The organism is Streptomyces sp. NPDC006463 (genome assembly GCF_042870715.1).
Classification (GTDB): Bacteria; Actinomycetota; Actinomycetes; order Streptomycetales; family Streptomycetaceae; genus Streptomyces.
The window spans coordinates 55,969-142,967 of the sequence record NZ_JBIAHP010000025.1; the positions used below are offsets into that span (position 1 = coordinate 55,969).

General features: G+C 72.0%; 78 protein-coding genes, 2 tRNA genes, 2 pseudogenes and 1 riboswitch (1 of these 83 running past the window's edge). Of the genes and pseudogenes, 33 read left to right on the forward strand and 49 right to left on the reverse strand.

Features of this window, described 5'->3' with window-relative positions; all coding sequences use genetic code 11:
• Together ACFYOB_RS33690 and ACFYOB_RS33695 are read right to left on the reverse strand one after the other, a co-directional pair.
• Positions 1-87: the 5' portion of a hypothetical protein gene (locus ACFYOB_RS33690; RefSeq protein WP_388566838.1), read on the reverse strand. The gene continues 51 nt to the left of window position 1, outside the view; the window shows 87 of its 138 coding nt (coding positions 1-87); the start codon lies at positions 85-87; its stop codon lies off the left edge, out of view.
• A gap of 21 nt (positions 88-108) precedes the next feature.
• A pseudogene (locus ACFYOB_RS33695) lies at positions 109-378 on the reverse strand (hypothetical protein); the annotation flags it as partial.
• Here ACFYOB_RS33695 and ACFYOB_RS33700 point away from each other — a divergent pair.
• Both ACFYOB_RS33700 and ACFYOB_RS33705 read left to right on the forward strand, forming a co-directional pair.
• Positions 286-723, forward strand: coding sequence for a hypothetical protein (locus tag ACFYOB_RS33700; RefSeq protein WP_388566840.1), 438 nt, complete (start codon positions 286-288; stop codon positions 721-723). The pseudogene ACFYOB_RS33695 and the gene ACFYOB_RS33700 sit on opposite strands and share 93 nt — an antisense overlap.
• Complete coding sequence (locus tag ACFYOB_RS33705) at positions 720-1,628, forward strand: 1-aminocyclopropane-1-carboxylate deaminase/D-cysteine desulfhydrase (RefSeq protein WP_388566668.1); 909 nt, start codon at positions 720-722, stop codon at positions 1,626-1,628. Before ACFYOB_RS33700 ends, ACFYOB_RS33705 begins: the two co-directional genes overlap by 4 nt.
• Here the strand turns inward: ACFYOB_RS33705 and ACFYOB_RS33710 are convergent.
• Positions 1,612-2,532: a hypothetical protein gene (locus ACFYOB_RS33710; protein WP_388566671.1), complete on the reverse strand. Its 921-nt coding sequence runs from the start codon at positions 2,530-2,532 to the stop codon at positions 1,612-1,614. The two genes, ACFYOB_RS33705 and ACFYOB_RS33710, sit on opposite strands and share 17 nt — an antisense overlap.
• 77 nt (positions 2,533-2,609) lie before the next feature.
• The gene (locus ACFYOB_RS33715; RefSeq protein WP_388566673.1) at positions 2,610-4,193 is read right to left on the reverse strand and encodes a Na+/H+ antiporter; all 1,584 of its coding nucleotides are present in this window, start codon (positions 4,191-4,193) and stop codon (positions 2,610-2,612) included.
• 65 nt (positions 4,194-4,258) lie between these two features.
• On the opposite strand from ACFYOB_RS33715, the gene ACFYOB_RS33720 reads away from it, so the two are divergent.
• The 3 genes from ACFYOB_RS33720 to ACFYOB_RS33730 all read left to right on the forward strand — a co-directional run bounded on the left by ACFYOB_RS33720 (position 4,259) and on the right by ACFYOB_RS33730 (position 6,171).
• On the forward strand, positions 4,259-4,519 hold the full coding sequence (locus tag ACFYOB_RS33720; protein ID WP_388566676.1) for a UBP-type zinc finger domain-containing protein: 261 nt from the start codon (positions 4,259-4,261) through the stop codon (positions 4,517-4,519).
• A gap of 204 nt (positions 4,520-4,723) precedes the next feature.
• Positions 4,724-5,137 carry an anti-sigma regulatory factor gene (locus ACFYOB_RS33725; RefSeq protein WP_030153599.1) on the forward strand — a complete coding sequence of 138 codons (414 nt, stop codon included), beginning with the start codon at positions 4,724-4,726 and terminating at the stop codon, positions 5,135-5,137.
• Between the two features lie 11 nt (positions 5,138-5,148).
• Positions 5,149-6,171, forward strand: a complete 1,023-nt coding sequence (locus ACFYOB_RS33730; RefSeq protein WP_388566823.1) for an RNA polymerase sigma factor SigF — start codon at positions 5,149-5,151, stop codon at positions 6,169-6,171.
• 50 nt (positions 6,172-6,221) lie between these two features.
• Here ACFYOB_RS33730 and ACFYOB_RS33735 read toward each other — a convergent pair whose 3' ends face one another.
• A complete protein-coding gene (locus ACFYOB_RS33735) occupies positions 6,222-6,680 on the reverse strand; it encodes a hypothetical protein (RefSeq protein WP_388566680.1) in 459 nt (152 codons plus the stop codon).
• Positions 6,681-6,764: 84 nt separating this feature from the next.
• Here ACFYOB_RS33735 and ACFYOB_RS33740 point away from each other — a divergent pair, with 84 nt between their 5' ends.
• Both ACFYOB_RS33740 and ACFYOB_RS33745 read left to right on the forward strand, forming a co-directional pair.
• Positions 6,765-7,730, forward strand: a complete 966-nt coding sequence (locus tag ACFYOB_RS33740; RefSeq protein ID WP_388566682.1) for a diacylglycerol/lipid kinase family protein — start codon at positions 6,765-6,767, stop codon at positions 7,728-7,730.
• A gap of 318 nt (positions 7,731-8,048) precedes the next feature.
• Entirely contained in the window at positions 8,049-8,306 is a 258-nt protein-coding gene (locus ACFYOB_RS33745; protein ID WP_003953983.1) for a WhiB family transcriptional regulator, read from the forward strand.
• A gap of 157 nt (positions 8,307-8,463) precedes the next feature.
• On the opposite strand, the gene ACFYOB_RS33750 is transcribed toward ACFYOB_RS33745, so the two are convergent.
• Together ACFYOB_RS33750 and ACFYOB_RS33755 are read right to left on the reverse strand one after the other, a co-directional pair.
• Positions 8,464-9,933, reverse strand: coding sequence for a sensor histidine kinase (locus ACFYOB_RS33750; RefSeq protein WP_388566825.1), 1,470 nt, complete (start codon positions 9,931-9,933; stop codon positions 8,464-8,466).
• 438 nt (positions 9,934-10,371) lie between these two features.
• Positions 10,372-10,965: a TetR/AcrR family transcriptional regulator gene (locus ACFYOB_RS33755; protein WP_388566684.1), complete on the reverse strand. Its 594-nt coding sequence runs from the start codon at positions 10,963-10,965 to the stop codon at positions 10,372-10,374.
• 84 nt (positions 10,966-11,049) lie between these two features.
• On the opposite strand from ACFYOB_RS33755, the gene ACFYOB_RS33760 reads away from it, so the two are divergent.
• Positions 11,050-11,811 (forward strand): SDR family oxidoreductase, encoded by a 762-nt coding sequence (locus tag ACFYOB_RS33760; protein WP_388566686.1) that lies wholly within the window; start codon positions 11,050-11,052, stop codon positions 11,809-11,811.
• A 146-nt stretch (positions 11,812-11,957) separates the two neighbouring features.
• The gene (nagB, locus tag ACFYOB_RS33765; RefSeq protein ID WP_388566689.1) at positions 11,958-12,743 is read left to right on the forward strand and encodes a glucosamine-6-phosphate deaminase; all 786 of its coding nucleotides are present in this window, start codon (positions 11,958-11,960) and stop codon (positions 12,741-12,743) included.
• 135 nt (positions 12,744-12,878) lie between these two features.
• Here the strand turns inward: nagB and ACFYOB_RS33770 are convergent, their stop codons facing one another.
• The 4 genes from ACFYOB_RS33770 to ACFYOB_RS33785 all read right to left on the reverse strand — a co-directional run bounded on the left by ACFYOB_RS33770 (position 12,879) and on the right by ACFYOB_RS33785 (position 17,708).
• Entirely contained in the window at positions 12,879-14,378 is a 1,500-nt protein-coding gene (locus ACFYOB_RS33770; RefSeq protein WP_388566692.1) for a glycoside hydrolase family 3 protein, read from the reverse strand.
• A 7-nt stretch (positions 14,379-14,385) separates the two neighbouring features.
• Positions 14,386-15,273 carry a carbohydrate ABC transporter permease gene (locus tag ACFYOB_RS33775; RefSeq protein WP_388566695.1) on the reverse strand — a complete coding sequence of 296 codons (888 nt, stop codon included), beginning with the start codon at positions 15,271-15,273 and terminating at the stop codon, positions 14,386-14,388.
• Positions 15,270-16,289 carry a carbohydrate ABC transporter permease gene (locus ACFYOB_RS33780; protein ID WP_388566698.1) on the reverse strand — a complete coding sequence of 340 codons (1,020 nt, stop codon included), beginning with the start codon at positions 16,287-16,289 and terminating at the stop codon, positions 15,270-15,272. Before ACFYOB_RS33780 ends, ACFYOB_RS33775 begins: the two co-directional genes overlap by 4 nt.
• Positions 16,290-16,424: 135 nt before the next feature.
• The gene (locus ACFYOB_RS33785; RefSeq protein WP_388566700.1) at positions 16,425-17,708 is read right to left on the reverse strand and encodes an extracellular solute-binding protein; all 1,284 of its coding nucleotides are present in this window, start codon (positions 17,706-17,708) and stop codon (positions 16,425-16,427) included.
• A gap of 292 nt (positions 17,709-18,000) precedes the next feature.
• On the opposite strand from ACFYOB_RS33785, the gene ACFYOB_RS33790 reads away from it, so the two are divergent.
• From ACFYOB_RS33790 to ACFYOB_RS33815, 6 genes are all read left to right on the forward strand, one after another.
• The gene (locus ACFYOB_RS33790; RefSeq protein WP_328930413.1) at positions 18,001-18,765 is read left to right on the forward strand and encodes a GntR family transcriptional regulator; all 765 of its coding nucleotides are present in this window, start codon (positions 18,001-18,003) and stop codon (positions 18,763-18,765) included.
• A gap of 104 nt (positions 18,766-18,869) precedes the next feature.
• On the forward strand, positions 18,870-21,092 hold the full coding sequence (locus tag ACFYOB_RS33795; RefSeq protein ID WP_388566703.1) for a carbon starvation CstA family protein: 2,223 nt from the start codon (positions 18,870-18,872) through the stop codon (positions 21,090-21,092).
• A complete protein-coding gene (locus tag ACFYOB_RS33800) occupies positions 21,089-21,307 on the forward strand; it encodes a YbdD/YjiX family protein (RefSeq protein ID WP_388566705.1) in 219 nt (72 codons plus the stop codon). Before ACFYOB_RS33795 ends, ACFYOB_RS33800 begins: the two co-directional genes overlap by 4 nt.
• Positions 21,308-21,446: 139 nt before the next feature.
• Positions 21,447-21,944 carry a GNAT family N-acetyltransferase gene (locus ACFYOB_RS33805; RefSeq protein WP_388566708.1) on the forward strand — a complete coding sequence of 166 codons (498 nt, stop codon included), beginning with the start codon at positions 21,447-21,449 and terminating at the stop codon, positions 21,942-21,944.
• Positions 21,945-21,988: 44 nt separating this feature from the next.
• Positions 21,989-22,120, forward strand: a riboswitch (cobalamin riboswitch).
• Positions 22,121-22,259: 139 nt separating this feature from the next.
• Complete coding sequence (locus ACFYOB_RS33810) at positions 22,260-24,653, forward strand: ribonucleoside-diphosphate reductase subunit alpha (RefSeq protein ID WP_388566710.1); 2,394 nt, start codon at positions 22,260-22,262, stop codon at positions 24,651-24,653.
• A complete protein-coding gene (locus ACFYOB_RS33815) occupies positions 24,653-25,669 on the forward strand; it encodes a ribonucleotide-diphosphate reductase subunit beta (RefSeq protein WP_388566712.1) in 1,017 nt (338 codons plus the stop codon). The genes ACFYOB_RS33810 and ACFYOB_RS33815 overlap by 1 nt, the downstream gene beginning before the upstream one ends.
• 78 nt (positions 25,670-25,747) lie before the next feature.
• On the opposite strand, the gene ACFYOB_RS33820 is transcribed toward ACFYOB_RS33815, so the two are convergent.
• On the reverse strand, positions 25,748-25,972 hold the full coding sequence (locus ACFYOB_RS33820) for a hypothetical protein (protein WP_388566714.1): 225 nt from the start codon (positions 25,970-25,972) through the stop codon (positions 25,748-25,750).
• 82 nt (positions 25,973-26,054) lie between these two features.
• On the opposite strand from ACFYOB_RS33820, the gene ACFYOB_RS33825 reads away from it, so the two are divergent.
• Positions 26,055-27,023, forward strand: a complete 969-nt coding sequence (locus ACFYOB_RS33825) for a helix-turn-helix domain-containing protein (protein ID WP_388566716.1) — start codon at positions 26,055-26,057, stop codon at positions 27,021-27,023.
• A 151-nt stretch (positions 27,024-27,174) separates the two neighbouring features.
• Complete coding sequence (locus ACFYOB_RS33830; protein WP_388566718.1) at positions 27,175-27,366, forward strand: hypothetical protein; 192 nt, start codon at positions 27,175-27,177, stop codon at positions 27,364-27,366.
• A 95-nt stretch (positions 27,367-27,461) separates the two neighbouring features.
• Here the strand turns inward: ACFYOB_RS33830 and def are convergent, their stop codons facing one another.
• The 8 genes from def to ACFYOB_RS33870 all read right to left on the reverse strand — a co-directional run bounded on the left by def (position 27,462) and on the right by ACFYOB_RS33870 (position 35,075).
• Complete coding sequence (gene def, locus ACFYOB_RS33835) at positions 27,462-28,118, reverse strand: peptide deformylase (protein WP_388566720.1); 657 nt, start codon at positions 28,116-28,118, stop codon at positions 27,462-27,464.
• 56 nt (positions 28,119-28,174) lie between these two features.
• Positions 28,175-29,185: a hypothetical protein gene (locus ACFYOB_RS33840; RefSeq protein ID WP_328927555.1), complete on the reverse strand. Its 1,011-nt coding sequence runs from the start codon at positions 29,183-29,185 to the stop codon at positions 28,175-28,177.
• Positions 29,186-29,317: 132 nt separating this feature from the next.
• Positions 29,318-30,577 (reverse strand): HD-GYP domain-containing protein, encoded by a 1,260-nt coding sequence (locus tag ACFYOB_RS33845; protein ID WP_388566723.1) that lies wholly within the window; start codon positions 30,575-30,577, stop codon positions 29,318-29,320.
• The gene (locus tag ACFYOB_RS33850) at positions 30,574-32,043 is read right to left on the reverse strand and encodes an HD-GYP domain-containing protein (protein ID WP_388566725.1); all 1,470 of its coding nucleotides are present in this window, start codon (positions 32,041-32,043) and stop codon (positions 30,574-30,576) included. The genes ACFYOB_RS33845 and ACFYOB_RS33850 overlap by 4 nt, the downstream gene beginning before the upstream one ends.
• A 185-nt stretch (positions 32,044-32,228) precedes the next feature.
• Complete coding sequence (gene rsrA, locus ACFYOB_RS33855; RefSeq protein ID WP_388566727.1) at positions 32,229-32,582, reverse strand: mycothiol system anti-sigma-R factor; 354 nt, start codon at positions 32,580-32,582, stop codon at positions 32,229-32,231.
• Positions 32,579-33,223 carry a sigma-70 family RNA polymerase sigma factor gene (locus ACFYOB_RS33860; protein ID WP_328930412.1) on the reverse strand — a complete coding sequence of 215 codons (645 nt, stop codon included), beginning with the start codon at positions 33,221-33,223 and terminating at the stop codon, positions 32,579-32,581. The genes rsrA and ACFYOB_RS33860 overlap by 4 nt, the downstream gene beginning before the upstream one ends.
• A gap of 333 nt (positions 33,224-33,556) precedes the next feature.
• The gene (locus ACFYOB_RS33865) at positions 33,557-34,219 is read right to left on the reverse strand and encodes an alpha/beta family hydrolase (RefSeq protein ID WP_388566730.1); all 663 of its coding nucleotides are present in this window, start codon (positions 34,217-34,219) and stop codon (positions 33,557-33,559) included.
• A 37-nt stretch (positions 34,220-34,256) separates the two neighbouring features.
• On the reverse strand, positions 34,257-35,075 hold the full coding sequence (locus ACFYOB_RS33870) for an SOS response-associated peptidase (protein WP_388566732.1): 819 nt from the start codon (positions 35,073-35,075) through the stop codon (positions 34,257-34,259).
• Positions 35,076-35,156: 81 nt separating this feature from the next.
• Between ACFYOB_RS33870 and ACFYOB_RS33875 the strand changes: the two genes are divergently transcribed.
• The 4 genes from ACFYOB_RS33875 (at position 35,157) to ACFYOB_RS33890 (ending at position 38,777) form a co-directional block, all read left to right on the forward strand.
• Positions 35,157-35,870 carry a M50 family metallopeptidase gene (locus ACFYOB_RS33875; protein WP_388566734.1) on the forward strand — a complete coding sequence of 238 codons (714 nt, stop codon included), beginning with the start codon at positions 35,157-35,159 and terminating at the stop codon, positions 35,868-35,870.
• A gap of 53 nt (positions 35,871-35,923) precedes the next feature.
• Positions 35,924-37,306: a 3-phosphoshikimate 1-carboxyvinyltransferase gene (gene aroA / locus ACFYOB_RS33880; RefSeq protein WP_388566737.1), complete on the forward strand. Its 1,383-nt coding sequence runs from the start codon at positions 35,924-35,926 to the stop codon at positions 37,304-37,306.
• A gap of 8 nt (positions 37,307-37,314) precedes the next feature.
• Positions 37,315-38,325, forward strand: a complete 1,011-nt coding sequence (gene rsgA, locus ACFYOB_RS33885) for a ribosome small subunit-dependent GTPase A (protein WP_388566739.1) — start codon at positions 37,315-37,317, stop codon at positions 38,323-38,325.
• A gap of 128 nt (positions 38,326-38,453) precedes the next feature.
• On the forward strand, positions 38,454-38,777 hold the full coding sequence (locus ACFYOB_RS33890; RefSeq protein ID WP_388566742.1) for a DMT family transporter: 324 nt from the start codon (positions 38,454-38,456) through the stop codon (positions 38,775-38,777).
• Here the strand turns inward: ACFYOB_RS33890 and ACFYOB_RS33895 are convergent.
• Complete coding sequence (locus tag ACFYOB_RS33895; RefSeq protein ID WP_388566745.1) at positions 38,743-39,282, reverse strand: TetR/AcrR family transcriptional regulator; 540 nt, start codon at positions 39,280-39,282, stop codon at positions 38,743-38,745. The genes ACFYOB_RS33890 and ACFYOB_RS33895 overlap by 35 nt on opposite strands.
• Before the next feature lie 101 nt (positions 39,283-39,383).
• Here ACFYOB_RS33895 and hisN point away from each other — a divergent pair, with 101 nt between their 5' ends.
• Both hisN and ACFYOB_RS33905 read left to right on the forward strand, forming a co-directional pair.
• Complete coding sequence (gene hisN / locus ACFYOB_RS33900) at positions 39,384-40,187, forward strand: histidinol-phosphatase (RefSeq protein ID WP_388566747.1); 804 nt, start codon at positions 39,384-39,386, stop codon at positions 40,185-40,187.
• Positions 40,188-40,324: 137 nt separating this feature from the next.
• A complete protein-coding gene (locus tag ACFYOB_RS33905; RefSeq protein WP_376679433.1) occupies positions 40,325-40,717 on the forward strand; it encodes a cyclic nucleotide-binding/CBS domain-containing protein in 393 nt (130 codons plus the stop codon).
• A 65-nt stretch (positions 40,718-40,782) separates the two neighbouring features.
• Here ACFYOB_RS33905 and ACFYOB_RS33910 read toward each other — a convergent pair whose 3' ends face one another.
• On the reverse strand, positions 40,783-42,252 hold the full coding sequence (locus ACFYOB_RS33910; RefSeq protein ID WP_388566750.1) for a catalase: 1,470 nt from the start codon (positions 42,250-42,252) through the stop codon (positions 40,783-40,785).
• Positions 42,253-42,382: 130 nt separating this feature from the next.
• Between ACFYOB_RS33910 and ACFYOB_RS33915 the strand changes: the two genes are divergently transcribed.
• Positions 42,383-42,799, forward strand: a complete 417-nt coding sequence (locus ACFYOB_RS33915; RefSeq protein WP_328927542.1) for a Fur family transcriptional regulator — start codon at positions 42,383-42,385, stop codon at positions 42,797-42,799.
• 139 nt (positions 42,800-42,938) lie between these two features.
• On the opposite strand, the gene ACFYOB_RS33920 is transcribed toward ACFYOB_RS33915, so the two are convergent.
• From ACFYOB_RS33920 to ACFYOB_RS33935, 4 genes are all read right to left on the reverse strand, one after another.
• A tRNA-Met gene (locus tag ACFYOB_RS33920) sits at positions 42,939-43,012 on the reverse strand.
• Positions 43,013-43,090: 78 nt separating this feature from the next.
• Positions 43,091-44,947, reverse strand: a complete 1,857-nt coding sequence (locus ACFYOB_RS33925; protein ID WP_328927541.1) for a tetratricopeptide repeat protein — start codon at positions 44,945-44,947, stop codon at positions 43,091-43,093.
• Between the two features lie 192 nt (positions 44,948-45,139).
• Positions 45,140-45,213: transfer RNA gene (locus ACFYOB_RS33930), tRNA-Met, on the reverse strand.
• A gap of 52 nt (positions 45,214-45,265) precedes the next feature.
• Positions 45,266-48,154: a UPF0182 family protein gene (locus ACFYOB_RS33935; RefSeq protein WP_388566829.1), complete on the reverse strand. Its 2,889-nt coding sequence runs from the start codon at positions 48,152-48,154 to the stop codon at positions 45,266-45,268.
• Positions 48,155-48,285: 131 nt separating this feature from the next.
• Between ACFYOB_RS33935 and ACFYOB_RS33940 the strand changes: the two genes are divergently transcribed.
• The gene (locus ACFYOB_RS33940) at positions 48,286-48,855 is read left to right on the forward strand and encodes a PPA1309 family protein (protein WP_388566754.1); all 570 of its coding nucleotides are present in this window, start codon (positions 48,286-48,288) and stop codon (positions 48,853-48,855) included.
• Positions 48,856-48,882: 27 nt separating this feature from the next.
• Here the strand turns inward: ACFYOB_RS33940 and ACFYOB_RS33945 are convergent, their stop codons facing one another.
• From ACFYOB_RS33945 to ACFYOB_RS33960, 4 genes are all read right to left on the reverse strand, one after another.
• A complete protein-coding gene (locus ACFYOB_RS33945) occupies positions 48,883-49,974 on the reverse strand; it encodes a PDZ domain-containing protein (protein WP_388566757.1) in 1,092 nt (363 codons plus the stop codon).
• 112 nt (positions 49,975-50,086) lie between these two features.
• Positions 50,087-50,284 carry a hypothetical protein gene (locus ACFYOB_RS33950; protein WP_388566760.1) on the reverse strand — a complete coding sequence of 66 codons (198 nt, stop codon included), beginning with the start codon at positions 50,282-50,284 and terminating at the stop codon, positions 50,087-50,089.
• 299 nt (positions 50,285-50,583) lie between these two features.
• The gene (locus ACFYOB_RS33955; RefSeq protein ID WP_388566762.1) at positions 50,584-51,045 is read right to left on the reverse strand and encodes a molybdenum cofactor biosynthesis protein MoaE; all 462 of its coding nucleotides are present in this window, start codon (positions 51,043-51,045) and stop codon (positions 50,584-50,586) included.
• Between the two features lie 178 nt (positions 51,046-51,223).
• Positions 51,224-52,333 carry an SDR family oxidoreductase gene (locus ACFYOB_RS33960; RefSeq protein ID WP_388566832.1) on the reverse strand — a complete coding sequence of 370 codons (1,110 nt, stop codon included), beginning with the start codon at positions 52,331-52,333 and terminating at the stop codon, positions 51,224-51,226.
• Positions 52,334-52,591: 258 nt separating this feature from the next.
• Between ACFYOB_RS33960 and ACFYOB_RS33965 the strand changes: the two genes are divergently transcribed.
• Positions 52,592-53,989, forward strand: coding sequence for a zinc-dependent metalloprotease (locus tag ACFYOB_RS33965; RefSeq protein ID WP_388566764.1), 1,398 nt, complete (start codon positions 52,592-52,594; stop codon positions 53,987-53,989).
• A complete protein-coding gene (locus tag ACFYOB_RS33970; protein WP_388566766.1) occupies positions 53,986-54,516 on the forward strand; it encodes an NUDIX hydrolase in 531 nt (176 codons plus the stop codon). The genes ACFYOB_RS33965 and ACFYOB_RS33970 overlap by 4 nt, the downstream gene beginning before the upstream one ends.
• Positions 54,517-54,620: 104 nt before the next feature.
• Here ACFYOB_RS33970 and ACFYOB_RS33975 read toward each other — a convergent pair whose 3' ends face one another.
• The 4 genes from ACFYOB_RS33975 to ACFYOB_RS33990 form a co-directional block, all read right to left on the reverse strand.
• Positions 54,621-55,376, reverse strand: coding sequence for an AIM24 family protein (locus tag ACFYOB_RS33975; RefSeq protein WP_388566768.1), 756 nt, complete (start codon positions 55,374-55,376; stop codon positions 54,621-54,623).
• Between the two features lie 17 nt (positions 55,377-55,393).
• A complete protein-coding gene (locus ACFYOB_RS33980; protein ID WP_214935289.1) occupies positions 55,394-56,074 on the reverse strand; it encodes an AIM24 family protein in 681 nt (226 codons plus the stop codon).
• Between the two features lie 20 nt (positions 56,075-56,094).
• The gene (locus tag ACFYOB_RS33985) at positions 56,095-57,762 is read right to left on the reverse strand and encodes a TerD family protein (protein WP_388566770.1); all 1,668 of its coding nucleotides are present in this window, start codon (positions 57,760-57,762) and stop codon (positions 56,095-56,097) included.
• Between the two features lie 129 nt (positions 57,763-57,891).
• A complete protein-coding gene (locus ACFYOB_RS33990; protein ID WP_388566772.1) occupies positions 57,892-58,530 on the reverse strand; it encodes a M48 family metallopeptidase in 639 nt (212 codons plus the stop codon).
• Positions 58,531-58,657: 127 nt separating this feature from the next.
• Here ACFYOB_RS33990 and ACFYOB_RS33995 point away from each other — a divergent pair, with 127 nt between their 5' ends.
• Positions 58,658-59,800 (forward strand): ThiF family adenylyltransferase, encoded by a 1,143-nt coding sequence (locus tag ACFYOB_RS33995; protein ID WP_388566774.1) that lies wholly within the window; start codon positions 58,658-58,660, stop codon positions 59,798-59,800.
• Between the two features lie 72 nt (positions 59,801-59,872).
• Complete coding sequence (locus ACFYOB_RS34000) at positions 59,873-61,201, forward strand: ABC1 kinase family protein (RefSeq protein ID WP_388566776.1); 1,329 nt, start codon at positions 59,873-59,875, stop codon at positions 61,199-61,201.
• Positions 61,202-61,228: 27 nt separating this feature from the next.
• On the opposite strand, the gene ACFYOB_RS34005 is transcribed toward ACFYOB_RS34000, so the two are convergent.
• The 5 genes from ACFYOB_RS34005 to ACFYOB_RS34025 form a co-directional block, all read right to left on the reverse strand.
• Entirely contained in the window at positions 61,229-61,435 is a 207-nt protein-coding gene (locus ACFYOB_RS34005; protein WP_388566779.1) for a hypothetical protein, read from the reverse strand.
• 125 nt (positions 61,436-61,560) lie between these two features.
• A complete protein-coding gene (locus ACFYOB_RS34010; RefSeq protein WP_328927528.1) occupies positions 61,561-61,890 on the reverse strand; it encodes a hypothetical protein in 330 nt (109 codons plus the stop codon).
• Positions 61,887-62,258: a WhiB family transcriptional regulator gene (locus ACFYOB_RS34015; RefSeq protein ID WP_388566781.1), complete on the reverse strand. Its 372-nt coding sequence runs from the start codon at positions 62,256-62,258 to the stop codon at positions 61,887-61,889. Before ACFYOB_RS34015 ends, ACFYOB_RS34010 begins: the two co-directional genes overlap by 4 nt.
• A gap of 174 nt (positions 62,259-62,432) precedes the next feature.
• Positions 62,433-62,777 carry a hypothetical protein gene (locus tag ACFYOB_RS34020; RefSeq protein WP_388566784.1) on the reverse strand — a complete coding sequence of 115 codons (345 nt, stop codon included), beginning with the start codon at positions 62,775-62,777 and terminating at the stop codon, positions 62,433-62,435.
• A gap of 167 nt (positions 62,778-62,944) precedes the next feature.
• Positions 62,945-65,116 carry an ATP-dependent DNA helicase UvrD2 gene (locus ACFYOB_RS34025; protein WP_388566786.1) on the reverse strand — a complete coding sequence of 724 codons (2,172 nt, stop codon included), beginning with the start codon at positions 65,114-65,116 and terminating at the stop codon, positions 62,945-62,947.
• Between the two features lie 206 nt (positions 65,117-65,322).
• Between ACFYOB_RS34025 and ACFYOB_RS34030 the strand changes: the two genes are divergently transcribed.
• Positions 65,323-65,583 carry a mycoredoxin gene (locus tag ACFYOB_RS34030; protein WP_031151539.1) on the forward strand — a complete coding sequence of 87 codons (261 nt, stop codon included), beginning with the start codon at positions 65,323-65,325 and terminating at the stop codon, positions 65,581-65,583.
• A gap of 80 nt (positions 65,584-65,663) precedes the next feature.
• On the opposite strand, the gene nudC is transcribed toward ACFYOB_RS34030, so the two are convergent.
• The 5 genes from nudC to ACFYOB_RS34055 all read right to left on the reverse strand — a co-directional run bounded on the left by nudC (position 65,664) and on the right by ACFYOB_RS34055 (position 75,927).
• Positions 65,664-66,611, reverse strand: coding sequence for an NAD(+) diphosphatase (nudC, locus tag ACFYOB_RS34035; RefSeq protein ID WP_388566789.1), 948 nt, complete (start codon positions 66,609-66,611; stop codon positions 65,664-65,666).
• 57 nt (positions 66,612-66,668) lie between these two features.
• Positions 66,669-68,075, reverse strand: a complete 1,407-nt coding sequence (locus ACFYOB_RS34040) for a dipeptidase (RefSeq protein WP_388566791.1) — start codon at positions 68,073-68,075, stop codon at positions 66,669-66,671.
• A gap of 9 nt (positions 68,076-68,084) precedes the next feature.
• Positions 68,085-71,663 (reverse strand): UvrD-helicase domain-containing protein, encoded by a 3,579-nt coding sequence (locus tag ACFYOB_RS34045; protein WP_388566793.1) that lies wholly within the window; start codon positions 71,661-71,663, stop codon positions 68,085-68,087.
• A gap of 91 nt (positions 71,664-71,754) precedes the next feature.
• A complete protein-coding gene (locus tag ACFYOB_RS34050) occupies positions 71,755-75,312 on the reverse strand; it encodes an ATP-dependent helicase (protein ID WP_388566835.1) in 3,558 nt (1,185 codons plus the stop codon).
• Between the two features lie 255 nt (positions 75,313-75,567).
• The gene (locus ACFYOB_RS34055) at positions 75,568-75,927 is read right to left on the reverse strand and encodes an MGMT family protein (RefSeq protein ID WP_388566795.1); all 360 of its coding nucleotides are present in this window, start codon (positions 75,925-75,927) and stop codon (positions 75,568-75,570) included.
• Between the two features lie 158 nt (positions 75,928-76,085).
• On the opposite strand from ACFYOB_RS34055, the gene ACFYOB_RS34060 reads away from it, so the two are divergent.
• The 3 genes and pseudogenes from ACFYOB_RS34060 to ACFYOB_RS34070 all read left to right on the forward strand — a co-directional run bounded on the left by ACFYOB_RS34060 (position 76,086) and on the right by ACFYOB_RS34070 (position 81,074).
• On the forward strand, positions 76,086-78,839 hold the full coding sequence (locus ACFYOB_RS34060; protein WP_388566797.1) for a lysylphosphatidylglycerol synthase domain-containing protein: 2,754 nt from the start codon (positions 76,086-76,088) through the stop codon (positions 78,837-78,839).
• Between the two features lie 115 nt (positions 78,840-78,954).
• A pseudogene (locus ACFYOB_RS34065) lies at positions 78,955-79,226 on the forward strand (hypothetical protein); the annotation flags it as partial.
• 240 nt (positions 79,227-79,466) lie between these two features.
• Positions 79,467-81,074 carry an alpha/beta hydrolase gene (locus ACFYOB_RS34070; RefSeq protein ID WP_388566800.1) on the forward strand — a complete coding sequence of 536 codons (1,608 nt, stop codon included), beginning with the start codon at positions 79,467-79,469 and terminating at the stop codon, positions 81,072-81,074.
• Positions 81,075-81,226: 152 nt separating this feature from the next.
• On the opposite strand, the gene moeZ is transcribed toward ACFYOB_RS34070, so the two are convergent.
• The 5 genes from moeZ to pelF all read right to left on the reverse strand — a co-directional run bounded on the left by moeZ (position 81,227) and on the right by pelF (position 86,794).
• Positions 81,227-82,405: an adenylyltransferase/sulfurtransferase MoeZ gene (moeZ, locus tag ACFYOB_RS34075; RefSeq protein ID WP_388566803.1), complete on the reverse strand. Its 1,179-nt coding sequence runs from the start codon at positions 82,403-82,405 to the stop codon at positions 81,227-81,229.
• A gap of 63 nt (positions 82,406-82,468) precedes the next feature.
• Positions 82,469-83,224, reverse strand: a complete 756-nt coding sequence (locus ACFYOB_RS34080) for a spherulation-specific family 4 protein (protein WP_388566806.1) — start codon at positions 83,222-83,224, stop codon at positions 82,469-82,471.
• Positions 83,212-84,222 carry an NAD-dependent epimerase/dehydratase gene (locus tag ACFYOB_RS34085; protein WP_388566809.1) on the reverse strand — a complete coding sequence of 337 codons (1,011 nt, stop codon included), beginning with the start codon at positions 84,220-84,222 and terminating at the stop codon, positions 83,212-83,214. Before ACFYOB_RS34085 ends, ACFYOB_RS34080 begins: the two co-directional genes overlap by 13 nt.
• Positions 84,219-85,199: a hypothetical protein gene (locus ACFYOB_RS34090; RefSeq protein ID WP_388566812.1), complete on the reverse strand. Its 981-nt coding sequence runs from the start codon at positions 85,197-85,199 to the stop codon at positions 84,219-84,221. Before ACFYOB_RS34090 ends, ACFYOB_RS34085 begins: the two co-directional genes overlap by 4 nt.
• On the reverse strand, positions 85,196-86,794 hold the full coding sequence (gene pelF / locus ACFYOB_RS34095; RefSeq protein WP_388566814.1) for a GT4 family glycosyltransferase PelF: 1,599 nt from the start codon (positions 86,792-86,794) through the stop codon (positions 85,196-85,198). Before pelF ends, ACFYOB_RS34090 begins: the two co-directional genes overlap by 4 nt.
• Positions 86,795-86,999 lie beyond the last annotated feature (205 nt).

Genomic DNA, 86,999 nt, shown 5'->3' on the forward strand with positions numbered 1-86,999 from the left:
ACCGCCGTCGAGCCGGTCGTTGTCGTCGTGGCCGACGAGGATGCCGTCGTCGTCACCGCCGTAGAGGAGGTCGGCGCTGGTGTCCACGCCTGCGGGAAGGGTGTCCCGCCCGCCTTCGCCGTAGACGCGGTCACTCCCCTCCTCGCCGAAGAGGGTGTCGACACCGTCACCGCCGTGCGGGGTGCCGTTGCCGTCGCCCGGGTGACGGGGTCTGCGCTGTCGCCGATCACGGCGTCGCCGCCGCGGCCGCCGTAGAGCGAGTCGTTGCCGGCGACGCCGGTGAGCGTGGCCCCCGTCGTGACCCTCGGGGGGATCACGACCGCGTCGTCCCGGTCGGCGGTGAACACCTGGATGTACGGGACCCCGGCCACCGGACAGCGCACCGAACCGTCCGTCACGGCCGCGCATCCCGGACCGGCCCTGAGCACACGCCCCACCTCGCGCACCACGAACACATCGGTCTTCCGTGGAGACGGCGAAACCAGACCCGGAGGCGCCATCACGAACAGGGTGCCGCCCGGCACGCTGACACTGGTGGCCGCCACCCGCGCCGACCCGGCGAAACACCACAACTGGGCCGACGCCAAGGCCGCCACCACACCGGCACGGATCCAGGACCTGCTCATGGACATCCCCTGCCTGCCGCTCTTCCCGGGCACACCGGACACCGCCTGTGGTGACGTGCGATGGCACGGCCGGGAGCGGCCCACAATGGACGGGTGAACCGCCCCGCGAACCTTGACGTGCTCTTGCAGCCGCGCCCGCCGTCCCCGCTGCAGGAGATCCGCGACGAGCGGTTCAGCGCGCACGGCGTGCGGCTGCTGCTCAAGCGGGACGACCTGGTGCACCCGGAGCTGCCCGGGAACAAGTGGCGCAAGCTCGCGCCGAACCTGCGGGCCGCCGTGGCCGCCGGGCACGACACGCTGGCCACCTTCGGCGGGGCCTACTCCAACCACCTGCGGGCCACTGCGGCCGCCGGGCGGCTGCTCGGGCTGCGGACGGTCGGCGTCGTGCGCGGCGACGAGCTGGCCGGCCGGCCGCTCAACGATTCCCTCGCCCGGTGCGCGGCGGACGGCATGCGGCTGCACTTCGCGTCCCGGGCCGACTACCGCCTCAAGGCCGAGCCGCGGACGCTGGCCCGCCTGCTGGACGGGGCCGGTGCGCAGGGGGCGTACGTCGTCCCCGAAGGCGGCAGCAACGCCCTCGCCCTGGCGGGCTGCGCCGAGCTGGGCCGGGAGCTGCGCGGGCGGGCCGACGTGGTCGCGGTGGCCTGCGGGACGGGCGGCACCCTGGCGGGCCTGGCCGCCGGGCTGGACCCCGGCCAGGAGGCGCTCGGCGTGCCGGTCCTGGCGGGCGGGTTCCTGGAAGCGGAGATACGTTCCCTCCAGGACCAGGCCTTCGGGGGCCCGGCCGGCGGCTGGACCCTGGCCGAGGGCTTCCACCACGGCGGCTACGCCCGCGTCCCGGCCGCGCTGGACGCCTTCGCCGCCGACTTCGAGGCCCGCCACGGCCTCCCGGTCGAGCGGATCTACGTGGCCAAACTCCTCTGGGCCCTGGCCGGGCTCACCGCCTCCGGCGCCTTCCCGCGCGGTACCACCCTGGCCGCCGTGGTCACGGGCCGGCCGTGACCCCGCGCGTGCGCAGCCAGTACGACCGGGTCGCCGCCAGCAGGGCCAGCCCGTACCCGGCGAAGGCCGAGAAGCCGATCCAGCCGACCAGCACCGCGTCCGCCGAGGAGTGGAAGTCCCCGGCACGGACACTCACCACCCCGGCCGAAGCCAGCGTCAGATAGCCGACGCCGAACAGGCCGTACGGCACCAGCGTGCCCACGCCGATCAGGGCGGGCCCGAGCGGCAGCCAGCGCGGTACGCGGCGGCCGCGCAGCACCAGGGTCCACCGTGGGAAGACCTGCCCCCAGGGCCTGACCAGGCCGAAGAGCAGGAAGACCCCGAGCGCGGCCAGCAACGCCGTGCCGTCCAGCCCCCAGCGCGCCAGGGTGAGCCAGAGTCCCGAGGCCCCATTGCGCTCGTAAGCGGCCAGCATCTCCTCCCCGCCGGTCCCCGCGAAGGTGCCGCCCAGTGCCCACGTCACCTTCATCACCGCGTACGGCACGAAGGCGAACGCCCCGCCGTACGCGGCGAGGTGCACCCGCCGGGAAGCCGCAGTCGGCGCCGGCGCCACCACGGGCCCGGTCCGGCGAGGTCGTGCGGCGCCCGCGAGCAGCACCGCGCCCAGCAGGCCGAGCGCGTGCAGTACCGCCGCCGCCCAGTCGTCGACCCCCTGGGCGAACAGCAGTGCCACCACGTCCATCAGCAGGCCGAATCCCGCAGCCGCGGACAGCCCGCAGGCCACCCACAGCACCGCCCGCCGCCGCATGGCCAGCCCCGCCACGGCCACGGCGGCCGCGCCGGCCAGCCCCCAGGCGAGCAGCGGCGGACCCGCACCCAGCAGGCCGGCGCCGAGCGCGAGGATGCTCGTACCGGCGGCCCAGAATCCGCACGCGGCCGAAGAGTTCGCAGAGTTCGGTGTCATGGGTCGAGCCTCGTGCCCGGCGCGGGCCGGCGCGTCGGCCCCCGGTCCCATCCCGCTCCCCCGTGCGGGGGACGGGATCAGCCCGCCTCTTCCCGGTACGCCGCCGCTTCCTCCAGGTCCAGGCGGCGCAGCAGCGCCCGCAGCATCTCGTCGTCGATCCGCCGCCGGTCCCGCAGCGCGACGAAGACCTCCCGCTCGGCCTCGATCATCTCCCGCGCGAGGCGCCGGTAGATGTCGTCCGCGGACTCCCCCGTCACCGGGTTGACCTCGCCCAGCCGCTCCCACACCGCGTTGCGCCGGCGCTCCAGCACCGTCCGCAGCCGGTCCGCCAGCGGCGGCGGCAGCGTGCTGTTCTCCGGTTCCTCCAGCAGCTCCGCGAGCCGTTCCTCCGCCGCCCGCGAGGCCTCGCTCTGCGCCTGCGCCTCCGCCAGCGTCTCGGCCTGCACATCGCGCGGCGGCAGCCGCAGCAGCCTGATCAGCGGCGGAAGCGTCAGCCCCTGCACCACCAGCGTCCCGATGACCGTCGTGAAGGTGAGGAACAGGATCAGGTTCCGGTGCGGCACCGGCATCGGCACGGAGAAGGCGATGGCCAGCGAGACCACACCCCGCATCCCGGCCCAGCCCACGATCACCGGGGCCTTCCAGTTGGTCTCCGGCTCCCGCTCCCGGATCCGCTCCGACACCCACCGCGGCAAGAAGGTCGCCGGGAACACCCACACGAACCGGGCCACCACCACCGCGACGAACACCAGGACCGCGTACCAGGCCGCGTGCACGCCCTCGTACTCCCCGAGCCCCTTGAGGACCACCGGCAGCTGGAGTCCGATCAGCGCGAAGACCACCGACTCCAGCACGAACGCGATCACCTTCCACACCGCCTCCTCCTGGAGCCGGGTGGCGAAGTCGACCTGCCAGTTGCGGTGCCCGATGTACAGCGCCACCACGACCACGGCGAGCACCCCGGAGGCGTGCACCCGCTCGGCCGCCGCGTACGCCACGAAGGGGATCAGCAGCGAAAGGGTGTTCTGGAGCAGCGGCTCCTTCAGCCGCTTGCGCAGCTGGTGGATCGGGACCATCAGCAGCAGGCCCACGCCGATCCCGCCCACCGACGCCAGCAGGAACTCCGCGATCCCGCCCGCCCAGCCGGCGCTCATGCCGAGCGCCGCCGCCAGGGCCACCTTGTACGCGGTGATGGCCGTGGCGTCGTTCACCAGGGACTCGCCCTGCAGGATCGTCGTGATCCGGTTCGGCAGCCCGAGCTTGCGGGCGATCGCGGTCGCCGCGACCGCGTCCGGCGGCGCGATCACCGCGCCCAGCACCAGCGCGACCGGCAGCGACAGGCCCGGCACCAGGAGGTACGCCGCGTACCCGACGGCGATCGTCGCGAAGAGCACGTAGCCCACCGACAGCAGCGCGATGGGCCGGATGTTCGACCGCAGGTCAAGGTACGAGCTGTCGACGGCGGCCGTGTGCAGGAGCGGCGGGAGCAGCAGGGGCAGGACGATGTGCGGGTCGAGGGTGTACGGGGGCACCCCCGGCAGGTACGCGGCGACGAGCCCGGCGGCCACCAGCAGCAGCGGCGCCGGCACCGGGGTCCGGCGGGCCACGCCCGCGACGGCCGCGCTCCCCGCGACCAGCGCCACCAGCTGCAATACCTCCATCGAAGATCCCATCCCCGTTCGTCGGAGCCATCGCGCACCCGCACCCTGGCCGTACGCTGGCCATCATGAGCGAGTGCACCCACGTTGCCGAACTGCCGCGCCCCGAGCCCGTCCCGTCTGACCGGACGTGCCCCGAATGTCTGGCGATCGGCAGCCACCCCGTGCAGCTGCGGATGTGCCTGGAGTGCGGACATGTGGCCTGTTGCGACTCCTCGCCCTACCGGCACGCCACGGCGCACCACGAGCAGACCGGCCATCCGGTGATGCGGAGCTTCGAACCGGGCGAGATCTGGCGGTGGTGTTTTGTCGACGGTTCGATCGTCTGAAGTGGGGTAGGTCAACCGTCCGCCGGTTCCCCAGATTTGGGCCCGCAGACCCCTAGCCACTGTGCGTACCCATGGGCTTACCATCAGTCACTGGCCGTGGGAAGGGGTGCCCCCAGCGGGCGCCACGAGGGGTGCCGCGACACGATTGCCCGGATCGCGATAGCGTCACCGGCGAACACAGCTCGTACCACCTTGGAGGTGAGGGTGTCCCAGATCGCAGGCGAGCCCGGGACCCAGGACTTCGTGGAAGTCCGGCTGCCCGCTGCGGGTGCCTACCTGTCGGTGCTGCGGACGGCCACGGCCGGCCTCGCGGCACGTTTGGACTTCACTCTCGACGAGATCGAGGACCTCCGCATCGCGGTGGACGAGGCCTGCGCGATCCTGCTCCAGCAGGCCGTGCCGGGCTCCGTCCTCAGCTGCGTCTTCCGGCTGGTGGACGACTCGCTGGAGGTGACCGTCTCGGCGCCGACCACTGACGGACGTGCGCCGGAGCGCGACACGTTCGCCTGGACCGTACTGTCGGCCCTGGCCGGCAAGGTCGAGTCGACGGTCGAGGAGGACCGGACGGTGAGCATCAGTCTCTACAAACAGCGCGGCGCGGGACCAGGCCCGGCGTGAGCGGCGGGGAGATCCCGGTGCGGGGCGGGGATCGGCCCCGGGTACGGCACGAGGTCGACGGCGGCATCCCGGAGCAGCAGCACGCCCGGCCGCACCCGGCTGACGCGGATGCGGAAGACGGCTTTTTGGACTCGGCGGAGCGACGGGCGGGCCCTATGAGCGAGAACCAGCACGACCAACCACAGTCACCGCAGACCCCGGCGGTTCCGGTGGCACCGGTGGCACCGGTGGAGCCCCTGGCGGCTCCGATCTACCCGGTGGCGCAGGCGCTGCCGGATCCGCGCGACCGCAGTGGCGCGCGGGCCCTGTTCATCGAGCTGCGGGCGCTGCCCGACGGCTCGGTGGAGAAGGCGGAGCTGCGCAACCGGCTCGTACGGATGCACCTGCCGCTGGTCGAGCACCTGGCGCGGCGCTTCCGCAACCGCGGCGAACCGCTCGACGACCTGACACAGGTCGCGACGATCGGCCTGATCAAGTCGGTGGACCGGTTCGACCCGGACCGCGGGGTCGAGTTCTCCACGTACGCCACGCCCACGGTGGTCGGCGAGATCAAGCGCCACTTCCGTGACAAGGGCTGGGCGGTACGCGTACCCCGGCGGCTGCAGGAGCTGCGGCTCTCGCTGACGACGGCCACGGCCGAGCTGTCCCAGCAGCACGGCCGCTCCCCCACGGTTCACGAGCTGGCGGAACGGCTCGGGATCTCCGAGGAGGAGGTGCTGGAGGGGCTGGAGTCGGCCAATGCCTACAGCACGCTCTCACTGGACGTCCCGGACACCGACGACGAGTCGCCGGCGGTCGCGGACACCCTGGGCGCGGAGGACGAGGCCCTGGAGGGCGTCGAGTACCGCGAATCCCTCAAGCCGCTGCTGGAGGGACTGCCTCCGCGGGAGAAGCGGATCCTGCTGCTTCGGTTCTTCGGCAACATGACCCAGTCGCAGATCGCCCAGGAGGTCGGCATCTCCCAGATGCACGTCTCGCGCCTGCTGGCCCGCACCCTGGCCCAGCTCCGCGAGAAACTCCTCGTCGAGGAGTAGGCGGGGAGCAGGCGAGGAGCGGGCGAGTCGGGGAGCAGCAGCGGCAGCGGTTATCGGGTCTCTTCGCGAGGCCCGATTCCGAGGGCCACGGTCGCCGTCGGGTTCACCAGCAGGGCCACGACGGCCACCGCGGTCACGGCCAGCACCACGGCGGCGGCGATCATCGCACCGCCCGTGGAGTACAGGGTCCAGGCCACCGGCAGCGCCATCAGCTGGGTGATCAGGGCCGGGCCGCGGCTCCAGCGGCGGCCCAGGCGCAGTCCGCGGGCCGCGATCAGCGGCAGCGCGGCGAGCGCGAGCAGCGTGATGCCGCCCGTCTCGGCCTGCTGTGGGGAGTCGGGGTCGCCGGCGATGCCCACGAACAGCATGTAGACACCCAGGCCGGCCAGCGCCAGACCCTCCAGGGCCGTCAGCACGGCGGCGGCGGTCAGCCGGCCGGGCAGGTCGGCGGGCCCGGCGGCGGGGGTGGCGGCGGGGACGGCGGCTTTCGGGGGCTGCTTCTTGCTCACCCAAGCAGGGTAGCCGCGGGCCCCGCGGGCCGGAGGGGACGGGCAGTAGGGTCCGCATCCGAAGGGGTGGGTAGTCTGGCGCTCATGCGTGCACTTCTCGTGGCCAACCCAGCAGCGACGACCACCAGCGCGCGCACGCGTGACGTCCTGACCCACGCCCTGGCCAGCGAGATGAAGCTGGAGGCGGTGACCACCGAGTACCGCGGCCACGCCCGTGACCTGGGACGCAAGGCCGCGCACGAGGGGCTCGACCTCGTCGTGGCCCTGGGCGGCGACGGTACGGTCAACGAGGTGGTCAACGGACTGCTGCACGACGGGCCCGATCCGGAGCGGCTGCCCCGGCTGGCCGTGGTGCCCGGCGGCTCCACCAATGTGTTCGCCCGCGCCCTCGGTCTGCCCAACGACGCGGTCGAGGCGACCGGCGCCCTGCTCGACGCACTGCGCGAGCGGCGCGAGCGGACGGTGGGCCTGGGCCTGGCGGCCGGCGCCCCGGGCACGGAGGACGAGTCCGTCCCGGCCCGCTGGTTCACCTTCTGCGCGGGCTTCGGTTTCGACGCGGGCGTGGTGGGGCGGGTCGAACAGCAGCGCGAGCGCGGCAAGCGTTCGACGCACGCCCTGTATGTACGACAGCTGATGCGGCAGTTCCTGGAGGAGCCGAACCGCCGGCACGGAACGGTCACGCTGGAGCGCCCCGGCGCGGATCCGGTGACGGACCTGGTGCTGTCGATAGTCTGCAACACCTCGCCGTGGACGTATCTGGGCAATCGTCCGCTTTACGCCTCCCCGGAGGCGTCGTTCGATACCGCACTTGACGTATTGGCCCTCAATCGTTTGTCAACTCCGGCGGTCGCGCGCTACGCGACACAGCTCCTGACCTCGACTCCTGAGCGGGGCCCGCACGGCAAGCATGCGGTGTCTCTGCACGATCTGACGGACTTCACCTTGCATTCGAAGGTGCCGCTTCCGTTCCAGATGGACGGAGACCACCTCGGTCTGCGCACCAGCGTTCGGTTCACAGGCGTACGCCGTGCACTGCGTGTGATTGTGTGAGTGGAAGGGCCCGAAGTCCTTTCACTCGAACGTTTACACGCCGGTCCACCCTCAGGATGTAGGGCTGTGACCTAGTAGACACCGACGAATCAAAAAAAACTTTCCGGAAGGGGTTGTATCCCCGTCCGAGGTTTGCGAATCTCTACATGGCGATCGGGACAGCCCGCAGAACCGGCACCCACACAGACCGCCAGAACCCCACCACGCATCTTCGGACCGCACCAGGCGACTGGGCGTCGGCCCTTCCCTCACGGGGGGATTCGTGAAAGCGTTCACATTCACAAGCAACGTGCATGTCACACAAGAGAGGTAGCAGCCATGGACTGGCGTCACAACGCCGTTTGTCGTGAGGAAGACCCCGAGCTGTTCTTCCCCATCGGCAACACCGGTCCTGCGCTGCTGCAGATCGAGGAAGCCAAGGCCGTCTGCCGCCGCTGCCCCGTCATGGAGCAGTGCCTGCAGTGGGCGCTCGAGTCCGGTCAGGACTCCGGCGTCTGGGGCGGTCTCAGCGAAGACGAGCGCCGCGCGATGAAGCGCCGCGCCGCTCGCAACCGGGCGCGCAACGCCAGCGCCTGACAACGACTTTCGAGCCTCGACGCGCAGCGCGTAGAACCGTATAAGCGCTCAGCAACGTGCTCTTGAGCCCCGGACCGAGAACCCTTCGGTCCGGGGCTCAGTGCTGTCCGGGGTGGGGGCCGGATCGAAGTCGTCACAATGAGTGACGACTTCGCCGCTACTTCTGCGGGCTGGACGGGATGTCGAGCACGACCTTGGTGCCGCGCGGCTCCGCCCGGAGCATGTCGAAGGTACCGCCGAGTTCGCCCTCCACGAGGGTCCGTACGATCTGCAGCCCGAGGTTGCCGGCCCGTTGGGGGTCGAACCCCTCGGGCAGGCCGCGGCCGTCGTCCAGGACGGTGATCAGCAGCCGGCCGTCCTTGCGGCCGGTGCCGGAGCGGATCGCGGAGACCTCCACGGTGCCCCGCTCCCCCTGCGCGAAGGCGTGCTCCAGGGCGTTCTGCAGGATCTCGGTCAGCACCATCGACAGCGGGGTGGCGACCTCGGCGTCCAGGATCCCGAACCGGCCGGCACGCCGGCAGGCGACCTTGCCCGGCGAGATCTCCGAGACCATCGCGATGACCCGGTCGGCGATCTCGTCGAACTCGACCCGCTCGTCAAGGTTCTGAGACAGCGTCTCGTGCACGATCGCGATCGAACCGACGCGGCGCACCGCCTCGTTGAGTGCCTCGCGGCCGGTCTCCGAATCCATCCGGCGGGCCTGGAGCCTGAGCAGCGCGGCCACGGTCTGGAGGTTGTTCTTCACCCGGTGGTGGATCTCCCGGATGGTGGCGTCCTTGGTGATCAGTTCGCGTTCGCGACGGCGCAGCTCGGTGACGTCGCGGCAGAGCACCAGGGAGCCGATCCGGACCCCCTTCGGCTTGAGCGGGATGGCGCGCAGCTGGATGACCCCGCCGTTGCCCTCGACCTCGGTCTCCCTGGGGGCCCAGCCGCTGGCGAGCTTGACCAGCGCCTCGTCCACCGGGCCGCGGGAGGGGGCGAGTTCGGCGGTGGTGTCGCCGAGGTGCTGCCCGACCAGGTCGGAGGCGAGGCCGAGCCGGTGGTAGGCGGAGAGCGCGTTCGGGGACGCGTAGGTGACCACGCCGTCGGCGTCGAGCCGGATCAGGCCGTCGCCGACGCGCGGCGAGGCGTCCATGTCGACCTGCTGGCCGGGGAACGGGAAGGAGCCCGCCGCGATCATCTGGGCGAGGTCGGAGGCGGACTGGAGGTAGGTGAGCTCCAGCCGGCTGGGTGTACGCACAGTGAGCAGGTTGGTGTTCCTGGCGATCACGCCCAGGACCCGGCCCTCGCGGCGCACGGGGATCGACTCGACGCGCACCGGCACCTCCTCGCGCCACTCCGGGTCGCCCTCGCGCACGATCCGCCCCTCGTCGAGCGCGGCGTCGAGCAGCGGGCGGCGGCCGCGCGGAACCAGGTGGCCGACCATGTCGTCCTGGTACGAGGTGGGACCGGTGTTCGGGCGCATCTGGGCGACCGAGACGTACCGGGTGCCGTCGAGGGTGGGCACCCACAGCACGAGGTCCGCGAAGGACAGGTCGGAGAGCAGCTGCCACTCCGAGACCAGCAGGTGGAGCCACTCCAGTTCGGTTTCACTGAGAGCGGTGTGCTGGCGTACGAGGTCGTTCATGGAGGGCACGTGGCGAGCGTACCCCGGGTACGCGGCATGACTTTCCCCACGGGAATACTCAGGAGTATCCAGAAGGCCCGAAGGCCGCGTACTGTTGGATGAAGTGACGGGATTCCAGGGCCCGCCATTGGATGGACAGAACAGAATGGTCTAGTCCACAATTGCCTGAAGCTTCCGCCCTCCCCGCACAGGAGGACGGATCGAGGTAAGCCGCGCACTCTGCCCTGACTGCGCCGGCACCTCCCACCGGCCGCGGGAACCGCACACCCGTCGGCCGTAAGTACTCCGGGCTACGGTGCCGGACGGGTTGAGGGTCCCGTCAGGCACCGTGGCCCAGAGGAATTTCTGGGCCCTTTTTTCATTTCTCGGGCCCATTCGGGGACGGGATCCACGCGGTTCCCGTCCGATGCGGTCCCCGGTCCACGCGGGGTCCCCGGTCTACGCCGGCCAGGCCAGCAGGGCCCGTTCCGCGACCGCCTCCAGCTCCTCCCGGCTCGCCCCGTCGCGCGACTGCTGGGACATCCCCTGAAGCACGGCTCCGGCGTACCGGGCCAGCGCCCGCGCGTCCGTGTCGGCGGGCAGCACGCCGGTCGCCATGTCCGCCCGGATCCGGCTCTCGAACAGCTCCAGGTTCGCGTTGCGCCGCTCGCGCAGGGCCTCGGCCACCTCGTCCGAGGTGGTGTTGACCGCCGCGCTGATCACCAGGCAGCCCGGCGGGTGGGCCGGGTCGGTGTAGACCTCGGCGGCCTCGCGCAGGATGCGGCCGACGGCCGCCCGGGCGGTGGGCTCCTCGGCCAGCGCCACGCTCGCGAAGTCCGCGTAGCGGCCCCCGTACACCACGACGACCTCGTCGAAGAGCTTGCGCTTGTCCCCGAAGGCCGCGTACAGGCTGGGCGCGCCGATCCCCAGCGCCGCGGTCAGGTCGGCGATGGAGGTCGCCTCGTAGCCGCGCTCCCAGAAGGCGAGCATGGCCTTGTCCAGGGCGGCGCCGCGGTCGAAGGAACGGGGTCTGCCACGCTGTCCGGTCACCATGCCCGGATTCTATAGCGGCCGCTACGGAATCTGATACGTTCCTTTCTGTAGCGACCACTAGCAAATGCTGAAGGGGGGCGCGTCATGGGCGTGCTCAAGGGGAAGACGGCGCTGGTCACGGGCGGCAGCAGGGGTATCGGCCGGGCCGTGGCGGAGCGGCTGGCGCGGGACGGGGCGCTGGTGGCCGTGCACTACGGACGGAGCGAGGCCGCGGCGAAGGAGACCGTGGCCGCGATCGAGGCGGTCGGCGGACGGGCCTTCGCCATCGGGGCCGAGCTCGGGGTCCCGGGCGACGCCCGGGCCCTGTGGGAGGCGTACGAGTCCCACCCGATGCGTACCGACGGCGTGGACGTCCTGGTGAACAACGCGGGGGCCGCGACCTTCGCCGGAATCTCGGACACGGACGAGGAGACCTACGACCGGGCCCACGCGCTCAACGCCAAGGCGCCCTTCTTCGTGATCCAGCACGGGCTGGCCCGGCTGCGGGACGGGGGCAGGATCGTGAACGTGACCGGCACCCCGGACATCGCCCTGCCCGCGATCCTGGCCACGGTCATGGCGAAGGGCGCGGCGAACGCGCTGACCCGGTCGCTGGCCGCCGAGCTGGCCCCGCGCGGGATCACGGTGAACTCGGTGGCGCCCGGCATCACCGAGACCGACCTGAACGCGGGGCTGCTCGCGGACCCCGGGACCCGGGCCCACCTGGCCTCGCGCTCGGTGTTCCACCGGGTCGGCACGGCGGAGGAGGTCGCGGACGTGGTGGCCTTCCTGGCCTCGCCGGACTCCCGCTGGGTGACCGGCCAGCACCTCGACGCCACGGGCGGCCTCCAGCTCGCGCTGGCCTAGCCGGCGCCGACGGCGGATCCCGGCGCCCGGGAGGCCGGGCACCGGGATCCGGATCACCATGGATAACGGCGGGACCCCCGCCACAGACGGCCGCCTCTGCTAGATTGGTCTATACCACCTCACCACTCCAGATCGGCAGGCCCCGCGTGGAAGTTGTCATCGTCCCGGACGCCAAAGCAGGCGGCGAGCTCATCGCGGAGGCCATGGCCGCCCTGGTCCGCCGCAAGCCCGACGCCCTGCTCGGCGTGGCGACCGGCTCTACCCCGCTGCCCGTCTACGAAGCCCTCGCCGCCAAGGTCAAGGCGGGGCAAGTCGACGCCTCCAGGGCGCGGATATGCCAGCTCGACGAATACGTGGGCCTGCCGGCCGGGCACCCGGAGTCCTACCGCGCCGTCGTACTGCGCGAGGTGGTCGAACCGCTCGGCCTGTCCGAGGCCTCCTTCATGGGCCCCGACGGCTCGGCGGCGGACATCGTCGCCGCGTGCGCGGCCTACGACCAGGCCCTGGCCGCGGCGGGCGGCGTCGACCTCCAGCTGCTGGGCATCGGCACGGACGGCCACATCGGCTTCAACGAGCCCTGCTCCTCGCTGGCCTCCCGCACCCGGATCAAGACGCTGACGGAGCAGACCCGTGTGGACAACGCGCGGTTCTTCGACGACGACATAGAGCAGGTGCCGCACCACGTCATCACCCAGGGCATCGGCACCATCCTCGACGCCCGCCACCTGGTCCTGCTGGCCACGGGTGAGGGCAAGGCCGAGGCCGTCGCGCAGACCGTGGAGGGCCCGCTGTCGGCGCTGGTCCCGGCCTCCGCGCTGCAGCTGCACCGGCACGCGACCGTCGTCGTGGACGAGGCCGCCGCGTCGAAGCTGAAGCTGGCCGAGTACTTCCGGCACACGTACGCCAACAAGCCCGCCTGGCAGGGCCTGTAGCCGTACCCGCCACCGCCGCAGGGCCGGACTCCCATGAGGGGGCCGGCCCTCCGTGCGTTCGAGTGCCGGGCGCGGTACGCGACGAAGCCGGGCACCACCCCTGTGACGGGTGCCCGGCTCCGGCTCGGCGCGGGTTCACACCCCCGCGATGACCTCGGCGGCGGCGCGGCCGCAGACGCGCGAGGCGCCGTGTGTCGCGATGTGCAGGGCGCCGCGCGGCGCCGCCTGCGGGAGGCCCATCTCGACCACGACCGTGTCCGGACGCGCCGCGACCAGCGCGTCCAGGGCCCGCGTCATCCACGGGTGCCGGTGCGCGTCACGGACCACCGCGACGACGGTGCGGTCCCCCGCCGCCGCCAGGACGTCCCCGGCCGAGGCGCCCTCCGGGTAGACGCCCGCCTGCGTGCCCGGGAGCAGCGAGCCCAGCTCCGCGGCCACTCCCCACGGCGTCTCGTCCCCCACCGCGATGTTCGCGACGGGCGCGAGCGTGGCCACGTACGGGGCGGACACCGGTGCGACCGAGCCTGTGATCACCAGCGCCCGGCGGGCGGCTGTCAGGCCGATGCCGGATGCGCGGCTCCCCTCCGGCCGCGCATCCGGCCTGGCCCGGCGGGTCCACGCGGCCAGCGCGCGGACCCGGTCGGCCGCCTCGGCGAGCCGCTCCTCCGGGAGCCCGCCCTCGCGGACGGCCGCGACCAGCGCGTCGCGCAGCCTGAGCACGGTCGCCTCGTCGGCGAGGCCGCCGCCGACGCAGATCGCGTCGGCGCCGGCCGCGATGGCCAGGACCGAGCCGCGCTCGATCCCGTACGTCCCGGCGATGGCGTTCATCTCCATGCCGTCGGTGACGATCAGGCCCTCGTAGCCGAGTTCCTTGCGCAGCAGCCCGGTCAGGATCTGCGGGCTGAGGGTGGCCGGGCGGGTCGGGTCGAGGGCGGGCACCAGGATGTGCGCGCTCATCACGGCCTTGGTGCCGGCCTCGATGGCCGCCCTGAAGGGGACGAGCTCGCGGGCCTGGAGGGTGTCCAGGTCCACGTCGATGCGCGGCAGCGCGTGGTGCGAGTCGACGTTGGTGTCGCCGTGGCCCGGGAAGTGCTTGGTGCACGCGGCGACGCCGGCGGCCTGGAGGCCTTCCACGTACGCGGCCGTGTGCCGGGCCGTCAGGTCGGTGTCGGCGCCGAAGGACCGTACGCCGATCACCGGATTGTCCGGGTTGGAGTTCACGTCCGCGGACGGGGCCCAGTTGAGGTTGACCCCGCACTCGGCGAGGCGCCGGCCCAGTTCGAGGGCGACGTCGCGGGTCAGGGCAGTGTCGTCGACGGCGCCGAGGGCCAGGTTCCCGGGGAAGGACGAGCCGCCCCGGACCTCCAGGCGGGTGACGTCGCCGCCCTCCTCGTCGATGGCGACCAGGACGTCGTCACGCTCGGTACGCAGCTGCGCGGTCAGCGCGGCGAGCTGCTCGGGCGAGGTGATGTTGCGGCCGAACAGGCCGACGGCGGTGAGGCCTTCGCCGACCTGGCGCAGCAGCCAGGCGGGGGCGGTGGTGCCTTCGAAGCCGGGCTGGAGGACCGCGAGGGCGTCCCTGGTCACGGCATCGTTCGAATCGGACGCGGTGGGGCGGTGCGCAAGGACAGTCATGGGGCCGTTATCCCTTCACGGCCCCGGCGGTCATGCCGCCGACGGCCTTGCGCTGGAGGAAGATGAAGATCAGCAGGACCGGGACCGCGAACAGCGAGGAAGCGGCCATGGTGGCGCCCCAGTCGTTGCCGAACGCGCTCTGGAACTCGGTCAGCCAGAGCGGCAGGGTCTGCGCGGTCTTGTCCTTGTTCAGGATCAGGACCATCGCGAACTCGTTCCAGGCGGTGATGAAGCCGAACAGCGAGGTGGACATCAGGCCGGGGGCCAGCAGCGGGAAGATCACCTTGCGGAAGGCCTGGCCGCGGGTGCAGCCGTCGATCTGGGCGGCCTCCTCCAGCGTCACCGGGACGGCGGCGATGAAGCCGCGCAGCGTCCAGATGGTGAAGGGGAGGACCATCACGAAGTAGATCGCGGTGAGCAGCGGGAGGCTGTTCAGGACCTCGGCGTCGCGGGCGATCATGTACATCGCGACGACCATGACCTCCCAGGGGGCCATCTGGGCCATCATCACGGCGAGGACGAGGCCCTTGCGGCCCTTGAACTTCATGCGGGCGATGGCGAAGCTCGCGGCGAGGGCGACGAGCAGGGCCAGCAGGACGGCTCCGACGGTGACCAGGACGCTGTTGGTGACGTACGTCCAGAAGTTGGCGACCCCGGTGGCCTTGGTGAAGTTGTCCAGCGTCGGGGTGAAGACGAAGACCGGGTCCTTGGTGAGGATCTGGCTGGACGGCTTGAGCGCCGAGGAGAACATCCAGTACACGGGGAAGACGAAGACGAGGGCCAGCAGGAGCGCGCCGAGGTTCTTGGCGACGGCTGCGGGGCGGACCGGCCGGCGCGTGCGGAGCTTCTGCCCGGGCTCGGGGGCGGCGGCCTTCGGGGCGGTGGTCGTGCTCACTGCTCCTCCTCCTGCTTCAGGATCAGGCGGAAGTAGAAGGACATGACGATCACGAGGATCACGATCGTCAGGACGGAGATGGCGGCGGCGAGGCCGTAGTGGGCCTGGCTCTGGCCCTCGACGTAGGCGAAGACCGGCAGGATCTCGGAGGCGCGGTCGGGGCCGCCCTTGTTCATCGCGTAGACCTGGGTGAAGGCCTTGAAGACCCAGATCACCTCAAGGAACGTGGTGATGAGGAAGAAGGGCTTGAGGTTCGGGAAGACGATCTTCCAGAACGTCTGCCAGCCGTTGGCCCCGTCCATCCGGGCGGCCTCGTACAGCTCGGCGCCGACCGTGGTGAGGCCGGCGTACATGTTGAGGGCGACGAAGGGGATGGATCCCCAGACGACCAGGATCGTGACGATCACGAGGGTGGAGAGGCCGGTCTCCATCCAGTTGTGCTGTTCGTAGCCGGCGAATCCGGCGGTGCGCATCACCCAGTTCATGACGCCGAACTGCTCGTCGAACAGCCACTTGAAGACCTGCACGGAGGCGACGATCGGCATGGCCCAGGCCATCACCAGCGCCATCGACAGGACCAGGCGCATCTTCTTGCCGAGCTTGTTCAGCAGGATGCCGATGAGGCTGCCGAGCGTCATGATCAGCGCGACGTTGGCCAGGGTGAAGGCGAAGCTGCGTACGACGACGGTCCAGAAGTCCGCGTCACCGAGGAGCTCGGTGTAGTTGTCCAGTCCCGCGAACGGGTACTTCCGCTGGATGAACTCGATCTTGTTGATGTCCTGGAAGGACAGGATCACGTTCTTGATCAGCGGGTACAGCAGGAGCGTCGCGAGGGCGAGCACGGCGGGCCCGACCAGCAGGTAGGGCAGCCACCCCGAGGGGAGCGGCCTTCTGCCCCCGCGAGGAGACGTATGACCGGGGCCGGTCGTGGTGGTGGGCCCTTCGGGCCGCCCGGCGGACTTCGGTGGTGCGTCCTGTGGAGCGCTGGTCACCGCTCCCTGGGAGTGCACGGTCATGTCTGGCTTCCTCGCGGTTGACTGTGGAGTCAAATGCGCGACCGGGGGCACGGCAGGCGGCTGGACGCCTGCCGCACCCCCCGGTGCGTTCACACTGCTGGGCAGTGCGGGTCGTGCCGGTACTGCGGGGCGGGACTACTTGTTGATGCGGCTCGCGATTTCCTTGTCCGCGTCCGCGCCCGCCTTGGCGGCGTCCTCACCCTTCAGGACCTTGGTCATGAACTCCTTGACGGGGTTCGGCTCGGTCTCGACGTTCGCCCAGCCCGGGGTGACCGGGGTGATCTTGCCGTTGACGCCGGCCTTGCCCATGGCCTCGGCGAACGAGCCCGCGGCGGGGGTGAAGTTCGCGCCGGCCTGGTTCGGGAGCAGCGCGCCCTTGGTCTCGGCGGCGTACTTGGCCATCTGGTCCTTGCCTGCGGCGAGGGCCAGCCACTCCTTGGCGAGCTCCTTGTTCTTGGAGCGCTCGGCGACCGCGAGGTTCGAGCCGCCGAGGAAGACGGTGCCGCTCTTGTCAGCGGTCTTGCCCGGGATCGGGAAGTAGCCGAAGTCGGCCTCCTTGCCCGCCTCCTTCAGGGCCTTCTCCGCGCCGCCGGCCTCCCAGCCGAGACCGATCCAGGACGAGACGCCGCCCTTGGGAACGATGTCGGTGGACTGCTGCGGGGTGGCCTCGTCCTTGTCCTTGGGGGCGGTGGAGTAGGCCTGGAGCTTCTTGTAGAACTCCATCGCGGAGGCGGCCTGGGGGGTGCCGAGACCGCCCTTCCACTTGCCGCCGTCCTTGACGGCGAGGTCGCCGCCCTCGTCCCAGATGAAGCCCGCGAGGACGTACCAGCTCTGGCCGGGGAGGTAGATCGGCTGCGACGACGGGTCCGCGGCCTTCAGCTTCTCCAGGCCGGCGATCCACTCGTCACGGGTGGTCGGCGGGGTGACGCCCGCCTTCGCGAAGGCCTTCTTGTCGTACACGACGACGCGGTTGGCCGCGTACCACGGAGCGGAGTAGAGCTTGCCCTCGTACTCGGCCGAGGCGAGCATGCTCTTCTGCCAGGCGTCGGCGCCGAGCTTGGCCTTGTCCTTGGTCAGGTCGGCGAGGCCGCCGGTGACCGCGTAGCCGGCGGTCTGGGTGTTGCCGAGTTCGAGGACGTCCGGCGGGGTGTTCTCGGAGAGGGCCGTGGTGACCTTCTCCTGGATGCCCTTCCACTGCTGCTCTTCGACCTTTACCGTGACACCGGGGTGCTTGGCCGAGAACTCCTTGTTGACCTCGTCGATCCAGGCCTTCGGCGCGGAGCCGTCCATCACCCAGACGGTGATCTCTTTGGCGCCACCCGCGTCGGTCTTGCCCTTGTCGTCGCCGCCGTTGCCGCACGCCGCGACTGCGGCCATCATGCCCGCGACTCCGACCGCCGCGATGAGCTTGCGCTTCACGCCACCCTCCTCAGGGATGCTGCCTGCAACTTCCCTCGCCCGCCGCGGTGACGTACGTACCAAGTACTGCCCGTGGGGCCGGGATCTGATCCATATTGGTGTAGACCAGTAGCTGGAGCTTGGCCTAGACCTTTAGGGGTGTCAAGGGTCTAATGAGCGGGTGCTCGGTCCGTTACCGGACCGACACCTGGGGAGAGAGAAGGCCTGTCCCCCCACTCGTGTCACGATGTGACCGCACATATCGGAGGAGCCGGTGACGGCAGCGAAACTGGAGTCGGGAAGGCGGGCGGCGATGGCCACCGAAGGGGCGACCACGGAGCCGGAAGGCGGGGCGGCCACCCGCACGGCGCGCGTTCCCAAGTACTACCGACTCAAGCGGCACTTGCTCGACATGACCGAAACACTGCCGCCCGGCACGCCGGTGCCGCCGGAGCGCACGCTCGCGGCCGAATTCGACACCTCGCGGACCACCGTCCGCCAGGCCCTCCAGGAGCTCGTCGTCGAGGGGCGGCTGGAACGGATCCAGGGCAAGGGGACATTCGTCGCAAAGCCCAAGGTCTCACAGGCCCTCCAACTGACCTCGTACACGGAGGACATGCGCGCCCAGGGGCTGGAACCGACCTCCCAGCTCCTCGACATCGGCTACGTGACCGCCGACGACACACTCGCCGGACTGCTCAAGATCAACACCGGCGGACGGGTCCTGCGCATCGAGCGCCTGCGGCTGGCCAGCGGTGAGCCGATGGCCATCGAGACCACCCACCTCTCGGCCAAGCGATTCCCCGCCCTGCGCCGTTCGCTCGCCAAGTACACCTCCCTCTACACCGCTCTCGCCGAGGTGTACGACGTCCACCTCGCGGAGGCCGAGGAGACGATCGAGACCTCGCTGGCCACCCCGCGCGAGGCGGGCCTGCTCGGCACCGACGTCGGGCTGCCGATGCTGATGCTCTCCCGGCACTCCCTGGACGCGGACGGCGAGCCGGTCGAATGGGTGCGGTCGGTGTACCGGGGCGACCGCTACAAGTTCGTGGCCAGGCTCAAGCGACCCGCCGTCTAGCACCCGGGCCCTTATACCGGAATACGGACGGGGTCTTACGTTCTCCGGGCAATCCCCCGTAGATTCCCTGCGCTTGGGCAGTGATCGACGAGGGGACGAGAGCCATGGCCGAACCGCAAACTACTGGTACAGAACGGGCCGCGGCGAGTCCAGGCGGCACTCCGGGCTCGCCTTCGCCGAAGTCCATCGCCGTGTGGGTGCTCGTCGGCCTCATCGGCGCCCTCGGCTGGGCCGTGCTCGCGCTCTCGCGCGGCGAGGAGGTCTCGGCCGCCTGGCTGCTCGCCGCCGCCCTGGGCTCGTACGCGATCGGCTACCGCTTCTACTCCCGGTTCATCGCGCACCGCGTGCTGAAGGTGGACAAGACGCGGGCCACCCCCGCCGAACGCCTCGACAACGGTGTCGACTTCCACCCCACCGACCGGCGGGTGCTCTTCGGCCACCACTTCGCGGCCGTCGCCGGCGCCGGCCCGCTCGTCGGCCCCGTGCTCGCCGCCCAGATGGGCTATCTGCCGGGCACCATCTGGATCGTCGCGGGCGTCATCTTCGCGGGCGCGGTCCAGGACATGGTCACGCTGTTCTTCTCCACCCGGCGCGACGGGCGCTCGCTCGGCCAGATGGCCCGGGACGAGATCGGCCCCGTGGGCGGAGCCGCCGCCCTCGTCGCCGTGTTCGCCATCATGATCATCCTGCTGGCGGTGCTCGCACTCGTCATCGTCAACGCGCTGGCGCACTCCCCGTGGGGCGTCTTCTCCATCGGCATGACCATCCCCATCGCCCTCTTCATGGGCTTCTACCTGCGCGTGCTGCGCCCGGGCCGGGTCACCGAGATCTCCGTCATCGGCGTCGCGCTGCTGCTGCTCGCCATCGTCGCGGGCGGCTGGGTCGCCGAGTCCTCCTTCGCCTCCACCTTCACGCTGGAGAAGGAGACGCTGGTCATCTGGATGGTCGTGTACGGCTTCGTCGCGTCGGTGCTGCCGGTGTGGATGCTCCTCGCGCCCCGCGACTACCTCTCCACCTTCATGAAGATCGGCACGATCGCGCTGCTCGCGGTGGGCGTGGTGATCGCGATGCCGACGCTGAAGATGCCCGCGGTCACCGACTTCGCGGCCCGCGGCGACGGCCCGGTCTTCGCCGGCTCGATGTTCCCCTTCGTCTTCATCACCATCGCGTGCGGGGCCCTGTCCGGCTTCCACTCCCTGGTCGCCTCGGGCACCACGCCGAAGATGATCCAGAAGGAGACCCAGGTCCGGGTCATCGGCTACGGCGCGATGCTCACCGAGTCGTTCGTCGCGGTCATGGCGATCATCGCGGCCTGCATCATCGAGCCCGGTCTGTTCTTCGCCGTGAACTCCCCCGGCGGAGTCATCGGCACCACGGTCGAGACCGCCTCGGCGGCGGTGACCAACTTCGGCTTCGCCATCTCCCCGGACGCCCTCGCCCAGGCCGCGAAGGACGTGGAGGAGGCCACCCTGCTCTCCCGTACGGGCGGCGCGCCGACCTTCGCACTCGGAATGTCGGAGATCTTCTCGGCCGTCCTCGGCGGCGCCGGGATGAAGGCCTTCTGGTACCACTTCGCCATCATGTTCGAGGCGCTGTTCATCCTGACCACGCTCGACGCGGGCACCCGCGTCGGCCGGTTCATGCTCCAGGACACCCTCGGCAACGTGCACAAGCCCTTCAAGGACGTCAGCTGGAAGCCGGGCGTCTGGCTGGCGAGCGCCATCGTCGTCCTCGGCTGGGGCTACTTCCTCTGGGTCGGCATCAAGGACCCGCTGGGCGGCATCAACCAGCTCTTCCCGCTGTTCGGGATCGCGAACCAGCTGCTCGCGGCGGTCGCCCTGGCCGTCTGCACCACCCTGCTGGTCAAGTCCGGCCGGCTGAAGTGGGCCTGGGTGACGGGTGTTCCGCTGGCGTGGGACGTGGCGGTCACGCTCACCGCGAGCTACCAGAAGATCTTCTCCGAGGACGTGAAGGTCGGCTTCTTCGCGCAGCGGGACAAGTACCAGGCCGGGATCGACGCGGGCAAGGTCCTGCCGCCCGCCAAGAACATGGACGACATGCACACCGTGGTCACCAACGCCACGGTGGACGGCGCCCTGTCGGCCCTGTTCGCGATCCTCATCCTCATCGTGCTGGCGGACGCGGCCCGGACCTGCTTCAAGGCCGTCAGCAGCCCGGAGTCCGTGAAGCTCTCGGAGGTCCCGTGGACCGAGTCGAAGATCATCGCTCCGGCCGGCCTGATCCCGACCGCCGAGGAGAGGGCGGAGCTCGCCCTGGCCGGCCTCGACTCGGGCGGCGGCCGGGCCAACGAGCCCCTGTCCTCATGAGCGGCTCCACGAGCGGCCGTACGAGCCTGCGCGACGTGCTGGCGCGGGCCCGGTTCTACGTACGGGAGTTCTCGGGGGAGGCGGCGTACGACCGGTACGTGGCCCACGCCCGCTCCCACGACCCGGACGCGCAGGTCCTGAGCCGCCGGGAGTTCGAGCGGGCCCGTACGGACGCGCGCGAGGCGGACCCCCGCGAGGGCTTCCGCTGCTGCTGAGCGGTGCGTGAAGGGGCCCCCGGTCGTGACCGGGGGCCCCTTCCACGTGCTCAGCGCACCCAGTCCTTGAGGGGCTCGGTCTGCAGGGTGATACCGACGGGGTCGGGTAGCTCGACGCCCTTCCTGCACACTCGGCCGCATGGACATCGTGATCAGAACAGCCGTACCGGACGACTACGCGGAACTCGGCGAGATCACCGCCCGGGCCTACCTCGCCGACGGACACCTGGACTTCGGCGAGGACGACGGATACCTGCACGTGCTGCGCGACGTGGCCGGCCGGGCCGCCGAGGCCGAAGTGCTCGTCGCCGAACGGGACGGACGGGTCCTGGGCGGAGTGACATTCGCCCCGCCCGGCAGCCCGCTCGCCGACATCGCCGGTCCGGACGAGGCCGAGTTCCGGATGCTCGCCGTGGCCCACGACGCTCGCGGCCAGGGCGTCGGCGAGGCCCTGGTGCGGGCGTGCGTCGAACGGGCCCGGGCCACCGAGGGCGTGACAGGGCTCGTGCTCTCCACCCAGCACTCCATGGCCGGCGCCCACCGGATCTACGCGCGACTGGGCTTCGTACGCACTCCCGAGCGGGACTGGTCACCCGTCAAAGACCTGGAGTTGCTCACTTATCGGTTGAAGCTGTAGCCACGCCGACACAACATGTAGGGGCTGCCGCATCCGGCCGCCCCCACATGTATGCTCATGCCTGCTGTCGCCGCAGGGGAATCCGGTGCGAATCCGGAACTGTCCCGCAACGGTATGAAGTGCACCGATCAGTGCATCCGCAAGTCCGAGGACCTGCCGACAGCGCGCCCGGCTCGACCGAACCGGGTGCCGATACGTCCGGGTCTCGCGGTTGGGCCGGTGGACGCCATGCGGCCTACGCGTTCCCGCACGCCCGCATGCGCCCGCTCGCCCCGCCCCGCCGATGACCGGGCCGAGCGAGGGAGAGCTCCCGCCGTGACCATCGCGCCTTCCGCACCGCGCGCCGAGTCCACTTCTGGCGACAACACCGAGGGCCCGGGGGCCACGCTGCTGCGTACCCTCACCGAACTGACGGCGGACCTCCCCGACACGGACCCGGGCCGGGTCGCCGCCGCCGCGCTGCGCGGCCGCAGCTCCGCCGCCGACGAGGCCGAACTGCGCGCCCTGGCCACCGAGGCCGCCGCGGGGCTCATCTCCGAGGACCCGGCCTACTCCCGCCTCGCCGCGCGGCTGCTGACGCTCGCCGTCCGTGACGAGGCCGCCGGCCAGGGCGCCACCTCCTTCTCCGAGTCGGTCGCGGTCGGGCACCGCGAGGGGCTCATCGCCGACCGCACGGCCGAGTTCGTACGCATCCACGCGAGCCGCCTCGACGCGCTGGTGGAGCACGCCCTCATCGAGGGCGCCGACGACCGCTTCGGCTTCTTCGGCCTGCGCACCCTGCACAGCCGCTACCTGCTGCGCCACCCGATCACCCGCCAGGTCGTGGAGACCCCGCAGTTCTTCATGCTGCGCGTGGCCTGTGGCCTCGCGGAGGACGAGAGCATGCGCGCCGTCGAGGAAGTGGCCTCGCTGTACCGGCTGATGAGCCGCCTCGACTACCTGCCCTCCTCCCCCACGCTCTTCAACTCCGGCACCCGGCACCCGCAGATGTCCTCCTGCTACCTGCTGGACTCCCCGCTGGACGAGCTCGACTCGATCTACGACCGCTACCACCAGGTCGCGCGCCTCTCCAAGCACGCCGGCGGCATCGGTCTGTCGTACTCCCGCATCCGCGCCCGCGGTTCGCTGATCCGCGGCACCAACGGCCACTCCAACGGCATCGTGCCGTTCCTGAAGACCCTCGACGCCTCCGTCGCCGCCGTGAACCAGGGCGGCCGCCGCAAGGGCGCCGCCGCCGTCTACCTGGAGACCTGGCACGCGGACATCGAGGAGTTCCTGGAGCTCCGCGACAACACCGGTGAGGACCAGCGCCGTACGCACAACCTGAACCTCGCCCACTGGGTGCCGGACGAGTTCATGCGCCGCGTGAACGCCGACGCCGACTGGTCGCTGTTCTCGCCGGCCGACGTACCCGAGCTGGTGGACCTGTGGGGCGACGAGTTCGACGCCGCCTACCGCAAGGCCGAGGAGTCGGGCCTGGCCCGCAAGACCATGCCCGCCCGCGACCTGTACGGCCGGATGATGCGCACCCTCGCGCAGACCGGCCAGGGCTGGATGACCTTCAAGGACGCCTCCAACCGCACGGCGAACCAGACCGCCGAGCCGGGCTCGGTCGTCCACTCCTCGAACCTGTGCACCGAGATCATCGAGGTCACCAACGACGGCGAGACGGCCGTCTGCAACCTCGGCTCGGTCAACATGGGCGCCTTCGTCGTGGACGGGGAGATCGACTGGGAGCGGCTGGACGAGACCGTCCGCACCGCCGTGACCTTCCTCGACCGCGTGGTGGACATCAACTTCTACCCGACCGAGCAGGCCGGCCGCTCCAATGCCCGCTGGCGCCCGGTGGGTCTGGGTGCGATGGGCCTCCAGGACGTCTTCTTCAAGCTGCGGATGCCCTTCGACTCCCCCGAGGCGAAGGCCCTGTCCACCAAGCTCTCCGAGCGGATCATGCTAGCCGCGTACGAGGCCTCCTGCGACCTCGCCGAGCGCAGCGGCCCGCTGCCCGCCTGGGACAAGACCCGCACCGCCCGCGGCGTCCTGCACCCCGATCACTACGGCTCCGCCGTCGAGCTGAACTGGCCGGAGCGCTGGGACGCGCTGCGCGCGCGTATCGCCCAGACCGGCATGCGCAACTCGCTGCTCCTGGCCATCGCCCCGACCGCGACGATCGCCTCGATCGCGGGTGTGTACGAGTGCATCGAGCCGCAGGTCTCCAACCTCTTCAAGCGCGAGACGCTGAGCGGCGAGTTCCTCCAGGTCAACGCCTACCTGGTGGACGAGCTGAAGCAGCTCGGCGTGTGGGACGCCCAGACCCGCGAGGCGCTGCGCGAGTCCAGCGGCTCGGTGCAGGGCTTCGGCTGGATCCCGGCCGAGGTGCGCGAGCTGTACCGCACGGCGTGGGAGATCCCGCAGCGCGGTCTGATCGACATGGCGGCGGCCCGTACGCCGTTCCTCGACCAGTCGCAGTCGCTGAACCTGTTCCTGGAGACGCCCACCATCGGCAAGCTCAGCTCGATGTACGCGTACGCCTGGAAGCAGGGTCTGAAGACCACGTACTACCTGCGTTCCCGCCCGGCGACGAAGATCGCCCGCGCCGCGTCCGGTTCCGCCGTCCCGGCCGCCGCCACCCCGCTCCCGCAGGCCGTCGACGCCGACGCCCTGGCCTGCTCCCTTGAGAACCCCGAGTCCTGCGAGGCCTGCCAGTAATGAGCTCCACCGACCACAAGAACCTCCTGGACCCGGGCTTCGAGCTCACGCTCCGCCCCATGCGCTACCCGGACTTCTACGAGCGCTACCGCGACGCGATCAAGAACACCTGGACCGTCGAGGAGGTCGACCTCCACTCGGACGTCGCGGACCTGGCGAAGCTGACGCCCGCCGAGCAGCACATGATCGGCCGGCTGGTCGCGTTCTTCGCGACCGGCGACTCGATCGTCTCCAACAACCTGGTGCTGACGCTCTACAAGCACATCAACTCCCCGGAGGCGCGCCTGTACCTGTCGCGCCAGCTGTTCGAGGAGGCCGTGCACGTCCAGTTCTACCTGACGCTGCTCGACACCTACCTGCCCGATCCGGACGACCGCGCGGCCGCCTTCGACGCGGTCGAGGAGATCCCGTCGATCCGCGAGAAGGCGCAGTTCTGCTTCAAGTGGATGGACTCGGTCGAGAAGATCGAGCGCCTGGAGACGGCCGCCGACCGGCGCCGCTTCCTGCTGAACCTGATCTGCTTCGCGGCGTGCATCGAGGGCCTGTTCTTCTACGGCGCCTTCGCGTACGTGTACTGGTTCCGCAGCCGCGGCCTGCTGCACGGCCTGGCCACGGGCACCAACTGGGTGTTCCGCGACGAGACCATGCACATGAACTTCGCCTTCGAGGTCGTGGACACGGTCCGCAAGGAGGAGCCGGAGCTCTTCGACGACGCGCTCCAGCAGCAGGTCACCGACATGCTGAAGGAGGCCGTGGAGGCGGAGCTTCAGTTCGGCCGGGACCTGTGCGGCGACGGCCTGCCCGGCATGAACACCGAGTCGATGCGCGAGTACCTGGAGTGCGTCGCGGACCAGCGACTGGTCCGCCTCGGCTTCCCGCCGGTCTACGGCTCGCAGAACCCGTTCTCCTTCATGGAGCTGCAGGGCGTCCAGGAGCTGACGAACTTCTTCGAGCGCCGTCCGTCCGCCTACCAGGTCGCGGTCGAGGGCACGGTCGACCTGGACGAGGACTTCTAGCCCGTCCGCGCATGTGCGCCCGGAGCCGGAACGCGAAGGACGACCGCGTTCCGGCTCCTCGCGTCCGGGGGCCGGGCCTCAGTGGGCCATGCGTCCCCGGCGCCAGGTGAGGAACCGGATGCCGCGCCGGCGCGGAGTGGGCGGCAGACCGCCCGCCCGCTGGCGGGGCAGCCACACCAGCCGGGTCGCGGCGGCCCGCAGCTGCCGGTCGATCCGCCGGTCGCCGCGCGCCCCGTACAGGCTCGGCCCGAGCAGGACGGCGGCGATGACCAGGACGGCGAGGTAGTCCAGAGAAGTACTCATACCTCCACTGTCCGCCTGTTCGGCCATGATCGACGAGTGGCAGGACTGTCATCAAAGAGCGAATTACTGCCACACTGGGGCCATGCTGACCAACGTGGCCGTGGCTCTCGTCGACGGTGTCGCCCCGTTCGAGCTTGGGATCTTCTGCGAAGTCTTCGGAATCGACCGCAGCGACATGGGACTGCCGGTGTACGACTTCGCCGTGTGCGCGGCGCAGGACCGGCGCTCCCCGACCGGCGGCGGGCATTTCGACATCGTCGTCCCGTACGGCCTGGAGCGACTGGAGAGCGCGGACCTGATCTGCGTGCCGGCCGACCGCCGGGCCACGACCCGCGAGTACCCCGAGCCGCTGCTGGCGGCCCTGCGCCGGGCCGTGGACCGCGGGGCGCGGGTGCTGAGCGTGTGCAACGGGGCCTTCATGCTGGGCGCGGCCGGCCTGCTCGACGGCCGCCGCTGCACCACCCACTGGATGCACGCCCCGACCCTGACGCGCCGTTACCCGCGCGCCCTGGTCGACCCCGACGTGCTGTACGTGGACGAGGGCCAGGTGATCACCTCGGCGGGCACCGCCTCGGGCGTCGACGCCTGCCTGCACGTGGTCCGGCAGGAGCAGGGCGCCGAGGTGGCCAACACGATCGCGAGGCGGATGGTCGTACCACCGCACCGGGACGGCGGGCAGGCGCAGTTCATCCGGCGCCCGCTCCCCCGCACGGCCTGCGACACGGTGGGCGAGGTGATCGGGTGGATGGCCCGCCACCTGGACGGCGAGATCACCGTCGAGCAGCTCGCGGAGCGCGCGCACATGTCGCCGCGCACCTTCGCCCGCCGCTTCCTCCAGGAGACCGGCACCACCCCGTACCAGTGGGTGCTCCGCCAGCGGGTCCTGCTGGCCCAGGAGTTGCTGGAGTCCACCGACGAGACCGTCGACGCGATCGCGGGCCGCTGCGGCTTCGGCAACGCGGCCGCCCTGCGCCACCACTTCCTGCGGACGCTCGGCACCACACCGAACGCGTTCAGGCGCACCTTCCGGGGGCCGCGGGCCGTGGCCTGACCGGTGCGCTCTGGCCGAGAAGCAGGGAACCTTTGGCCCAAACCAAGTCCGTGTGTAGTCAGGCGGTATCGTACGGTGATGAGGCCTGGCCTGGCCGCGCCCGCACAGCGTCCGGCCGCGCGCCGCTCACCACTGCCCAGGGGGGCCTTCCATGTCCCGTTCCGCCCGCATCCTCACCGCCGCCGCGTTCGCCGTTCTGCTCGTAGGCGGCGCGGCCCAGGCCGCTTCCGCGGACAGCGGCTGGGGCTTCGCACCAGTCGACAGCGGCTGGGGCGCGGCTCCGGCCGACGCCGCGCGTAACCCCGCTCCCGCCGACAGCGGGTGGGGCTCCGCCCAGCGCTAGTCCAGAACCATGCGCACCTACGGCAGGACCCCGCTCCGATTCCCGAGCGGGGTCCTGCCGTAGGTGCGCGTGCGCGCGTGCGTACGCCGCGAGAGTCAGTCGTTCGGGACGGTCTCGTAGCGCGGGGTGCCCTCTTCCATCTGCCGCAGGGCGTCCTTGCGGTCCCGCTTCGAGAGCCGGTCGATGTACAGGTACCCGTACAGGTGGTCGGTCTCGTGCTGCAGGCAGCGCGCGAAGTAGCCGGTGCCGCGCACCTTGATCGGGTTGCCCTGCGCGTCCTGGCCCTCGACCTCGGCGTAGTCCGGGCGGGCCAGCGAGGCGTACGCCGTCGGGACCGACAGGCAGCCCTCGTTGGAGTCGTCCAGCACCCGCGCGCCGGCCGGCAGCTCCACGAGCTTCGGGTTGACCACGACACCGGTGTGCCGCACGCCGTCGTCGTCCGGGCAGTCGTACACGAAGACCTTGGCGTCCACGCCGATCTGGTTCGCGGCCAGGCCCACGCCCTCGGCGGCCTTCTGGCTGGCGAACATGTCGTCGATCAGCTGTGCCAGCTCGTCGCCGAACTCGGTGACGTCCTTGCACTCCCGGTGCAGGACCGGGTTGCCGACCACCGTGATCGGGCGGGCGGTGCCGCGCTCGCGGTGGGCGAGCTCGCGCTGCGCACAGTCCTCGGTGTCCACGACGTACCCGTCGTTCACCTCGGTACCGGCCGCGGCCTCGGCCTCGACAACCTCGTTCTCCTGCTGCGCCATATCCGCCGTACGCCTTCCGTAAGTCACCGATGTGCCCGTACAGCCTACGGCCCGGCTCAGCAGACTTCTTCGAGATCCCGCCACTCCCGGCTGTCCGGGCTGTCGGCGACCCAGCCGTCGAGCAGTCCGCGCACCAGCCCGGCCGGAGCCGCGATGCCGCACTCCCGCTCGGGCACCCACAGAGATCCGGAACCGGCCGTGCGGTGACCCAGCGGTCCGGGGTGCCCCGGCTCGCTGTGGTCGTGCGGGTCCAGGTGCTCCCCGTCTCCCTCGTCGCTCGGCATCTCGCTCTCCGAACAGGTGCGGCACAGCAGCCGCACCGACGAGGACCAGTCCTCGGCGGCGAAGCCCGCGTCCGCGGCCAGCTGCTCCAGCGCGTCGCGGTCCGTCTCGCCGGCTGCCTCCAGCAGCACCACCCAGGTCGGCACGGGCGACGGCGCCCACAGCTCGATCTCGTCGAAGACCGGGTAGGAGGGTCCGGCCGCGGTGACCCGCTCGCCGTGCGGGACCCCGTCGTGGAGCACCACCTCGCCCCAGCGGCGTCCCGAGGACGGCAGCGGGATCGACAGGACCTCGATCCGGGCCGGGTCCAGCCGGCGGCCCCAGACCACCTCGGCCTCTCCCTCGGGCGACAGCCGCACGGCTGCGCTGCCGAGCTCCATGCCGACCGGCTCACCGCCGTGCTTCCCGTTGCCCGCTCCGGCGCCGTGCGGGTCGCCGGGCACCTTGAGCCCGTACGCCTGCCAGGCCCGCCTGGCCAGCGGCCAGTCCTGCAGGGCGGTCGCGGCGATCCCCACGTTCCACCAGTCCGGGGCGCCGGTCTCCCGGTCCAGCAGGGCCACGGCGCGCAGCCCCGCGGACCGCGCCTGCTCCCAGTCGTGCCGGAACTTGTGCAGCAGAGCCAGGTTGAACCAGGACTCGGACAGCCAGGGCTCCAGGTCCGCGGCTCTGGTCAGGAGCGCTCCCGCGTCCTCGTACCGCCCGTCGCCGATCAGCGTGAACGCGCGGTCGGTGGCCTGCCGCCACGAGGCGGAGGGCCGATGCCGTACCTTCCCGAAGATCCTCACGATTCCCGCCTGCTTTGGGGGCACCACCCAGCGGTAGCTGGGGGACTACGGTGCAGCCTTGCGGACACTCTCACGGTCCCTCTTACTGGCATCCAACCATGCCCACTCGGACGGCCGCTCATTACCCATGGGTTACCCAGGTTGGACAGGAACAACTCTGTCACGTCCGCCCCTGGCCAGAACCCTTGCCAAGCCCTCTACGACCTCCGGCTGGTACTCGTGCCCGGTGCCCAGCCGGAGCTGCTCCAGAGCGGCCAGTGAGCCGCCCGGGTGACGGTTCCCGCCTGCCAGGTCGTCGTACGCGTTGACCGCCCGCACGATGCGGGCGGCGACGGGCTGCTCCCGGTAGGGATCCGCCTGCCGCTCCACCACCACGGCGACCTCCGGCGGCACCCCGGTCTGGCGGGCCACCTCCCCGCCCAGCTCGGCGATCCGCCGGGCCTCGGCGGCGGGCAGCCGCGCGGTCGCCCCGTCCGGGACCGGGTCGACGAGGGAGAGCTGCCCGATGTCGTGCATCAGCGCGGCGTACTCCAGCACCGTGAGCTCCCGCTCCGACAGCCCCAGCTCCCGGCCGACGGCGCAGCTCAGGGAGGCGACCCGGCGGGAGTGGCCGGGCGGGGTGCAGCCGGCGATCTCCGTGGCCCGGGCCAGGGAGGTGATGGTCTGGCGGTAGGTGGTGCGGATCGCGGTGATCCGGTGGAAGGACATCTGGGTCAGCAGCAGCGGCACGCTGAACACGGGCAGGGCCCACAGCCCCGCGCCCGCCACGCCGAGGGCCATCACGACGCCGGTGGCGCAGATCGCCGAGCCGATGCCGAGCTGGGCGCGCAGCTCGTCGCGCAGCAGGGGCCCGTACGGCCAGCCGGTCCGGGCCGCGGCGAGGGCGGCGGCGAGCACGGCGTCGCACAGGGCGGTGAGGCCGAGGAGGAGGAGCAGGAAGAGGACGAGGTACGGGCCCTGGCCCACCCGCTCCTCCAGACGGCCCGAGTTGTAGAGAGGCTGGAAACAGACGGCGGCGAACGCGACGGTGAGGACCCGGCGGGCGACGTGGTCCAGGGCGGGGCCGCGGCCCCGGGCGACGTGCGGGACGGTCCCGGCGAGGGCGGCCGCGACGACGACCGCGACGATCTGCAGCACCCCGTGGTGGGTGGGCCGCCCGGCGAGCTGGCCGAGCAGGGCGTAGGCGAGGGCTCCGGCGGAGCCGAGCGGCGCGGGCCGGCGGTCGGTGGGTTCGCGCCGGTCGCGGCGGGCGAGCTCGCCGATGGTGATCAGGATCCCGAAGGCCAGGGCGGCGCCGGGTTCGGCGAGCCCGTTCCACAGGGTGTGCCCGAGTCCGGCGGCCGTGAGCGTTGCGGCCGCGCCCCGCACCGTCCAGACGGCGGCCCGCCTCACGTGCCGGCCCCGGGCGGAGCGGGGGACGCAGGGCTGACCGCGGCCGGGCGGGCGCCCTGGCCGCCCTGGCCGGGCAGGGCGGCCAGGGTCGGCGCCCCGGTCCCGCCCCCGGTGGGCGAGCCGCCGCTGATCACCTGGAGGTCGTCGTCGGAGGTGACCACCGGATGCCAGCCGTGCCGTCCGACGGCCCCGGTCAGGGCCCCCACCATCGCCGGGTCGAACTGCGCCCCCGCGCACCGCGCCAGTTCCGCCAGGGCGACCTCCACGGGCCGGGCCCGGCTGTACGAGCGGGTGGAGGTCATCGCGTCGAAGGCGTCGGCCACGGCCACCACCCGGGCCAGTACCGGGATCTGGTCGCCGGTCAGCCCGTACGGGTAGCCGGAGCCGTCGACCCGCTCGTGGTGGTGCAGGATCGCGGACCGGGCCTCCCCGAGGAAGCCGATCCCGCGCACCATCTCGTGCCCGTACTCGGGGTGCAGTTCGATGACGCGGCGCTCTTCCGGGGTGAGCGGCCCGTCCTTGCGCAGCAGCCGCGTCGGGACGCCGAGCTTGCCGACGTCGTGCAGGATCCCCGCGATGCGGACGACCTCCAGGCGGTCCTCGGCCATGCCCAGCTCGCGGGCGATCATCGCGGAGGCCTGGCCGACCCGTTCGCTGTGGCCGCGCGTGTAGCGGTCCTTGATGTCGACGGCCTGGACGAGCGCGCGGATGGTGGCCTGGTGGGCGGCGCGTTCGCGGTGGTACTGGGCGAAGACCCAGCAGGAGATGTACATCGGCAGCAGGACGAGCAGCGCGGCCGGGAGGCCGTACGGGCTGCGCCACATGACGGCCATCATCAGCCCGGCCAGGCCGTGCACACAGTGCGGGGCGAGGGACCGGGTGAGCAGCCCGCGCCAGGCGGTGGCGGCGGGCCGGCGTTCCGCGGTGGCCAGGATGCCCCCGTCGAGGGCGGTGAGCACCAGGCAGAAGGCGACGGCCGAGGCCGCCGCGGGGAGCATCACGTACGGGAAGTCGGCCACCCAGACGGGCGGGTCCGCCGCACCCGGCGGCCCGGAGCCCCCGGAGGAGCCCAGCGCCGCCGGGCCGCGCAGCAGCCGGTACGTCTGCCCGGCGACCCAGGCGGCTGTCGACTGCTGCGCGCCGTGCCACACCCGGCGCACCCAGGCGGGCCGTTGGACCACGGTCCCCGCGAGGGCGCCGGGCAGCGCCACGAGCGCGGCGGCGGGCGGCGGCAGCAGGAAGACGGCGGCCAGCACCACGGGGAAGAAGGAGCCGATGCCCTCGGGAACCCGGCTGCCCGGCAGCGGCCAGATCTTCACGAGCTCGCAGCCGAGGTAGAGCACGGCGAGCAGTGCCACGGACGCCCAGGGCGTACCGGAATCGGCGAAGGCCGGGGCGACGCATGCGACTGCCGCGAGGACGGCGCACAGGATGTATCCGCGCGCTCCCGGAGGAAGTACCCGCATGGTGCTCTCCTCCCCTGAGCCGTTCAGGCCGGGTACCGAATCGGACCGGTACCGAATGGGGAGAATAAGTGGGGCCCCGAGCGAAGTGGGCCACATTTTCGTATTGCGCCATACGGACGCCCCCGGATTAGCACCTTCGGGTGAACGAAGTACCTCTCCGGGGGCGGTTGTTCACAACCGCCGCGTCATCCTGCTGCCGGATTGTCCGCGGTGGCGTCCGCCGTGACGTCGGCCCCGAAGTCGGAGGTGACGTCGGCTGTGACGTCGTGGTCCGGCACGGCCTGCCCCGACCGGATCAGCTCGATCCGGCCCATCACCTTCGACCGCAGGTCGGTCGGCACGTCGTCCGATCCGCAGCAGCGCTTCACCAGCTTCTTCACGGCCTGTTCCAGGCCGTACTTCTCCAGACAGGGGTTGCACTCGCCGAAGTGTGTCTCGAACTTCGTGCAGTCACTGTCGGGCATCTCATGGTCGAGGAACTCGTAAAGGTGGTCCAGGACCTCAGAGCACTCCGTCTCGTGCGGCTCTCCGCAACTCATGAGCCCGAGCCTTTCCTGTCGTTCGACTCTCCCGCGCCCGCGGGGACCATCCCGCGCTCACGGGCATAGTCCTCCAGCATTCCACGGAGTTGACGGCGGCCACGGTGCAGTCGCGACATGACCGTACCGATGGGTGTACCCATGATGTCGGCGATCTCCTTGTACGCAAAGCCCTCTACGTCGGCAAGGTAGACCGCGATGCGGAACTCCTCGGGAATGGCCTGGAGCGCTTCCTTCACGTCCGAATCGGGCAAGTGGTCGAGCGCCTGCGACTCGGCGGAACGCAGGCCGGTCGACATGTGCGACTCGGCGCGTGCCAGCTGCCAGTCCTCGATCTCCTCCGCGGCGCTGCGCTGGGGCTCGCGCTGCTTCTTGCGGTAGGAGTTGATGAACGTGTTGGTCAGAATGCGGTAGAGCCACGCCTTCAGGTTGGTGCCTTCGCGGAACTGGTGGAAGGACGCGTATGCCTTCGCGTACGTCTCCTGGACCAGGTCCTCGGCGTCGGCCGGGTTGCGCGTCATGCGCAGCGCGGCCGAGTACATCTGGTCGAGGTAGCCGAGGGCGTCCCGCTCGAAGCGCGCGTTGCGCTCCAGGGTCGTTTCCTCCGCGTGGCCTTCGTCGGTCCCAGCGACAGGACCCACCTCCTCCGACTGCGTGGCGACTCCGAAAGCGGAGCCGCTCGAATCGGAGAATAGTCGACCTTCCCGGCCCTCCGCCGCCCGAAGCGAGCTGCGCTTCGGGCCAGGAAGCACCGTCCAGTCCAGGTCAGCGGCCTGCGGACGGTTCTGGCTGATGACCTGGGTCATGCGCTCCCTCTCCTCCGACGAAATCCCGTGCGTACCGACATCCGGGACAACAGAAGGCGCGGGCGGCGCATTCCCCGCAGGGGCCCGGTTTTCGGCCTCCGTACGGGCCCGCATGGCCGACGGCGGGCCGGAGTGATCCGGATCACCCCGGAATATGTCAGGTCGCGGTCAAGCCTCCAGGGCCGCGAGCCACTCGGCCACCGCCTCCGTGATCACCCCGAGGGCCTCCTCCTGGGTGGTCTCCGCCTTCTTCGGCACGGCGAAGCCGTGGTCCGCGTACGCGACCTCCACCAGCGCGTACGGGACCCCCGCGGCCGGCTCCGGGAACTCCTGCGGACGCCCGAAGGAGTCCCGGCCGCCCTGGACCACCAGGGTGGGCAGCCCGGCGCCGAGCAGCTCCTCGGCCCGGGACTTCTCCGGCCGGCCCGGCGGGTGCAGCGGGAAAGCCAGCGCCAGCACCCCGGCCGCGCCCAGTGCGGCCGCGGTCCGGCAGGCCACCCGGGCCCCGGCGCTGCGGCCGCCCGCGACCACGGGCAGCCCGGGGCCTGCCAGTGCCGGCCACAGCGCGCGCCATCCTTCGTCGAGCACCTTGGGAGCGGCGGCGACCTTCTTCCCGGCGACCCGCCAGGGCTGTTCGACCAGGGCCACGGTGATCCCCCGGGCCGGCAGGGCCGCGGCCAGCGCCTGGAGGTCGCGGGCCTCGACGCCGCCGCCGGCGCCGTGGCCCAGTGCGAGGACGAGCCTGGACTTGCGGGCGGTGTACCAGGTGATGCGGGCCTCGCCCGCCGGGGTCTCGACGCTCTCGGTACGCGTGGTCATGGATCCGGTCATGGATCCATCCTGCACGCGGACGGGTCCGCGGCCGGGCCTAGAAGAGGGTGGCCTCCTCCGGCGCGGCGAGCTCCTCCAGCAGCTCCGGACCGTTGTTCCGGACGTTGCTCACCGCGGTGGAGACCGGATAGGCCCGCATCAAGCCGCCCGGCGGCGGCTCCAACAGGCGCCGCAGCGAGCCCTCGGTGTCGGTGTTCGCGGGGTCCAGCCAGGCGTCCCAGCGGTCGGGGGTCAGCATGAGCGGCATCCGCGGGTGGATGTCGGACAGGGAGCGCGGCCCCTCGGCGGGAGCCACGCCCAGCGGCCCGGTCTCGGCCTCGGTGGTGATCACCGAGCAGGTGACCCACCAGGCGAGCGGGTGCTCGTCGGGCAGCGTCCGGTCGCGCCAGAACTCGTAGATCCCGGCCATGGCGAAGACGGAGCCGTCGGCGGGGAGCACGAAGTAGGGCTGCTTGCGGGCCCGCTTCTTCTTCCCCTCCACCTCCAGCTGCCGCTCGTCGTGGGCGGTGACCCACTCGTAATAGCCGTCGGCGGGGATGATGCAGCGGCGCTGGGCGAAGGGCCGGCGGAAGGACGGCTTCTCGGCGAGGGTCTCGGAGCGGGCATTGATCATCCGGGCGGCGCCGTCGGGGTTCTTGGCCCAGGAGGGAACGAGCCCCCACTTCAGGACGCGCAGCTGGCGAACCGGACGCGGAGTCGGAGCGTCTTTCACGGGACGGTCGAGGACGACGCGGACCTCTTTCGTCGGCGCCACGTTCCAGTCGGGGGCCAGCGTCTCCTCCGGCTCCCACTTCTCGATGCCGAAGACCTCCACCAGGTCCTCGGGCCCACGGCTCGCTGCATACCTTCCGCACATGGCTGCCACACTGCCATGGCCCTCCCCCGGCTAACGCTGGGAGGTGCCCCCAGACCACTACCGCAAGGAGTCCGCCACCTCATGGACAGCACCACGACCGCCGGCCTGTGGGACCGGCTCACGGGCATACAGACCCCGCCCGAGCTGTGGCTGGTGATCGTGACGGGCCTGGCCGCGCTGGCCGCCGTGGGCATCCGCCCGCTGTGGCGGCTGTCGCGCAACGCCGTGACCATCGCGCACGAGGGCGGGCACGGCCTGCTGGCGCTGCTGACCAGGCGCCGGCTCCAAGGGATACGGCTGCACTCCGACACCAGCGGGGTCACGCTCAGCGTGGGCAGCCCGACCGGCCTCGGCATGATCCTGACCGCCGCCGCCGGGTACACCGCCCCCTCGCTGCTCGGGCTCGGCGGGGCGGCACTGCTGTCCGCGCACCGGATCACGCTGCTGCTGTGGGTGGCCACCGCCCTGCTGCTGGCGATGCTGGTGATGATCCGGAACGCGTACGGGGTCCTGACCGTCGTACTGACCGGCGGCGCCTTCGTGCTGGTGTCCTGGTGGGCCCCGGCCGACGTGCAGGCCGTCTTCGCGTACGCGGTGGTGTGGTTCCTGCTGCTCGGCGGCGTCCGGCCGGTCTTCGAGCTCGGGGCCAAGCGGCGGCACGGCGGGGCGCCCGATTCCGACGCCGACCAGCTCGGACGGCTCACACACGTGCACCCGGTGGTGTGGCTGCTCCTCTTCCATGTTGTCGCCCTGTGCTCGCTGGTGGGCGGCGGCCGTTGGCTTCTCGGCCTCTGAGACGGCGCAGCGATCAAGATCTGGTGCCGGAGGAAGCCACTAAAGTGGTGGCCATGACCGAGACCCCCGCTGTCCCCGCCCTCTGGCCCGCCCCGACCGCCGACTCGGCCGTCCACGCCACCGTCACCGTGCCGGGGTCCAAGTCGGTCACCAACCGGGCCCTCGTGCTCGCCGCGCTCGCCGCCGAGCCGGGCTGGGTGCGCCGCCCGCTGCGCTCGCGCGACTCCCAGCTGATGTCGGACGCCCTGCGCGCGATGGGCGTCGGCATCGAGGAGACCGTCTCCTCCAGCTCCGCCGGATCCCCCAGCGGCACGGTCGGCGGCGAGGCCTGGCGGATCATCCCGGCGGCCCTGCACGGCCCGACGACCGTGGACGTCGGCAACGCGGGCACGGTCATGCGCTTCCTGCCCCCCGTCGCCACCCTCGCCGACGGCGACATCCGCTTCGACGGCGACCCGCGCTCCTACGAGCGCCCGCTCGGCCAGGTCATCAGCGCCCTGCGCGCGCTGGGCGCCCGCATCGACGACGACGGCCGGGGCGCCCTGCCCATGACCGTCCAGGGCGGCGGGGCGCTGGAGGGCGGCACCGTCGAGATCGACGCAAGCAACTCCTCGCAGTTCGTCTCCGCGCTGCTGCTCTCCGCCCCGCGCTTCAACCAGGGCGTCGAGGTCCGGCACGTGGGCACGACCCTGCCGTCGATGCCGCACATCCGGATGACCGTGGAGATGCTGCGCGCGGCGGGCGCCCAGGTCGACACACCCGAGGCGGGCGGCGAGAAGAACGTGTGGCGGGTGACCCCCGGCGCGCTGCTGGGCCGCGACATGGTCGTGGAGCCGGACCTGTCCAACGCCCAGCCCTTCTTGGCCGCGGCCCTGATCACCGGCGGCACGGTCACCATCCCGGACTGGCCGCGCCGCACCACGCAGCCCGGTGACGCGCTGCGCAGGATCTTCACGGAGATGGGCGGTTCCTGCGAACTGACCGACGCGGGCCTGGTGTTCACCGGCACCGGCAAGATCCACGGCATCGACGTGGACCTGGGCGAGGTCGGCGAGCTCACCCCGGGCATCGCCGCGGTGGCGGCCCTGGCCGACTCGGAGTCCGTCCTGCGCGGGGTCGCGCACCTGCGGCTGCACGAGACGGACCGGCTGGCCGCGCTGACCAAGGAGATCAACGCGCTCGGCGGCGACGTCACCGAGACCGCGGACGGCCTGCGCATCCGGCCGCGGCCGCTGCACGGCGGCACCTTCCACACGTACGACGACCACCGGATGGCCACCGCGGGCGCGGTGATCGGCCTGGCGGTGGAGGGCGTACTGATCGAGAACGTGGCGACGACCGCGAAGACCCTGCCGGACTTCCCGCAGATGTGGACGGACATGCTCGCGGGAGACGCCGGGGACTCCGGGGTCCGCACGGCGGGTGCGGGAGCGTAGGGCCCGTCATGCGCAGGTACGGCAAGCACACCGACGAGGACGACATCCGCCAGCGCCCCAACCCCAAGGGCAACCGGCCCAGGACCAACATCCGGCCCAAGCACGAGGACGCCTCCGAGGGCTTCGTCCTGACCGTCGACCGCGGCCGGCTGACCTGCCTGGTCGACGGCCGCACGGTCCACGCGATGAAGTCCAGGGAACTGGGCCGCAAGGCGGCGGTGGTCGGCGACCGGGTCTGGATCGTCGGTGACCTGTCCGGCAAGAAGGACACCCTCGCCCGGATCGTCCGGATCGAGGAGCGCAAGTCCGTCCTGCGGCGCACGGCCGACGACGACGACCCGTACGAGCGCGTGGTCGTCGCCAACGCCGACCAGCTGGCCATCGTCACGGCCCTGGCCGACCCGGAGCCGCGGCCCCGGATGATCGACCGCTGCCTGGTGGCGGCGTACGACGCCGGCCTGGAGCCGCTCCTGGTGCTGACCAAGTCCGACCTGACGTCCGCCGACAAGATCCTGGAGATCTACTCGACGCTCGGCGTCAACTACGTCGTGACCAACCGCGAGGACCTCGCGACGGGCGACGCGGCCGCCAAGGTGCGCGAGCGCCTGGAGGGCCGGATCACCGCGTTCGTGGGGCACTCGGGCGTCGGCAAGACCACCCTGGTCAACTCGCTGGTGGCGCCGGACCGCAAGCGGGCGACCGGCGTGGTCAACGCGGTCACCGGGCGCGGCCGTCACACCACCACCTCGGCACTGGCGCTGCCGCTGCCCGGGATGGAGGGCTGGGTGATCGACACCCCCGGCGTGCGCTCCTTCGGCCTGCACCACGTGGATCCGTCCCGGGTGATCCTGGCGTTCCCGGACCTGGTGCCCGGCACCGAGGAGTGCCCGCGCGCGTGCAGCCACGACGAGCAGGACTGCGCGCTCGACAAGTGGGTGGAGGACGGTCACGCGGACCCGGCGCGGCTGTATTCGCTGCGGCGGCTGCTGGAGACGCGGGAGCGCCGCGAGGGCGACTGACCGTTTCGCGGGGGCGGCCGGGCCGAGGGGTCCGGCGGGGCCGACGGGGTTTGCCGAAGATCGTGTCTGGATAAATGCATAATCGCACCGAGTGGCGCGAAGGCACGTGACGCGGGGAGGCATTCGACATGGCGTGGCTGCTCGTCGTGGTCGCGGGAATCCTGGAGACCGGCTTCGCGGTTTGTCTCAAGCTGTCCCACGGCTTCACGCGGCTGTGGCCGACCATCGCCTTCGCGTGCTTCGCCCTCGGCAGCTTCGGTCTGCTGACGCTGGCACTGAAGAAGCTGGACGTGGGCCCGGCGTACGCGGTGTGGACGGGCATCGGCGCCGCGGGGACGGCGATCTACGGCATGGTCTTCCTCGGCGACCTGGTCTCCACCCTCAAGCTCGTCTCGATCTCGATGGTGATCCTCGGGGTCATCGGGCTCCAGCTGTCCGGTTCTGCGCACTGAGCAGCCGGAGCAGCTCGCCCGCCCCCGGCTCCTCCCCCGGCGCGACCACGTAGGAGAGGGCGAGCCGTACGGCGAGTTCGCACCGCTCGGCGTCCGCCGCGGGCATCAGCACGGCGACCGCCCGGTCGCGCACGGTCCGGGCGAGCTCACCGGGCCCGGGCGCCCGGCCCGCGGCGGGCAGGTCCGGATCCCAGAACCCGGTCAGCAGGGCCCGTACGAGGGGATAGGCGCGGGCCGCCCGTACGGTCCACTCCGCGACCGCGGCCAGCCGCTCGGCGGTCCGGCCCGGGACGGTCAGGGCCCGCTCCACGCCCTCGAGGTACCGCTCGCCCTCGCGCCGGACCAGGGCGCGGCCGAGGCCGCTCTTGCCGCCGAACTCGTTGTAGAGGGTCTGCCGGGACACTCCGGCGGCCGCCGCCACGTCCACCATCCGCACGGCCGGCCAGGGGCGCGCCGCGAGCGCCGCTCCCGCCGCCTCCAGCAGGGTTTCCCGGGCTGCCGGCACATGCGCCTCCCCCGTTTGGCTTCAGGGCCAGAGTTGACGGGGCGACAGATGCTGTCAAGGGCGCGTCCCGGCCGCGCCACCGGCCGCGATACTGTTCGGCCATGTCCGAGTATGACGATGACCTGCGCCTTGCCCTCGAACTCGCCGACGCGGCGGACGTCGCCACGATGGAGCGGTTCCGAGCCCTCGACCTGAAGGTCGAGACGAAGCCGGACATGACCCCGGTGAGTGAGGCGGACAAGGCCGCCGAGGAGATCATCCGCGCGGGCATCGCGGCCGCGCGGCCGGGCGACGCGATCCTGGGCGAGGAGTACGGCCTGAAGGGCAGCGGCCCGCGCCGCTGGGTCGTGGACCCGATCGACGGCACGAAGAACTACGTGCGCGGGGTGCCCGTCTGGGCCACCCTGATCTCCCTGATGGCCGAGGGCGCCGACGGGGTCTTCCGTCCGGTGGTCGGCGTGGTGTCGGCGCCGGCGCTGGGCCGGCGCTGGTGGGCCGCGCAGGGCGGGGGCGCCTTCGCGGGCGGCGCGCTCGGCGCGACCAGCGCGATCGGCGTGTCGAAGGTGGGCACGCTGGCCGACGCCTCGTTCGCGTACTCCTCGCTGAGCGGCTGGGAGGAGCAGGGCCGCCTCCCCGGATTCCTGGACCTGACCCGCGCGTGCTGGCGTACGCGCGGCTACGGCGACTTCTGGCCGTACATGATGGTCGCGGAGGGTTCGCTGGACCTGTGCGCCGAGCCGGAGCTGAACCTGTGGGACATGGCCGCGATCGCGGTCGTGGTCCAGGAGGCGGGCGGCCGTTTCACGAGCCTGGACGGGGTGGACGGGGTGCACGGCGGGAACGCGGCGGCCTCGAACGGGCTCCTCCACGAAGAGATGCTGGAGCACTTGCGCCCACGCGCCTGAGCGTGCCCTCTTGTTGACCCTGCGTGTCCGTGGGAATCTGAGAATCCCCCCGCTTGTGCGCTTGTGAATCCATTCTCTTGGATTCCCCTCCGCACCCCACCCAAGCGGAGGGACTCACCCAGGAGGTGGCTCTCTTCATGCTCGTCCGTGACGCAATGAGCACCGTGATCCTCACCCTCGGACCCGCACACACCCTGCGTCAGGCGGCCTGCCTGATGTCCGGCCGGCGCGTCGGCGCGGCCGTCGTACTCGACCCCGAGCACAGCGGAATCGGCATCCTGACCGAGCGCGACATCCTCAACTCGATCGGCGCGGGCCACGATCCCGACCGCGAGTCCGTGGGCGCGCACACCACCAACAACGTCGTGTTCTGCACCCCCGACGCCACGGTGCAGGAGGCCGCCGAGGCGATGGCCCACGGCGGCTTCCGGCATCTGATCGTGCTGGAGAACGGCGGCCCGGTGGGCATCGTCTCCGTACGCGACGTCATCCGCTGCTGGGTACCGGCGCGCCGGACGGTTCCCGCATAGAACGACGGCGGGCCGCAACCCCGTGGGGTTCCGGCCCGCCGTCCCGCAACGGCAAGCGATCCGTATCAGCCGCGAAGGGCCTGGACCGCGGCTTCCAGCCGCTTGCCGAAGTCGCCGTCCGCCTGGCGGAAGTTGTCGATCGCGCGCTCGGCGATGTCGTCACGGGAGACCTTGGCTATGAAGCCGGCCAGGTTCTCGATCAGACGGGACTTCTCGTCCTCGGAGTACAGGCGGTAGAGGTTGCCCGCCTGGACGAAGTCGTTGTCCTCGCTGTGCACGGCGGCTGCGTGGTTGCCCGTGCCACCGGTCACGTCGATGGGCTGCCACAGCGGGCGGTCCGTCTGGTGCGGGCCGCCGAAGGAGTTCGGCTCGTAGTTCTTCGCGCCCTTGTGGCGGCCGTCGTACAGGTAGCCGTCACGGGAGTTGGTGCGCGCCTCGGTGGCGTGCGGGCGGTTCACCGGCAGGTGGTCGGCGTTGATGCCGACGCGGTAGCGGTGCGCGTCGCCGTAGCCGAAGAGACGGCCCTGGAGCATCTTGTCCGGGGAGGGACCGATGCCGGGTACGAAATGAGCCGGGCTGAAGATGCTCTGCTCGACCTCGGCGAAGACGTTCTCCGGGTTGCGGTTGAGCTCCAGCTTGCCGATCTCGATCGGAGGGTAGTCCTCGTGCGGCCACACCTTGGTGAGGTCGAACGGGTTGAAGCGGTACCCGGCCGCCTCGGCCGCCGGCATGATCTGGACCTGCACGGTCCAGGTCGGGAAGTCGCCGCGCTCGATGGCCTCGCGCAGGTCGCGCTGGTGCGAGTCGGGGTCCTCACCGGCGAGCTTGTTGGCCTCGGCCTGGGTGAGGTTCACGATGCCCTGGTCGGTCTTGAAGTGGTACTTGACCCAGAAGACCTCGCCGGCCTCGTTGTTCCACTGGAACGTGTGCGAGCCGTAGCCGTTCATGTGGCGGTAGGACGCCGGGATGCCGCGGTCACCGAACAGCCAGGTCACCTGGTGGGTCGACTCGGGCGACAGACCCCAGAAGTCCCAGACGTTGTCCGCCTCCTGCGAGCCCGTGTACGGGTCGCGCTTCTGGGTGTGGATGAAGTCGGGGAACTTGATGGCGTCCTTGATGAAGAACACCGGGGTGTTGTTGCCGACGAGGTCGTAGTTGCCCTCTTCGGTGTAGAACTTCAGCGCCCAGCCGCGGGGGTCGCGCACGGCGTCGGCGCTGCCGAGGTTGCCCGCGACGGTGGAGAAGCGCAGGAAGGTCTCGGTCTGCTTGCCGACCTCGGACAGGAACTTGGCGCGGGTCCACTGGGAGACGTCACGGGTCAGCGTGAAGGTGCCGTACGCACCGGCGCCGCGGGCGTGCACCACGCGCTCCGGGATGCGCTCGCGGTTGAAGTGCGCGAGCTTCTCCAGCAGCAGCTGGTCCTGGACCAGGACGGGGCCGCCGACGCCGGCGGTCTCGCTGTTCTGGTTGTCGGCGACCGGAGCTCCGGCCTCCGTGGTGAGCGGTCCCTGCGTCACGTGCGCCTCCTGCGTCATTCCTGCATGTCCTGTCCTCGGCCTGTGCCGTACTCGACCCTACAATGGACTTTGTCTAAGTCAAGTAAGCATCCAAGTCCGAACTGGTTCGGGAGTTACACGCAGTCCCCTCGCTGTTAGGCTGGTTCCCATGAGTGACCTGCTGGAACGACTTCGCGGACGCGGATGGCGCATGACCGCACAGCGGCGCGTCGTGGCCGAGGTGCTCGACGGTGACCACGTTCACCTGACGGCCGACGAAGTGCACGCGCGCGCGGTGGCCAAGCTGCCGGAGATCTCCCGGGCGACGGTCTACAACACGCTCGGGGAGCTCGTGTCCCTGGGCGAGGTCCTGGAAGTCTCCACGGACCGCCGCGCCAAGCGGTACGACCCGAACGCCCACCGGCCGCACCAGCACCTGGTCTGCGCCCAGTGCGGCGCGATCCGCGACGTCCACCCGGCGGGCAACCCGCTGGCCGACCTGCCGGACACGGAGCGCTTCGGCTTCGTCGTGTCGGCGGTCGAGGTGACGTACCGCGGGGTGTGCCCGAACTGCGCCGGCGCATAGCCGCAGTCCACAGCGGACGACAAGTGCAAGGGGCCGGGAGCCGAACGCTCCAGGCCCCTTCTCCTTCTCGATCGTCCATCGCGATCGCCCGAAACGACTGAAGGCCCGGATCCAGAGGATCCGGGCCTTCAGTCTTCAGTAGCGGGGACAGGATTTGAACCTGCGACCTCTGGGTTATGAGCCCAGCGAGCTACCGAGCTGCTCCACCCCGCGTCGGTAAACACGACTTTACGTGAGGCCGCACGGCAGATGCAAATCGGTTGAGGACAGCTCCTGGCCGGCCACCAGCGGTCAGGCCGAGAGCTCCTCGGCCAGGGCCTCGCGCAGCCGCGCCGCGCGCTGCGAAACCTCCTCCGGTCCCAGCTCCATAGCTCGAACGCACCACTTCTGCCCCTCGGCCAGGTCCCCGTGCCGAGCCGCCAGCAGCCCGAGCCGCAGCGCGGCGCGGCCGTGGCCCGCCACCGCGGCGCGGGTCCACCACAGGGCGGCCTCCGGCTCGCTGCCCTCGCGGGCCAGCAGCAGCCCCAGGTTGAACGCGCCGTTCCGGGAACCCGCCTCGGCCGCCTCCCGGTACCAGCGCGCGGCGACCGCCAGGTCCCCCCGGGCGGCGGCCAGCATGCCGACCCGCACCTGGGCCCGGCGGTGCCCCAGCTCGGCGGCCCGCTCGTACCACTCCTCGCTCTCGGTCCGCGGGGCGCCGCCCGCCGACTCACCCAGCGCCACGGGCTCCGGCGGCGGAGCCAGCGACTCCAGCAGCGAGGCCAGCCGGAAGGCCGCCTCCGCGCTGCCGCCGCCCGCCGCGCACCGCAGGTGCCGCTCGGCGGCACGCTCCTCCCCGTCCCGGACCAGCGCGATGCCGACCTGGAGCGCGGCGTCGGTGTGTCCCGCCGACGCGGCCCGCTCGTACCACTTCAGCGCCGTACGGTCCTCGTCGCGGCTGGCGAACAGGATCCCGAGGTTGAAGGCGGCGTCGACGCTGCCCGCCTCGGCCGCCTTGGAGAACCACGGCTCGGCGCCCTCCGCGTCCCCGCCCTGCAGCAGCAGGATGGCGAGCGCGTTGGCCGCCTCGCGGTGTCCGGCGTACGCGGCACGCCGGTACCACTGCTCGGCCTGCGCGGTCCGGTCCTGTGCGACGCACAGCAGAGCAAGGTTGTACGCCCCGTTTTGATCGCCCGCGTCCATGGCGGTCCGGTACCAGCGCTCCGCTGTCTGCGTCTCGCCCCGCGCCGCGTGCAGCGCGCCCAGGGCGTTCGCGGCGTTGCCGTCGCCGTCCTGGGCCGCCCGGTGCCACCAGGTGGACGCGCTTTCCTCGTCCCCGGCGTCGCGCAGCAGGAAGCCGAGCGCGCAGGCCGCCCTGGCCTCGCCCTGCTTGGCGGAGGTCAGGTACCAGCGCCCGGCCTCCTTGAGCTCGCCGCGCGCCTCCAGCAGCGCGCCCAGGTGCAGCGCGGCACGCCGGTGCCCACGCGCGGCGGCCTGCCGGTACCACTGCTCGGCCTCGGCGGGGTCTCCCTTCCTCAGGTGCCGCGCCAGCCGGTACGCGGCTTCGCGGTGCCCCTGTTCCGCGGCGGCGCGGAACCACCGCTCGACTCCCTTGTCGCCCCGGTGTTCCAGCAGGTCGGCCAGCCCGTACGCGCCCAGGGCGTGGCCGGATTCCGCCGCCTGGCGAAGCCAGTACTCGGCGGCGGGCTCGTCCCCGCGCTCGCGGAAGTGGCGGCCCAGGGCGTGCGCGGCCGGCGCGGATCCGGCCACGGCGGCGACCCGCCACCAGCCGGCCGCGTCCTCGGGGTAGCCCCGCTGGTGCAGCAGGACACCCAGGTTGTTCGCGGCGGCCCGGTCCCCTTCCCCGGTGGCGCCGCGCAGGTACGGCTCGGCGCCGTCGAGGTCGCCGCGGCGCAGCAGCAGCGCACCGAGCACGCTCATGGCACCCGGGTCGCCCTTGTCGGCGGCCACCCGGTGCCGGGCTTCCAGCTCGGCGTCGCTCGCCGCGTCGGTCTCGGCGAACACTTCCTCCGCGAAATCCGCATCGGTCAGCGCGGTCTGCGCGTTGACAACGGGAGCCGACTCACCGGCTCCCGTACCCGGCTCGGCCTCCGCCCTCACAAACCGCCCTGTCTCCAGCAGAGTTGACCTGTCCCCCATAAATCCCATCGTCGCATCACCTGCTACCCGCGTACACCTGGTATGTCGCAGCCAGTGAGGTCACTACAGCGTTTTGTCGACATGCCCATAGAGAGTCAAGTCAAACACGCTCCCGCCCCAACTCACCCTTGTTGGCTACCGCGTGTCCGCCCCGGGCACGACGAAGGCCCGGATCCCATGGATCCGGGCCTTCATCTTCAGTAGCGGGGACAGGATTTGAACCTGCGACCTCTGGGTTATGAGCCCAGCGAGCTACCGAGCTGCTCCACCCCGCGTCGGTGAAACCAAGGTATCACGACGCGGGGCAGAGCCATTACCGATTTATCGCTAGCCGCCCGGCGGAGGCGTGGGCGCGGTCAGCTTCGCCTCCGCGTCGATCGCCCGCTTCAGCGCCGCCTTGATCTCGTCCTGGGCCTTGCCGAAGGCCGCCCAGTCGCCGGCCTGCCGGGCCTTCTCGGCGTCCTCGATGGCCCTCGACGCGTCGGCGAGCGCCGCCTTCACCGTCGGGTCCGTGGCAGCCGGAGGCGTCGTGGTGCCCTCACCCGGCGGCTGGGCCGGCGGCACGGGCGTGGTCGGAGCCTCGGCCCCGAACACCACGTTCAACGCCTTCTCCAGCGTGTCCTCGAACGCGGTCTGGCCGCCGTAGGTCACGAGCACCTTGCGCAGCAGCGGGTACTTCAGGCCCGAACTGCGCACGTACACCGGCTCCACGTAGAGCATGCCGCCGTCGAGCGGGACCGTGAGCAGGTTTCCGTACTCGACCTCCGAGTCGCCACCGCGCAGCAGGCGGATCGACTCGGCGATCTTCGGTTCGGACTGGAACTTGCTCTGGACCTGCTTGGGGCCGTCGACCGGCTTGCTCGTCGGCAGCTTCAGGACGCTGATCTTGCCGTAGTCCGGGGTGCCCGGATCGGCGTTGACCGCCATGAAGGCGCTCAGGTTGTCCCGCTCGTTCGGCGTGAACGTCGTCGTGAGCGAGAAGACCTGGTCCTTCTCCGTCTGACCCGGCAGCTTCATCGACAGGTAGTACGGCGGGACCGCCGTACCGGCCTTGGTCGTCGGGTCGTCCGGGACGGCCCAGGCCTCACTGCCGCTGAGGAAGGTCTGCGGGTCGGTGACGTGGTAGCGGGTCAGCAGTTCGCGCTGGACCTTGAACAGGTCCTGCGGGTAGCGCAGGTGGTCCATGAGCGGCTTGGAGATCTCGCTCTTGGACTTCACCGTGCCCGGGAACGCCTTCATCCAGGTCTTCAGGACCGGGTCCTGGGTGTCCCACTGGTACAGGCTGACCGTGCCGTCGTACGCGTCGACCGTGGCCTTCACCGAGTTGCGGATGTAGTTGACCTGGTTCTCCTGGGCCACCACCGCGCGCTGGCTGTTGGTCAGCGAGTCCGCGGTGCTCTGGCCCAGCGTGGTGCGGGAGGCGTACGGGTAGCCGTTGGTCGTCGTGTAGGCGTCGACGATCCACTTGATCCGGCCTTCCACGACCGCCGGGTACGGGGCGCCGTCGATGGTCAGCCACGGTGCGACGGCCTCGACGCGCTCCTTGGGCGTGCGGTGGTACAGGATCCGCGACCCGTCGCCGATGGCCCCTGAGTACAGGATCTGCGGCTCGCTGAAGGTGAGCGCGTACGCCGCCCGGTTTATCGGGTTGTCGAGGTTGACGCCGGAGTCACCCTTGTAGCTGGTCTCCTTCTCGCCCTTGAGGTCGTCCGAGTAGTCGAGCTCCTTCTGCGGTCCGCCGACGATCGAGTACTGCTTCGTCTGCTCGCCGTAGTAGACGCGCTGCTCGAAGTCCGTGCCGAACATCCCCTTGGAGGGCAGGTCGGACTGGGTGAAGTCGGGCGCGCCCTGGTCACCGACCGTGGTGCCCTTGGCCGCGACCACTCCGTAGCCATGCGTGTACTTGAAGTGGTCGTTGATCCAGTTGTTCTTCGGGATGCCGCCGATGTTCAGCTCGCGCAGCCCGATGACCGTGTCCTGGCCGCTGTACCGGTCCACGGCGAGCGTGGACGGGAAGGCGTAGTAGCCCTTGACCTGCTGGAGCTGCTGGAAGGCCGGCGAGACGATGTTCGGGTCGAGGAGGCGGACGCTGGCGGTCGTGTCGGCCGCCTTGCGCAGCTTGGTCCGGTCCTGCGTCTGCGGGACGCCCGGGTAGTCCTTGACCTCGGAGCCCGCGATCCCGTAGGCGTCGCGCGTCGCCTTGATGTTCTTCTCGACGTACGGAGATTCCTTGGCCTGCTCGTTCGGCTGGACCTGGAACTTCTGCACGATCGCCGGATACAGGCCGCCGATCAGGATCGCCGAGAGCACCATCAGGCCGAAGCCGATGACCGGCAGCTGCCAGGTGCGGCGCCACAGCGTCGCGAAGAACAGCACGGCACAGATCGCGGCGATGGCGACGAGGATCGTCTTCGCCGGGAGGTACGCGTTCGCGTCGACGTAGCGCAGGCCGGTCCAGTTGTCGGCGGCCTTGAAGTCACTGGACTTCACGGCGAGGCCGTACCGGTCGAGCCAGTACGCCACCGCCTTCAGCGTGACGAAGAGGCCGAGCAGCACCGACAGGTGCCCGGTCGCCGCGGCGGTGGCCCGGGCGCCCGGGCTCGTCACGCGCAGTCCGCCGTACAGGTAGTGCACGACGGCTGCGGCGATCACCGACAGCACGACCGCGGCGAAGCCGAAGCCGAGCAGGAAGCGGTACCAGGGCAGGTCGAAGGTGTAGAACGACACGTCGAGGTGGAACTCGGGGTCCTTCTGCCCGAAGGGCACCCCGTTGACGTACATCAGCCAGGTCTTCCACTGGCCCGCCGCCGACGCGCCCGCGATGAGGCCGACGATCACGGCGATGCCCAGGAGCAGCCACTTCTTGTAAGGGGCGATGCTCATCCGGTAGCGGTCGAGGCTCTGCTGCTCCATCGACATCGCGCTGAGCGGCGGACGCAGCCGGTGCGCCAGCCAGATGTTGAACCCGACGGCACCCGCCATCAGCAGGCTGAAGACGGCGAAGAGGCCGATCTTGGTCCACAGGGTGGTGGTGAAGACCGTGGAGTACTTCACCGAGCGGAACCAGAGCCAGTCCGTCCAGAAGCCCGCGAACATGATGAAGAGCATGGCCAGGACGGCCAGCACGCCCAAGGTCATGAGAAGAGTGCGGGCTCGCCGGGACGGGCGGCCGACTCTCATCCGTGGCCCCGAAGGGCCTCCGCCGCGGTCCGGCATCTGGAAAGCCAAGGTGCGCACCTCGAAAGTCGCTGAGTCTGGTAATGAACGGGCACCCGATCCTAGAGCCCCACTCATGCAACTTTCCGTGGCCTTGGTCAGTTCCCGGTATCCGGTGGAAAGGAGGCAGGATGTTGTCCATGTCCAACGTTTCCCCTTCCCCCGGCACGCCCATGGCGGCCAGCCCGCTGACCCGTGCCTGCCTCGAAATCGACGAGTACGCGGCCGGTCTCGGCTGGGACAAGCCCGCCCGGCTGTTCGCGCTCGTCGACACCGCCCGGCTCAAGAAGCAGGAGCCTCGCCTCGCGAGCCAGCTCGGCCTCGACCAGGACGACGCCGGCAAGTCCTCCCTCACCCCGATCGAGCAGGACGAGGTCCCGGCCGGGACGCCGCTCGACAAGTTCCTGGGCACCATCGCATGGCCGGCCGCCGTCGTCGGCTGCGCGCTGACGGTGGAGCGGCTGATGCTGCCGCCGTCCGCGGAGGCCTCCGTACCGGAGGGGCTGAGCGACAAGCAGCTGGCGAAGTGGGTCGCAGGGCACCCGGAGCGGCAGGAGGTCCGGCTGACGGTGGCCGTGCTGCGCGACGGCTCGCGCGAGTCGGCCGTACGGCTGCGCGAGAAGGATTCCTCGACCGAGGTCCTCACCGGCGGGAATCTGGTGCCCGGGCTGGCCGAGGCGCTGGCCGCGACCTTCGCGTAGCGCGCGTGGCCGGGGCCCGGGGGCCGGTCAGGGCTTGGCGCTGCACTGCGGCAGCCCGGCCGTGTCCCCCTTGCTGATCTTCTGCAGCGCCTGCGTGGCGTCGCCGATGGTGGAGACCTTCACCAGGGTGAGCCCGTCGGGCACGTGGGCGGCCGCGGCGGTGCAGTTCTCGGCCGGGGTCAGGAAGTACTCGGCGCCGGCCTGACGGGCGCCGATGGTCTTCATCTGGATGCCGCCGATGGGCCCGACCTTGCCCGCGTCGTCGATGGTGCCGGTGCCCGCGACGAACTTGCCGCCGGTCAGGTCCTCCGGGGTGAGCTTGTCGACGATGCCGAGGGCGAACATCAGCCCCGCGCTGGGGCCGCCGACGTCGGCGAGCTTGATGTCGATCGTGAACGGGAAGGTGTGGTCGGTCCCGGCCCGGATGCCGACGATGGCGTGGCCGTCACCCTCAGCCTTGCCCGCCGTGACGGTGACCTTGGTGGAGCCGGTGGGTTCACGGTTCGCCTTCACCGCCTCGGCCGCGTCCGCGGCGGGGACGATGGTGAACTCGACCGGCTCGCCGGGCTTGTGCTTGGTGACGAGCTTGGCCACGTCCTCGGGGGCGTTGACCGGGGCGCCGTCCACCGCCTTGACCACGTCACCGGCGTGCAGCGTGCCGTCGGCGGGGCTGGCCTTGACCACGGAGGAGACGATGACGCGGGCGGAGACCGGGACGCCGAGCTGCTTGAGGGCGGCCACCTTGGCGCTCTGCTGCGACTGGCTGAACTCCTCGGCGTTCTCCTGGGTGGACTCCGCGTCCGTCTTGCCGTTCGGGTAGAGGTTCTCGTGCGGCACGACGATGTTGTCGCCGGCGAGCCACCCGTATACCGCTTCCACCAGGTTCATGTCGTAGTCGGCGCCGGTGACGCGGACCGTCGTCATGTTGAGGTGGCCGCTCGTCGGGTACGTCTTGCGCCCCGAGATGTTGAGGACGGGCTCGCCGTGCGAGTCCCCGAGCGTGTTCACCGTCGGACCGGGGCTCATCTCGGAGTACGGGACCTTGATGAACACCCCTGCGCAGAGCAGCGCGAACAGCATGAGGGTGGAAGCGAGCATCGTCGCAGTGCGGCGTGGCATGGATCCGACAGTACGGGACGGCTCTGGCGGGCGGCCCGTGGGGCCGGTCCGTACGAGGCCCTGCGCGGAGCCGTCGGGCTCTCGGTGATCTCGGGGCACTTTCCGGGACGCGTCAGACGGCGTCGGAACCGGAGTGAGCCTCTGCCTTTTGCCGGGCCTGTTCGGCCTTTCCCATGGCTTCGCGGAATCGCGCGTAGCCGGCGAGCTCGGATATGTCGCCTTGCGTGCGGTCGCGTGCCGCCCAGCTGCCCCATATCGCCGCTCCGATCGCGGCGAACAGCGGAATCAGCAACCACACCAGTGACGCCATGGGCGTGCCTCCCTACCCCGAAATACGTGTCGTTGGTGGCTTCAACGCTGCTGCCCGGGAAGGGGTTACGCAAATCGAGGGCGTGTTGCGCGGCCGAACGGGTGCGAGGCTACCGCCTTCCGGGGGCGGCCCCACGACCGGGGGTTCAGCAGGCGCCCACCCACTCCTCGGTGCCGTCCGAAAAGGACCGGTTCCCTCCGCCGACCTCGCACCGCTCGGCGCGGGGGCGCCTCACAGGCTTCGGCCGGCTGCGCCGGACTCCGTCCGCCGTCGCGTCACCGACCACGCGGTCGCGGGGATCAGCAGGCTCCGACCCACTCCTCGGTGCCGTCCGCGAAGGTCTGGTGCTTCCAGATCGGGACCTCGTGCTTGAGGTCGTCGATCAGCATCCGGCAGGCGTCGAAGGCCTCGCCGCGGTGCGGGCAGGACACGGCGACGACGACGGCCAGGTCACCGACGGCCAGGTCGCCCACGCGGTGCACGGCGGCCAGGGCGCGGACCGGGTACTTCGCCACGACGCGCTCGGCGACCCGGCGCATCTCGGCCTCTGCCGTCGGGTGGCAGGAGTAGCCGAGCGAGTCGACGTCCGCCCCGCTGTCGTGGTTGCGCACCGTGCCGACGAAGAGCGTCGTGCCGCCCGTCGCGTCGTCGCCGACGGCCTGGAAGACCTCGTCGATCGAGAGCGGGGTGTCGCGGATCGCGAGCAGCCGGATCGGGTCCTGCGCGGCCTGCTCGCCGGGGTGATCGAAGTGCGGAGCCATGTCTTCATCGTGCCCTAGCCGCTGACAAGGCGAAATAGCAGATTCGCCCGGGCCGCGCCCGGCTGCTTGGGAGCCTCCTACGGAAAAACCCCGCATCTTGAGCCTCGGAGAGCCCGGGCGCAGCCCCGGGGCCGCCCGGACCACGGCGTCGCAGGGACCCCGCCGGGCAGCGGCCGGATCAGATCCCGCGGCGCCTGCGGGCCGCCCGGACCACGGCGGCGGCACCGAGCAGCGCGACCGTCGCGCCCGCCGCGCCCGCGGCGGTGGCGTCCTTGCGGCCCAGCCGGCGGCCCACGACCGTGTGGCGGCCCGCGACCTCCTGGAGGAGCTCGGCCAGCACCTCCTCGTTGGTCCAGCGCGGCCGCCAGCCCGCCGCGTGCAGCCCGCTGACGCTGACCACCCACGGGTGCATGGTGTACGCGAGGTCCCCGGCCGGGGAGGGCGTCAGACCGATCCGGTGCAGCCGGGCCGCGGCCCCCAGGGCGACCGCTGAGGGGAGCTCCATGCGGCGGATCCCGCTCAGCTCCTCGACCTCCTCCTGCTCCAGCCAGCCCTCGCAGCCCACCGCGAGCTCGCCCTCGACCTTCTCCAGCGCCGCGTACTCCAGGGCGCTGACCAGGTCCTCGACGTGGCAGAACTGCCAGGTGGGGCGGGATCCGGCGACCACGAGCAGGCGCGGGGACTCGAAGTACCGGGTCAGGGCGGTGTCCGTGCCTCCGACCAGGACCGCCGGGCGGATCACGGTGACGTTCAGGCCGGGGTGGGCGCGGGGGGCCCGGCGGCCGAGGCGCTCGATCTCCAGGAGGTCGCCGACGCCGGTCGCCTCGGCGGTGGCCCGCAGCTCGGAGTCCTCGGAGAGGGGGATGTCGTTGTCGGGCAGGGCCCCGTAGACCATCGCGGAGGTGCACAGCACGACCCGGTGCACCCCGGCCGCCGCGGCGGCCGTCAGCACGGTCTGGGTCCCGCGCACGTTGTAGGCGGTACGGGCCGCCGGGTCCGTCTCCAGATCCAGGTCCAGTGCCAGGTGCACCACGACGTCGGCGCCGCGCAGCTTCTCGGCGATCGCGGGGTCCCGTACGTCCAGGACGTGCCACTGCGCGGCCGCGCAGTCCCCGCGCCGCTCGTCGATGGCCACGACCTGCTTGACCTCGTCGGAGGCCGCCAGGCGGCTCACCAGGGCCGCGCCGACTCCCGAGGCGGCGCCGGTCACGGCGATCACGGGGCCTCGCACGGCCGGGTTTCGCGGCTGGCGAACATCGTGGGCGCTGTCGCTCCGCTCAGGGCGGATTTCGGCGTCGGGCCTGTGCTTGTCCGAGCCGTGCTTGTCCAAAGCGTGCGGATCTGGGGAACTCACCGGGCGTCTCCAGCGGTTGTCTTCAGTAGGGACGCGTCGTGACGCGTACCCACCAGGTGATGTCCATCCTGCCGCAGCCCAGGAGTCGGCGGAGCACCGAGCCCGTAAGCGGGTCCGGTGTCTACGCTGGGTGGTGTTGTCGGACCATTGCCCGTCGGCACCCGCCGGCGGCCCTACGAGCCGAGGAAACCCGTGAGCGACACCCCATTCGGATTCGGCCTTCCGCCGGAGGAGCCGGAGAACGGCGACGAAGGCAAGAGGAAGGGCGGCCAGGGCGGCCCGAATCCGTTCGGGTTCCCGGGCATGGGCCTGCCGGGCGGCGCCGGCGGCCAGGGCGGCGCGGACAATCCGTTCGCCGCGATGTTCGGCTCGATGAACCCGAACGACCTGGGCGCCGCCTTCCAGCAGCTCGGCCAGATGCTCAGCTACGAGGGCGGTCCCGTGAACTGGGACATGGCCAAGGACATCGCCCGCCAGACGGTTGCCCAGGGCACGGCGGACGGCGTGAAGGACACGAGCGTCGGCGTCGCCGAGAAGTCCGCGGTCGAGGAGGCCGTGCGCCTCGCCGACCACTGGCTGGACGGCGTGACCTCGCTGCCCTCGGGCGCGGCCACGGCCGTCGCGTGGAGCCGCGCAGAGTGGGTCGAGGCGACCCTCCCGGTGTGGAAGGAACTCGTGGACCCGGTCGCCGAGCGGGTCGGCGCGGCCATGGGCAGCGTGCTGCCCGAGGAGATGCAGGCCATGGCGGGCCCGCTGCTCGGGATGATGCGCTCCATGGGCGGCGCCATGTTCGGACAGCAGATCGGCCAGGCCGTGGGCGTGCTCGCGGGCGAGGTCGTCGGCTCGACCGACATCGGGCTGCCGCTGGGCCCGGCCGGCAAGGCCGCGCTGCTGCCGCTGAACATCGAGAGCTTCGGCAAGGACCTGGGCGTCCCGGCGGACGAGGTGCGGCTGTACCTGGCCCTGCGCGAGGCGGCCCACGCCCGGCTCTTCGCCCACGTGCCGTGGCTGCGCTCGCACCTGTTCGGCGCGGTCGAGGGCTACGCCCGCGGCATCAAGGTCGACACCTCGAAGCTGGAGGACGTGGTCGGCCAGCTGGACCCGTCGAACCCGGAGCAGCTGCAGGAAGCGCTGCAGGGCGGCATGTTCCAGCCGCAGGACACCCCCGAGCAGAAGGCCGCGCTGGCCCGCCTGGAGACGGCGCTCGCGCTGGTCGAGGGCTGGGTGGACGCGGTCGTGCACGAGGCGGCGAAGCCGCGTCTGACCTCGGCGGACGCGATGCGCGAGACCATGCGCCGGCGGCGCGCCTCGGGCGGCCCGGCGGAGCAGACCTTCGCGACGCTGATCGGCCTGGAGCTGCGGCCGCGCCGGCTGCGCGACGCCTCGCGGCTGTGGGCCTCACTCACCGACGCGCGGGGTGTGGACGGCCGCGACGGACTGTGGGAGCACCCGGACATGCTGCCGACGGCCTCGGACCTGGACGACCCGGACGGCTTCGTGCACCGCGAGCAGCTTGACTTCTCCGAGCTCGACAAGATGCTCGGCGAGGCCGCCCAGAAGCGCGACGAGGACGGCGGCGGGGAGAAGTGAGCCTGCACGACGACGCGGTCCTCGTACTCAAGCGCTACGAGGACCAGCCCGAGCTTCGCGACGTCTACCTGGAACACTTGGCCGCCCATCCGGACGGGGTCTACAAGCCGTGCGAGGCCGGGCACATCACCGGCAGCGCACTGGTGATCGACCCGGAGCGGCGGCGCGTCCTGCTGACCCTGCACAAGAAACTGGGCATGTGGCTGCAGATGGGTGGCCACTGCGAGCCCGGCGACGTCACCCTCGCCGAGGCGGCGCTGCGCGAGGCCTGCGAGGAGTCCGGCATCGAGTCCGGGCTGAGCCTGTTGCCCGGCGGGCCGGTTCGCCTCGACCGGCATCCGATCCCGGCGCCCTGCCACTGGCACCTTGACGTGCAGTACGCGGCGCTGGCGCCGGCCGGTGCGGTGGCGGAGATCAGCGAGGAGTCCTTGGACCTGCGCTGGTTCCCGTACGAGGAGGTGGCGGCGGTGGCCGACACCTCGGTCGTGCGGCTGCTGGAGGCGACCTTGGCACGGCTCGGCGCGTGACGTCGTGACATGAGGAAGGGGCGGCCCCGGATGCCCGGGACCGCCCCTTCCTCGTGCCCGGCTCGTGCCCGGCTGCTCTGCCTGGCCCGTGCCTTCGCCTGCGGTTAGTTCCAGGCGTTGTTCTGGTTCTGCGCGTGCGAGCCGTGCTGGCCCATGCCGAACTGCGCCGCGACGCCCTGGCCGAGCTGGGCGTTCTGCGGCGGCAGCACCTCGCTGGGCTGCACGAGGGCGAAACCGGTGCCGAGGAAGCTCAGCTCCCAGCCCTCGCCGGTGTTGCCGCGCCGGCGCCACACCCCGGTGGAGTGCGTCTGGGCCTGCATCTGCACCCGCAGCGAGGTGGACCAGGCGACGATGGCGTCCGCGTCCGCGTTGACGTACTTGTCGGGCGTGACCTGCATCATCAGCGGCTGCCCGGAGGTCATCAGCGCGACCTTGCCGCGGCCGGTGATGTTGAGCTGGTACTTGCCGGAGCCGGAGATTCCGTACTGGCTGTCCACCGCGATGGCCTCGGTGTGCAGGGTGGAGTCCATGGCCAGCACGTAGCTGCTGTCGACGGTGAGGCCGTCCTGGTCCACGTCCACGACGTGCACGTACTGGGCCAGGTTGGCCAGGTAGACCGTGCCCTGCCCGGAGCAGCGCATGAGGTCGAGGCCCTCGCCGGTGCGGGCGCGGGCGGTGCGCTGGTTGGTGCTCTGGTACTCGCCGTCGAAGTCGATGATCCCCTGGTAGGCGACCATCGCGCCCTTGCGGGCGAGTACGTCGTCGTGGCCGGTCAGCGAGACCCGCAGCAGCTGCGGGTTCTGGACGGCGTACCGCTCCTGGGACTGCGCCTCGGCGTGGGCGAAAAGTGCGCTCTGCATGATGTGTCCGCTCCCCCTCAGCCCCGGGCCCGGAGCCGGTCGGTGCTGTCCTCGCTCGGCTGTACGACGACGATGCCCTGGCCGGAGAAGGCCATCTGGTAGGCCTCCCCGCTGCCCCGGCCGATCATCGACGAGGCCTTGAAGCTGCGCTTCCCCTTGACCTTGAGATTCGGCGACCAGGCGACGAGCGCGTCCGGGTCGACGTACGTCTCGTCCTCGCCGCGACCGCAGTCGACCACGATCGGGGTGCCGCGGGAGGTGATCGCGACCCATCCGGTGCCGGCGACCTGCACGTTGAACAGGCCCTGGCCGGCGAACTTCGCCATGCCCTTGACCCGCTCGACGCCCCACTGGAGGTGGGCGTCGAAGGCGAGCAGGTTGGTCCCGTTCACGGAGAGGGCGTCGTTGTTGAGGTTGACGACCACGACGTCGGCGCCGTAGTCGGCGAGGTAGAGCAGGCCGTCGCCGGTGCACTTCATCAGCGGGGCGCCCTCGCCGGTGAGCCACTGCGAGGCCATCTGTCGGACGGCCGGCGGGTTGGGCTCGTACTGCACGAAGCCCTCGTAGGCGACCATCGAGCCGGTACGGGCGAAGAGGTCCTGGCCGCTCTGCATGGCGACCTTGAGCATGGCCCGGCCGTGGTTCTCCATGCGGGCCGTGACTGGGGTGGGGGCGTAGCCCGCGAGCTGCTGGTTCATTGCGTTCATGACGGGCTCCCTCAGACCTCGTACGGCTGGACGACGATGAAGTTGCCGGGAGCGCCGCGGAACTGGAGGTTCACGGTCTCCCCGCTGTGGCCGGGGTAGGCGTTGCGCCGGAGCCGGACCTGGCTGGAGATGATCACCTGCGAGGCGGCCGACCACGCCACGATGGCGTTGCTGTCCGCGAAGGTGGTCGGGGTGACGGGGAGGACGACCGGGACGCCGTGCGTCTTGACGATCACGGTGCCGGTCCCCTGGAACTGCATGGTGAACAGGGCCCCGCCGGGGATGCCGTGGCCCTCGATGCGGCGGACCTCGTGCTGGAGCGACTCGTCGAACGCGAGGACGTTCTCGGCGGAGACGCAGATCGCGTCGCCCTGGAGCTCGATGGCGTGCAGGTGGGAGCCGTTCTCCGCGAGGAAGACCTGACCGCGGCCGGTGCAGCGCATCAGCTGCATCTCCTGGCCGGTGGCGTTGCCCACGATGCGGCCCGCGAAGCCCGCGCCCTTGTAGCTGAAGTCGACCTTGCCCTGGTACAGGACCATGCTGCCCTGCCGGGCGAGGACGGCCTGGCCGCCCATCGACAGGTCGACGCGCATGAGCTGCTGGTTCTGCGCGGTCCAACGGGCGCCCGTGGGGGCTTCCTTGTACGGCTGGAGCGCGGCGGCGAGACCGGCCGCGGCGGGGGCGGGGACCTGCTGCCCGTAGCCGGGCTGCTGACCGCCAGGGGGGTACTGGCCGCCGGGGGCCTGGCCGGGGAACTGCCCGGGCATCTGCCCCGGAACCTGACCGTAGCCCGGCTGCTGCCCGTAGGGGGCGGGGGCCGGAGCGGGCGCGGGAACCTGGCCGTAGGAGGGGTGCTGCGGCGGCTGGCCGTACGGCGCGGGGGCGGGCGGAGCGAGCGGCGCGGCCATCGTGGGCGCGCTGTGCTGCGGGTACGCCTGCGGCTGCGGGGCGGGGGCGGGAGCGGGCGGCGCGCCGAAGGAGGGCGCGGGGGCCGGGGCCTGCGGCGGCGGGGCCTGGGGTGCCGGGGCCTGGGGCGCCGGAGCCTGGGCGGGGGCGCCGAAGGACGGCGGGGCCTGAGCCTGCGGCGGCGGGGCGAATCCGGGCGCGGCGCCGGTCTGGGCCGGGGCCTGCTGCTGCGGCTGCTCCTCCTCCTCGGCGACCTCGCCGCCGAAGTTCTTGAGCAGCGCGGCGAGTCCGCCGTCGAAGCCCTGGCCGACGGCGGCGAAGCGCCATACGTCCTTGAGGTAGAAGTCGCCGAGCATCACGGCCCGCTCGGTGGTGAACTCCGCACCCGTGAACGAGTACCGGACGACTTCCTCGCCGCCCGCGACGATCCGGATGTAACCGGGACCGATCTGCGACATCTGGCCGACGCCGTCGATGGTGGCGGTGAAGGACAGCTTGTGGATGGACGCAGGCACGCGGTCCAGGGTCACCCGGAAGGATTCGGTGTCTCCGGCCTGCGCACCGAGCTGCTGGATGGACTCCTCGGGCGACTTCGGCTGGTTGAAGAAGACGAAGTAGCGGTCGTCGGACAGCTGCTCGTTCGCGTCGAGGCCGAAACAGCTGATGTCGAAGGTGAGTCCGGGTCCGGCGATCTGGACGCCCACGTAAAGATCCGTGCCCGGCGTCAGATCACTGATCTTGGCCTTGTGGCCCCGTTGGAATTCCCTGGCCATACGTAACGACCGTCCCCCATCCCGACTGTGAATGCGTGCCGCTCAGGCTAACGGCAACTGCCGACATCCGGCCAAGTCGGTACCGACCCGGTACATATCACCGTCCGTGACAGTCGGACCGGAGCAGCGCTATTCGTCGCGGGCGGCGGGGACCTTCGGGAGGCGCTCGGCGGCGACGATTCCCTCCAGGTATCCGCGGGCCCTCTCGGTCCGCGGATACGCCTCCAGCAACTCCCAGAAGCGGGGGCCGTGGCCGGGCACGAGGAGGTGGGCCAGCTCGTGCAGGAGGACGTAGTCGACGACGTACTCCGGCATCCCCTGGAGGCGGTGGGAGAGGCGGATGCTGCCTTCGGCCGGGGTGCAGGAGCCCCAGCGGGTGTTCTGGTTGGTGACCCAGCGGACCGAGCGGGGGCGGGCGCGGCCGGTGAAGTACTGCTCGGACAAACGCTCGGCGCGCTCGGTGAGTTCCGTGTCGCCGAGGGTGCGCTTGCTCTCCTGGGCGGCCAGCTTGTCGAGCATGACACCCACCCAGCGCTGCTCCTCGGCCTCGGACATCCGGGCAGGGATGAGGACGACCGTACGGTCACCCTCGCGATAGGCGGATACGGTCCTGCGGCGGCGCGCGCTCCGGCGGACTTCTACGGCGCGCTGCGGTGGGTCGGCGGACACGCCACGACGGTACCCGGTAGCCGTGGCGGAAGTCCCGCCCGTCCGGCGGTCGAACGCGATCGATTCACAGCCGGTATCCGGAACACACCATTTCTCCATCTCATATGCCTAATACACCTCGCCTGTGGACAAATTCCCGCACGGAATGCGGCGGACGGGCAGTGTTGCGGGAGACCGCAAAAAACAGGCGGCGCAGGTGCGCACGTGAAATCGAGGGGGGACGGCCGTGTATCCGAAGGTGAAGCCGGCGCTGGCACGGGCTTGGAGGGATCTGCAGACGGTTCAGTTCGGGGTGACACCCGCCCACGCGGTGGTGCTGGGCCCCGTCGACACGGCGACGGGCGCGCTCATCGACCGCATCGACGGGACGCGGCGGATGGAGCTGTTACGGGCCGAGGCCTCGGGGATGGGACTGCCGGACGGCCAGGCCGACGAACTGGTCCGGCGGCTGGCGGCGGCCGGGCTGCTCGACGACGCCACGGCGGGCGGCCCGCGCGCCCAGGCCGTGCGCAAGCGGCCGGAGGCCCTGGAGCGGCTGGGGCCCGATCTGGGCTCGCTCTCCTTGGTCCACCGGGAGCCGGGCGGGGACTTGCGGGGGATCGCCGCGCGCCGGGCGATACGGGTGCAGGTGCGCGGGAGCGGCCGGGTGGGCGCGTTGATCGCCGCGGTCCTGTCGGGAGCCGGTGTGGGCGGGGTCGAGGTGCTCGACGGTGGCCGGGTGGAGCCCGGGGACGTGGCGCCGGGCGGGTTCGGGTCGCAGAGCGTGGGCCGGCTGCGGGCCGAGGCCGCGGGCAGGCTGGTGCGCCAGTCGGCTCCGGGGCGCGCGCCGCGGGCCGGGGAGAGCCAGGGCCCGGAGCCCGGGCTCGCCCTGGTGGTGGTCGCGCCCCGCGACGGGCTGCAGGCTTGGGCCCCGGATCCGGACACCGCGGCCGGATGGGTGGCGACGGGCATCCCGCACCTGTACGCGGGGGTGTTGGAGGGCACCGGACTGGTGGGGCCGCTGGTGCTGCCGGGTTCGACGGCGTGCGCGGGGTGCATGGAGCGCGAGCGCGTGGACCTGGATCCGGCCTGGCCGAGGATGCTGGTGCAGTGGCGGTCGGCGCACCGGCGCCGGGCGGGCGGCGCGTGCGACCTGGGCCTGTCCACGGCGGTGGCCGGTCTGGCCGCGGCCCACGCGCTGTCCTTCCTCGACGGCGAACTGCCCGCCTCCACCGCCGCCCGCTGGGAGGCCGCGCTCCCGGCCCTGCACTGGCAGCGCAGCCCGGTCGGCCCGCACCCCGACTGCCCCTGCGGCGCGAACGCCGATCGTCCAGCTCTGCTCCAGCGACTGGGAGGAGGATCGGGAGGGGAGCCTCCGGAGGGGCCATGACAGGATGCGTGGATCGAAGGGTCTTCCCGAACCGCCGCTTGCGGCGCAGCTGTCTGGGAAATGGAGGGGCGTATGTCTGATCTTCCCCGGAAGGCGGTCACCCGTACCGTCAAGCTGGCCGCGCTGCCGCTCGGCATCGCGGGGCGGGCAACCTGGGGGCTGGGCAAGCGGATCGGCGGCAGGTCGGCGGAGATAGTGGCGCGCGAGCTTCAGCAGCGCACCGCCGAGCAGCTGTTCCGGACGCTCGGGGAGCTGAAGGGCGGTGCCATGAAGTTCGGGCAGGCCCTGTCGGTCTTCGAGTCGGCCCTGCCCGAGGAGGTCGCCGGGCCCTACCGGGCGGCGCTGACCAAGCTTCAGGAAGCGGCCCCGCCGCTGCCCACGTCCACGGTGCACCAGGTGCTGGCGGACCGGCTGGGCGCGGACTGGCGGGACCTGTTCGAGGAGTTCGAGGACAAGCCGGCCGCGGCCGCCTCGATCGGGCAGGTGCACCGGGCGGTGTGGCACGACGGCCGGCAAGTGGCCGTCAAGGTCCAGTACCCGGGGGCCGGAGAGGCACTGCTGTCGGACCTGAAGCAGCTGGGCCGGTTCGCGGGTCTGCTGGGGCCGCTGATACCGGGCATGGAGATCAAGCCGCTCATCAAGGAGTTGCGCGACCGGGTCTCGGAAGAGCTCGACTACGAGCTGGAGGCCGAGGCGCAGCGGACGCACGCGGACGCGTTCGAGGGCGACCCCGACGTCGTGGTGCCGGATGTCGTGCACCAGGGCGACCAGGTGCTGGTGACCGAGTGGATGGAGGGGACTCCGCTGTCGGAGGTGATAGCCGACGGCACTGAGGAGGAGCGCGACCGCGCCGGGCAGTTGCTGGCCCGGTTCCTCTTCTCCGGCCCCGCCCGCACCGGGCTGCTGCACGCGGACCCGCACCCGGGCAACTTCCGGCTGATATCGGGGCCGGAGGGCCGGATGCGGCTGGGCGTCCTTGACTTCGGCACGGTCGACCGGCTGCCCGGCGGCTGGCCCAAGCCCATCGGCAGGTCACTGCGGATGACGCTGGACGGGGATGCCGAGGGGGTCTACGGGCACCTGTGTGCCGAGGGGTTCGTGAAGGAGTCCATCGAGCTGGACCCCGACGCGGTACTGGACTACCTCAAGCCGATCATCGAGCCCGCCGAGGCCGAGGAGTTCACCTTCACCCGGGCGTGGCTGCGCGGCCAGGCGGCGCGGATCGCCGATCCCCGGGGGCCCGCTCACCAGTTGGGACGGCAGATCAACCTGCCGCCCTCGTACCTGCTGATCCACCGGGTCACCCTGAGCACCATCGGGGTGCTGTGTCAGCTGGGCTCGACGGTGCGGCTGCGGGACGAACTGGACTCCTGGCTGCCGGGGTTCGCGTCCGCGCAGTGACGTAGGGGCGGGCAGGCCGGCTCCGGGTCACCACCAGGAGGAGTCGAGCCTGCCCTCGATCGACCGGATGTTGGCCCGGGCGCAGTCGTGGCAGAAGTAGTGCCTGCTGCCGTTTTCCATGGAGCAGGTCCAGGTGATCGGGGCGCCGTCCGGAGACCGGGCACCACAGCGCGCGCAGACGACGGGCTGGGCCTCGGATCCCGGCTTGGCGGGCTGGGGAGTCGGCTGGTCCACCTCCAGACGATATCCCCGTACGGGGTGGACGGGCCTCGCAACGCACCGGGGGGACCGGTCCGTTCGGACCGGTCCCCCCGGGGACGTCGTGTCTGTGCTTTCAGAGCCTCGGCGCTGCGGAGCTCTTAGTGCATGACGGCCATGGCGAGCGCGCGCCGGGCGCGCAGCGAGACGCGCTCGGCTCGCCGCTGCATGCGGCGGGCGGTGACCAGGCGCACGGCGTGACGCTCGGCGTCCACCTCACGCATGCGGTCGTCCATATGGGCGCGGGCAAGGGCTTCTGGGATGAGTTGCATTTCGCGGGTCCTGTTCTGACGCGAGGTGATCGCGCCTGCGGTGATGAAGTCTGCGGTGGCGGAGCCGTGCGGCTGCTCGCTCGTGGAGTGGGCGGTCATGAGGGCCTGCTTCAGGGGGTCGTGCGTGAGGGGGCGGTCGATGGTTCCGTGGGCGGTCATGCCGAGACAACCGGGTTCTTGCGCGGACGGCCACGCGGCCGCTTGCGGGCCACGACGACACCCTGGACGAAGAGCTCGCCACCCCAGACACCCCAGGGCTCGCGGCGCTCGGTCGCCCCGGCGAGGCAGGCCTCGACCAGCGGGCAGGTGCGGCAGAGGGACTTGGCGTACTCGACGTCCGCCGGGGACTCGGCGAAGAAGACCTCCGGGTCGAAGGTGCGGCACGGGACGGGTACGCCGAGGTTCTCGATGGCGTCGTCGAGCGCGGTCAGCGCGGTGAGCGGGGTCAAGGTGTGGTCCTCCGGGACTGCGGGCGGGGAGATCGTTTGGGTCTGCGGTACGGACGGGGCGTGCGCTTCGAGTTGCACGGTGTCTTCTTCCTCGTCTTGTTCGGCTAGTCGTTCCGGCCGGTCGGCCGGATTCGGCTGGGGTTCTGCCAGTCCCGAGGCGCCTGCGCGTCGTCCCCGTTCGGGGACAAACAGAAGGGCCGCGGATCCCGGTTGGGGTTCCGCGGCCCTGAAGGCGCCGGCCTGATCATGCGATCAGGCTGGATCACTCCAGGGTTCGAGCCCACGGAAGGCCCACATCAGGTGGTGCTGCTGCTTCGTCGTCTGCTTGTTCTGCTGCGTCTTGAATCCGGCACTGGCGGCACCGGCTGCGGCGGCGAAGCCATAGGCGCCATGCGCCTGAGCTTCAGCTGCCAGTACTGCCACCGGTGCCAGGGTCGGTCGCTCATTGCGCTCGCTGACCGGACGGGTCGCCAGCAGGGCAGGGCTGTCGGCGGAAATCGCGGACACACCGGTACCCAGGAGGGAGACGGAACCGAGCAGGCAGGAAGCGTCGACCGAGCGATCGGTCATTTTGGTGAAGGTCATGAAGCTGGTCACTGGTCTCGCCTCCTCTCGGCGTCTCGGGGACGGGGCCCGGGGGCCTGTCCCATGCGTATTCGGATAAGTACAGCACGGATCCAGGGCTTCGGAGAAGCCACCGTTTCCGTTGCTAAGAACCTATGGGGATTGGCTGGGCATGTGCAAACTATTTTTCCGACGAGTTTCTACGCGTCGTCAGAATCTTCAGCCCCGGGGTCCTGACCTGCGCAGATGGCCAGGACGTCGGCTCCGTACCGGTCGAGCTTACGTGCACCCACGCCGGAGATCATCGACAGCTCGCCCTCCTCGGAGGGCGCGGCCTCCGCGATCGCCATCAGCGTCTTGTCCGTGAAGACGCAGTAGGGGGGCAGGCCCTGCTCCTTCGCCTGGGCCCGGCGCCACTCCCGCAGCCGCTCGTAGAGCCCCTCGTCCATGTCGGACGGGCAGTCCTCGCAGCGCATCAGTTTCAGCTCGCCGGCCTCGGTCAGGGTCTTGCCGCAGACCCTGCAGAGCACCGGCCCGCGGCGGCCGTGCTTGCGGGCCAGCCGCTCGGCCGCGCCGCCCGGACCCGTTCCCGGGGCCGCGGAGCCCGGCCGCAGGCCGTTCAGGAAGCGGCTGGGGCGTCGGGAGGCCCGGCCGCCCGGGGCCCGGGAGAGCGCCCAGGAGAGGGTCAGGTGCAACCGCGCCCGGGTGACGCCGACATAGAGCAGCCGGCGCTCCTCCTCGACCTGCTCGTCGGTCTTGGCGTAGGTGATCGGCACCATGCCGTCGGTGAGGCCGACGAGGAACACGGCGTCCCACTCCAGGCCCTTGGCCGCGTGCAGCGAGGCAAGGGTCACGCCCTGCACGGTCGGGGCGTGCTGGGCGGCCTTGCGCTCGTCGAGCTCGATGGTGAGGTCCGCCAGGGTGACCCCGGGCCGGGTCCGGGCGAAGTCCTCGGCGAGGCGGACCAGCGCGGCCAGCGATTCCCACTGGTCGCGCACCGCCCCGGAGCCGGCCGGCGGCTCGGCGGTCCAGCCGGTGGAGCTGAGCACGGCCCGGACCTGGGAGCCGAGCTCGACGACATCGTCGAGCAGCGGGTCGTTCCCACCGGACCGGGCGGCTCCGCGGAGCGCGAGGATCGCCTTCTGGACCTCGCTCCGCTCGAAGAAGCGCTCGGCTCCGCGCAGCTGGTAGGGCACCCCGGCGTCGGCGAGGGCCTGCTCGTACACCTCGGACTGGGCGTTGATGCGGTACAGGACGGCGATCTCGCCCGCGGGCACGCCCGCCGCGATCAGCTCCCGGACCCGCGCGGCGACGCCCTCGGCCTCGGCGGGCTCGTCCGGGTACTCGGCGTAGACCGGGTCGGGTCCGGCCTCGCGCTGCGAGATCAGCTCCAGGCGGTGCTCGGCGGCCCGGCCCTTGGCCTGCTTGAGGAGGCCGTTGGCGAGATGGACGACCTGGGGGGTGGAGCGGTAGTCGCGGACCAGCTTGACCACGGTGGCCTGCGGGTAGCGGGTCCGGAAGTTCAGCAGGTGGTCGGGGGTGGCGCCGGTGAAGGAGTAGATCGTCTGGCTGGCGTCGCCGACGACGCAGAGGCTGTCGCGCTCGCCGAGCCACAGGTCGAGCAGCCGCTGCTGGAGGGGGCTGACGTCCTGGTACTCGTCCACGACGAAGTGCTGGTACTGGGCGCGGATCTGTTCGGCGATGTCGTGGCGGTCCTGGAGGATGCCGACGGTGAGGAGCAGCACGTCCTCGAAGTCGATCATGCCGCGGTCCCGCTTGAGCTGCTCGTACGTCCCGTAGATCTGGGCGATCTCGGCCAGGTCGCGGGGGGCTTCGCGGCCCGACTTGAGGGCGGCCACCGGATAGTCGGCGGGCACGGTCTGGGTGACCTTGGCCCACTCGATCTCACCGGTGACATCGCGCAGCTCGTTGCGGTCGAGGCGGATGCGGCAGCGCGCACCTGCCTCGGCGACGAACTGGATCTTGCGCTCCAGGAGCCTGGGTACGTCCCCGCCGACCGCCTTGGGCCAGAAGTACTGGAGCTGGCGCAGGGCTGCGGAGTGGAAGGTACGGGCCTGGACCCCGCCGGCGCCGAGGCCGCGCAGACGGCCGCGCATCTCCCCGGCGGCGCGGTTGGTGAACGTGACGGCCAGCACACTGGCCGGCATGAGCTGGCCGGACTGGACTCCGTAGGCGATGCGGTGGGTGATCGCACGGGTCTTGCCGGTGCCGGCGCCCGCCAGCACGCACACCGGCCCGCGCAGGGTCGTCGCGACCTCGCGCTGCTCCGGGTCCAGGCCCAGGAGCACCGCGTCGGCCGAGTCGGCGGCCTCGGCGGCGGAGAAGGATGGGGAGTGCGTTGCTGCTGTCACCCCGCCATGCTGCCAGGTCTGGAGGGGCGGGCGGGAAACTTGTCCACAGGTCACCCGTATCCGTAGTACTTGTCACACCAGTCGCCTTGTCGCACCGGCCGCCGTGTCACACCGTCCTCGTACCGCACCCGCCGCGCGGGAATGGCCACACGGTCGCGTACGTTCCAGTACTCGGACCACCGAGACCCCACGAAGGAGACCGCAGCATGCAGGACACGGGCACCGTCACGATGTACAGCACGACCTGGTGCGGCTACTGCCGCCGGCTGAAGACCCAGCTGGACCGGGAAGGCATCGCGTACAACGAGATCAACATCGAGCTCGACCCCGAGTCCGCGGCGTTCGTGGAGAAGGCGAACGGCGGCAACCAGACGGTTCCCACCGTTCTCGTGAAGTCCTCCGCCGGCAACGAGTCCGTCATGACGAACCCGAGCCTGGCCCAGGTCAAGCAGGCCCTCGCCGTCTGACCCCCCCTGCGCACCCAGAGCGGCCCCCGCCCCGGCGGGGGCCTTCTGCGTCCGCGGGCCCTTCCCGGCCCGCGGAGCCGTCAGACGGCCGGGGGCTTCGGCAGCGGCTGGCCGTACCAGAGCTCGACCAGGCGGGCGGCGATGGAGATGCCGCCCGCCGGGGGCAGCACCTCGCCCGCCTCGATCGCCGCGCGCAGCTCGTCGCGGGAGAACCAGCGGGCCTCCTCGATCTCCTCGCCGTCCACCGTGATCTCGGAGCTGGTCGCGCGGGCCGTGAAGCCCAGCATCAGGCTGTACGGGAACGGCCACGGCTGGCTGGCCACGTACTCGACCTCGCCGACCTGGACGCCCGCCTCCTCCCACACCTCGCGGACGACGGACTGCTCGATCGACTCGCCCGGCTCCACGAACCCGGCGAGGGTCGAGAAGCGGCCCTCCGGCCAGTGCACCTGGCGGCCCAGCAGCGCGCGGTCCTGGTCGTCCGTGACCAACATGATCACAGCCGGATCGGTGCGCGGGTAGTGCTCGGCGCCGCAGCCCGGGCAGCGGCGGATGTGCCCGGCGGCCGCGACCACGGTGCGCTCGCCGCAGCGGGAGCAGAAGCGGTGCATCCGCTGCCAGTTCTCCAGCGCCACCGCGTGCACCATCAGCCCGGCGTCGCGCGCGTTCAGCAGCAGTCCGGCCTCGCGCAGGCCGGCCGCGCGGGCCGACTGGTCCATGCGGCCCGGCAGCGCGTCCTTCTGGAGCGCGAAGTACCGTACGCCGTCCTCGTCGGTCCCCAGGAAGTAGCGGTGGGTCTCGGTGACCGGGGCCTCGAACGCCGGGGTCATCACGATGCCGGTGCCCCCGTCGGGGGTGTCGTCGATCAGGACCTGGCCGCCGGAGACGACGAACACACGGGTCGTCGGGTGGCTCCAGGCGGCGGCGAGCCAGGCCTCGTCGAGACGGTGGTGCGCGGCGCGGTCGATTCCGCTGGGCGCGGTGAGCGAGATCGGGCGCTCGGTATGGATGCTCACAGGTACTTCCAACTCCCGCGGTGGTGGGACAGGCAGGCTCAGTGACTCGGGTGGCGTGTTTCTCGGGCGTCAGGCAGGTGTGCGGTGGGACGCGGCAAGGTCGCCCCAGAGGTACGCGGTCGTCTCGACGCCCTTGAGGAGGAGGTCCAGCTCGACCTTCTCGTTCGGCGAGTGCCAGCCGTCGGACGGGACGGAGATGCCGAGGAAGAGGACGGGCGCGTCCAGGACGTCCTGGAGGTCTGCCGCGGGCCCGGAGCCGCCCTCGCGGGTGAAGCGGATCTTCTGTCCGAAGGCGCGGCCCATGGCCCGGACGACCGACTGCAGCGCGGGGTGGTCCAGCGGGGTCAGGCACGGGCGGGTCGGGGCGCCGAAGGTGATGGAGTGGCGGATCCCGGCCGGGACGCGGGCCGCGACCCAGTCCGTGACGGCGGCCTCGACCTCGTACGGATCCTGTCCGGACACCAGGCGGAACGACAGCTTCAGGTGGGCGGAGGCGGGCACGATGGTCTTGCCGCCGGGGCCCTGGTAGCCGCCGCCGATGCCGTTGACCTCGGCCGTCGGGCGGGCCCAGACGCGTTCCAGGGTGGAGTAGCCGGCCTCGCCCGCGGCCGCGTGGGACTTGGCGGTGCGGAGCCACTCGGACTCGTCGAAGGGCAGCTCGGCGATGAGCGCGCGCTCGGCGTCGGTGAGTTCGGCGATGCCGTCGTAGAAGCCGGGGATCGTGACCCGCCCGTCGGCGTCGTGGAGGGCCGCGACCAGGCGGGCGGCGACGGTGGCCGGGTTGGGCACGGCCCCGCCGAAGGCGCCGGAGTGGATGTCCTGGTCCGGGCCGTGGAAGTCGATCTCACAGTCGGCGACGCCGCGCATGCCGGTGCAGACGGTGGGGGTGGTCTCGGACCACATGCCGGTGTCGGAGACGATCACGACGTCGGCGGCGAGCTCGGCGGCGCGGGCCTCGACGAGGGCGCGGAAGTGCGGGGAGCCGGACTCCTCCTCACCCTCCACGACGAGCTTCAGGTTCACGGCGGGGGCGGCGGCGCCGGTGGCCGCCAGGTGCGCGCGTACGCCCAGGGTGTGGAAGAACACCTGGCCCTTGTCGTCGGCGGCGCCCCGCCCGTACATCCGGCCGTCCTTGACGACCGGTTCGAACGGGTCGGTGTGCCAGCCGTCCGCCACGGCGGCGGGCTGCACGTCGTGGTGCCCGTAGACGAGGACGGTGGGCGCGTCCGGGTCCTCGCTCGGCCAGTGCGCGAACACGGCCGGGGCGCCCGGCGTCTCCCATACCTCGGCGACCGGGAAGCCGGTGTCCTTGAGCTTCGCCGCGAGCCATTCGGCGCTGCGGCGTACGTCGCCCGCGTGCTCGGGCTGCGCCGAGACGGAGGGTATGCGCAGCCACTCGGCGAGGTCGTCGAGGAAGGCGGCGCGGTGGGTCTCGATGTACGTGCGGACGGCGCTGTCCGGCGGGCTGTCGCTCATGCCCCGAGCCTAGCCGTCCGCCTGATGGTCACCGCCGGTGGCCGATTTGCCTTGGAGGATCCGCTCAAGACGGGCCCGGTCGGGCAGGTCGCGGGGGCGGATGACGCGGCCGCTGCGGACGTGCAGGAAGGCGGCGGTGACCCTGCGCAGCGGCGTACCCGTGGCTTCCGCCCAGGCCAGGCGGTAGACGGCGAGCTGGAGGGGGTCGGCCTCGGTGGTGCGGCCGGTCTTCCAGTCGACGATCTCGTACGAGCCGTCGGGATTCTTGTACACGGCGTCGATCCGGCCGCGGATGACGCGGCCCGCGAGGGTCAGCTGGACCGGGGCCTCCATGCGGTGGGGCGGCCGGTCGGCGTACGGGCTGCGCTCGAAGGCGGCCTTGAGGGAGGCGAGATCGGCCTCGTCGGCGACCTCCTGGTCGGAGCCGGGCAGCTCGGTGACGGGGTCGAGGACGTCGAGGAGCGGGAGCGGGAGCTCGTCGAAGCGGGACTCGACCCAGGCGTGGAAGCGCGTGCCCTGGCGCGCCGCGGGCTGCGGGGGCTTGGGCATCGGGCGGGCGAGGTCGCGGACGAAGCCCTGCTCGTCGGCGGCGAGCCGGAGCAACTGGCTGGCGGAGAGCGCGGCGGGGAGCTCGACGTCGCGGACGGCGGCGCGGGCGCGGCGGAGCTCGCCCTCCAGGGCGTCGAGGTCCCGGTCCCAGGAGGCCACGGCCCGCGCGTCTTCGGGTGTGAGGGGGCCGGTGCCTGCGGCGGGGGTGGGCGCGGTGCCGGCTGCGCGGGGGCGCGCCGCGGCCTGGCCGGCCTCCGGCCACAGGTCGGAGTGGCCGCTCCCGCCCGGGCCGGTGCCAGAACCGGCCTCGGCGGGAGCCCACAGGTCGGCCTCCGGCCAGAGGTCGGCGTGCCGGTCGGCGTGCGGGTCGGCGTGGGGGTCGCCGTGCGGGTCGGCGGGGCCACCGGTACGCGGCTCGGCCGGGTCCTGCGGCCAGAGGTCGTCGTCCGGCCAGGGTTCGTCCTCGTAGGACGGGTCCTCGCAGGAGGGGGGCCAGAGGTAGGACTCGTCCTCCTCCGGAGCCGGGGGCTGCGGCTGGGCCAGGTAGGACTCCACCAGGGCCGCCGCCGCGCGGCGCAGGTGCAGGGAGGCCGGGTCCAGCGGGAGGGGCCAGGAGTGGTCCGGGGTGGAGTCGTCGGCGAGGGACGGATTCTCGGCGGCCGGCTCGGGTTCGGGCGCCCAGGCCTCGATCTCGCCGAAACCGGCCGCGCAGTGCTCGTACAGGGCGGACAGGAACGCGGACGGGCCGCGGCGCTTCTTCTGCGTCGGCCCCCACCAGTGGCCCGAGGCCAGCAGGAGGGAGCGGGGGCGGGTGAAGGTCACGTAGCCCAGGCGGAGCTCCTCCACCGACTTGTGGTCCTTCAGTGCCGTCTTGAAGGACTTCATGCCGGCCGAGGTCCAGGCCGGGTCCCCCGGCAGGGTGGGCGCGTCGCCGCGCAGGGCGTACGGGAGCACCTTCGCGTACGAGGTCCAGGCCTCCGGCGCCTTCTCCTTCGGGAAGGCCCCCGCGCACAGGTCCGGGACGACGACCACGTCCCACTCCAGACCTTTGGACTTGTGGGCCGTCAGGACCTTGACCGTGTTCTCCCCGCCGGGCAGGGCGTGGTCCAGGCCCTTCTCGTACTGGGCGGCCGTACGCAGGAAGGCCAGGAACGCGAGGAGGGTCGCCTCGCCGTCCAGCGCGGCGAAGCCCGCGGCGACGTCCATGAAGTTCGACAGCGTCTCGCGGCGGCGGGCCGCCAGCGCGTGCGGGGACGCGGACAGCTCCACTTCCAGGCCGGTCGCGGACAGGACCCGGTGCAGTACGTCCATCAGCGGGTCCGCGAGCGAACGCCGCAGGTCCCGCAGCTCCTGTGCGAGGTGTGCGAAGCGGACCCGGGCATCGGCGGAGAACGGCAGGTCGTCCGGGGCCTGCCCGGCGCCGTCGAGGAAGGTCTCCAGGGCGTCGGCCAGCGACACGATCTCCGCCGGGTCCACGCCCTCCACGGCCGCCGCGAGCCTCTCGTCCGGGTCCGCCTCGGCCGGGGCCGCGCGGCCCACCAGCAGCCGGGCGCGGCGCCCCAGCAGGGCGAGGTCGCGCGCGCCGATCCGCCAGCGCGGGCCGATGAGCAGCCGGACGAGGGAGGCGTTGGCTCCCGGGTCCTGGAGGACTTCGCAGACGGCGACGAGGTCCGCGACCTCCGGCAGGTGCAGGAGCCCGGAGAGGCCGACGACCTCGACCGGTACGTCCCGGGCCACCAGGACTGCCTGGATCCGCGCGAAGTCGCCGGCGGACCGGCACAGCACGGCGATCTCGCGCGGCTCCGTCCCCGTGCGGACCAGGTGCGCGACGGAGTCCGCGAGCCACTCCAGTTCCTCGGCGTGGGTCTCGAGCAGGGCGCACCGGACGAAGCCGGCGCCCTCCGCGCCGGGCGCCGGGCGGAGCGCCTCGACGCCTTCGTGCATGGCGCGCAGCGGGGCGGCGAGAGCGTTGGCCAGGTCGAGCAGGCGGCCGCCGCTGCGCCGGTTCTCGCTGAGCGAGAGGCGGGTGGCGGGGGTCCCGTCGGCGTGCGGGAAGTGCTCGGGGAAGTCGTCGAGGTTGGCGACGGAGGCGCCCCGCCAGCCGTAGATGGCCTGGCAGGGGTCGCCGACGGCGGTCACCGCGTGGCCGCTGCCCGCGCCGAAGAGGCCGGACAGCAGCAGCCGCTGTGCGACGGAGGTGTCCTGGTACTCGTCGAGCAGGACCACCCGGAACTCCTCGCGCAGCAGCTCCCCCACCTCGGGCCGGGTCGTGGCGAGCTGTGCGGAGAGGGCTATCTGGTCGCTGAAGTCGAAGAGGTCGCGGGAGCGCTTGGCGGCGCGGTAGCGGCTGACGAGCTCCAGCAGTTCGAGGCGGCCGCGCACGGCCTCGGGGACCTTGCGCAGGTCCTCGTTGGTGAGCTTGGCGTCGGCCAGCTCGCCGAGCAGCCCGGTGTCGTGGGCGCGCAGCCGCTCCGGCTCGACGAGGTGCTCGGAGAGCTCCCCGTCCAGCGCGAGCAGGTCACCGACCAGGTCGGGGAGGGACTTGGTGAGCGAGGGGTAGGGGCCGGGGGCCTCGCGCAGCACCTTGGCGGCGAGCTGGAAGCGGGTGGCGTCGGCGAGGAGGCGGGAGCTGGGCTCCAGACCGATGCGCAGGCCGTGGTCCTTGAGGAGCTGGCCGGCGAAGGCGTGGTACGTGGAGATGCGCGGCTCGCCGCCGGCCGCGTCGGCCTCGGCCGGGGAAGGGTCGGGGTCGGTGACACCGGCCCGCGCGAGGGCCTTGCGTACGCGCTCGGACAGCTCGCCGGCGGCCTTGTTGGTGAAGGTCAGGCCGAGGACCTGCTCGGGCGCGACGGCGCCCGTCCCCACCAGCCAGACCACGCGGGCGGCCATGACGGTGGTCTTGCCGGAGCCGGCTCCGGCGACGATGACCTGCGGGGCGGGCGGGGCGGTGACGCAGGCCAGCTGTTCGGGCGTGAAAGGGATCCCGAGGAGCTCCTTGAGCTGCTCGGGGTCGGAGAGGACGGGTGCACGCGCGGACACGTGAAAAGGCTAGCCGCCCCCACCGACACTCCCTGACGCGCGCTTCGTCCGTCCGGCCGGTGCGCTCGGACGCTCCCCTCGGTCGCCCGGGTCACTCCACGGTCTGGCGGCCCTCGGGCCGGGCGCTGCACGAGCTGCGGAAGGAGCAGTGGTCGCAGTGCTTGCCGACGGCGGGCGCGAAGCGTTCGTCCAGGACCCGTCCTGCGGCGGTGGCGAGCAGATCGCCGACCCACTCGCCGGAGGAGCCGCCCGGCAGGGGTTCCTGGGCCTGGATCTTCGGGACGGCGTCGCCGCCCTCCTTCTTGGGTGCGGGCTGGCGGAGCTGGACGAGCTCGGCGCCGCCCGGTGCGGGGCGCAGGCCGTCGAAGACCTCGTCGACGGCGCCTTCGCGCACCGCGAGCTGGTAGACGGCGAGCTGGGGGTGGCGCTCGACCTCGGCCTTGGTGGGCGCCGACTTGCCGGTCTTGAAGTCGACGACGTACGCGCGCCCCTGCGGGTCCGATTCGACCCGGTCCATGGAGCCGCGGATCCGGACGGCGTACTCGCCCGCTTCGAGCGTGACGTCGAATTCGTGCTCGGTGGCCACCGCCGCCCGGCCCCCGCGGTCGGTGGTGTGCCAGCGCAGGAAGCGTTCCAGGGCGGCGCGAGCGTTCTCCTTCTCCTGGGCCGATTTCCAGGGCGCGTCGAAGGCGAGGGCGTCCCAGACGGAGTCGAGGCGTTCCATGAGGACGGCCAGGTCGGCGGGGGTGCGGCCAGAGGCGACCTCGTCGGCGAGGACGTGGACGACGTTGCCGAAGCCCTGGGCGGCCGTGGAAGGGGCGTCGGCCTTGACCTCGCGGCCGAGGAACCACTGGAGCGAGCAGGTGTTGGCGAGCTGGTCCAGGGCGCTGCCGGAGAGGGCGACGGGCCGGTCCCGGTCGCGCAGCGGGACGCTGCTGCGGGTGGGCTCGTACAGGCCCCACCAGCGCTGCGGGTGCGCGGCGGGGACCAGCGGGCGGTCCTCGTCGTCGGTGAGCGCGGCGAGGCGGGCGAGGCGGCGGGCGGCCGCGTCGCGCAGGGCGGGCGAGGCGGCCGGGTCGACGGTGGTGGCGCGCAGCTCGGCGACGAGGGCCGGGACGGCGAGGGGGCGGCGGGGGCGGCCGGTGACGTCCTTCGGGGTGACGCCGAGCTCGGTGAGGAAGCGGGAAGGCTGGTCGCCGTCGTCGGCGGGGGCCTTGACGGCGGTGACGACGAGGCGGTCGCGGGCGCGGGTGGCGGCGACGTAGAAGAGCCGCCGCTCCTCGGCCAGGAGCGCGCCGGGGGTGAGGGGCTCGGCGAGGCCGTCACGGCCGATCCGGTCTGCCTCCAGGAGGGAGCCGCGGCGGCGCAGGTCGGGCCACAGGCCTTCCTGGACGCCTGCGACGACGACGAGTGACCACTCCAGGCCCTTGGAGCGGTGGGCGGTCATGAGGCGGACCGCGTCGGGCCGGGCGGCGCGTGTCGTCAACGTGTCGGCGGCGATGTCCTCCGCCTCCAGCTGTTCGAGGAAGTTGAGGGCGCCGCGCCCGCCGGTGCGTTCCTCGGCGCGGGCGGCGGTGTCGAAGAGGGCGCAGACGGCGTCGAGGTCGCGGTCGGCGTTGCGGCCGGCGGTACCGCCACGGCGCGCGGAGCGCTCCAGGCGCTGGGGCCAGGGGGTGCCGTCCCAGAGGGTCCACAGGGCCTCTTCGGCGGTGCCGCCGCCCTGGAGGAGTTCGCGGGCCTTGCGCAGGAGCAGGCCGAGGCGCTGCGCGCCGCGGGCGTAGGCCGGGTCGTGGGCGGTGAGCCGTTCCGGCTCGGCGAGGGCGCGGGCGAGCAGGACGTCGGAGGGCGCGGGCACCTTGACGCCGGCGGCGCGCTCCTCGTCGCGCAGGGCGCGGCCGAGGCGGCGCAGGTCGGCGGCGTCCAGCCCGCCGAGCGGGGAGGCGAGCAGGGTGAGGGCGGCCTCTACGCCGATCCATCCCGCGTCGGGCCCGTCTGCGCGCGCGTCCGCCGGGGCGGCGGCCAGGTCGTCGGCCGGGGCGTCCAGGTCGTCCGCAAGGTCGTCCGCCGGGGCGTTCAAGGCGTCCGCAAGGTCGTCCGCCGGGGCGTTCAGGGCGTCCGACGCGGCGGGGTCGGCGGCAGTCACGGCGGGGTCGGCGGCCGACGCGGCGGGGTCGGCGGCCGACGCGGCGGGGGCCGCAGGCGCAGCGCCGTCGGCCGGGGCCACCGGCCCGCCGGGGCTCAGCGCCGCCGGGTCGGCCGCGGGCCCTTCCTGCGAGCCCACCGGGGCTGGCGCCGCCGGGTCCGGGTCCGCGGGCGCCGCCGGGTCCGGGTCCGACGCGTCCGCCGACGCGGAGCCGGCGGGGAGGCCCGCCGCGAAGGTGGCCGTGGCGCGCAGGGCCGTGAGGAGGGGGGAGACGGCCGGTTCGTGACGCAGGGGGGTGTCCGCGCCGTCCGTCTCGACCGGCACTCCCGCCGTGATCAGGGCGCGGCGCATCGCCGGGAGCGTACGGCCGCCCGCGCGGACCAGGACGGCCATCTCCTGCCAGGGCACACCGTCCTCCAGGTGGGCCCGGCGCAGGATGTCGGCGATGTTGTCGAGCTCGGCCCCGGCCGTGGGGTACGTGTACACCTCCGCCCCGCCGCCCTCCCGCGCGGCCGCGAGTTCGCGGTGCGCGCGGACCGCGGCCGCGGGGAGGCGGGTCAGGGGCATACGGGTGGTGAGGAGCCGGGTCGCCGCCAGGAGCCCCGCACCCGAGCGGCGGGCGACGGTCAGGGCCCGCACCCGCGCGCCGGGGAAGGACGACTCGAAGTCGAGGATGTTGTTGATGTCGGCGCCCCGGAAGGCGTAGATCGACTGGTCCGGGTCGCCGAAGGCGATCAGCGTGCCGCCGGTGCCGGTCAGCGCCCGCAGCAGTCGCAGCTGCGAGGCGTCCGTGTCCTGGTACTCGTCCACGTAGATCACGTCGTAGGCGGAGGAGAGGGACGGGGTGCGCTCCGCCAGGAGGACGGCACGGTGGAGGAGCTCCGCGTAGTCCAGGGTGCCCTGCATGTCCAGGACGTCCAGGTACTCGGAGAGGAAGGCCGCGGCCGCCTTCCAGTCCGGGCGGCCGATCCGCCCGGCGAAATCGGACAGCGCCTCCGGCCCCAGGCCCAGTTCGCGGGCGCGGGCCAGGACCGCGCGGACCTCGTCCGCGAACCCGCGCGTGGTCAGCGCGGCCCGCAGGTCGTCCGGCCAGCGGATGGAGCGGATCCGGCGCTGGCCCTCCAGCAGGGTGCGGACCATCACGTCCTGCTCCGGGCCCGACAGCAGGCGCAGCGGGTCGGCGAAGAGGTCGGTGTCCTGGTGGGCGCGGACGAGGCCGTAGCAGAAGGAGTGGAAGGTGGTCGCCTGCGGAGCGCGCGCGCCGCCGAGCCGAAGTGCGGCCCGGTCGCGCAGTTCCACCGCCGCCTTGCGGCTGAAGGTGAGAATGAGGATGCGGGCGGGATCGGCGCCCCCCTCGACCCGGGCGGCGACGGCCTCGACCAGCGTGGTCGTCTTCCCGGTGCCCGGTCCGGCGAGGACCAGCAGTGGTCCGGCCGTATGGTCAACCACCGCGCGCTGCGCTGCGTCCAGGACAGGGGGATCCACCCGTTCCGGCCCGGTGCGCACCAGGCGGTACGCGTCAGGGGTCCGCGTACGCCGCCGTTCGGTGCGGTCGGAGGAAGAGGTGATCACGTGAGCTGCCGGTCCTGGTGGGTCTTCGGGTGGTGCGCGGTTTTCGGGTGCCGCCGGGACGGCATCGGCCGGAGCCGAAGAGGCAACGCTACGGCAACCGGCGGACGCCGCGCAGTCCGTCTCCGTCCCCCGGACGGGCCTTCGCGCGGACGCCCGACCGCCCGCGCGGGCCGCGCATGGCCGAAGCTGTCAGGTGTGAGCCTCGTCGCGGTCCCCGTCCCCGCCGCCGTCTCCGTCCCAGCGCGCCCGTCGCATGTCCAGCCGCGGATCGCCGCCCGCCGTCAGGCGCAGCGGCGTGGCCTCAGCCCGGTAGTGCTCCAGGGCACGCAGCTCGCTGCCCGGCAGCGGTACGCCGTCCGCCCGCACCACGCGCCACCAGGGCACGGCGCCTCCGTACAGGGCCATGACGCGCCCGACTTGGCGCGGCCCTCCCTCGTCGAGCCACTCGGCCACGTCCCCGTACGTCATCACCCGGCCGGGCGGAATACGCTCGGCCAGCGCCAGCACGCGCTCCGCGTACGCGGGCAGTTCGTCGCTCATCCGGCCCATGGTGCAGCACGTCGGGCGTCCGGCGACGGAAGGTGTGCTTCCGCACCGGCGCGCACCCTGATGCCCCGCTCGCCCGTCGGTCCGTGCCACCATCTTCCGGGCGGTGACTGGTGATACGTGATCAAGAAGAGACGGATGTGACGACGAAGGAGCAGGGTGTGAGCCCTCCGGACAGCGCGGCGCCGGACGACGACGCGCGCCCGGACGCCCCGGACCACCGGAGCCCCGGGGCTCCGGGCGGCGCTGCCGGCGACGACGGCGACGACGGAACCGGCACCGGCACCGGCACCGGCACCGGCACCGGCACCGGCACCGACGGTCCCGAGGGCCCGCACGGGCACACCCCCACGGCCGCCGACCGGGTCGAGGTCGACGAACCGCTGCTCGCCGCCCGCGTGCACCGCCCGTCCGACCTCGTACGCCTCCTCGTCGGCATCCTCGGCATCGCCGTCGTCCTCGCCATCGCCGCCTTCGCCCACGGCACCACCGTCGGCCTGGAGGAGGACATCAACAAGGGCACCGGCCAGGCACCGGACCTGCTGGTCAAGGTCGCCGCGCTGGTGTCGAGCATCGCCGTGCTCCTGCTGCCCGTCGCCTTCGCCATCGAGCGGCTCATCAAGCGCGACGGGCTGCGCATCGCCGACGGCGTGCTCGCCGCCGTCCTCGCGCACGGGGTCACCCTCGCCACCGACCTGTGGGTGTCCCAGGCCGCCCCCGGCACCATCCAGGAAGCCCTCACCCGCCCCGCCGGCGCCGACGGGGCGCTCACCGATCCGGTGCACGGCTACCTCGCGCCCGTGATCGCGTACATGACGGCCGTGGGGATGACCCGGCGGCCGCACTGGCGCGTGGCGCTGTGGGTGGTCCTGCTGCTCGACGCGTTCACGATGCTGGTGAGCGGCTACACCACCCCCTTCTCGATCATCCTGACGGTGCTGATCGGCTGGAGCGTCGCGTACGGGACCCTGTACGCCGTCGGCTCGCCCAACGTGCGCCCCACCGGGCAGCACCTCCTCGCCGGACTGCGCCGGGTCGGTTTCCAGCCGGTCAGCGCGATGCGCGCGGAGACGCCCGACGGCCCCGAGGCCACCGAGGTGAACGACCGGGGCCGGCGCTACCACGTCACCCTGGAGGACGGCCCGCCGCTCGACGTCACCGTGGTGGACCGGGAGCAGCAGGCCCACGGGTTCTTCTACCGGGTCTGGCGCAGGCTCACCTTGCGCGGCATCACCACCGGGCGCAGCCTCCAGTCGCTGCGCCAGGCACTGGAGCAGGAGGCGCTGCTCGCGTACGCCGCCATCGCGGCCGGGGCGAACGCGCCGAAGCTGATCGCCACCTCCGAGCTCGGGCCGGACGCCGTGATGCTCGTGTACGAGCACCTGGGCGGCCGGAGCCTGGACTCCCTCTCCGACGAGGAGATCACCGACGAGCTGTGCCGCAACGCGTGGGAGCAGGTACGGGCCCTGCAGTCGCGGCGGATCGCACACCGGCGGCTGACCGGGGACGCCCTGGTGGTGGATCGTTCCGGCAATGTGATCCTCACCGACCTGCGGGGCGGCGAGATCGCCGCGGGCGACCTGGTGCTCCGGATGGACATCGCGCAGCTGCTGACCACGCTCGGCCTGCGGGTCGGCGCGGAGCGGTCCGTGTCCTCGGCGGTGTCGGTGCTCGGCCCGGACGCGGTGGCGGACTGCCTGCCGCTGCTCCAGCCGATCGCGCTGAGCCGCTCGACGCGGGCGACGCTGCGCAGGCTGGCCCGGGAGCGGGCGCAGCGCCAGCGCGAAGCCGTACTGGAGTCCTCGCGGGCGGCGAAGGCGGCGCGCGAGGCGGGCGCCGCGAGCAGCCCGGCCGCCGACCGGAAGGCGGAGAAGAAGGCGCTGGACGATGCCCTGGACGGGGCCCGCGAGGAGGACCTGCTCAGCCAGATCCGCCAGCAGGTGCTGCTGATCCGCCCGCAGGCGCCGGTGGAGCCGGCCCGGCTGGAACGGATCCGGCCGCGCACGCTGGTGTCGTTCATCGCGGGCGCGTTCGGCGCGTACTTCCTGCTGACCCAGCTCGCGCACGTGGACTTCGCGACCATCGTCGGCGAGGCGCAATGGGGCTGGGTCGGGGCGGCGCTGGCCTTCTCGGCGCTGAGCTACTTCGCGGCGGCGATGAGCCTGCTGGGCTTCGTGCCCGAGCGGGTGCCGTTCCTGCGGACCGTGCTCGCGCAGGTGGCCGGGTCCTTCGTGAAGCTGGTGGCGCCGGCGGCGGTGGGCGGCGTCGCGCTGAACACGCGGTTCCTCCAGCGGGCGGGGATCCGGCCGGGGCTCGCGGTCGCGAGCGTGGGCGCCTCGCAGTTGTTCGGGCTGGCCAGCCACATCCTGCTGCTGCTGTCGTTCGGCTATCTGACCGGCACCGAGAAGACCCCGGAGATGACCCCGTCCCGGACGGTCATCGCGGGTCTGCTGACGGTGGCGGTGCTGGTGCTGGTGGTGACGGCGGTCCCGTTCATGCGCAAGTTCGTGGCGACGCGGGTACGGGCGCTTTTCGCGGGCGTCGTGCCGCGCATGCTGGACGTGCTCCAGCGGCCGCAGAAGCTGATGACGGGCATCGGCGGGATGCTGCTGCTGACGGGCTGCTTCGTGATGTGCCTGGACGCGTCGATCCGCGCGTTCGGCGGCGGCCAGGCCATCAGCTACGCGAGCATCGCGGTGGTCTTCCTGGCGGGCAACGCGCTGGGATCGGCGGCGCCGACGCCGGGCGGCATCGGTGCGGTGGAGACCACGCTGACGCTGGGCCTGATCGCGGCGGGGCTGGAGAAGGAGGTCGCCATCTCGGCGGTGCTGCTGTTCCGCTTGATGACGTTCTGGCTGCCGGTGCTGCCGGGCTGGCTCTCGTTCAACTTCCTGACCCGCAAGGAAGCCATCTAGCCTCCGGCCGGCGCAGGGGCATCTCCGGAAGCTGCTGCGCCCGCCCGGCTGCCCGGCCGCCCCCACACACCTGCTCGGGGCGCGGGAGGCGGAGGTCGGTCGCTCCGGCGTCTCCTACACGTACGACCCGCTGGGCCGCCGCACCGCCAAGCAGCGCCTGTCGGAAGACGGCACAGTGGTGGAAGAAATCGTCTTCACGTGGGACGGCACCACCCTCTGCGAACAGACCACCGGCCACGTCACCCTGACCTGACCCACGACGGCCTCCACCCCCTCACCCAGACCTAACGCATCGACCAGGACGAGGTCGACGACCGCTTCTTCGCCATCGTCACCGACCTGATCGGGACCCCCACCCACCTCCTCGCCGAAGACGGCACGACGGCGTCACCGGGCTCGCTGGGGACGTCTGCCGACAGGGCACGTCAACCGGAAGCAAGCGACGCGGCTTTCATTCGCCCCATGTGCGGCGTCCCGGTGGAGTACGACCGGCTGCGGCGTAGGTTCCGCTTCGACTTGGGACCTGGCGTGCTCCCTTTCTGCGACGGTCTGCCGAGCTGAGCCGCGTCCCGACCCGAACGGGTCAGCGCGGGGGCGGGTGGGGCGGGGGGCACGCAGGATGGGGGCATGTCGAGAAACGTTCTGCGGGTTGCCGGGGCCGCCGCACTCGCCGTTGTGCTGGCCGGGGCTGGCGGCTGTTCCGACAGTGGGGAGGAGAAGCCGAAGGCCGACGGCACCAAGCCGGCCAAGCCCCTCAAGTGGGGCGACTGCCCCGCCCCCACACCGCTGGAGGGCGGCGGCCAGGTCCCGCCCAAGGACTGGCAGTGCGCCACCCTCGACGTGCCCCTCGACTACGCGAAGCCCGAGGGTGAGACCATCCCGCTCGGCCTGATCCGCGCCAAGGCCCGCGACCAGAAGAACCGCATCGGCTCCCTCGTCTTCAACTTCGGCGGCCCCGGCGGCTCCGGCATCACCACGCTCCCCGGCGCCGCCAAGGAGTACGAGGCCCTGCGCTCCCGCTACGACCTGGTCAGTTTCGACCCCCGCGGGGTGGGCCGCAGCGTCCCCGTCCGCTGCGAGGACGACAAGCAGCTGGACGAGTACTACGCGCAGGACTCCTCCCCCGACACCCCGCAGGAGGAGAAGGACTTCGTCGACAACATCCGCGGCTACCAGCGGGCCTGCCAGAAGAACTCCGCCAAGATCCTGCCCCATGTCAGCACGTCCGACGCCGCCCGCGACATGGACCGGATCCGCCAGGCCCTCGGCGACGAGAAGCTGCACTACTTCGGGATCTCCTACGGGACCGAGCTCGGCGGGGTCTACGCCCACCTCTTCCCGAAGAACGTCGGCCGGGCCGTCTTCGACGCGGTCGTGGACCCGACCAAGACCTCCGAGGAGGGGGCGCTGGCCCAGGCGAAGGGATTCCAGCTCGCCCTCGGCAACTTCGCGCAGGACTGCGTGGACCGCGGCGACGAGTGCAGGCTCCCGGGCAGCACGGCCAAGGAGATCGAGGACGGCGTCATCAAGCTCCAGAAGGACCTGGCCGCGCACCCCATCCCGGGCGTCGGCGACCGGATGCTGACCGAGAGCGCGGCGACCAACGGCATCGCGCAGGCCCTGTACTCCAAGGAGCTGTGGCCGCTGCTGGAGCAGGGGCTCGACGAGGCGGACGGCGGGCAGGGACAGCTGCTGATGGCCCTGTCCGACGCGCTCAACGGCCGTGACCAGCAAGGGCATTACAGCAACATCGGCGCGGCCAACACCGCGATCAACTGCGCCGACTCCAAGGACCGTTACTCCCTGGAGCAGACCAAGTCGAAGCTGGCGGCGTTCCGTTCGGCCTCGCCCGTCTTCGGCGACTTCCTCGGCTGGGCGATGATGAGCTGCACCGACTGGCCGGTCGCGGGCGCCTGGGAGACCCCGGACGTCTCCGCCCCGGGAGCCGCCCCGATCCTGGTGATCGGCAACACCGGCGACCCGGCCACCCCGTACGAGGGCGCCCGCAAGATGGCCGAGCGGCTCGGCCCCGGCGTCGGGGTGGAACTCACCTACAAGGGCCAGGGGCACGGTGCGTACAACAGCGGCGACATGTGCGTGCAGGACGCGGTGAACGCGTACCTGCTGGAGGGGAAGACCCCCGCGGCCGGCACCGTCTGCACCGCGGGGGCGGCCCCGAGCGCGACCCCGGCCGTGCCGCCGACCGCCCCGCCGACCGGGGCCGCCCCCGTCTGACCCGCCGGCCGCCCGCCGCCCGCCGCCACCCGCCAGCCGCCAGCCGCCGACCGCCACCCGCCAGCCATCGACCGTCGGCCGCCACCCGCACCCCGGACACGCCGAAGGGGCCGCACCCCGGACCTCGCGGGTGCGGCCCCTTCGGGGCGTGGCTAGTAGACCGGCTTGTCGGGCTCGATCTGGTGGACCCAGCCGATCACGCCGCCGCCGACGTGGACCGCGTCCGAGAAACCGGCGGACTTCAGGACCGCGAGGACTTCCGCACTGCGGACACCCGTCTTGCAGTGCAAGACGATGCGCTTGTCCTGCGGCATGTCCTGGAGGGCGGTGCCCATCAGGAACTCACCCTTGGGGATCAGCTTCGCGCCGGGGATCGAGACGATCTCGTACTCGTTCTTCTCGCGGACGTCGATGATCTCGATCTTCTCGTCCGCGTCGATCCACTCCTTGAGCTGCGCCGGAGTGATCGTCGAGCCGGCGGCCGCCTCCTGGGCCTCCTCCGACACGACGCCGCAGAAGGCCTCGTAGTCGATGAGCTCGGTGACGGTCGCGTTCGGGCCGCAGACCGCGCAGTCGGGGTCCTTGCGGACCTTGACCTGGCGGTACTGCATCTCCAGGGCGTCGTAGATCATCAGGCGGCCGACCAGCGGCTCGCCCACGCCAGTGAGGACCTTGATGGCCTCGGTGACCTGGATCGACCCGATGGACGCGCAGAGCACGCCCAGTACGCCGCCCTCGGCGCAGCTCGGGACCATGCCCGGCGGCGGGGGCTCCGGGTACAGGCAGCGGTAGCACGGGCCGTGCTCGGACCAGAAGACCGAGGCCTGGCCGTCGAAGCGGTAGATCGAACCCCACACGTACGGCTTGTTCAGCAGCACGCAGGCGTCGTTGACCAGGTAACGCGTGGCGAAGTTGTCCGTGCCGTCGACGATGAGGTCGTACTGGCTGAAGATCTCCATCACGTTCTCGGCTTCGAGCCGCTCTTCGTGAAGGACCACGTTCACGTACGGGTTGATGCCCAGCACGCTGTCGCGGGCCGACTCGGCCTTGGAACGGCCGATGTCCGCCTGACTGTGGATGATCTGGCGCTGCAGGTTCGACTCGTCGACCTCGTCGAACTCCACGATGCCCAGCGTGCCGACACCGGCTGCGGCGAGGTACATGAGAGCGGGCGAGCCGAGGCCGCCCGCGCCCACGGCCAGCACCTTGGCGTTCTTGAGGCGCTTCTGGCCGTCCATCCCGACATCCGGGATGATCAGGTGGCGGGAGTACCGACGGACCTCGTCAACGGTGAGCTCAGCAGCTGGCTCTACCAGGGGTGGCAGCGACACGGGGACTCCGTAGATGGTTACGTCTTAACGGTGGTTCTCCCCGTAACACTGCCACGCCCGTCTTCATTCCAAGACACCTGTCCCGATGCGTGAGACGATTTCGTCCCAGTACGCGGGCATCGAAGCCCATGGATCCCGGTCCCGCGCACCGCGCCGGTCCGTGAACCAGATCGTGCCCGCGCCCTGCCAGCGGGCGATCCGCATCGCCTCCTCCAGGTGCGTGCGCGGCACCCCGTGGACGAGGTGGCAGAACCGCTCCGCCGGGTGGTCCGCGGTCCACTCCGCCACCTGCGACCAGCGGTAGTCCGACCAGGTTCCGGAGAAGGTCACCAGCTGGTCGGCGGCCTCCACGTAGCCCTCGTACGGGTGCGTGCCGTGCCCGAGGACGATCCGCACGTCCCCGCCGAGGCCGCGCAGGGTGTCCGCGACCCGGCGCACCGAGGCGAGTTCGGCCTTGCCCGCCGGGGCCTGCGCGAGGTAGAAACCGCCGACCCCGTACCAGTCGCGGAAGCGGTGGGCGTCGGAGACGAGCTCGCCGAAGGACCGCTCGCCGTCCCGCATCGCGAGATGGCCGAGGATCACGCCGCCCGCGCCGCGCAGCTTCGCGGCCGCCTCCGTGCAGTGCGGGTCGGGCCGCCCGCCCGGGCCGTCCGTGACATTGAGCACCGCCCAGTGCAGTGGGGTGCCGGGGCGGGTCAGCTCGGCCCACTCGACGGGCGCGAGGAGCGGGTGCGCGTAGCCGGGGATGCCGAGGCCGAGCCGGCCGGCCTCGGTCGCGGCGGCCGCGGGGGCGCCGGGCGGGGTGGTCAGATACGGCACGCCGCCTCCATCCAGATGTCCGCGAGCGACTCCTCCAGGTTGATCCTGGGCCGCCAGCCGAGCCGGTCGCGGGCGGTACGGACGTCGGCCTGCTGCCACGCCCCGCAGCCGTCGGGGTACGGGTACGGCGGCGGGGCCGCTGCCGCGAGCTGCTCGGCCGTCGCCTCGGACCGGGGGGACCCGATGGTGGCGAGTCCGGCCGGGCGGCCGGGGTGCCCGTGCGACTGCTGCGGCCCGCCGTGCGGTACGTCCAGCTCGTGCAGGGCGCCCCCGTAACCGGCGACCCTGGCCAGGACTGCGGCCGCGTCGCGCAGCCGGACCGCACGGCCGGTGCCGATGTTGACGACGCCCTGCGCGGCCGAGAGGGAGGCGGCGTGCACGGCCCGCGCCACGTCCCGTACGTCCACGAAGTCGCGCTGCACGCCGAGCCCGCTGAGCTTGAGCTCGCCGTCCCCGGACTGCATCGCGCGGCGCATGGCCTCCGCGAGGCGGCCGAGGGGCGATCCGGCGGGGGTGCCGGGACCGACGGGCGAGAAGACCCGGAGCACGACGGCGTCCAGTCCGGAGCCCAGCACCAGCTCGGTGGCGGCCAGTTTGCTGACTCCGTACGGTCCGCCGGGTCTCGGCACGGCGTCCTCGGCCGTGGACGATCCGGGCTGGCTGGGCCCGTACTCGGCGGCGCAGCCCAGCTGGACCAGGCGGGCCCCGCAGCCGCTGCGGCGCAGCGACTCGCAGATGGTGGCCACGGCGACGGTGTTGTGCCGGGTGAGCTCCCGGGCTCCGCCGCGGGTGGCGCCGGCGCAGTTGATGACGACGCCGGGGTGGACGGCGTCGAGGAAGCGGGTGAGCGCACCGGGGCTGCCGGTGGCGAGGTCGAAACGGACGTCGGCGTCGTCGCCGCGGCCGAGCGCGGTGAGCTGGACGGCGGGGTCGGCGAGCAGCCGGTCGGCGACGTAGCGGCCGAGGTATCCGTTGGCTCCGATCAGCAGCACCCTCATCGCGTGGCCCCTTGTTCGGTTGGCTGGCCGGTCATCTTCTGTTTCTCCTTGCGAGTGGATGGATGGGGCCGCGCATGGGCGGATGCGCGGGACAGCGCGAGGACGGCGTGTACGAGGAGTCCCGCCGCGGCGGCGGGGGCCGCCGCGGGGACCGGGACCAGGGCGAGCGCCAGGGCGGCGGCCACGGGTCCGCGGTGGGCTCCGTGCCGGAGCAGGAGCCGGGTCAGGAACAGCAGTACGGCGAGCGGCACGGCCGCCGTGAGCGGTGCTCCGGCGAGCGCGGCGGCTCCGGCGGCGGCCCCGGTGAACAGGGCGACGGCCGCGAGGAGCAGCGGCCGGGCCCGGTCGGCGAAGTCCTCCAGGGCGCGGCTCCCGGCGAGGCGGGCCCTGGCCGCGACGGCGAACGCCGTGGCGGCCAGGTGGGCGGGGGCGACGGCCAGGGCGAGGCCGACGGCGAGGGCGGCGCCGTGCCGGTGCGCGCCCCAGCCGACGGCGAGGGCGGCGAGCAGGTGCGCGGCGTACGGGAAGCGGCCCCCGGCGGCCCGCCCGGGCCACACCAGGGCGGCGACGGCCGCTGCCACGGCGGCTGGCCCGGCCCAGGCGGGTGCGGCGGCCGTGGCGCCGAACGCGAGGGCACCGGGCAGCAGCGCGAGGCCGAGGCCCCGGAGCGCCGACGGCCCGGCCGGGGCGGGGGTGAGCGCGGCTGCGGGTGCGGCGGCGTGCGGGGTCCGGGCGTACAGCTCCTCGGCGAGCGAGAACACGTCCCGGTGGCGGAAGCGCGCGGCGGTCCGGTCGGTGATGCCGTGGGCTTCCAGGCCGGCGGCGATCTCCAGCGGGTCGACGGCCCGTTCGCACAGGTCGCGGTGGCGGTGCAGGAGCGTCTTGACGGGATCTCCGCCACCTCGCCGCCGAGCGGTTTCGGCCGGCGCCGCACCCTTGCTGTGTCCCGCCACGGCGTGCGGGTCGACGGTGGTCATACGGCGGCCTCCGAGGCCGGGACTTCGGCCGGGGCCGCGGCCCACGTCGGGCTGGTCCAGTGCCCCGGCACGCGCGCCTCCGGGGGTCGGGCGAAGGGGACCTCCCCGTCCGGCCGGGCGGATCCGCGGGCGAGCAGCCGCAGGTAGATCTCCTGGAAGGCGGCCACGTTCTGCTCGACGGTGAAGAGTTCCAGGGCCCTCGCCCGGGCGGCCGCCCCGAGCCGCTGTGCCCGTTCGGGATCCCGCAGCAGCGAGAGGCAGGCGTCGGCGAGGGCCCGCGGATTGCGCGGCGGTACGACGAGCCCGGTGCCGCCGATGACCTCGCGGACCGCGCCGACGTCGGTGGAGACGGTGGCCCGGCCGCAGAACATCGCCTCGGCCAGGGTGATCGGGAAGCCCTCGATCACGGAGGACAGGACGACCACGCGCCCGGCGCCGTAGGCCTCGGCCGGGGAGGGTGCCTCGGGTCCGCCGATCTCCTCGAAGGTGACGGGGTTCTCCCCGACGGTGACGGCGTCGGCGGCCTCGTCGGGGAACAACTGCGCGGCCAGGGACCGGCAGTCGGCCAGGTAGCCGGGGGCCACGGCCGTGGCGAAGATCCGCAGCCGGGTTCCCGGCGCGGCCTTGCGGACCTCCGCGAAGGCGTGCAGCAGGGCGATGAGGTCCTTGGCGGGCTCTATGCGGCCGGCCCACACCAGGGTCTCCGGGTCCCCGCAGTCCACGTCCTCCCCGACGGTGGCGAATCGGTCCGCCTCCATCCCGGGATAGACGGTCCGCAGCCGGTCCCTCGGCGCCCCGCACCGCTCCTGCCAGCGCCGGGCGTGCGCGTTCCCGGGGGTCAGGAGGTCGGCCTGGGCGTAGATCTCCCCGGCCAGCCGGATGTGGAAGGCCGCGAGCAGGGCCCGTACGGCGGGCCGGGCCTCCTGGCTCTGGTCGAGGTAGTGGGCCCGCAGCTGGACGCCGTACTCGGTGACCAGCAGGGGGACCCCGAAGAAGCGTTTGGCCAGGAGCCCGGGGAGGGCCGCCACGCCGCCCGCGGCCGCATGGCAGATGTCGACCTCGCCGAGATTGCCCGGCTCCTCGTACCAGTCGAGGGACAACGGCCGGAGCATGCGCTCCAGTTCGTCCACGAACTCCAGCAGGTCCGGCACCTGCGCCGCCTGTACGGTGCGCCCCGCGCCCGGTGCCCGGCAGGCGGACTCCACCGCCCGCACCGCGGACTCGGAGCGCAGCGCCGCGTACAGGCCGCCCTGCTCGCGGGCGAGCCCGGCGAGCCCGTAGAGCCCGGCCTCGAAGGCCGGCGCCTCGCCGGCGCAGATCCCGTGGACCAGGTTCCGGAAGCAGTCCGCGAAGCGCCGGCGCTCACGCCGGCTGTACGTCCGCCCGTCGTCGGCCGGGGCCCACAGCGGGGCGGTCCGGACACGCGTGACGTGCTCGGGCAGAGGGACCCTGGTGCGTTCCTGCTCGGCGCTGCGGCTCAGTGCGTAGAGCTCGAACTCGTGCTGCGGGAGCCCGCGCACGAGCCGGTCGCACCACAGCCTCGCCTCTCCCGTGGCATACGGATAACCACCTTCCGTGAGCAGTCCGATCCGCACGAGTGGCACCCCCGATCTCCCGTTCCAGGCGGTCGTCGTCGGTCCGGCGACCCGCCGCGGAAGAACTCAAGCGGATATACCGAAGGCGCGACGGACGGATGTCCGTCGGGGCCCCCGCCGCCGGGGGGTGAGGTGTGATTATGACTAGCGTGGGGCGAGGGCGAGCCGGATCGGTGGGGGGGGTTCGAAGATGAGAGCGCCCCGG

Coding starts and splice junctions, on each gene's coding strand:
- ACFYOB_RS33755 (WP_388566684.1), bottom strand. CDS start 10,965: ATGGTGACCGGACAGCGTGGCAGACCCCGTTCCTTCGACCGCGGCGCC.
- ACFYOB_RS33915 (WP_328927542.1), top strand. CDS start 42,383: ATGAGTGACCTGCTGGAACGACTTCGCGGACGCGGATGGCGCATGACC.
- ACFYOB_RS34010 (WP_328927528.1), bottom strand. CDS start 61,890: ATGACCGCCCACGGAACCATCGACCGCCCCCTCACGCACGACCCCCTG.
- ACFYOB_RS33710 (WP_388566671.1), bottom strand. CDS start 2,532: ATGACACCGAACTCTGCGAACTCTTCGGCCGCGTGCGGATTCTGGGCC.
- ACFYOB_RS34055 (WP_388566795.1), bottom strand. CDS start 75,927: ATGGGCCGGATGAGCGACGAACTGCCCGCGTACGCGGAGCGCGTGCTG.
- ACFYOB_RS33935 (WP_388566829.1), bottom strand. CDS start 48,154: ATGCCGGACCGCGGCGGAGGCCCTTCGGGGCCACGGATGAGAGTCGGC.
- ACFYOB_RS33800 (WP_388566705.1), top strand. CDS start 21,089: ATGAGCGGCTCCACGAGCGGCCGTACGAGCCTGCGCGACGTGCTGGCG.
- ACFYOB_RS33905 (WP_376679433.1), top strand. CDS start 40,325: ATGCTCGTCCGTGACGCAATGAGCACCGTGATCCTCACCCTCGGACCC.
- ACFYOB_RS33820 (WP_388566714.1), bottom strand. CDS start 25,972: ATGAGTACTTCTCTGGACTACCTCGCCGTCCTGGTCATCGCCGCCGTC.
- ACFYOB_RS33870 (WP_388566732.1), bottom strand. CDS start 35,075: ATGTGCGGAAGGTATGCAGCGAGCCGTGGGCCCGAGGACCTGGTGGAG.
- ACFYOB_RS33760 (WP_388566686.1), top strand. CDS start 11,050: ATGGGCGTGCTCAAGGGGAAGACGGCGCTGGTCACGGGCGGCAGCAGG.
- ACFYOB_RS33955 (WP_388566762.1), bottom strand. CDS start 51,045: ATGGCTCCGCACTTCGATCACCCCGGCGAGCAGGCCGCGCAGGACCCG.
- ACFYOB_RS33980 (WP_214935289.1), bottom strand. CDS start 56,074: ATGAACCAGCAGCTCGCGGGCTACGCCCCCACCCCAGTCACGGCCCGC.
- ACFYOB_RS33830 (WP_388566718.1), top strand. CDS start 27,175: ATGTCCCGTTCCGCCCGCATCCTCACCGCCGCCGCGTTCGCCGTTCTG.
- ACFYOB_RS33780 (WP_388566698.1), bottom strand. CDS start 16,289: ATGACCGTGCACTCCCAGGGAGCGGTGACCAGCGCTCCACAGGACGCA.
- aroA (WP_388566737.1), top strand. CDS start 35,924: ATGACCGAGACCCCCGCTGTCCCCGCCCTCTGGCCCGCCCCGACCGCC.
- ACFYOB_RS33805 (WP_388566708.1), top strand. CDS start 21,447: ATGGACATCGTGATCAGAACAGCCGTACCGGACGACTACGCGGAACTC.
- def (WP_388566720.1), bottom strand. CDS start 28,118: ATGGCGCAGCAGGAGAACGAGGTTGTCGAGGCCGAGGCCGCGGCCGGT.
- rsrA (WP_388566727.1), bottom strand. CDS start 32,582: ATGAGTTGCGGAGAGCCGCACGAGACGGAGTGCTCTGAGGTCCTGGAC.
- ACFYOB_RS34040 (WP_388566791.1), bottom strand. CDS start 68,075: ATGAGCGACAGCCCGCCGGACAGCGCCGTCCGCACGTACATCGAGACC.
- ACFYOB_RS33795 (WP_388566703.1), top strand. CDS start 18,870: ATGGCCGAACCGCAAACTACTGGTACAGAACGGGCCGCGGCGAGTCCA.
- ACFYOB_RS33750 (WP_388566825.1), bottom strand. CDS start 9,933: ATGAACGACCTCGTACGCCAGCACACCGCTCTCAGTGAAACCGAACTG.
- ACFYOB_RS33925 (WP_328927541.1), bottom strand. CDS start 44,947: ATGGGATTTATGGGGGACAGGTCAACTCTGCTGGAGACAGGGCGGTTT.
- ACFYOB_RS33715 (WP_388566673.1), bottom strand. CDS start 4,193: ATGGAGGTATTGCAGCTGGTGGCGCTGGTCGCGGGGAGCGCGGCCGTC.
- ACFYOB_RS33770 (WP_388566692.1), bottom strand. CDS start 14,378: ATGACTGTCCTTGCGCACCGCCCCACCGCGTCCGATTCGAACGATGCC.
- ACFYOB_RS33950 (WP_388566760.1), bottom strand. CDS start 50,284: ATGGCGTCACTGGTGTGGTTGCTGATTCCGCTGTTCGCCGCGATCGGA.
- ACFYOB_RS33745 (WP_003953983.1), top strand. CDS start 8,049: ATGGACTGGCGTCACAACGCCGTTTGTCGTGAGGAAGACCCCGAGCTG.
- ACFYOB_RS33815 (WP_388566712.1), top strand. CDS start 24,653: ATGAGCTCCACCGACCACAAGAACCTCCTGGACCCGGGCTTCGAGCTC.
- ACFYOB_RS34085 (WP_388566809.1), bottom strand. CDS start 84,222: ATGAGGGTGCTGCTGATCGGAGCCAACGGATACCTCGGCCGCTACGTC.
- ACFYOB_RS33890 (WP_388566742.1), top strand. CDS start 38,454: ATGGCGTGGCTGCTCGTCGTGGTCGCGGGAATCCTGGAGACCGGCTTC.
- ACFYOB_RS34030 (WP_031151539.1), top strand. CDS start 65,323: ATGCAGGACACGGGCACCGTCACGATGTACAGCACGACCTGGTGCGGC.
- ACFYOB_RS34090 (WP_388566812.1), bottom strand. CDS start 85,199: ATGACCACCGTCGACCCGCACGCCGTGGCGGGACACAGCAAGGGTGCG.
- ACFYOB_RS33790 (WP_328930413.1), top strand. CDS start 18,001: ATGGCCACCGAAGGGGCGACCACGGAGCCGGAAGGCGGGGCGGCCACC.
- ACFYOB_RS33740 (WP_388566682.1), top strand. CDS start 6,765: ATGCGTGCACTTCTCGTGGCCAACCCAGCAGCGACGACCACCAGCGCG.
- hisN (WP_388566747.1), top strand. CDS start 39,384: ATGTCCGAGTATGACGATGACCTGCGCCTTGCCCTCGAACTCGCCGAC.
- ACFYOB_RS33945 (WP_388566757.1), bottom strand. CDS start 49,974: ATGCCACGCCGCACTGCGACGATGCTCGCTTCCACCCTCATGCTGTTC.
- ACFYOB_RS33850 (WP_388566725.1), bottom strand. CDS start 32,043: ATGCGGGTACTTCCTCCGGGAGCGCGCGGATACATCCTGTGCGCCGTC.
- rsgA (WP_388566739.1), top strand. CDS start 37,315: ATGCGCAGGTACGGCAAGCACACCGACGAGGACGACATCCGCCAGCGC.
- ACFYOB_RS33940 (WP_388566754.1), top strand. CDS start 48,286: ATGTTGTCCATGTCCAACGTTTCCCCTTCCCCCGGCACGCCCATGGCG.
- ACFYOB_RS33975 (WP_388566768.1), bottom strand. CDS start 55,376: ATGCAGAGCGCACTTTTCGCCCACGCCGAGGCGCAGTCCCAGGAGCGG.
- ACFYOB_RS33865 (WP_388566730.1), bottom strand. CDS start 34,219: ATGACCGGATCCATGACCACGCGTACCGAGAGCGTCGAGACCCCGGCG.
- ACFYOB_RS33990 (WP_388566772.1), bottom strand. CDS start 58,530: ATGGAGAAATGGTGTGTTCCGGATACCGGCTGTGAATCGATCGCGTTC.
- ACFYOB_RS33720 (WP_388566676.1), top strand. CDS start 4,259: ATGAGCGAGTGCACCCACGTTGCCGAACTGCCGCGCCCCGAGCCCGTC.
- ACFYOB_RS33985 (WP_388566770.1), bottom strand. CDS start 57,762: ATGGCCAGGGAATTCCAACGGGGCCACAAGGCCAAGATCAGTGATCTG.
- ACFYOB_RS34070 (WP_388566800.1), top strand. CDS start 79,467: ATGTCGAGAAACGTTCTGCGGGTTGCCGGGGCCGCCGCACTCGCCGTT.
- ACFYOB_RS33910 (WP_388566750.1), bottom strand. CDS start 42,252: ATGACGCAGGAGGCGCACGTGACGCAGGGACCGCTCACCACGGAGGCC.
- ACFYOB_RS33875 (WP_388566734.1), top strand. CDS start 35,157: ATGGACAGCACCACGACCGCCGGCCTGTGGGACCGGCTCACGGGCATA.
- ACFYOB_RS33825 (WP_388566716.1), top strand. CDS start 26,055: ATGCTGACCAACGTGGCCGTGGCTCTCGTCGACGGTGTCGCCCCGTTC.
- ACFYOB_RS34000 (WP_388566776.1), top strand. CDS start 59,873: ATGTCTGATCTTCCCCGGAAGGCGGTCACCCGTACCGTCAAGCTGGCC.